General features: G+C 71.4%; 96 protein-coding genes, 3 rRNA genes and 9 pseudogenes (2 of these 108 cut by a window edge). 63 read left to right on the forward strand and 45 right to left on the reverse strand.

Annotated features, from left to right (window positions below):
* Positions 1–556, reverse strand: the 5' portion of a protein-coding gene (locus tag WBK50_RS10270) for a DUF917 domain-containing protein (protein ID WP_341335372.1). Its footprint begins 554 nt before the window's first position; the window shows 556 of its 1,110 coding nt (coding positions 1–556); its start codon is at positions 554–556; its stop codon lies off the left edge, out of view.
* A gap of 119 nt (positions 557–675) precedes the next feature.
* Here WBK50_RS10270 and WBK50_RS10275 point away from each other — a divergent pair, with 119 nt between their 5' ends.
* The 4 genes and pseudogenes from WBK50_RS10275 (at position 676) to WBK50_RS10290 (ending at position 6,626) form a co-directional block, all read left to right on the forward strand.
* The gene (locus WBK50_RS10275; protein WP_341335373.1) at positions 676–2,172 is read left to right on the forward strand and encodes a PucR family transcriptional regulator; all 1,497 of its coding nucleotides are present in this window, start codon (positions 676–678) and stop codon (positions 2,170–2,172) included.
* A gap of 489 nt (positions 2,173–2,661) precedes the next feature.
* A pseudogene (gdhA, locus tag WBK50_RS10280) lies at positions 2,662–3,998 on the forward strand (NADP-specific glutamate dehydrogenase).
* A 253-nt stretch (positions 3,999–4,251) separates the two neighbouring features.
* Positions 4,252–6,441 carry a carbon starvation CstA family protein gene (locus tag WBK50_RS10285; protein WP_445942240.1) on the forward strand — a complete coding sequence of 730 codons (2,190 nt, stop codon included), beginning with the start codon at positions 4,252–4,254 and terminating at the stop codon, positions 6,439–6,441.
* Positions 6,438–6,626 carry a YbdD/YjiX family protein gene (locus WBK50_RS10290; protein ID WP_341335374.1) on the forward strand — a complete coding sequence of 63 codons (189 nt, stop codon included), beginning with the start codon at positions 6,438–6,440 and terminating at the stop codon, positions 6,624–6,626. The genes WBK50_RS10285 and WBK50_RS10290 overlap by 4 nt, the downstream gene beginning before the upstream one ends.
* Before the next feature lie 79 nt (positions 6,627–6,705).
* On the opposite strand, the gene WBK50_RS10295 is transcribed toward WBK50_RS10290, so the two are convergent.
* The 3 genes from WBK50_RS10295 to WBK50_RS10305 all read right to left on the reverse strand — a co-directional run bounded on the left by WBK50_RS10295 (position 6,706) and on the right by WBK50_RS10305 (position 9,268).
* Complete coding sequence (locus WBK50_RS10295; protein ID WP_341335375.1) at positions 6,706–7,350, reverse strand: formate/nitrite transporter family protein; 645 nt, start codon at positions 7,348–7,350, stop codon at positions 6,706–6,708.
* Positions 7,311–7,544: a formate/nitrite transporter family protein gene (locus tag WBK50_RS10300; protein ID WP_341335376.1), complete on the reverse strand. Its 234-nt coding sequence runs from the start codon at positions 7,542–7,544 to the stop codon at positions 7,311–7,313. The genes WBK50_RS10295 and WBK50_RS10300 overlap by 40 nt, the downstream gene beginning before the upstream one ends.
* A 260-nt stretch (positions 7,545–7,804) precedes the next feature.
* Positions 7,805–9,268, reverse strand: a complete 1,464-nt coding sequence (locus WBK50_RS10305) for an aldehyde dehydrogenase family protein (protein WP_341335377.1) — start codon at positions 9,266–9,268, stop codon at positions 7,805–7,807.
* Positions 9,269–9,540: 272 nt separating this feature from the next.
* Between WBK50_RS10305 and mdlC the strand changes: the two genes are divergently transcribed.
* From mdlC to WBK50_RS10380, 15 genes and pseudogenes are all read left to right on the forward strand, one after another.
* Complete coding sequence (mdlC, locus tag WBK50_RS10310; protein WP_341335378.1) at positions 9,541–11,142, forward strand: benzoylformate decarboxylase; 1,602 nt, start codon at positions 9,541–9,543, stop codon at positions 11,140–11,142.
* 189 nt (positions 11,143–11,331) lie between these two features.
* Positions 11,332–12,693, forward strand: coding sequence for an MFS transporter (locus tag WBK50_RS10315; RefSeq protein ID WP_341335379.1), 1,362 nt, complete (start codon positions 11,332–11,334; stop codon positions 12,691–12,693).
* A 201-nt stretch (positions 12,694–12,894) separates the two neighbouring features.
* A pseudogene (locus WBK50_RS10320) lies at positions 12,895–13,824 on the forward strand (GAF domain-containing protein); the annotation flags it as partial.
* A 283-nt stretch (positions 13,825–14,107) separates the two neighbouring features.
* A complete protein-coding gene (locus WBK50_RS10325) occupies positions 14,108–14,404 on the forward strand; it encodes a sensor histidine kinase (RefSeq protein ID WP_341339354.1) in 297 nt (98 codons plus the stop codon).
* Positions 14,405–14,448: 44 nt separating this feature from the next.
* Positions 14,449–15,081: pseudogene (locus WBK50_RS10330) on the forward strand (response regulator transcription factor); the annotation flags it as partial.
* Positions 15,082–15,256: 175 nt separating this feature from the next.
* Positions 15,257–16,252, forward strand: coding sequence for a PDR/VanB family oxidoreductase (locus WBK50_RS10335; RefSeq protein ID WP_341335380.1), 996 nt, complete (start codon positions 15,257–15,259; stop codon positions 16,250–16,252).
* A 31-nt stretch (positions 16,253–16,283) separates the two neighbouring features.
* A pseudogene (locus WBK50_RS10340) lies at positions 16,284–16,676 on the forward strand (PIG-L deacetylase family protein); the annotation flags it as partial.
* A 336-nt stretch (positions 16,677–17,012) separates the two neighbouring features.
* Positions 17,013–17,729, forward strand: coding sequence for a 4-carboxy-4-hydroxy-2-oxoadipate aldolase/oxaloacetate decarboxylase (locus tag WBK50_RS10345; RefSeq protein ID WP_341339355.1), 717 nt, complete (start codon positions 17,013–17,015; stop codon positions 17,727–17,729).
* Positions 17,730–17,758: 29 nt separating this feature from the next.
* Positions 17,759–18,826 carry an aromatic ring-hydroxylating dioxygenase subunit alpha gene (locus WBK50_RS10350; protein ID WP_341335381.1) on the forward strand — a complete coding sequence of 356 codons (1,068 nt, stop codon included), beginning with the start codon at positions 17,759–17,761 and terminating at the stop codon, positions 18,824–18,826.
* Entirely contained in the window at positions 18,823–19,527 is a 705-nt protein-coding gene (locus WBK50_RS10355) for an alpha/beta fold hydrolase (protein WP_341335382.1), read from the forward strand. The genes WBK50_RS10350 and WBK50_RS10355 overlap by 4 nt, the downstream gene beginning before the upstream one ends.
* 27 nt (positions 19,528–19,554) lie before the next feature.
* A complete protein-coding gene (locus WBK50_RS10360; RefSeq protein ID WP_341335383.1) occupies positions 19,555–19,833 on the forward strand; it encodes a muconolactone Delta-isomerase family protein in 279 nt (92 codons plus the stop codon).
* Positions 19,830–20,033 carry a hypothetical protein gene (locus WBK50_RS10365; RefSeq protein ID WP_341335384.1) on the forward strand — a complete coding sequence of 68 codons (204 nt, stop codon included), beginning with the start codon at positions 19,830–19,832 and terminating at the stop codon, positions 20,031–20,033. The genes WBK50_RS10360 and WBK50_RS10365 overlap by 4 nt, the downstream gene beginning before the upstream one ends.
* Complete coding sequence (gene ligA / locus WBK50_RS10370; RefSeq protein ID WP_341335385.1) at positions 20,023–20,382, forward strand: protocatechuate 4,5-dioxygenase subunit alpha; 360 nt, start codon at positions 20,023–20,025, stop codon at positions 20,380–20,382. The genes WBK50_RS10365 and ligA overlap by 11 nt, the downstream gene beginning before the upstream one ends.
* Positions 20,375–21,232 carry a class III extradiol dioxygenase subunit beta gene (locus tag WBK50_RS10375; protein WP_341335386.1) on the forward strand — a complete coding sequence of 286 codons (858 nt, stop codon included), beginning with the start codon at positions 20,375–20,377 and terminating at the stop codon, positions 21,230–21,232. The genes ligA and WBK50_RS10375 overlap by 8 nt, the downstream gene beginning before the upstream one ends.
* A gap of 275 nt (positions 21,233–21,507) precedes the next feature.
* Complete coding sequence (locus WBK50_RS10380) at positions 21,508–22,080, forward strand: NADPH-dependent FMN reductase (RefSeq protein WP_341335387.1); 573 nt, start codon at positions 21,508–21,510, stop codon at positions 22,078–22,080.
* Between the two features lie 64 nt (positions 22,081–22,144).
* Here the strand turns inward: WBK50_RS10380 and WBK50_RS10385 are convergent, their stop codons facing one another.
* Entirely contained in the window at positions 22,145–22,765 is a 621-nt protein-coding gene (locus WBK50_RS10385) for a TetR family transcriptional regulator (protein WP_341335388.1), read from the reverse strand.
* Positions 22,766–22,853: 88 nt separating this feature from the next.
* On the opposite strand from WBK50_RS10385, the gene WBK50_RS10390 reads away from it, so the two are divergent.
* Together WBK50_RS10390 and WBK50_RS10395 are read left to right on the forward strand one after the other, a co-directional pair.
* Positions 22,854–24,902 carry a fatty acid desaturase gene (locus tag WBK50_RS10390; RefSeq protein WP_341335389.1) on the forward strand — a complete coding sequence of 683 codons (2,049 nt, stop codon included), beginning with the start codon at positions 22,854–22,856 and terminating at the stop codon, positions 24,900–24,902.
* 148 nt (positions 24,903–25,050) lie between these two features.
* Positions 25,051–25,251, forward strand: a complete 201-nt coding sequence (locus tag WBK50_RS10395; protein ID WP_341335390.1) for a hypothetical protein — start codon at positions 25,051–25,053, stop codon at positions 25,249–25,251.
* A gap of 46 nt (positions 25,252–25,297) precedes the next feature.
* Here WBK50_RS10395 and WBK50_RS10400 read toward each other — a convergent pair whose 3' ends face one another.
* The gene (locus WBK50_RS10400) at positions 25,298–25,870 is read right to left on the reverse strand and encodes a hypothetical protein (protein ID WP_341335391.1); all 573 of its coding nucleotides are present in this window, start codon (positions 25,868–25,870) and stop codon (positions 25,298–25,300) included.
* A gap of 281 nt (positions 25,871–26,151) precedes the next feature.
* Complete coding sequence (locus tag WBK50_RS10405; protein ID WP_341335392.1) at positions 26,152–27,972, reverse strand: helix-turn-helix domain-containing protein; 1,821 nt, start codon at positions 27,970–27,972, stop codon at positions 26,152–26,154.
* A 111-nt stretch (positions 27,973–28,083) separates the two neighbouring features.
* Here WBK50_RS10405 and WBK50_RS10410 point away from each other — a divergent pair, with 111 nt between their 5' ends.
* Positions 28,084–29,526 (forward strand): aldehyde dehydrogenase family protein, encoded by a 1,443-nt coding sequence (locus tag WBK50_RS10410; protein ID WP_341335393.1) that lies wholly within the window; start codon positions 28,084–28,086, stop codon positions 29,524–29,526.
* Positions 29,526–29,978, forward strand: coding sequence for a GlcG/HbpS family heme-binding protein (locus WBK50_RS10415; protein WP_341335394.1), 453 nt, complete (start codon positions 29,526–29,528; stop codon positions 29,976–29,978). Before WBK50_RS10410 ends, WBK50_RS10415 begins: the two co-directional genes overlap by 1 nt.
* Positions 29,979–30,066: 88 nt before the next feature.
* On the opposite strand, the gene WBK50_RS10420 is transcribed toward WBK50_RS10415, so the two are convergent.
* The 3 genes from WBK50_RS10420 to WBK50_RS10430 are packed head-to-tail and all read right to left on the reverse strand — an operon-like array spanning position 30,067 to position 33,525.
* Positions 30,067–31,461, reverse strand: a complete 1,395-nt coding sequence (locus WBK50_RS10420) for an MFS transporter (RefSeq protein WP_341335395.1) — start codon at positions 31,459–31,461, stop codon at positions 30,067–30,069.
* 26 nt (positions 31,462–31,487) lie between these two features.
* Entirely contained in the window at positions 31,488–31,916 is a 429-nt protein-coding gene (locus WBK50_RS10425; protein WP_341335396.1) for a RidA family protein, read from the reverse strand.
* Positions 31,909–33,525: a gamma-glutamyltransferase family protein gene (locus tag WBK50_RS10430; RefSeq protein ID WP_341335397.1), complete on the reverse strand. Its 1,617-nt coding sequence runs from the start codon at positions 33,523–33,525 to the stop codon at positions 31,909–31,911. The genes WBK50_RS10425 and WBK50_RS10430 overlap by 8 nt, the downstream gene beginning before the upstream one ends.
* Before the next feature lie 209 nt (positions 33,526–33,734).
* Here WBK50_RS10430 and WBK50_RS10435 point away from each other — a divergent pair, with 209 nt between their 5' ends.
* From WBK50_RS10435 to WBK50_RS10455, 5 genes are all read left to right on the forward strand, one after another.
* Entirely contained in the window at positions 33,735–35,402 is a 1,668-nt protein-coding gene (locus tag WBK50_RS10435) for a hypothetical protein (protein ID WP_341335398.1), read from the forward strand.
* A 219-nt stretch (positions 35,403–35,621) separates the two neighbouring features.
* Positions 35,622–36,374 carry a TenA family transcriptional regulator gene (locus WBK50_RS10440; protein ID WP_341335399.1) on the forward strand — a complete coding sequence of 251 codons (753 nt, stop codon included), beginning with the start codon at positions 35,622–35,624 and terminating at the stop codon, positions 36,372–36,374.
* 67 nt (positions 36,375–36,441) lie between these two features.
* Positions 36,442–36,771: a Rieske (2Fe-2S) protein gene (locus WBK50_RS10445; RefSeq protein WP_341335400.1), complete on the forward strand. Its 330-nt coding sequence runs from the start codon at positions 36,442–36,444 to the stop codon at positions 36,769–36,771.
* Positions 36,772–36,818: 47 nt separating this feature from the next.
* Complete coding sequence (locus WBK50_RS10450; protein WP_341335401.1) at positions 36,819–38,048, forward strand: NAD(P)/FAD-dependent oxidoreductase; 1,230 nt, start codon at positions 36,819–36,821, stop codon at positions 38,046–38,048.
* 11 nt (positions 38,049–38,059) lie between these two features.
* Complete coding sequence (locus WBK50_RS10455; RefSeq protein ID WP_341335402.1) at positions 38,060–38,446, forward strand: Rieske (2Fe-2S) protein; 387 nt, start codon at positions 38,060–38,062, stop codon at positions 38,444–38,446.
* Positions 38,447–38,480: 34 nt separating this feature from the next.
* Here the strand turns inward: WBK50_RS10455 and WBK50_RS10460 are convergent, their stop codons facing one another.
* The 5 genes from WBK50_RS10460 to WBK50_RS10480 all read right to left on the reverse strand — a co-directional run bounded on the left by WBK50_RS10460 (position 38,481) and on the right by WBK50_RS10480 (position 43,773).
* Positions 38,481–39,887 carry an MFS transporter gene (locus WBK50_RS10460; RefSeq protein ID WP_341335403.1) on the reverse strand — a complete coding sequence of 469 codons (1,407 nt, stop codon included), beginning with the start codon at positions 39,885–39,887 and terminating at the stop codon, positions 38,481–38,483.
* 79 nt (positions 39,888–39,966) lie between these two features.
* A complete protein-coding gene (locus tag WBK50_RS10465) occupies positions 39,967–40,983 on the reverse strand; it encodes a 2Fe-2S iron-sulfur cluster-binding protein (RefSeq protein WP_341335404.1) in 1,017 nt (338 codons plus the stop codon).
* The gene (locus tag WBK50_RS10470; protein ID WP_341335405.1) at positions 40,980–41,972 is read right to left on the reverse strand and encodes a PdxA family dehydrogenase; all 993 of its coding nucleotides are present in this window, start codon (positions 41,970–41,972) and stop codon (positions 40,980–40,982) included. The genes WBK50_RS10465 and WBK50_RS10470 overlap by 4 nt, the downstream gene beginning before the upstream one ends.
* A 71-nt stretch (positions 41,973–42,043) precedes the next feature.
* The gene (locus WBK50_RS10475; RefSeq protein WP_341335406.1) at positions 42,044–42,517 is read right to left on the reverse strand and encodes an aromatic-ring-hydroxylating dioxygenase subunit beta; all 474 of its coding nucleotides are present in this window, start codon (positions 42,515–42,517) and stop codon (positions 42,044–42,046) included.
* A complete protein-coding gene (locus WBK50_RS10480; protein ID WP_341335407.1) occupies positions 42,514–43,773 on the reverse strand; it encodes an aromatic ring-hydroxylating dioxygenase subunit alpha in 1,260 nt (419 codons plus the stop codon). The genes WBK50_RS10475 and WBK50_RS10480 overlap by 4 nt, the downstream gene beginning before the upstream one ends.
* Before the next feature lie 140 nt (positions 43,774–43,913).
* On the opposite strand from WBK50_RS10480, the gene WBK50_RS10485 reads away from it, so the two are divergent.
* The 4 genes from WBK50_RS10485 (at position 43,914) to rrf (ending at position 50,723) form a co-directional block, all read left to right on the forward strand.
* Positions 43,914–44,648 (forward strand): IclR family transcriptional regulator domain-containing protein, encoded by a 735-nt coding sequence (locus tag WBK50_RS10485; RefSeq protein WP_341335408.1) that lies wholly within the window; start codon positions 43,914–43,916, stop codon positions 44,646–44,648.
* A gap of 758 nt (positions 44,649–45,406) precedes the next feature.
* A 16S ribosomal RNA gene (locus WBK50_RS10490) occupies positions 45,407–46,930 on the forward strand.
* 375 nt (positions 46,931–47,305) lie between these two features.
* Positions 47,306–50,429: ribosomal RNA gene (locus tag WBK50_RS10495) — 23S ribosomal RNA — on the forward strand.
* Positions 50,430–50,605: 176 nt separating this feature from the next.
* Positions 50,606–50,723: ribosomal RNA gene (gene rrf, locus WBK50_RS10500) — 5S ribosomal RNA — on the forward strand.
* Together the 16S, 23S and 5S rRNA genes form the textbook arrangement of a ribosomal RNA operon.
* Before the next feature lie 511 nt (positions 50,724–51,234).
* Here rrf and WBK50_RS10505 read toward each other — a convergent pair.
* From WBK50_RS10505 to WBK50_RS10525, 5 genes are read right to left on the reverse strand one after another with little or no spacing between them, the layout of a single operon-like run.
* Positions 51,235–52,287 (reverse strand): Gfo/Idh/MocA family protein, encoded by a 1,053-nt coding sequence (locus WBK50_RS10505; RefSeq protein ID WP_341335409.1) that lies wholly within the window; start codon positions 52,285–52,287, stop codon positions 51,235–51,237.
* Between the two features lie 27 nt (positions 52,288–52,314).
* Positions 52,315–53,130, reverse strand: a complete 816-nt coding sequence (locus tag WBK50_RS10510) for a sugar phosphate isomerase/epimerase family protein (RefSeq protein ID WP_341335410.1) — start codon at positions 53,128–53,130, stop codon at positions 52,315–52,317.
* Entirely contained in the window at positions 53,127–54,488 is a 1,362-nt protein-coding gene (locus WBK50_RS10515; protein ID WP_341335411.1) for an MFS transporter, read from the reverse strand. Before WBK50_RS10515 ends, WBK50_RS10510 begins: the two co-directional genes overlap by 4 nt.
* Before the next feature lie 38 nt (positions 54,489–54,526).
* The gene (locus WBK50_RS10520) at positions 54,527–55,279 is read right to left on the reverse strand and encodes an SDR family NAD(P)-dependent oxidoreductase (protein ID WP_341335412.1); all 753 of its coding nucleotides are present in this window, start codon (positions 55,277–55,279) and stop codon (positions 54,527–54,529) included.
* Positions 55,272–55,718: a type II 3-dehydroquinate dehydratase gene (locus WBK50_RS10525; protein WP_341335413.1), complete on the reverse strand. Its 447-nt coding sequence runs from the start codon at positions 55,716–55,718 to the stop codon at positions 55,272–55,274. Before WBK50_RS10525 ends, WBK50_RS10520 begins: the two co-directional genes overlap by 8 nt.
* Before the next feature lie 158 nt (positions 55,719–55,876).
* Between WBK50_RS10525 and WBK50_RS10530 the strand changes: the two genes are divergently transcribed.
* Complete coding sequence (locus tag WBK50_RS10530; RefSeq protein ID WP_341335414.1) at positions 55,877–56,875, forward strand: LacI family DNA-binding transcriptional regulator; 999 nt, start codon at positions 55,877–55,879, stop codon at positions 56,873–56,875.
* A 95-nt stretch (positions 56,876–56,970) separates the two neighbouring features.
* Here the strand turns inward: WBK50_RS10530 and WBK50_RS10535 are convergent, their stop codons facing one another.
* The 3 genes from WBK50_RS10535 to WBK50_RS10545 are packed head-to-tail and all read right to left on the reverse strand — an operon-like array spanning position 56,971 to position 59,950.
* Positions 56,971–58,047 (reverse strand): Gfo/Idh/MocA family protein, encoded by a 1,077-nt coding sequence (locus tag WBK50_RS10535; protein ID WP_341335415.1) that lies wholly within the window; start codon positions 58,045–58,047, stop codon positions 56,971–56,973.
* Between the two features lie 50 nt (positions 58,048–58,097).
* A complete protein-coding gene (locus tag WBK50_RS10540; RefSeq protein WP_341335416.1) occupies positions 58,098–58,547 on the reverse strand; it encodes a type II 3-dehydroquinate dehydratase in 450 nt (149 codons plus the stop codon).
* A gap of 44 nt (positions 58,548–58,591) precedes the next feature.
* Positions 58,592–59,950 (reverse strand): MFS transporter, encoded by a 1,359-nt coding sequence (locus WBK50_RS10545; protein ID WP_341335417.1) that lies wholly within the window; start codon positions 59,948–59,950, stop codon positions 58,592–58,594.
* Between the two features lie 227 nt (positions 59,951–60,177).
* Between WBK50_RS10545 and WBK50_RS10550 the strand changes: the two are divergent.
* From WBK50_RS10550 to WBK50_RS10565, 4 genes and pseudogenes are all read left to right on the forward strand, one after another.
* A pseudogene (locus tag WBK50_RS10550) lies at positions 60,178–60,327 on the forward strand (helix-turn-helix domain-containing protein); the annotation flags it as partial.
* Between the two features lie 241 nt (positions 60,328–60,568).
* Positions 60,569–60,958, forward strand: a complete 390-nt coding sequence (locus WBK50_RS10555) for an IclR family transcriptional regulator domain-containing protein (protein ID WP_341335418.1) — start codon at positions 60,569–60,571, stop codon at positions 60,956–60,958.
* A gap of 45 nt (positions 60,959–61,003) precedes the next feature.
* The gene (locus WBK50_RS10560; protein WP_341335419.1) at positions 61,004–61,858 is read left to right on the forward strand and encodes a sugar phosphate isomerase/epimerase family protein; all 855 of its coding nucleotides are present in this window, start codon (positions 61,004–61,006) and stop codon (positions 61,856–61,858) included.
* Positions 61,859–61,963: 105 nt separating this feature from the next.
* Entirely contained in the window at positions 61,964–62,914 is a 951-nt protein-coding gene (locus tag WBK50_RS10565) for a carbon-nitrogen hydrolase family protein (protein ID WP_341335420.1), read from the forward strand.
* Between the two features lie 5 nt (positions 62,915–62,919).
* Here WBK50_RS10565 and ptsP read toward each other — a convergent pair whose 3' ends face one another.
* Genes ptsP through WBK50_RS10580 form a run of 3 tightly spaced genes read right to left on the reverse strand, consistent with a single transcriptional unit; the run spans position 62,920 to position 67,063 of the window.
* A complete protein-coding gene (ptsP, locus tag WBK50_RS10570) occupies positions 62,920–65,391 on the reverse strand; it encodes a phosphoenolpyruvate--protein phosphotransferase (protein WP_341335421.1) in 2,472 nt (823 codons plus the stop codon).
* 3 nt (positions 65,392–65,394) lie between these two features.
* Positions 65,395–66,060 carry a dihydroxyacetone kinase subunit DhaL gene (dhaL, locus tag WBK50_RS10575; protein WP_341335422.1) on the reverse strand — a complete coding sequence of 222 codons (666 nt, stop codon included), beginning with the start codon at positions 66,058–66,060 and terminating at the stop codon, positions 65,395–65,397.
* Position 66,061: 1 nt separating this feature from the next.
* The gene (locus WBK50_RS10580; protein ID WP_341339356.1) at positions 66,062–67,063 is read right to left on the reverse strand and encodes a dihydroxyacetone kinase subunit DhaK; all 1,002 of its coding nucleotides are present in this window, start codon (positions 67,061–67,063) and stop codon (positions 66,062–66,064) included.
* Positions 67,064–67,329: 266 nt separating this feature from the next.
* On the opposite strand from WBK50_RS10580, the gene WBK50_RS10585 reads away from it, so the two are divergent.
* The 5 genes from WBK50_RS10585 (at position 67,330) to WBK50_RS10605 (ending at position 72,872) form a co-directional block, all read left to right on the forward strand.
* Positions 67,330–68,916 (forward strand): sugar ABC transporter ATP-binding protein, encoded by a 1,587-nt coding sequence (locus WBK50_RS10585; protein WP_341335423.1) that lies wholly within the window; start codon positions 67,330–67,332, stop codon positions 68,914–68,916.
* Positions 68,916–70,010, forward strand: a complete 1,095-nt coding sequence (locus tag WBK50_RS10590) for an ABC transporter permease (protein ID WP_341335424.1) — start codon at positions 68,916–68,918, stop codon at positions 70,008–70,010. The genes WBK50_RS10585 and WBK50_RS10590 overlap by 1 nt, the downstream gene beginning before the upstream one ends.
* Positions 70,007–71,062: an ABC transporter permease gene (locus tag WBK50_RS10595; RefSeq protein ID WP_341335425.1), complete on the forward strand. Its 1,056-nt coding sequence runs from the start codon at positions 70,007–70,009 to the stop codon at positions 71,060–71,062. The genes WBK50_RS10590 and WBK50_RS10595 overlap by 4 nt, the downstream gene beginning before the upstream one ends.
* 55 nt (positions 71,063–71,117) lie before the next feature.
* Positions 71,118–72,275, forward strand: a complete 1,158-nt coding sequence (locus WBK50_RS10600; protein WP_341335426.1) for a sugar ABC transporter substrate-binding protein — start codon at positions 71,118–71,120, stop codon at positions 72,273–72,275.
* A 198-nt stretch (positions 72,276–72,473) separates the two neighbouring features.
* Complete coding sequence (locus WBK50_RS10605) at positions 72,474–72,872, forward strand: YybH family protein (protein WP_341335427.1); 399 nt, start codon at positions 72,474–72,476, stop codon at positions 72,870–72,872.
* Here WBK50_RS10605 and WBK50_RS10610 read toward each other — a convergent pair.
* On the reverse strand, positions 72,869–73,405 hold the full coding sequence (locus tag WBK50_RS10610) for a DUF1440 domain-containing protein (protein WP_341335428.1): 537 nt from the start codon (positions 73,403–73,405) through the stop codon (positions 72,869–72,871). The two genes, WBK50_RS10605 and WBK50_RS10610, sit on opposite strands and share 4 nt — an antisense overlap.
* Before the next feature lie 243 nt (positions 73,406–73,648).
* On the opposite strand from WBK50_RS10610, the pseudogene WBK50_RS10615 reads away from it, so the two are divergent.
* Positions 73,649–74,322, forward strand: a pseudogene (locus WBK50_RS10615) (mycothiol-dependent nitroreductase Rv2466c family protein).
* Between the two features lie 39 nt (positions 74,323–74,361).
* On the opposite strand, the gene WBK50_RS10620 reads toward WBK50_RS10615, so the two are convergent.
* The 11 genes from WBK50_RS10620 to WBK50_RS10670 all read right to left on the reverse strand — a co-directional run bounded on the left by WBK50_RS10620 (position 74,362) and on the right by WBK50_RS10670 (position 87,222).
* Positions 74,362–75,147 (reverse strand): enoyl-CoA hydratase/isomerase family protein, encoded by a 786-nt coding sequence (locus WBK50_RS10620; RefSeq protein ID WP_341335430.1) that lies wholly within the window; start codon positions 75,145–75,147, stop codon positions 74,362–74,364.
* On the reverse strand, positions 75,144–76,235 hold the full coding sequence (locus WBK50_RS10625) for an acyl-CoA dehydrogenase family protein (RefSeq protein WP_341335431.1): 1,092 nt from the start codon (positions 76,233–76,235) through the stop codon (positions 75,144–75,146). The genes WBK50_RS10620 and WBK50_RS10625 overlap by 4 nt, the downstream gene beginning before the upstream one ends.
* Positions 76,232–77,371: an acyl-CoA dehydrogenase family protein gene (locus WBK50_RS10630; protein ID WP_341335432.1), complete on the reverse strand. Its 1,140-nt coding sequence runs from the start codon at positions 77,369–77,371 to the stop codon at positions 76,232–76,234. Before WBK50_RS10630 ends, WBK50_RS10625 begins: the two co-directional genes overlap by 4 nt.
* Positions 77,368–78,654: a CaiB/BaiF CoA transferase family protein gene (locus WBK50_RS10635; protein WP_341335433.1), complete on the reverse strand. Its 1,287-nt coding sequence runs from the start codon at positions 78,652–78,654 to the stop codon at positions 77,368–77,370. Before WBK50_RS10635 ends, WBK50_RS10630 begins: the two co-directional genes overlap by 4 nt.
* Positions 78,651–79,745 carry an ABC transporter ATP-binding protein gene (locus WBK50_RS10640; protein WP_341335434.1) on the reverse strand — a complete coding sequence of 365 codons (1,095 nt, stop codon included), beginning with the start codon at positions 79,743–79,745 and terminating at the stop codon, positions 78,651–78,653. Before WBK50_RS10640 ends, WBK50_RS10635 begins: the two co-directional genes overlap by 4 nt.
* On the reverse strand, positions 79,742–80,746 hold the full coding sequence (locus tag WBK50_RS10645; protein ID WP_341335435.1) for an ABC transporter ATP-binding protein: 1,005 nt from the start codon (positions 80,744–80,746) through the stop codon (positions 79,742–79,744). Before WBK50_RS10645 ends, WBK50_RS10640 begins: the two co-directional genes overlap by 4 nt.
* Positions 80,743–81,642 (reverse strand): ABC transporter permease, encoded by a 900-nt coding sequence (locus WBK50_RS10650; RefSeq protein ID WP_341335436.1) that lies wholly within the window; start codon positions 81,640–81,642, stop codon positions 80,743–80,745. Before WBK50_RS10650 ends, WBK50_RS10645 begins: the two co-directional genes overlap by 4 nt.
* Entirely contained in the window at positions 81,639–82,583 is a 945-nt protein-coding gene (locus WBK50_RS10655) for an ABC transporter permease (protein ID WP_341335437.1), read from the reverse strand. Before WBK50_RS10655 ends, WBK50_RS10650 begins: the two co-directional genes overlap by 4 nt.
* 52 nt (positions 82,584–82,635) lie before the next feature.
* Positions 82,636–84,225 (reverse strand): ABC transporter substrate-binding protein, encoded by a 1,590-nt coding sequence (locus tag WBK50_RS10660; protein WP_341335438.1) that lies wholly within the window; start codon positions 84,223–84,225, stop codon positions 82,636–82,638.
* A gap of 83 nt (positions 84,226–84,308) precedes the next feature.
* A complete protein-coding gene (locus tag WBK50_RS10665; protein WP_341335439.1) occupies positions 84,309–85,046 on the reverse strand; it encodes an enoyl-CoA hydratase/isomerase family protein in 738 nt (245 codons plus the stop codon).
* A 55-nt stretch (positions 85,047–85,101) separates the two neighbouring features.
* Positions 85,102–87,222: an acetate--CoA ligase family protein gene (locus tag WBK50_RS10670; RefSeq protein WP_341335440.1), complete on the reverse strand. Its 2,121-nt coding sequence runs from the start codon at positions 87,220–87,222 to the stop codon at positions 85,102–85,104.
* A gap of 216 nt (positions 87,223–87,438) precedes the next feature.
* Here WBK50_RS10670 and WBK50_RS10675 point away from each other — a divergent pair, with 216 nt between their 5' ends.
* Positions 87,439–88,128, forward strand: coding sequence for a TetR/AcrR family transcriptional regulator (locus WBK50_RS10675; protein WP_341335441.1), 690 nt, complete (start codon positions 87,439–87,441; stop codon positions 88,126–88,128).
* A 22-nt stretch (positions 88,129–88,150) separates the two neighbouring features.
* Here WBK50_RS10675 and WBK50_RS10680 read toward each other — a convergent pair whose 3' ends face one another.
* The 3 genes and pseudogenes from WBK50_RS10680 to WBK50_RS10685 all read right to left on the reverse strand — a co-directional run bounded on the left by WBK50_RS10680 (position 88,151) and on the right by WBK50_RS10685 (position 90,464).
* On the reverse strand, positions 88,151–88,585 hold the full coding sequence (locus WBK50_RS10680) for a GntR family transcriptional regulator (protein ID WP_341335442.1): 435 nt from the start codon (positions 88,583–88,585) through the stop codon (positions 88,151–88,153).
* Positions 88,586–88,647: 62 nt separating this feature from the next.
* Positions 88,648–88,929 (reverse strand): annotated as a pseudogene (locus WBK50_RS35050) (GntR family transcriptional regulator); the annotation flags it as partial.
* Positions 88,930–89,012: 83 nt separating this feature from the next.
* Positions 89,013–90,464, reverse strand: a complete 1,452-nt coding sequence (locus WBK50_RS10685; RefSeq protein ID WP_341335443.1) for a hypothetical protein — start codon at positions 90,462–90,464, stop codon at positions 89,013–89,015.
* Positions 90,465–90,938: 474 nt separating this feature from the next.
* On the opposite strand from WBK50_RS10685, the gene WBK50_RS10690 reads away from it, so the two are divergent.
* The 12 genes from WBK50_RS10690 (at position 90,939) to WBK50_RS10745 (ending at position 103,589) form a co-directional block, all read left to right on the forward strand.
* Complete coding sequence (locus tag WBK50_RS10690) at positions 90,939–91,577, forward strand: isochorismatase family protein (RefSeq protein WP_341335444.1); 639 nt, start codon at positions 90,939–90,941, stop codon at positions 91,575–91,577.
* Positions 91,574–93,457: a PEP-utilizing enzyme gene (locus WBK50_RS10695; RefSeq protein ID WP_341335445.1), complete on the forward strand. Its 1,884-nt coding sequence runs from the start codon at positions 91,574–91,576 to the stop codon at positions 93,455–93,457. The genes WBK50_RS10690 and WBK50_RS10695 overlap by 4 nt, the downstream gene beginning before the upstream one ends.
* Entirely contained in the window at positions 93,454–94,554 is a 1,101-nt protein-coding gene (locus WBK50_RS10700; RefSeq protein ID WP_341335446.1) for a PEP/pyruvate-binding domain-containing protein, read from the forward strand. Before WBK50_RS10695 ends, WBK50_RS10700 begins: the two co-directional genes overlap by 4 nt.
* Positions 94,551–95,411, forward strand: coding sequence for an FAD binding domain-containing protein (locus WBK50_RS10705; protein ID WP_341335447.1), 861 nt, complete (start codon positions 94,551–94,553; stop codon positions 95,409–95,411). The genes WBK50_RS10700 and WBK50_RS10705 overlap by 4 nt, the downstream gene beginning before the upstream one ends.
* 43 nt (positions 95,412–95,454) lie before the next feature.
* Positions 95,455–96,102, forward strand: a complete 648-nt coding sequence (locus WBK50_RS10710) for a CoxG family protein (protein WP_341335448.1) — start codon at positions 95,455–95,457, stop codon at positions 96,100–96,102.
* Complete coding sequence (locus tag WBK50_RS10715) at positions 96,078–96,719, forward strand: hypothetical protein (RefSeq protein WP_341335449.1); 642 nt, start codon at positions 96,078–96,080, stop codon at positions 96,717–96,719. Before WBK50_RS10710 ends, WBK50_RS10715 begins: the two co-directional genes overlap by 25 nt.
* A complete protein-coding gene (locus WBK50_RS10720) occupies positions 96,716–97,552 on the forward strand; it encodes an alpha/beta fold hydrolase (RefSeq protein WP_341335450.1) in 837 nt (278 codons plus the stop codon). Before WBK50_RS10715 ends, WBK50_RS10720 begins: the two co-directional genes overlap by 4 nt.
* Positions 97,553–97,554: 2 nt before the next feature.
* Positions 97,555–98,601, forward strand: coding sequence for a leucyl aminopeptidase (locus tag WBK50_RS10725; protein WP_341335451.1), 1,047 nt, complete (start codon positions 97,555–97,557; stop codon positions 98,599–98,601).
* On the forward strand, positions 98,598–99,149 hold the full coding sequence (locus tag WBK50_RS10730; protein ID WP_341335452.1) for a (2Fe-2S)-binding protein: 552 nt from the start codon (positions 98,598–98,600) through the stop codon (positions 99,147–99,149). Before WBK50_RS10725 ends, WBK50_RS10730 begins: the two co-directional genes overlap by 4 nt.
* Position 99,150: 1 nt before the next feature.
* Positions 99,151–101,607 (forward strand): xanthine dehydrogenase family protein molybdopterin-binding subunit, encoded by a 2,457-nt coding sequence (locus tag WBK50_RS10735; protein WP_341335453.1) that lies wholly within the window; start codon positions 99,151–99,153, stop codon positions 101,605–101,607.
* A 177-nt stretch (positions 101,608–101,784) separates the two neighbouring features.
* The gene (locus WBK50_RS10740; protein ID WP_341335454.1) at positions 101,785–102,399 is read left to right on the forward strand and encodes a maleate cis-trans isomerase family protein; all 615 of its coding nucleotides are present in this window, start codon (positions 101,785–101,787) and stop codon (positions 102,397–102,399) included.
* 170 nt (positions 102,400–102,569) lie between these two features.
* Positions 102,570–103,589 carry an ATP-dependent DNA ligase gene (locus tag WBK50_RS10745; RefSeq protein ID WP_341335455.1) on the forward strand — a complete coding sequence of 340 codons (1,020 nt, stop codon included), beginning with the start codon at positions 102,570–102,572 and terminating at the stop codon, positions 103,587–103,589.
* Between the two features lie 45 nt (positions 103,590–103,634).
* Here WBK50_RS10745 and WBK50_RS10750 read toward each other — a convergent pair whose 3' ends face one another.
* Positions 103,635–105,944: an arylsulfatase gene (locus tag WBK50_RS10750; RefSeq protein WP_341335456.1), complete on the reverse strand. Its 2,310-nt coding sequence runs from the start codon at positions 105,942–105,944 to the stop codon at positions 103,635–103,637.
* A gap of 352 nt (positions 105,945–106,296) precedes the next feature.
* On the opposite strand from WBK50_RS10750, the gene WBK50_RS10755 reads away from it, so the two are divergent.
* A complete protein-coding gene (locus tag WBK50_RS10755) occupies positions 106,297–107,175 on the forward strand; it encodes a formylglycine-generating enzyme family protein (RefSeq protein WP_445942347.1) in 879 nt (292 codons plus the stop codon).
* Between the two features lie 291 nt (positions 107,176–107,466).
* On the opposite strand, the gene WBK50_RS10760 is transcribed toward WBK50_RS10755, so the two are convergent.
* On the reverse strand, positions 107,467–107,661 hold the full coding sequence (locus WBK50_RS10760; protein ID WP_341335457.1) for a hypothetical protein: 195 nt from the start codon (positions 107,659–107,661) through the stop codon (positions 107,467–107,469).
* Between the two features lie 325 nt (positions 107,662–107,986).
* On the opposite strand from WBK50_RS10760, the gene WBK50_RS10765 reads away from it, so the two are divergent.
* A complete protein-coding gene (locus WBK50_RS10765; RefSeq protein ID WP_341335458.1) occupies positions 107,987–108,883 on the forward strand; it encodes an NAD(P)-dependent oxidoreductase in 897 nt (298 codons plus the stop codon).
* Positions 108,884–109,543: 660 nt separating this feature from the next.
* Here WBK50_RS10765 and WBK50_RS10770 read toward each other — a convergent pair.
* Positions 109,544–110,161 (reverse strand): annotated as a pseudogene (locus WBK50_RS10770) (manganese catalase family protein); the annotation flags it as partial.
* A gap of 214 nt (positions 110,162–110,375) precedes the next feature.
* On the opposite strand from WBK50_RS10770, the gene WBK50_RS10775 reads away from it, so the two are divergent.
* The 3 genes from WBK50_RS10775 to WBK50_RS10785 all read left to right on the forward strand — a co-directional run bounded on the left by WBK50_RS10775 (position 110,376) and on the right by WBK50_RS10785 (position 112,176).
* Positions 110,376–110,936 carry a hemerythrin domain-containing protein gene (locus tag WBK50_RS10775; RefSeq protein WP_341335459.1) on the forward strand — a complete coding sequence of 187 codons (561 nt, stop codon included), beginning with the start codon at positions 110,376–110,378 and terminating at the stop codon, positions 110,934–110,936.
* 27 nt (positions 110,937–110,963) lie between these two features.
* Entirely contained in the window at positions 110,964–111,116 is a 153-nt protein-coding gene (locus WBK50_RS10780; protein ID WP_341335460.1) for a hypothetical protein, read from the forward strand.
* A gap of 475 nt (positions 111,117–111,591) precedes the next feature.
* Positions 111,592–112,176 carry a hypothetical protein gene (locus WBK50_RS10785; RefSeq protein ID WP_341335461.1) on the forward strand — a complete coding sequence of 195 codons (585 nt, stop codon included), beginning with the start codon at positions 111,592–111,594 and terminating at the stop codon, positions 112,174–112,176.
* Positions 112,177–112,227: 51 nt separating this feature from the next.
* On the opposite strand, the pseudogene WBK50_RS10790 reads toward WBK50_RS10785, so the two are convergent.
* Positions 112,228–112,848: pseudogene (locus WBK50_RS10790) on the reverse strand (transposase family protein); the annotation flags it as partial.
* Positions 112,849–114,027: 1,179 nt separating this feature from the next.
* On the opposite strand from WBK50_RS10790, the gene WBK50_RS10795 reads away from it, so the two are divergent.
* On the forward strand, positions 114,028–114,609 hold the full coding sequence (locus WBK50_RS10795; protein ID WP_341335462.1) for a hypothetical protein: 582 nt from the start codon (positions 114,028–114,030) through the stop codon (positions 114,607–114,609).
* Positions 114,610–114,783: 174 nt separating this feature from the next.
* Positions 114,784–115,343: the start of a Dyp-type peroxidase gene (locus tag WBK50_RS10800; protein WP_341335463.1), read on the forward strand. The gene runs 793 nt beyond the window's last position; the window shows 560 of its 1,353 coding nt (coding positions 1–560); its start codon is at positions 114,784–114,786; its stop codon lies beyond the right edge, outside the window.

Raw genomic sequence — 115,343 nt, forward strand, 5'->3', positions numbered from 1 at the left:
AGGACCGGAGCAGGCGCTCGGTCCACCCGACGCCGCCGGTACGGATCACCAGGGTGTTCAGCCGCTCGTCGGTCATCACGCACGGGCTCGACGGCACCCCGGCGAGGTTCATCGTCATCTGCGGCATGGTCGGAAAGGCCCGGCCCATGCCGTCGGCGTCCACGTACGGGAGCCGCAGCCGCGCCGACCAGGTGAGCGGGATCAACCCGTTCGAGCCGCCGATCTCGAACGGCATGATCGCGACGACGGGCCGGCCGGTCAGGGCCTGCACCTCCTCGACGAGCCGGCCGCCCTCGCCACCGTTCTCGAGCTTCTCGATCGCGATGGTCGGTGCGCCGACGAGCCCGCAGGGCATCACGAGGCCGTCCGCGGGGAGGTCGGCGAGATCGACGAGATCGACCGCACCGTGCCGGCGGATCGCCTCGCCCGCCATCAGCACGCCGACCAGGGGATCGCCGCCCCCACCGCCACCCAGTACCGCGCACCCACGAGCCAGCGCCGGCAGATCGTCCTCGCCGATCTTTGTCCGATCGGCCCGATCGTGGTCCTCGGTCATCCTGGCTCCGCTCCTCGGCCGCAAGTATGTGTCGTCGTACCCGCATCGGTCTTTGGCGTACTGCCACTCAACCCGAAGGTTCTTGTGCAGGCTGCACAAGGCCTTGATACTCCAGCACTGTGAATTCGCTGCAAGCGCTCCTCGATGCGCCGGCGGTCCGTCCGTTGCTGCGGTCGATCGCCGGACCCGACCCCGACGCCCCGGTGCGCCGGATCGCCCTCGTCGAGGACCTCGCCCGGATCGAGGACCTGGACGAGGCGACCGTCGCGGTCCTGACCCACGCGGCGTCGGTGGACGCCGCGAGCTACCGCCTCGACGTCGCGCTCCGGACGGCGGGGTCGCGCCGCGTGAGCGCCGTGGTCCTCACCGACGGCCGCGACGACATCGCTCCCACGGCGGCCGCCCTGGCCGGTCGCGTCTCGGTCGCCGTGCTGCGAACGCCCGGGGACTGCGACCTCTCGACGCTGCTGCTGACCCTGCACCGCGAGCTCGCGGGCGGTCCCGACGTCGCGCTCGGGCGCATCCGGGCCGCACTGCACGCCCTCGAGGGCGCCGGTGCGGCCACCGCCGCGCCGGAGACGCTCCTCCGCGCCGCGTCGGAGGCGCTCGGCGCGCCCGTCGAGCTGCGGGAGCCCGGGCCCGGTGACGCCGCAGCGCCGGTCGTGGTCCGCGAGGAGGTCGAGGGGGCGGTCTGCACGCCGCGGGGCGACGGCCATACCGAGGCGGCCGCCGAGGTCGTCGTGCACCTGGCCGCCGCTGCGGTGTCACGGGCCCGCGGGGCCGCCCGGCAGGCCGAGGACGCTCCGATCCGGTCACGCGGTGAGCTGATCGCGGAGTTCCTGCTCGCCCGGCCGGACCACGGCAACCGGTTGCTGGAGCGGATGCGGGCGGCCGGCCTGACCGTCGACGGCTGGCACACCGCGATCCTGCTGGACGTCGAGAACCTCCCGGCGCTCGCGGCCGAGGACGAGCTGGCCTCGCTCCGGATCGCCGACCGGGTCGCGACGCTCGGTCTGGAGGCGGCACGCGCCGCCGGGGGCGTCTGGCACCGGGCGCGCGTCGGCTCCGGCCTGCTCCTGATCCGCATGGAGCGCCACGACCCCGGGAGCGCCACCGGGCGCGACGCCGGCCGTGCCGCCCGGCAGATCATCCGGCGCATCCTGTCGCGGGTCCCGGAGATCCTGCTCGTCTGCGGCGTGGGGAGCACGTACGTCGGAGCGACCGGGCTGCGGACGACGATGGCCGAGGCGCGGGCCGCCCTCGCCGCCGGGCACGCCGGCCGTCGGCTCAACGCGGCGACCAGCTTCGACGAGGTGGGGCTCAAGCGGACGCTCATCGAGTGGTTCGCCTCCGACACCGCGCGCGAGGCCGTCGACTCACTGCTGCGACCGCTGGACGATCTCGGTCCGCAGAAGAGGGACACCGCCCTGCAGACCCTGCGCAGCTACCTGGACAACCAGGGGTCGACGAGCCGGGCGGCAGGAGAGCTCCACCTGCACCGCAACGCGATCGCCTACCGGGTGCGGCGCATCTTCGATCTGCTGGACGTGGACCCGCAGGACCCGGACACGGTCCTGATGCTGCAGCTGGCCTGCCGCGCGCGGTCCATGGGCTGAGAGCTCGGCCGGGGCCGCCGGTCGGCTGCGGCGCCTCGGCCCGTCCAGCTGGAGAACCGCAGACGGCCGGGGCCAGCCGCGTCGGGCACCGCCGCGCCGAGGAGCGGCAGGAATGCCGGACCACAGCTGCGCCTTCACCTCGACGAGATGCTGGACGCCGTCGACGTGGATGCCGACCGGTTCACCCAGCTCTTCGCCGACCGCATCACCGGCGGGCGCTGAGCGCACGCCGTCGACGCGGGCGCCGGGGCACCTCCGACCGGTCGCGCCGAGGGCGACGGCCCCCGTGGAGGTGCCGACCCACCCCGATGTCCGCCAGGAACCGACGATGCCCTGCGTGAAGGGTTCGGCGGACCAGGATCGTGGTGGGCACGGGGCTCCTCGGGCCTTCATCGCCCTGGTCGGGCTGCCCGACGGGCCTCCGCCGGCCGCTCAGGAGGCAACATGGATGATGAGGCGAAATCAACCGCTGAAGGAGAGACCTTTTCGATGCACGCTGATCTCGAGCCCATCTACGCGCGGGTGTTGTCCCGCAACCCGGGCGAGGTGGAGTTCCACCAGGCGGTACGCGAGGTCTTGCAGAGCATCGGGCCGGCGGTCACCAAGCACCCTGAGTACGCCGAAGCAAAGATCATCGAGCGGATCTGCGAGCCGGAGCGCCAGATCATCTTCAGGGTGCCCTGGGAGGACGACCAGGGAGCCATCCACATCAACCGCGGATTCCGCGTCGAGTTCAACAGCGCGCTGGGGCCGTACAAGGGCGGGCTGCGCTTCCACCCCTCGGTGCTGCTCGGGACGGTGAAGTTCCTCGGCTTCGAGCAGGTGTTCAAGAACGCGATCACCGGGCTGCCGATCGGCGGCGGCAAGGGCGGGTCCGACTTCGACCCGAAGGGCCGTTCGGACCGTGAGGTGATGCGCTTCTGCCAGAGCTTCATGACCGAGCTGTACCGCCACATCGGCGAGTACACCGACGTCCCCGCCGGCGACATCGGCGTCGGCGGCCGCGAGATCGGGTACCTGTTCGGCCAGTACAAGCGCATCACCAACCGCTACGAGTCGGCCGTGCTCACCGGCAAGGGCCTCAGCTACGGCGGAGCGCAGGTGCGGCGCGAGGCCACCGGGTACGGCTGCACGTTCTTCGTCGAGGAGATGCTTCGCGCCCGGGGGACTCGTTCGAGGGCAAGGACGTCGTCGTCTCCGGCTCCGGCAACGTCGCGATCTACACCATCGAGAAGGTGCACCAGCTCGGAGGCCGCGTGGTGGCCTGCTCGGACTCCTCCGGGTTCGTCCACGATCCCAAGGGCATCGACCTCGAACTCCTCAAGGAGGTCAAGGAGGTGCGCCGCGAGCGGATCAGCGCCTACGCCGAGCGCCAGGCGAACGCGGAGTTCGTCGTCGGGCGCTCGGTGTGGGAGGTGCCCTGCCAGGTGGCGATGCCCTCGGCGACGCAGAACGAGCTCGACGAGGCGGACGCGGTCGCGCTCGTGCGCAACGGGTGCACGACCGTCGGCGAGGGCGCCAACATGCCGACGACCCCGGCTGCCGTCCGCGTGTTCCAGGAGGCGGGTGTCGCCTTCGGGCCCGGCAAGGCGGCCAACGCCGGCGGGGTCGCGGCCTCGGCGCTGGAGATGCAGCAGAACGCCTCTCGCGACTCGTGGTCGTTCGAGCACTCCGAGGAGCGGCTGCGCGACATCATGATCGGCATTCACGCCCGCTGCCACGAGACCGCCGAGGAGTACGGCATGCCCGGCGACTACGTGGCCGGCGCCAACATCGCCGGATACGCCCGGGTGGCAGAGGCGATGCTGGCACTCGGCCTGGTCTAGGCCGTTCAGGGCCCGATGAGATCGCCCACGCAGACCGAAGGCCTCTGAACAGCAGGTTCAGGGGCCTTCGGTCTCGGCCAGGGCCCGAGGACGGGTCTGGACGGCCGGATCACTGGCACTGACCCGAAGCACCTGCGAGGATCGGCGCATTCGGCCGAGGCCTGGACAGCCCGGCGTCGGAGGACGCCGCCGGGCTCCGGGAACCGGCCGCGATGAGCCCGTGTCGAGGTTGACCGCGCGTAGGAGGTAGGTCATGGCCGTCTCGGACATGTCGTCCCGGAATCCGGAGCCGCCGACCACCGACCGGCGGCGCATCACGCCCAAACAGATCGCCGTCTGGACCGTTGTCTCGCTCGTCGCGGCGGTCGGATGGGGTGTGTTGGCGCTGTCCCGGGGTGAGCGGATCTCGGCGATCTGGTTGCTGGCAGCCGCCCTCGGTTCCTATGCGATCGGCTACCGGTTCTACGCCCGCTTCATCACCAGGCGGGTGCTGAAGGTGGATGACACCCGGGCGACGCCGGCCGAACGGCTCGACAACGGCGTCGACTTCACCCCCACCGACCGGCGCGTTCTCTACGGCCATCACTTCGCCGCCATCGCCGGCGCGGGACCGCTCGTCGGACCTGTGCTCGCGGCTCAGATGGGCTACCTGCCCGGGACGATCTGGATCGTCGTCGGCGCGATCTTCGCCGGTGCCGTACAGGACATGGTCACGCTCTTCTTCTCGATGCGCCGCAACGGCAAGAGCCTGGGCCAGATGGCCCGCGAGGAGATCGGCGTCGTCGGCGGGGTGGCGGCGCTCGTCGGGGTCTTCAGCATCATGATCATTCTTCTTGCGGTGCTCGCCCTGGTCGTGGTCAACGCCCTCGCCGACTCGCCCTGGGGCACCTTCTCGATCGCGATGACGATCCCCATCGCCCTGTTCATGGGCTTCTATCTGCGGACGCTGCGGCCCGGCAGGGTGATCGAGACGACGGTCATCGGTGTGGCGCTGCTGCTCCTCGCGATCATCGGCGGCGGGTACGTCGCGGAATCCGCGTGGAGTGACGCCTTCACGCTGAGCCCCCAGACACTCGTCTTCTGCCTCGTGATCTACGGGTTCCTCGCCTCCGTGCTCCCCGTGTGGATGCTGCTGGCACCGCGGGACTACCTGTCCACCTTCATGAAGGTCGGCGTGATCGTGTTGCTCGCGGTCGCCGTGCTGGTGACCGCTCCGGTCCTGCAGGCGGCGCCGATCACCGACTTCGCCCTGAACGGACGCGGTCCGGTGTTCGCCGGCTCGCTGTTCCCCTTCCTGTTCATCACGATCGCCTGCGGCGCCTTGTCCGGGTTCCACTCCCTGATCTGCTCCGGCACGACACCGAAGATGATCCAGAAGGAGAGCCAGGTCCGGTTCATCGGCTACGGCGGGATGCTGATGGAGTCCTTCGTCGCCGTCATGGCCCTGATCGCCGCCTGCATCATCGACCCCGGCCTGTACTTCGCGATCAACGCACCCGCCGGGCTGCTCGGCGGCACCGTCCAGTCCGCCTCGCAGGCGGTGGCCAACCTCGGCTTCACCATCACCCCGGAGCAGCTGACGGCGGCCGCGGCGGCGGTGCAGGAGCCCACCCTGGTCGGGCGTACCGGCGGCGCGCCGACGCTCGCGGTCGGCATGTCGCAGATCTTCTCCGAGATCTTCGGCGGTGAGGCGCTGCGCGCGTTCTGGTACCACTTCGCGATCATGTTCGAAGCGCTGTTCATCCTCACCACGATCGACGCCGGCACCCGGGTGGGGCGCTTCATGTTGCAGGACACCCTCGGCAACGTCTACAAGCCGATGCGCGACGTGAGCTGGAAGCCGGGGGTGTGGGCCACCAGCGCCGTGGTCGTCGGGGCGTGGGGCTACTTCCTCTATACCGGGGTCACCAACCCGCTCGGTGGTATCAACCAGCTGTTCCCGCTGTTCGGGATCGCGAACCAGCTGCTCGCGGCCATCGCGCTGGCCGTGTGCACGACGTTGCTGATCAAGGCCGGAAAGGTGAAGTACGCCTGGGTGACCGGTATCCCGCTCCTCTGGGACGCGACGGTCACGTTGACCGCGAGCTGGCAGAAGGTGTTCTCGGGCTCGCCGACCCTGGGCTTCTTCGCCCAGCGGGCCCGGTACCAGGAGGCTCTCGACGCCGGCAAGGTGCTGGCTCCGGCCAAGAGCCTGGAGGACATGCGGGCTGTCGTGACGAACTCGACGGTCGACGGCGTTCTGGCCGCGTTCTTCGCGCTCCTCGTCGTGATCGTCCTCGTCGACGCGGCGCGGGTGTCGGTTCGGGCCCTGCGCTCCCCGGAGCCGCTGCCCACCACGGAGGTGCCCCACACCGAGTCGCTGATCACCGCCCCGAGTGGCCTGCGCGGCGGCGGGGGAGAGGATCGGCGGGAGCCCGTCGAGACCGGGAGGCGATCGCGGTGAACGTGAGACGAGCGGTCGAGGGCATCCGCTGGTATCTCCGGGAGGTGTCCGGCGAGGCCGACTACGACCGGTACGTCGCGCACGCGCGGCGGCACCATCCCGACGCCCCGGTCCTGGCCCGCCGCGACTTCGAACGGCGCAGGATGGACGAGCGGGAGGCGAACCCGAGGGCCCGCTGCTGCTGACACGGGCGGACCCGTCAACGAGGGCGTGGTCGGCGCCGAGGGCTCCGGTCGGCGACGCTCGCCGTGCGCCGACCTCTCCTCATCGCCGCTCCTCCGAAGGCCCGTCCGCGGGATCGCGGCGCAGGAACAGGTACCAGTACGAGGTCGCGACGAACACGACGGCGCCGACGAGGTTGCCCAGGAACGCCAGCGCCCAGTTGCGCAGGGTGTCGTCCCACCCCAGGCCCGGGACCCCGGCGAAGATGGCGGCGGGCAGGAAGAACATGTTGGCCACGACGTGGTCGAAGCCCATGGCCACGAAGGCCATGACGGGGAAGAAGATCCCGAGGATCTTGCCGGACACCGCCTCCGAGGCCAGCGCCAGCCACACCCCGAGGCACACCAGCCAGTTGCAGCCCACTCCGCGCAGGAAGATCTGCCAGGCGCTCTCGTGCAGGCCCTTGGCGTCGGCGATGCCCGCCAGTCGCTCGTAGGTGAGCGCCGCGGGGGTCCCTGCCGGACTGCTGACACTTCCGATCACCCCGGTCTTGATCGCGAGGAAGTACGCGACGAACAGCGCACCCAGCACGTTCCCGACCAGGACGAGGGTGAGGTTGCGCCCGACCTCCCCGAGGGTGAGCCGGCCCTGCATCGCCCCCATGGGCACGAGCATCATGTTCCCGGTGGCCAGCTGGGAGCCCGCGATCACCACCAGCACCAGCCCGAGCGTGAACGCCGCCCCCATGAACAGGGTCGGGAGCGTCCCCAGGTCTTGGGATCCAGCCCCGACGAGACCGTGATGGCGACCATCCCGCCGAACGCGATGTAGGCCCCGGCCAGGAACGACCCGAGGAGGACCTTGTCCCATCGCAGATGTGCCTTCTTGACGCCGCTCTCGACCGCGGCCTCGGCGATCTCGGGCGGCTCCTTGGCGATCATTGGTGAGTACCTCCTCGGTGGGTCCGCACGCCGGTCGGCGGCCCGGGAGGAATCGCCCCTCAGCTCCCTGCCAAACCCGCTTCGGGGACCGCGGGTCGGCCTCCGTAGCGGTGGCGTCGGGGCTGGTCCTCGTGATCGCGGGCCCTGCGCTGTCGCGACAGGAACGGGTCCTGACACTCCTGCCGCTGCCGCGCGACGCGCTCCGGGCGGCTACCGAGGGCGCGTCGAGCCCGCGGTACGACGCGGCGGTGCGGTGAGGGTCAGGCGGGGAAGCCCACCGCGTGGGTGTCCATGAACTCGCGAACGCCCTCGATGCCCATTTCGCGACCCATGCCGCTGTGGTCGAAGCCGCCGAACGGGGCCCGCTCGTCGAGGTGCGCGGCACCGTGGGCGTTGACGAAGGTGTAGCCGGTCCGCAGCCGTGCGGCCAGGACGGCAGCCCGGTCGAGATCCTGCGTCCACACTGAGGAGCACAGCCCCGACCAGGTGTCGTTGGCGCGCGCGACGGCGTCGTCCTCGTCGTCGAAGGGCAGGATCGGCAGGGTCGGCCCGAACTGCTCCTCGACCACGACTCGGGCGTCGTCGGCCGGGTCGAGCACCAGGGACGGCCGGAGGAAGTTGCCGCGAGAGAGGTCGGCGCCCTCGGCGGCCTCCCCGAACTCGCGGACCTCGGCACCGGACTCGCGCGCCTGCGCGGTGAGCTCCTGCACGTACTCCCGCTGCCGCCGGCTGTGCAGCGGGCCCATGGTCACGCCCTCGTCCAGGCCGTGGCCCAGCCGGGCCGCGGCGAGGATCCCGGAGAGGCCCTCGACCACCTCGTCGTAGCGCGTGCGGTGCACGTAGAGGCGCTTGGTCGCCATACAGATCTGACCGGTGGAGTCGAAGGTCCCGGTGAACAGGCGCTGCAGCGCCTCGGGGCCGAGGTCGGCGTCGGCCAGCACGATCGCCGGGTCGTTGCCGCCCAGCTCCAGCGCCACCCGGGTCAGCGACTCGGCGGCCATGGCCATGATCCGCTTGCCCCCGCCGACGCTGCCGGTGAAGCAGACCTTCTTGACCCGGTCGTCCTGGATCAGCGCCGCACCGATCTCCGCGTCGGCACCGGTGACGACGTTGAGCACGCCCGGGGGCAGCGCACGGGCCACGAGTGCCACCGTGCGGACGGTGGCCAGCGGGGCGGTGGGCGGCGGCTTCACCACGACGGTGTTGCCGGCCAGCAGCGCCTGCGGCAGCGAGGCGGCGAGGATCGCCAGCGGCCAGTTGAACGGCACGATGATCGTCACGACGCCGAGGGGCAGGTGGGAGATCTCGGTCCGGTAGGGCGGTGCCGGCAGGTGCGTCACGTGCCCGAGCTCGTCGGCCAGGCCGGCGGCCAGGGCGAAGCGGTGCGCGAACACGAGGGAGTCGACGAAGGATTCCATCCGGATCTTGCCGTTCTCCCGGGTGAGCACCTCCGCCGTCGCCGGGCGGTCGGCCTCCAGGGGGGCGAGCGCCGCGGTCAGCAGTGCGGCCCGCTCCTGCGGGGTGCGGGCGGCCCACGCCGGGAACGCCCGGTGCGCCGCGGCCACGGCGGACTCGGCCTGCTTGGCGGTCGCGGCCGCGGCATAGCCGACCACGGAGACCCCGTCGGCCGGGTCGATCACCTGCAGCGCGTCGTCGGCGCTGCGGACCTCACCGTCGACGAAGAGGTCGGTCCTGATCTCGGGCAGCTGGTCTGAAGACACCATCGTCCGTTCCTCGGGGGTCGTCGCGGGGGCCGCGGAACCTGTTGCACAAGGAGTGCCCGGTGACGGTAGGTCGGATGCCGCCTCGGCTCGCGGGGCATCGGACCCGGTGCACCCGGTGTGATCCGGAGGGCTGGACCGCGACATCTGACGTAGTTCTCCCCGATCGTCCTCCTGCCCCCTCCGGACGGCGTGTCCGGGCGGCTAGCGTCCCCCGTCGCCCGGGCCGGGATCCGCCCCGCCGCCGGGTTCGAGGACGTCCGCAGGAGACCGCCGTGCCCACTGTTCGCGAGACCACCTACGACCTGCTCCGCGCCTGGGGCCTCACCACCGTCTTCGGCAACCCCGGCTCGAACGAGCTGCCGTTCCTCGACGGATTTCCCGCGGACTTCCGGTACGTCCTCGGGCTGCACGAGGGCGCGGTCCTGGCGATGGCCGACGGCTACGCGCAGGCGACCGGCCGCCCTGCGCTGGTCAACCTGCACTCGGCGGCCGGGTTGGGCAACGCGATGGGCAACCTCGCCAACGCCCGCGCCTCGCACACGCCGCTGGTGGTGACCGCCGGGCAGCAGGCCCGCGCGATGATCGGGCTGGGGTCCGTCCTGGCCGAGCCGGCGATGACCCGGCTGCCCGAGCCGCAGGTGAGGTGGGCGTTCGAGCCGGCCCGGGCCCAGGACGTGCCGCGGGCGCTGTCGGAGGCCTTTCACCTGGCGACACTGCCGCCGGCAGGCCCGGTGTTCGTGTCCCTGCCGCTGGACGACTGGGCGAAGGACGTGGACGCCGACGAGGTGGCGCACCTGGCCGGGCGGCGGGTGCGCGCCGCCGGCGCGGCCACCGCGGATCTCGTCGCCGAGCTCGCCGGCCGGTTGCAGGGCGCCTCCTCCCCGGCGCTGGTGGTGGGACCCGAGGCCGATGACGAGTGCGCTTTCGCCCTCGTCGTCGAGCTGGCCGAGCGGCTGCAGGCCCCGGTGTGGACCGCGCCCACCCCACCGCGATGCCCGTTCCCCACCCGGCACCCGCTGTGGCAGGGCGTGCTGCCGCCGAGCATCGCCGGCGTCAGCGAGCACCTGGCCGGTCACGACCTCGTGCTCGTCCTCGGCGCCCCGGTCTTCCGCTACCACGCCTACCGCCCGGGCCCCTGGCTGCCGGCCGGGACCGAGCTGGTCGCCGTCGGCGCCGACCCGCAGGCAGCGGCGCGCGCGGCCTTCGGGGACGCCGTGGTCGCGGACGTCGCGGCCGTCGTCGGCCAGCTGCTCGACGCGCTCCCCGCTGCTTCCTCCCGCGCGGCCGTCCCGTCCCGGGAACGCCCGGCCGTGCCCGCGCCGGGGGCAGCGCCCTTCCCCGCCGACGCGGTGTTCGCGGAGATGGCCCGCGTGCTGCCGCCGGAGGTCCGCCTGGTCAACGAGTCGACGTCGAACACGACGCAGTTCTGGGCGCACCTGGACCTCGACCGGCCGCGCAGCCTGTTCTTCCCGGCCGCCGGTGGGCTGGGCTTCGGGCTGCCCGCGGCGGTCGGCGTGGCGCTGGCCGACCCGCACCGGCCCGTCGTCGCCGTCCTGGGCGACGGCGCGCTGCAGTACGGCGTGGCCGGCCTGTGGACGGCCGTGCAGCTCGGCCTGCCCGTCACGTTCGTCGTACTGCGCAACGGCGGCTACGGCGCGCTGCGCAGCTTCGTCGCACAGTTGGGGGTGGCCGACGCACCCGGGCTGGATCTGCCCGGCCTCGACGCGGTGCAGATCGCGGCCGGCTACGGCCTGCCCGCGGAGCGGATCACCGACGCGGAGCAGCTGACGGCGGCGCTCGCGTGCACGTCGTCGCAGCGGGGGCCCCGGCTGCTCGAGGTGCCGATCACGGCGGAGACCCGTTCGCTGGGCTGAGCGGAGGAGGCTCGCCGCCGGGACGGGACACATGACGTAGTCCGGGCGCGACCGAAGACCGACCCGAGGCGGGTCCGCACGCTCAGGACTTCGCGGCGCCGACCGGCTTGCATTCCTACAGGCGTGCGACCCCCCACCGGTGCGGTCGCACGCAGCTCCGCCCCCCGGCGTCCAGAGGAGTACGCAACCGTGGCCACACCCAGCTCCACCCGCGCCCCGTCCAAGAAGGGCATCTTCGCGGCCAGCTTCATCGGCACGTCGATCGAGTGGTACGACTACTACATCTTCGGCACCGCCGCGGCGCTCGTGTTCGGAAGCCTCTTCTACCCCGAGTTCTCCAGCACGGCCGGCACCCTCGCCGCGTTCGGGACCTTCGCCGTCGGCTTCATCGCCCGCCCGCTCGGGGCCGCGGTCATCGGCCACTACGGGGACCGGGTCGGCCGCAAGTCGATGCTCGTCCTGACCCTGCTGCTGACCGGGGGCTCGACGTTTCTCATCGGCGTCCTGCCCACCTACGCCGCCATCGGCATCGGTGCGCCGCTGCTGCTGGTCGCGCTGCGGCTGATCCAGGGCTTCGGGGTCGGCGGCGAGTGGGGTGGCGCGATCCTGATCGCCACCGAGCACGCTTCCCCGCGGCGCCGCGCGGTCTACGGGAGCTTCGCCCAGTTCGGCGTGCCGGTCGGCGTCCTCACCTCGAACCTGGCCTTCCTCGCCGTCTCGGGCATGTCCAACCAGGACTTCCTGACCTACGGCTGGCGGATCCCCTTCCTGATCAGCCTGGCCCTGGTGATCGTGGGCTTCCTGGTCCGCAGCCGGCTGCAGGACGCGCCGGAGTTCCAGCAGGTGAAGCAGGACGACACGGTCAGCAAGGTTCCGGTCGCCGAGCTGTTCCGCCGCCAGCCGCGCAACCTCGTGCTCGCCAGCCTGGCGTCGATCGCCCCACCCGCGGTCGGCTACACGGTCATCGTCTACATGCTCACCTACGGCACCGCGGTGGTGGGCTTCGACCGGACGACGCTGCTCACGCTCATCCTCGCCTCGACGCTGGTCTGGATCGGCACCATCGTCGTGTCGGCGCTGGCCGCCGACCGCTTCGGCTCGAAGAAGGTCTACGCGCTGGGCGCCCTGACCGCCGTGGTCTGGCCGATCCCGATGTTCGCGCTGGTCAACACCGGGAACACCGGACTGGCGCTGCTCGCGTTCGTCGTGGCCGCGCTCGTCCAGGGCGTCATGGCCGGCGCCCAGGGCGGCCTGTTCACGGAGATCTTCGACGTCCGGTTCCGCTACAGCGGGATCTCCATCTCCTACCAGGTGGGCGGCATGATCGGTGGGGCCGTGACGCCGATCGCCGCGACCGCACTGTTCGGCACCTACGGTTCCTCGACGCCGATCGCGGTCTACGTGATGGTGCTGTCGCTGGTCAGCTTCGTGGCCGTCCTCGGCCTCCGCAGCGGATCCGTGCCGTCCGCCTCCGCGACCGAGCAGACGAACCGGCCCGGTGTGGAGGCGGTGCCGACGTCCACGTCGACCACGGCCGCGCCGGTGGACTGACCCGCGGCTGGAGCGCTCGATGCCTCGGCTCCGGACTGCCCCGGGAGGCAGGGTCCGAGCCCTCAGTACCGTCTCCGCGGAGGCCGAGGCCCGCGAGTACGGGCCGGCCGAGGTGGGGAGAGGAGTTGCAGGGACGTGGGAACCACTGCCCGTGCCTCCGGGCGGCCGGAGGTGATCGAGGCTCCCGTGCTCCAGGCTCTGGTGGACGTGTCCGCCGACGGGCTGGCCGTCCTGGATCCGCAGGGCCGCTTCACAATGGTCAACGCCGCGGCCGCGCAGATCCTCGGCCTTCCGGCCGGTGAGCTCGTCGGGTGTGCGGCCCCCTTCGACACTGCCGACGCGGGCCCCGCCCCGGCCCGTCAGGACCGCCGTCGCTGCACGACGTGGCCGGCCCCCGGCGGGCGTCGGCGGGACCTCGAGTACTGCCTCGCGCCGATGGCCGGCGGCGGGCACGTGGTCTGGTTCAGCGACGTGACCGACGCCCTGCGACAGCAGGAACGGCTGACGGCGATCGCCCGGGCGGCCTCCAGCGTCGCCGACGTGGGCTCGCTGCGCGCCACCCTGGACGCGGTGGCGCACGAGGTCGCGATGACGGCGAACATCGCCGCCGTGCAGATTCTGGCCATCGACGACCCGCGGGAGGAACTGCGGGTGCTGGGCATGGCCGGGTTCGGCGACGCCGCCGAGTTCACTGAGCGGCTGAGTGCCTGCCGGCGGCTCGGCGCGCAGGTCCGCTTCATGGACGCCTTCGAGGGTGAGGAGCCGGTCGTCGTCCTGCACCGGAAGCCCGTGATCATGGCGGACGCGACGTGGGCCCCGCTGCACGCGATCATGGGGTACCCGGACTGGGACGGCTTCGCGTCCATGCCCCTGGTGGTGCGCGGTCGTGTCCTCGGCGTGATCAACGCCTACTACGTCCCCGGCGAGGATCCAGGTCCCAACTCGCTCGCCTTCCTCGAGGCGATGGCCGACCACGCCGCGGTCGCGATCGACACCGCCACGCTGCTCGCCCAGAGCCGGTCGCAGGCCCAGCTCGACGAGCGCCGTCGCCTGGCCCGGGACCTGCACGACTCGGTGGTGCAGCAGCTGTTCTCCATGCGCATGCAGGCGACCGCGCTGCGCGCGCAGCTCGACCGCGCGGACGCAGATCCGGCCCGGGTGCGCAGCGGCGCCGAGGAGCTCGCGGAGCTTCTCCCGGAGCGCGCTGGCCGACCTCCGCGGGCTCGTCTTCGAGCTCCGTCCCCTGGACCTGGCCGAGCGGGGCCTGGTCGACGCCGTCCGCGCCCACGCCGCGAGCCTGGAGGCGCGGACCGGACTGGTCGTCGACGTCCAGGCACCCCCCGGCCTGGAGCCGGCCTCCGGGATCGACGTCCAGGAGGACCTGTACCGCATCGTCCAGGAGGCGCTGCACAACGTGGTCAAGCACGCCCGGGCCACCGCGGTGGACATCCGGTTCACCCCGGCGGAGGACGGCGGCGGTCTCGTCGTCGAGGTGGCCGACGACGGCAGCGGCCCCGGCGCGGCGCCAGGGAGCTCCGCCGGCGGTGGCCCACCCCAGGAGACGCTCGGGCTGGTGTCCATGCGCGAACGCACCCAGCGCTGGGGCGGCCGGCTGGTCGTCGGCCCGCGCCCGTCGGGCGGCTGGACGGTCCGGGTCACGCTGCCGGCCGCCGGAACGCCGGTGCCCCCGGATCGAAAGGCACGCCGATGACCGAGGACCCGACTCCGGACGAGGTCATCCGGGTCATGCTCGTGGACGACCACGCGATCGTCCGCCGTGGCCTGCAGGCCTACGTCGACACCGTCGCCACACTGCGCGTGGTGGGGGAGGCGGCCGACGGTCAGCAGGCCGTCGACCGGCTGCAGCAGTGGCAGACCCTCGGCGAGCCCCTGCCCGACGTGGTCCTGATGGATCTGCAGATGCCCCGCATGGGCGGCGTGGAGGCCACCGAGATCATCGCCCGGGCCCATCCCGAGGTGAAGGTCGTCGTGCTCACCAGCTTCGGCGAGGTGGAACGCGTCCACGCCGCCCTCGCCGCCGGCGCGGCCGGCTACCTGCTCAAGGACGCCGAGCCCGAAGAGGTCGCCGTCGCCGTCCGGGCCGCCGCCGCCGGCGAGGTGCACCTGGACTCGGCCGTTGCCCGCCAGCTCACCCGCCGCATGGCCGCCCCCCGGGTCGGGCTGACCTCCCTGACCGCGCGGGAGCGGGAGATCCTGACCCTGGTCGCCCAGGGGCACTCAAACCGGGACATCGCGGACCGCCTGGTGATCAGCGAGCGCACGGCGCGGACGCACGTCAGCAACGTGCTGACCAAGCTGCAGCTCTCCTCCCGCACCCAGGCCGCCCTGCTGGCCATCCGCGAGGGGCTCATCCTCCCGCCCGGCTGACCTGCTGCGGGAGCGGCGGACGCGACGGATGACGTAGTCAGGACCCGTCGCATCGGTCGGCCGTGAGCTGACATCGGGCCGATTCCCCGGGGCCCGGGTCTTCCTAGGTTTGTCGGCAGAGCGCGGTCGCCCGGCCGCGACGACCCGGCGACGACGCTAGGAGGTCAGGGCCGCTGTGACCACGTCCATCGTCCTCGACACACCCGCCCCCACGACCCGCACCACGTCGGACTTCGAGGCGGACGTCGTCGTCACGGCCCGGCGCGAGGAGGCCGAGGGCGTCGTCGGCGTGACGCTCGCCCTGCCCTCCGGTGAACAGCTGCCCTCGTGGACGCCCGGTGCGCACCTCGACGTCGAGCTGCCCGGCGGTCTGACCCGTCAGTACTCGCTGTGCGGGGACCCGGCCGACGGCGTGGCCTGGCGCATCGGCGTCCTGCGGGAGGCCGACGGACGCGGTGGGTCCCGCTGGATCGCGGACGAGCTCGCCGAGGGCGCGATCCTGCACGTCCGCGGTCCGCGCAACAACTTCCCGCTGCAGCCCGCCGCCCGGTACGTGTTCGTCGCCGGCGGGATCGGCATCACCCCGCTGCTGCCGATGATCCGGGCCGTCGCCGCGGCGGGCGGCGACTGGGTCCTGCACTACGGCGGCCGCACGCGCGCGTCGATGGCCTTCCTCGGCGAGCTCGCCGCGTACGGGGACCGGGTCCGCGTGCACCCCCAGGACGAGGCCGGCCTGCTCGACCTCGACGCAGTGCTGGGCGCCCCCGCCGCGGACACGCTGGTCTACTGCTGCGGCCCCACCAGCCTGATCGAGGCCCTCGAGGCCCGCTGCCGCGAGTGGCCCGCCGGGGCGTTGCACGTCGAGCGGTTCACCGCCGCCCCGACCGTGACCGACGGCGCCGACACCACGTTCGACGTCGTCTGCGAGCGCTCCGGCCTCACCGTCACGGTCCCCCCGGAGCTGACCGTCCTCGAGGCGGTGGGGAACGCCGGGATCGACGTCCTCTCCTCCTGCGAGGAGGGCATCTGCGGCACCTGCGAGACGCCGGTGCTCGCCGGCGAGCCCGACCACCGCGACTCCCTCCTCTCCGAGGAGGAGAAGGCCGCGGGCGACACGATGATGATCTGTGTCTCCCGCTGCCGCGGCGCCCGCCTGGTCCTCGACCTCTGACCCCCTGAACCCCCGGAGAGCTGCGACAACCATGCCCGACAACACGACCCCGTCCGTGCTGGTGATCAGCGCGCACGCCGCCGACTTCGTCTGGCGCGCCGGCGGCGCCATCGCCCTGTCCGCGCAGGGCGGCTCCGCCGTGCACGTGGTGTGCCTCAGCTTCGGGGAACGCGGCGAGTCGCAGGGCCTGTGGAAGCAGGAGGGGATGACCCTGGAGCGGGTCAAGCAGACCCGCCGCGAGCAGGCCTCCGCCGCCGCCGAGGTGCTCGGCGCGAGCATCGAGTTCCTCGACCTCGGCGACTACCCGCTGCGGGTGGACGACGCGGCCCAGGACCGGATCGTCTCGATCATGCGGGAGCGGCGGCCCGACGTGCTGCTCACCCACGTGGCGAACGACCCGTACAACCGCGACCACAACCTGGCGCACGAGACCACACTGCTGACCCGGATGGTCGCCCAGGCGAACGGGCACGACCGCTCCACGACGCCGCTCGGCGCGGCCCAGGTGCTGCAGTTCGAGCCGCACCAGCCCGAGGTCTGCGGCTTCGCGCCGGACCTGCTGCTCGACGTCACCCCCGTCTTCGACGTCAAGGTCAAGGCGATGCAGGCGATGAGCGGCGCGCAGGGCCACCTGGTGCAGTACTACACCGACCTCGGCGTCCGCCGCGGCGTCCAGGCCGTGCGCAACGGTGCCCCGAAGACCGTCAGCCACGCCGAGGCCTACCAGCGGACCTTCCCGACGGTGGGGGAGGAGCTCCCGATGACCCGGCACGTGATCGTGCGGAGCGACCGGCGCCCGGACGCCGAGGCGGTCGAGGTCCTCGGCCGCGTCGGCGTCGCCACCGCCCACGAGGCGATGGGCCGCCGCGGCCTCACCCACCCGGTGCTGCGGCCGATCTACCCGGGCGCGCGGATCGCCGGCCGGGCCGTCACCGTGCTCAGCCAGCCCGGCGACAACCTGATGATCCACGCCTGCATCGAGCAGTGCGGTCCGGGCGACGTCCTGGTCGTCACCACGACCTCGCCGTCGACCGACGGGATGTTCGGCGAGCTCTTCGCCACCCAGCTGGCCGCCCGCGGCGTGCTCGGGCTGGTCATCGACGCCGGCGTGCGCGACGTCGCCGACCTGACCGCGCTGGGCTTCCCGGCCTGGTCCCGCGCGGTCTCCGCGCAGGGCACGGTCAAGGCGACCCCGGGTTCGGTCAACGTGCCGGTCGTCGTCGCCGGCGCCTGCGTGCGCCCGGGCGACGTGGTCGTCGCCGACGACGACGGCGTGCTGATCGTCCCCCGCGAGGAGGCGCCCGCGGTGGCCGCGGCGTCGGTGGCCCGCGAGGCCAACGAGCAGGAGAAGCGGGAGAAGTTCCAGGCCGGCGTGCTCGGCCTGGACGTCTACGGCATGCGCGCGACCCTCGAGCGCCTCGGCGTCACCTACGTCGACGAACCGGCCGACGACGCCGTCCCCGCTCCCTCCGCCTGAACCCCTTCCCTTCCTCCCAGGAGATCTGCGTGGCTACGAACCCCATCGTCAAGAACGGCTGGTACATGGGCGCCTGGTCCGACGAGGTCGGCCGGACCCTGCTGCAACGGTGGATCCTGGGCCGGCCGGTCTGCTTCTATCGGCGCCTCGACGGCAGCGTCACCGCGATCGAGGACCGCTGCCCGCACCGCAAGTACCCGCTCTCGCTGGGCCGCCTCGACGGCGACGTCATCGAGTGCAACTACCACGGGTACCGGATCGACGCCGGTGGTCTCTGCGTCGGCGTGGCGGAGCAGCCGGACACCCCCAAGGCGTCGGTCCACCGCTTCCCGCTGGTCGAGCGCGACGGCGTGGTGTGGATCTGGACCGGCGACGTCGAGCTCGCCGACCCCGCGCTGATCCCCGACACGGGATGGCTGGGCGACCCTGGCTGGACACACGTGAAGGGCCTGGTGCCGCTCAAGTCCCGGCAGGTGCTCCTGGTGGAGAACCTCCTCGACCTGACCCACGAGACGTTCCTGCACCCCAGCAGCATCGGCAACGCCTCCGTCGCGGCCACCCCGATCGACGTGACCAGTGAGGGCGACCGGGTCTCCTTCGTCCGGCACATGGTCGGCATCGAGGCGCCGCCGTTCTACGAGAAGTCGATGGGGCTCACCTCGCCCATCGACCGGTGGCAGGACGGCGACTTCTACGCCCCGGGCGTCTTCATCCTCAACATCCGGCTCGCCCCGACCGGCACCGAGGAGCCCGAGGGCTTCCACATGAAGGTGATGTACGGGATGACCCCGGCGACGGAGACCGAGACCCACGACTTCTTCGCCCTCGCCCGCGACTACCGGATCGACGACGCCGACCTGTCGGCGTTCCAGCTCGAACAGCAGCTGGCGGTGATGCAGGAGGACGTCGACGCCCTGGAGATCCAGGAGGTCATGGTGGCCAGCGAGCCGGCCGGCGTTCGGGAGTCCAGCATCCGGTCCGACGTCGCGGGCATCCGCGGCCGGCGGCTGCTCGAGAAGATGGCCGCCACGGAGGCCGCCGTGGCCGATCAGGCCCCGGCGCCCCGGCGCTCGCGCGCGGCGGTGGCGGGGGCATGAGCACCTTCGTCCTGGTCCACGGGGCCTGGCACGGCGGCTGGTGCTGGGACCGGGTGTCCCCACTGCTGCGCGCGGCGGGGCACGAGGTCCACACACCGACGCTGACCGGGCTGTCGGAGCGCGCCCACCTGCTCTCCCCGCAGGTGGGGCTCGACACCCACGTCGAGGACGTCGTCCGGCTGATCGACGTGCTCGGGCTGACCGACGTCGTCCTGGTCGGGCACAGCTACGCCGGCCAGATCGTGACCGCGGTCGCCGATCGGCGGCCCGCGGCGATCGCCAGGCGCGTCTACCTGGACGCCTTCGTCGGCAGCGACGGGGAGACGGCGGTCGAGCTGCAGCCCGAGACGGTGGCCCACCACTGGGCCGGGTCCGCGGCCGAGGCCGGCTTCGGCTGGCTCGTCCCGGTCCGGAAGCTGTCGGTGCTCGGCGTGACCGAGCAGACCGACGTCGACTGGCTGACCCCGAAGCTGACACCGCACCCGTGGAAGACCTACACCGACCCGCTGCGCCTCACCGGCGCCGTCGACGACGTCCCCGCCGCGTTCATCGAGTGCGTGAGCTGGATGCGGGTGTTCCAGGCCCACGCCGAGCGGGCGCGCGAGCGCGGCTGGCCGGTGCACGACCTGGACACCGGGCACGAGGCGATGGTCACGGCGCCCAAGGCGCTGGCCGACGTCCTGCTCGATCTGGCCCACTGACCCCCTTCCCGACATCAGGAGTGACCCGTGGAGTTCCTCGTCCGGTCCGAGAACCGACTGCCCGCCGACACCCCGGCAGAGCGTCGGGAGGAGCTGAGGGCGGGTGAGCGCGCCCGTGCCATGGAGCTGCGCGGGGCCGGCGTGCTGAAGCGGCTCTGGCGCGTGCCCGGGCGCAACGCCACCGTCGGGCTGTACGAGGCCGCCGACCCTGCCGAGCTGCACGACGCCCTCATGTCACTGCCCATGGCGCCCTGGCTCGACGTCACAGTCGAGGCCCTGGCGACCCATCCGCAGGAGCGGCGGTGACGACGAGCGCCGGAACCGCCGATACCGGACGGGAGCTGCGCATCTCCTTCCGCCAACACGACGGCGAGATGCTCGGCCGCTGCTGGTGCGGGCGGACGTGGACCAGCGGCCACCCACGCGAGATGTGGGACTGGCTGGACGACCACGAGCACGCGCCGGCCCCGAGCGGCGACGGCAGGGGCGACCGCGATGGCGACTGAGCCCAGGTTCGACCTGCCGGGGACACCGGTCTTCGACGGGCGCAGCAGCCGGCGGGGCTTCCGCATGAACAAGCTGTTCATGAGCCTGCGGTTCGCCGAGAACCGCGAACGGTTCCTGGCCGACGAGAAGGCCTACTGCGAGGAGTTCGGTCTGGCGCCGGAGCAGCAGGAGGCGGTCCTGGCCCGCGACTGGCAGGCCATGATCGACCTCGGCGGCAGCATCTTCTACGTCTACAAGCTGGCCATGATGGACGGCCGGTCGATGCAGTACCTCGGTGGGGTCTTCACCGGGATGACCGAGGAGGAGTTCGTGGCAGTCATGCGTGCAGGCGGCCGGACCGATGGCTGAGGTGATCTGGGGTCTGGGGACCTCGCACGTCCCGTCGATCGGGGCCGCGATGGACCGGGAGAAGACCGAGGACCCGCACTGGAAGCCGCTGTTCGACGGCTACCGGCCGGCGCGCGAGTGGATGGCGCAGCACACCCCCGACGTCGCGATCGTGATCTACAACGACCACGCGAACGGCGTCGACCTCGACGTCGTGCCGACGTTCGGCCTCGGTACGGCGGACCGGTACCGGGTGGCGGACGAGGGTTTCGGCCGGCGTCCCGTGCCCGACGTCGTCGGGCATCCGGAGCTGTCGCTGCACCTGCTCGAGTCGCTCATGGACGACGGGTTCGACCTGACCGTCTTCCAGGAGCTCGAGGTCGACCACGGGCTCACCGTGCCGCTGTCGATCTACTGCCCCGAGCCGGGCGACGCCTGGCCGTGCCCGGTCGTCCCGCTGATGGTCAACGTCATCCAGTACCCGCAGCCCACCGCCGCGCGCTGCTACGCGCTGGGGCAGGCCATCGGGCGGTCGATCGCGACCTTCGACCCGGACACGAAGGTCGCAGTCTTCGGTACCGGCGGGATGTCCCACCAGCTCGCCGGTGCGCGCGCCGGCTTCATCAACCCCGACTTCGACGCCATGTTCCTCGAGGCGATCGAGACCGACCCCGAGACGCTGGCCGCGCTGTCCCGCGAGGACTACATCCGTCAGGCCGGCTCGGAGGGCATCGAGATGATCATGTGGCTCATCATGCGGGGCGCGATGAACGAGCAGATCCGACGGGTGCACTCCACCTACTTCGTCCCGGCGTCGAACACCGCCGCGGCGCTCGCGCTGTTCGACAATCGGGTACCGCGGCCGGCGTGAGGTCTGAGTCCTCCGATCGCCGGTGCGAGGTAGCCCGGATCCGACGTGCGGGCTGCTGCCCGCTCACCGGGCCGTCCGGTGCGCCGCTCCACTACTGAGCACGAGACGGCGCCGCCCGGACGGTTGTGCTCGGCGAGACCTGTCGGTCTTCGGCGTAACGTCCAGTCGCGCTGGACAATGAGCATGCTGAGCTGTCGCAGCGCCGTCGGTTGTCCAGCGCGCCGAACCCGCTGACCGACAGGCCCCGCTCGACCAGCTCGTGAGGAACGGCCAGCATGACCAGGATCGCGATCATCGTGGGCGGCACCCGCCCGGGCCGCGGGGAAGCAGTCGCCCGGTGGGTTCAGGGCATCGCCCGGCAGCGCACTGAGGCCGACTACGAGATCGTCGACATCGCCGACTACGGCCTGCCGGATCCTGACGAGCCGGCGCCACCCTCGCAGCGGGAGGACCACCGGCCACGCACCCAGGCGTGGGCGGAGAAGATCGGTTCGTTCGACGGCTACGTGTTCGTCACCCCGGAGTACAACCACCCCGTTTCCGGGGCGCTGAAGAGCGCGATCGAGGTTCCCGGCACCGAGTGGCACAACAAGGCGGCCGGATTCGTCACCTACGGCATCGGGGGCGGGTCCGGCGCCGTCGCGAACCTACGCCTGATCATGACGGAGTTGCAGATCGCCGATGTCCAGGCCCAGGTCGGCCTGTCGCTGTACACCGACTTCACCGACCTGACCGATTTCACCCCCGCCGCGCATCGCGCCGATGCGGTCGAGGGCCTGCTCCACCAGGTCGTCGGGTGGAGCACGGCGCTGGCGTCGCTGCGTTCCGCCGGCCGCGGAACCGAATGACCGAACCGCGTGGCGCGGACCCGAACCGGCGGGTCGGCGCGGCGCCGGTGTACCCGCCGAACAGCTATCCGCGGGCCCCGGCCAGGACGGCGTCGCAGATCCACCGCACCTGGCCGACCGCCTGCTCGACCGACCCGGTGGGCTGGACGAGGTGGCTCAGGGTCAGCCGCACGACGGCCTCGACGAGCGACCCGAGCGCGTCGCCGCCCGGTCCGGCACCGAGGCCGAGCGCCGGGTGCATCGCCCGGACCTGCGCCACGATGGCCGCGACGGCCCGCGCGAGCACCGGCTCGGGCCGGATGGCCACGAGCGGCAGGAGGTCGTCGGTGCTGCCGTGCGCGGTGGACACGACGGCCTTGATCAGTGGGTTGTCGGCGGCGGTCCGCAGGGTGTACTCGACCGCCGCGCCCAGGCCCGCGGAGGCGTCGTCGGGGTGCGCGGCCAGCCGCTCGGACACCCCGTCGAGGAACCGGTCCGTCTCGCGACCGATCATCGCCTCGGCGAGCACGTCCTTGGAGCCGATCTCGTTGTAGACGCTCTGCCTGCTCACGCCCACCCGCTCGGCCACCCGGGACATGGTCACGGCGTCCCAGCCGCGGTCACAGGTGATCTCCGTGGCGGCGTCGAGGAGCTGGTCGCGCAGCAGCGATCGCACCCGCGCATGAAAACCCGGTCGGGTACTCATGCGACCACTGTACAGCTGGCGCACCACCGCCTCGCCTGTTTACAGTACGGCCTCAAATGTCAAAGACGACGACAGCGAGGAGCAGCCTGTGACCACGAGCCCGATCGGCGAGCGCACCCGGCCCCCGGACGGCCCGGTGCTCAGCGAGGCCGAGGTCCGGGCCGTGCGCCGCGGGGTGCCGGACCCCGGCATCGCGCTGCCTCGCGCCGCCGCGCCGACGATCGCGCTGTTCGTCGGGTCGCTCGCCGTCTGGGTCGTCGCGACGTGGCTCGCGCTGGGCGGGCACGCGCCGTTCTGGGTGACGGTCCCGCTGCACGCGGCGGTCACGTTCACGATGTTCACAGTGCTGCACGACGCCATCCACCACGCCACCGGCCGCGCGAACTGGGTCAACGAGGTGTTCGGGCGGCTGTCGGTGCTCTTCGTGGCCTGCTACGCGAGCTTCGGCATGTTCCGGTTCATCCACATCGAGCACCACCGCAACACCAACGAGGACATCGACACCGACCCGGACGCGTGGACCACGCACGGCCCGGACTGGCAGCTGCCGCTGCGCTGGCTGAGCATCGACGGTCGCTATGCCGTGTTCTATCTGCGGCGGCTGCGGACCCGGCCGCGGGCGGAGCGCCTCGAGACCATGGCCACGGTGGGTCTCACGGCGCTGGTGTTCGGCGGCGCGATCGCCACCGGGCACGGGTGGGAGCTGGCGTTGATCTATCTGATCCCGCAGCGGATCGGGGTCGCCGTGCTGGCCTGGTGGTTCGACTGGATGCCCCACCACGGGCTGACCACCACCTCGCGGGAGAACCGGTTCGCGGCCACCCGCGTGCGGGTCGGTATGGAGTGGCTGCTGACGCCGGTCATGCTCTACCAGAACTACCACCTGGTGCATCACCTGCACCCGGCGATCCCGTTCTACCGCTACGTCAAGGCCTGGCAGCGCAACGAGGCCGCCTACCTGGACCGCGACGTCCCGATCACGACCGCGTTCGGACGCGAGCTGACCACGTCGGAGTACCGGGCGTGGCGTCGGCTCACCGACTCGTTCCACGCCGAGGACGCCGCCGGTGGCACTGCCGACTTCCAGCCGCTGACCGTGGCCGAGGTCCGGCCGCTCACCCCGGACAGCGTCTCGATCACCTTCGAGATCCCCGAGACCCTGCGCACCCGGTTCCGCTTCACCCCCGGCCAGCACCTCACGCTCCGGTCCACCGTGGACGGCACGGAGGTCCGCCGCACGTACTCGTTGTGCACCTCGGCCACGTCGGACCTGGTCCGCATCGCCGTCAAGCGCATCGAGGGCGGCGCGCTGTCCACGCACCTCACCCAGCGGCTCGCGCCGGGCGACGTGCTCGAGGTGCTGCCGCCGTCGGGCCGGTTCACCCTCGAGCCCGACGCCCGTACCGCCCGGCACCACGTCGGGATCGCGGCCGGCAGCGGGATCACGCCGATCATCTCGATGCTGTCCACCGCGCTGACGGTCAGCGAGGACAGCCGGTTCACCCTGCTCTACGGCAACCGCACGGCCGAGTCGACGATGTTCCGCGACGAGCTGGAGATGCTCGCCCGGCACTTCGAGGGCCGGCTGCGGATCGTGCACTTCCGGTCGGGCGAGGCGGGCGCCGAGCCGGGGACGGGCTTCGAGCGCGTCGTGCCGGGGCGGATCGACGCCGCCGGTCTCGCCGGGCTGCTCGGGGACGACCTCGCCCCGGCCGACGTCGACGGTTGGTTCGTCTGCGGGCCGCAGGCGCTGGTCGAGGACACCCGCGCGGTGCTCGGCCGGCACGGCGTCGCCCCGGAGGCCGTCCATGTCGAGCTGTTCCACGTCGCCCCGGCGGCGGAGGATCATGCCGCGGGGGTCGAGAGCACCGTGATCGCGACGGTCGGCGGCCGGACGTCGGCCGTGGACAGCGACGGGCGGGAGTCGGTGCTGGAGGCCGTGCTGCGGGCGGGTCTCGACGCCCCGTACGCGTGCATGGGCGGTGCCTGCGGGACCTGCCGCGCCAAGCTGGTGCGTGGCGGCGCGGAGATGGAGGTCGACTACGCGCTGAGCCCGGACGAGGTCGCCGCAGGCTACGTCCTGACCTGCCAGTCCCGCCCTACCACGGAGCGGGTCGAGCTGGACTACGACGCCTGATCATCTGAGCCGGAGCCGGAGCCGGAGCCGGAGCAGATCTGCGAGGCCGCTTCCTGGCTCCGGGCGCGTGGGGACAGCGCCGGTCCGGCGGCGTGGCCGGGCTCGGGCGGGGTACCTCCCGGCCATGGCCAAGGACTGTTGCGATCCGGTGCCCGACTCCGCAATGGCGACGGGGAACGACGACGAGCCCGGAGGAGGCCCCGAACCGCCACCTCTGGACCCCGACGAGCAGGCGCTGCTCGACACCCTGACGCACGACCGCGGCGGGCCGCCCCTCCGCGATGCCGAGGAGGACTCGCCTGCGGTGCAGCGGGCCGTCGAGGAGGATTCGGTCGTCCCGAGTGATTGACGGCAAGCGGCGGCGGGCTTCAGATCCTCGGATCTGAAACCTGTCGTCACCCCTTCAGTCGGGCTATCGCGTCGACCAGTTCCGCAGGCCTCCTCGAGCCGATGAACAGTTTCTCGCCACCTTTGAGTCGGAGTTCCACCCCGCGTGCGGTGACCGGCCCGCTGGGCCGCATGACGTACAGGTATCGGCTGTCCTTGCCGGCACTCAGGCCCCAGAAGTGCCATCCCCAGTATTCAGTACTGGCCAAGGAATTGTGGGTTCGCGCCTGCCAGTGGTCGATGTCGCCGAGCGCTACGTCCTTGTGCGTCATTCGGGACGGCATCATGCTCCACCTGAGCGGATACAGCCTGACGCGGAGACCGCTCGAATCGACGACGACGACGAGATTCATCAGGAAGTGGAGTGCGACCAGCGGAAGGTGGAGTACGAAGAGTAGGGCGACGACCAGGCCTACCGGCGCGGGTGAGGGGCCCGCGAGCCAGAGCGGCACAAGGGCGCCGCCGAGCGCCGCCGCGACGAGCAGCGGGACCGCCTTGATCCACCAAGGGAATCGCTGTTCTTCCCTGTAGTAGGGGCGTTCTGCCCCTTCTCTCCCGCTCGATGCATCGGTGCTCGTCATGTCCGTCTCCGGTGATGAGTGTGGTGACCTCCTCGGGACGACGAGCGTGCGACGACGCCGTCGAATCGGTGCCGCAGGCCGGTGTCCAGAGCCTCGAGACGAAAGGATGGGACCGGCGACGACGGCGAACAATGGGACAAGCACCCGAACGGTCAGGGGTGCCTTCCCCGGAATCGCCGGGGAAAGCCCCACTGCTCGGTGGGGCGCGGCATATCCCTGTGCGCCAATCCAGGCCTTGCGCGAGCTGGTTCGCGCCACCGGCACGGATGCTGCCGTTCCTGTTACGGAGGTGGTGCGAGCTCCTCGTCGAGCTTGTCCTCCACCTGGGCGAGAGTGTCGATGTGATGGGCCAGCCACACCATGAACTGGGTGTCGGCGGACCGGATGTCCATGCCCAGGACGCGGGACACCCGGTCGAGCTTGTACAGGGTCGTATTGCGGTGCAGCCCCAGTCGCCGGGCCGCAGCGTTCAGGTTGCCCGACTCGGCGATGTAGGCGAAGGCGACGCTCTCCAGGCTGCGGGCGGTGCCGTCGGCGCGGCGGAGCGGGGCGAGGACCTCCCGGGCGAAGGAGCGCCCGTTCTCGGAGTCCGCGAGGTCCCGCAATGCGACGAAGATCCGCAGCTCGTCGTACCCGGATACCGGGGGTACGTCGATCCGCCGGCCCAGCGCGAGCGCCGTCCGGGCTTCGCGGTAGCTGCTCGCGGTTCCGCCGGCACCGGTCCCCACGCGGCCGAACGCCACACGCGCGTCCGCTCGGAGCCGTTCGCGGAACACCCGGCGGATACGGCCGGCGAGCTCCCGGACGTCCGCCATGTCGTTGGGATCAGCGACCGGCCGGACGACGACCAGGTTGCCGCCGATCTGGGTGGCCAGCGTCGGTAGCGGTGCATCCACGGTGAAGTGCTCGACGGCCCGGGCCGCGGCGTTGAACCGCCGGACGGCACGGGGGTCGTCGGACACGGGCGGGTCGGGCTCGGCGACGTAGACGACGTAGGAGCCGTCGACCCCGAAGCCGTGGTGCCGGGCGCGGGCCTGGAGCTGCTGACCGTCGGCGAACCGCCCGTGCACCAGCTCGACGATGAAGTCACCGCGGGTACGTTCCTCGGCCTCGTCCATCGACCTGATCCGGAGCATCTCGGAGCCGATCAGCACCGCCCCCTCCTCGGCCACGATGCGCCGCTGGGCCCGGCCGTGGGGATCCGCACCGGCGGGCTCGAGGACGGCGGCGAGACCGCTGACGTCGCCCCCGAATGTCACCGGCGCGATGATCGGCACCACCGCGGCCCCCTCCGCGTCGACGGTGTCCAGCACCGCGACGACCGCGGCGACCTCGCCCGCGACCAGCCGCTCGAGATGACGGACGAGAGAGGCGACGACGGGGGCTCCGGGCGGCTTAGTCCCGGTGGCCGTGCTCTCGTAGGCGAGCTGCCCGCCGTCGACGTCGAGCACCATCACGGGCGCCTCACCCATCCGGGACATGCCGTAGGCGAGCGACGCAACACCCGCGCCCCGGGCGAGGATCTCGCCCAGTGAGCGGTGCACCTGGTCGCTGTACTGCAGGACATGGGTGGCCTGCGCCAGCACCTTGGTCGCGACGAGCTGACTCACCTTCAGGTAGTCGGCCGTCGGCGCCAGCAGCGCGAGCGGAAGGCCCACCCGGTCCGCCGCGTGCCGCGCCGGCGGCAACGCGGCCCGCAGGTCGGGTGGCGAGCCCATGTCGGAAGGGTCGAGACGCACCAGGAGCGCGGCTGCTCCGGCCTCGGCGACGCGCTCGACCGTCGCCGCGCCGGCCGGCCCACGCAGGAGGGCGACCGGGGCGTGCACGGCGACACCGCCGGCGCCGTGTTCCGCGCCGCCCTCGGTCTCGAACTCCGCCAGCGGCAGACACCACCGGACCTGCGTCGACGTACCGGTCGCTCCGGCCACGAGGGTGTTGCGCAACAACGGCTCGGCCAGCAGATCGGCGACGGTGACGGCCTCCGCGTCCACGGCGCGGGGGTGGGCCTCCGGATCCGTCCCTCCCGGATGTGCCGGAGTGCCGTGCCGGAGCCGCTCGGGGTGATCTTCTGCGCGGGCCTCGTCCGGAACGGGCTGTGCCATGTGCCTACATCCGATCCATCAGCGGGTGCACTTCGTCCAGTGTCAGTCATGGTGGCGCGACCGCACAATCGCCGGAAGCCGCCAGAGTCCACAATCAGCCGGAGGTTCTTCGTGCACTCCGCACCATCCGTCGCCGACACGGCGTCGTCTGTCAGGACAGGCCGGTCCGTCGATCCGGCCGCCCCCGGGCGCACGGTCCACACGTATCACGTCTCGTCGACAGCCGAGGTCCGCGCCGCCGTGACCGCCGCGGACGCGGCCGCCGCCGCCTGGGCGGCGACCCCACCGCTGCGCCGGGCAGCGGTGCTCACCGCACTCGCCGATCTGCTGGAACGCCGTGTGGACGAGCTCGCCGTCGCGATCACCCGCGAGGAGGGAAAGGCGATCGCCGCGGCCCGGGGCGAGGTCGGAAAGTCCGCCGAGCAATTCCGGCTCGCCGCGCAGCTCGCGTACCTGGTCGAAGGGACGACCTTCCCGGTCGAGGGCGAGGGGACGTTCACGTACACGGTGCGCGGTCCGCTCGGCGTCGTCACCGCGATCACGCCGTGGAACTTCCCGTTGTCGCTCGTGGCCCGCAAGATCGCCCCGGCGCTGGCGGCCGGCAACGTGGTCGTGCTCAAGCCGTCGCCGGTCACCGCCGGGGTCGCCAGTCTGCTCGTCGACCTGGCCGTCGAGGCGGGCCTGCCCGCGGACGTCCTGCCGCTCGTGCAGGGCCACGACACCGAGGCGATGGCCGCGTTGCTCGGGGACGAGCGCGTGCGGGCGGTCACCTTCACCGGGTCCGACGCCGTCGGCGCACTCGTCCGTGCTCAGGCCCACGGGCAGGCGCGCCTTCAGCTGGAGCTGGGCGGCCGCAACGCCGCCGTCGTCTGTGCCGACGCCGACCTCGGGAAGGCCGCCGCGGACGTCGCGGCCGGAGCCTTCGGGCTGACCGGTCAGGCGTGCACGTCGACCGACCGCGTCCTGGTCACCCGGACGGTCGCGGAGGAGTTCATGACGCTGCTCGCCGACCGGGTCCGGGCGCTGAAGGTGGGCCCGGGCGACCTGACCGGAGTCACCACCGGCCCTGTCGCCACCGCCGCGCAGTTCGACCGCCTGCACGAGCTGAAGGACTCGGCGATCGCGGCCGGTGCACGGGTCGTCGCCGAAGCGTCGACGGTCGACGGGCTCGATCCCCACGGGTACTGGGTGGCCCCGACCCTGTTCGCCGACGTCCCGCCCGAGCACCCCCTCGTCGCCGGCGAGGTCTTCGGCCCGTTCTGCTCGGTCGTCCTGGTCGGGTCCTCCGACCAGGCGCTCGACATCGTCAACTCCTCGACGCACGGGCTCGTCGTCGCCGTGCACACCGCGGACCTCGCCGTTGCCCACCGCTTCGCCGCCCGCGCCCGCTGCGGGATCGTGAAGATCAACGCGCCCACGACGGGCAACGGCGTCGCGCCGCCGTTCGGCGGCTGGAAGGCGTCCAGCGGAGGCGCCTTTCCCGAGGGCGGGCGCCAGGCCCTCGACTTCTTCACCGACACCAAGACCGTCTACCTGAGCCACGGAGAGAACTGATGCAGACCATCTACCGGCTGACCCTCGAGGACGCACTCGTTCTGCTCCGCGCGGCCGAGGCCGAGGCCCAGCGGATCGGCGTCAAGCAGACCATCTGCATCGCCGACGACGGAGCGCACCCGATCGCCCTGCACCGCATGACCGGAGCCCGGCTCACCGGCGTGGACATCGCGATCGCCAAGGCGTTCACGGCAGCCGGGCACCAGCGCGCCACGCACCTGTTCAACGAACAGCCCAACGGGCCCGCCCTGCCCGGCAACGAGGCCTTCGGGATCCAGCACATGCATCCCGGCAAGTTCACGGTCTTCGTCGGAGGGTTCCCGATCGTCTACCGGGACCAGATCATCGGCGCGGTCGGGGTGAGCGGCGGCAACGGCGAGCAGGACAAGGCCGTCGGTGCGGCTGCGCTCGCGGCATTCGATGAGCACATCGCCGCTGCGGTCCCCGCCTAGACGTCTCGCCGCCTGCGTCACCGGTCGAACGGCGCCCTCCAAGCTGGGGGCGCCGTTCCGCTGTGTACCTCCCGCGGACGTCGATCGGTCAGCGGGGGAGACGGCCCAGGAACGTGACGAGCAGTGCCGCCGCCGCGGCCGCGGCGCACACCAGTGCCATCACCATGAACGGTCCGGGGCCGGAGGGCGAGTCCCCGACGACGACAGCCACCACGGCCCCGCCCAGCGCGGCCCCGACGAACCGAAGCATGTTGAACACCCCGAGACCCGAGCCGGAGCGCGCCTCCTGGGCGGACCGGGTGGCGCCGGCGGTCGCCGGGGTCTGGGTGAAGGCGATCGCGGCGCCGATAACCGCGACCGCCGCGACCAGCGCGATCCGGGAGGTCGGCCCGGAGCCGCCGAATCCCAGGACCACGGCGAGCGCCAGCTCGGCCGCGCCCAACCCGGCGAGTCCCCAGCACAGGGCACGCCGTGGGCTCGCTCGCTCGGTGAGCATCCCGGAGAGCGGGGCCAGCAGTGTCATCGCCAACGGAAGAGCGACGACGAGCAGCCCGGCCGTACGTGATGGCGAGCCGGCTTGGGAGGTCAGGTAGAGCGGAACGGTCAACAGGGTCGCGGTGAGGCAGAACATCTGGCACAGCGCGGCGACCGCGGAACGGGCGAACCGCGCTTCGACGAGCAGGGCGGGCGGCACGAACGGCGCCGTTCGTCCGCGCTCGACCAGCACGAAGCCCACGAGCGCGAGCGCACCCAGCCCGGTACCCAGCCACACCACCGGCGAGCCGAGCCCCGCCGGGGCCACCGCGGACGCCCCGACCAACACCAGCGCCACGCCCAGGGAGAGAGACAGCGCCCCGGCGAGATCGAGCCCGACGACCCGTGGCGGGGTTCGCGGCACCCACCGCCACGCTCCGGCGAACGCCAGAACGGCGAAGGGGACGATCACGAGGAACACCGAACGCCAGCCCGTCACGTCCGTCAGCACTCCGCCCACGGTCGGCCCCGCCGCCTGGCCCGCGCCGTTCGCCGCCGCCCACCAGGACACCGCACGACCCCGACGACCGGGGCCGGCGGCGGCGACGAGCAGTGCGAGCACGGTCGGCAGCACGAGTGCACTGGACAGCCCCTGGACCGCGCGGAACGCGACCAGCAGGGGGAGCGTTGGCGCGGTGGCCGCGCCGATCGCGCCGACCGTCACCCCGATCATCGACAGCAGGAACACCCGGCGCCGGCCGATCCGGTCGCCGAGCCACCCCGCGAAGGGCAACACGACCGCGCAGGTCAGGTTGAACGCGACGACGATCAGCGTCCCGCTCGTCAGCGACGTGCCGAGGTCCGCGGCCATCACAGCCAACGGCACGTTGACGAGAGTGTTCGCGATGGTGCTGGCGAACGTGCCGACGACGAGCGCGGCGGCGAGCAGGCCGAGCGGCCCGCCCTGCCCGGAGCCCGCGATCCGTTCGTCCCGTAAAGCTCCGGTCACGTGCCGACCTCTCTCTGGGGCCGTGCTCAGCGGAGCACGGCGATCAACTCCACCTCGACGGGTGCGCCTCCCGGGAGCGCGCGCACCCCGACGGCGGCGCGAACGGGCAGGGCGTCCTCGCCGAGCCGTTCCGCGAGCACCGCGGACGCCCCGTCGGCGACCGCGGAGAGCGCCGTGAACCCGTCGGCACAGGCGACGTAGACGGTCATCCGGACCCCGCGGACGATCCGGTCCAGTCCGCCCGCGGCGTCCGCGCACGCCACCAGGGCGTTGACCGCCGAGATTCCCGCGGCATCCGCGGCTGCGCGGAGGTCCACCTCCGCGCCGACGAGACCGGTCAGCACGAGCCTGCCGTCGCGGCGCGGGGTCATCCCGGCGCTGTACACGAGGCCGTCGACGACGACGGCGGGAACGTAACGTCCCTGGGGGACAGGGGAAGCAGGGAGATCAGACACCGAGAGCCACCCCTTCCTGCCGGGAGTCCGAGCCACCGGACAGGCAGCCCCGCTCGTGGTCGAGCGAGACGATCTGTGCGCTGCCGCCCGCTCCCCAGTCCCCGACCGGGACCACCGTGTGGCCGCGTTCCCGGAGTCCCGCGAGGACCTCCAGGCCGAGCCGGTCCTCGCAGCGCAGCTCCGCGGGGGAGCCCAGGTCCTCGGCGTCGCTCCCCGGGAAGGCGGAGAAGCGGGGAGCGTCGACCGCGGACTGCGCGTCGGCGCCGTGGTCGAGCAGGTGGGAGAGCAGCTGGGTGTTCCACTGCACCTGACCGTCGCCGCCGGGGGTGTTCCCGACGTGCCGGAGCCGGCCGTCGTCGTCGGTGACCAGCCAGGCGTTGAGCGTGTGCAGCGGGCGGCGTCGCGGCCGGACCTCGTTGGGGTGACCGGACACCAGGTAGGCGCCTCGACCGAGCCGGTTGTTCAGCACGATCCCGGTGCCGGGGATAGTGATCCCGGCGCCGAAGGTGAACGCCAGCGAGTGGATGAGGCTGACTGCCCGGCCCTCCCCGTCCACCGCGACCATCGAGGTGGTGTCTCCTGCCGGAGACGCGCCGGCCGGTCCGGGCAGCACACCGGTACGGATCCGGTCGCGCGCCTGCTCGACCGCGTCGGGCTGGCCACCGCGACGCCAGCCGTCGGAGTCGCTCCCCGCCCGGGCGTAGCGGTCGGCGAAGGCGATCCGGGCAGCCCCGGCGAGCCAGTGCACCGCCTCGGCGGAGAGCGGAGCGCCGCCCAGCTGCCTCTCGCAGACGGCGAGCTGGTCCAGGACCATCCATCCGGGGGTGGGCATCGGGGTCTGGTGCACCCAGCGATCGCGGTAGCGGCGTCGCAGGGCGGGCTCGGCCCGGACGTCACCGCTCGTGGCCCACTCCTCCCCGGAGAAGGGCGCGCCGAGCGCGGTGAGCCGCGAGACGGCGCGTTCGGCCAGGTCGCCTCGGTACAGCGCGCCGGGGTCCGCGGCCAGCCGCTCGATCGAGGCGGCCAGCAGCGGCTGCGGCAACCTGGTCCCGACCTCAGGGGCCCGTCCGGAACGCAGCAATACGCCGGCGGTGTCCGGGTCCTCGGCGAGCCGGACCGCGTGCCGGGCGATGTCGGCCGCCGTCTTCGCCGTGCACGGCAGGCCCAAGCGGGCGAGGCGGACCGCCGGGGCCCAGAGATCGGCCAACGAACGGGTCGCGCCGGCGGAGTGCAGGGCCTCGAGCGCCGCGATCGCGCCCGGGGCCGCGACGGAGGCGGCGCCGTGCCGGGGGATCCCGGTCATCCCGGCGTAGTGCTCGGGAGTGCCGCCGTCGGGGCCGAAGCCGCTGCCGCAGAGGGCCCGGACCGTCCCGTCCGGCTCGTGGACCAGGGCGAAGGCGTCGCCGCCGACACCGCACTGCCCCGGAAGGGCGAGCCAGGAGACGGCGGCCATGGCGAGCGCGGCGTCGATCGCGGTGCCCCCGTCGGCGAGCACGTCCGCCCCGGCGCGGCTGATCGCGGGATGGCTGGCGGCGACCATTCCGTCCGCGCCCAGCGCGGCGGGTCGGAGCGCCACAGGGAAGGAGGAGCGGCGCGCCAGGAGTGTCATGCGTGCACCATGACCGCGAACGCGGGGACCGTGTAGGTGGAAAGTGCACAGGATTCCTGAGTGTGACAGTGCACTGTGCCTTAACGACAACGTGCACAATCCGAAACTCACACGCTGTGCACTGTTGTCCTAGCTGTGTTCGTGCCGGTGAGCGAGTGTCGTCCGCCACACCACCACTACGACCGCCGCCTCGGCGGGAAGGAGGCACGGTGGGACTCACTGCCGCGCACTGGGTCTACCTGGCGGGCGTGCTCCTGATCATCGGGGTCACGGTCGCCCGGAGGAACGTCCTCGTCCCTGCCGTCCTGGCCACGGCCGTCACGGCGTGGGTCATGACGGGCAGTCCCGTCACCGGCATCCAGGCGATCTTCAACGCCAGCCTGACCGCTGCGTCCGAACTGTTCAACATCTTCCTGATCATCGCCCTGGTCACCGCGCTGCTGGGTGCGCTACGCGCGATGAATGCGGACCAGCGGATGGTCACGCCCTTTCAGAAGGTGATGAGGGGCGGCTGGTCCGCCTACGCCGTTCTGGCCGTTGTCACCTACGGGGTGAGCCTCTTCTTCTGGCCGACCCCGGCGGTGCCGCTGATCGGGGCGATCCTGGTCCCCGCGGCCGTCCGGGCCGGGCTCCCGGCGATGGGCGCCGCCATGGCCATCGCCATCGCGGGCCAGGGCATGGCCCTGTCCAGCGACTACGTCATGCAGGTCGCCCCGGGTCTGTCCGCCACCGCGGCGGGGATCGAGGGCTCGGCGGTGGCCGACGTCGCGCTCGTCCTCTCCCTGGTCACGGGCGTCACCGCCCTCACCATCATCGGGTTGATGCTCGCTCGGCACATGCGCAAGCCCTCCGACCTGAACCTCGAGGAGTGGGAGGCGGGCGTCGTCGCTGAGCCGCGCCCGTCCCGGCGGCGGCTGCGCCGCATGTCGGTCTCCCCAGCGCGCAGGCCCACGCCGACCGTCGAACCGGAGAAGCTGTCCCTCACCGAGATCGCCGAGGAGAAGGTGCCCGTCGGCGCGGCCGTCGGCGGAGCCGGCAGCGAACCCCCCGCCGGCCCACCCGCACCGCGCGGCTCGGGTGGCGGCGGCCGCGTGCCCGCCGAGGGGGCCGGTTCACGGGACGACGACCCGGCGGCCGCCGAGGAGTCGGTCGACGACGCCCGCACCGTCCGGCTGTCGAAGATCTTCTCCGTCGGTGTGCCGATCGCGTTCCTGCTCATGATCGTCTACATGGCGCTCGGCAAGTTCACCGCTCTCGTGCCCTCGCTCGAGGGTGGTTCGGCCGCCGCGCTGGTCGGCGGGACTGCCGCGGTCCTGGTGATCGTCGCCGTGGTCGCGCTCGACGGCCCGAAGAAGGCGTTGCAGTCCACCGGTGAGCACATCACCGATGGCCTGGTGTTCGCGTTCCGGGCGATGGGCGTCGTGCTGCCGATCGCCGGGTTCTTCTTCCTCGGCAACGCCGACTTCGCCGGGAAGATCCTCGGATTCGAGGACGGCCGGCAGGCACCCGGCCTGCTCGTCGACCTGGGGACGGCGGCAGAGCGCTTCATCCCGGGTAACCCCCTCGTGATGTGTTTCGGCGTGCTGATCATCGGCATGATGTGCGGCCTGGAGGGCTCCGGGTTCTCCGGCCTGCCGCTGACCGGATCCCTCGCGGGTGCGCTCGGACCCAACGTCGGGATGGATCCGGCGACGCTGGCCGCAGTCGGCCAGATGGGCTCGATCTGGGCGGGCGGCGGTGTGCTCGTCGCCTGGTCCTCGCTGCTCGTGGTGGCCGGGGTGACCCGCGTGCCGGTGATCGAGCTGGCGCGCAGGTGTTTCCTGCCCGTCGTCGCCGGACTCGTGCTGTCGACGCTGGTGGCGGCCCTGTTCTTCTAGTTTCTCCTGCTCGACGACGGCCCTGGCGTGACCTCACGCCGGGGCCGTTCTCGTGTCCCGGAGGCGCTGTGCACAAGCCTGCAACGTGTCCCGGATTCTTGTGCGGGATGACCAGGATCAAGCCCCTTCGGCGGATTAGCGTTCTTGTCACCGGCCCAGCCGACATACCAGGTCCGGATCCCGGTTCCATCACTCAGACCTTTTCGAGGAGGGTTCTCCATGACCCTGACCGTCGACACTCCCGCCGGCACTTCCGGCGCGCCGGAGCTGCTCTCCCGCGACGACTTCCGGGCCGCGCTCGAGGACGCGATCAAGGGCCGCGAGGCCAAGAACGCGTCGTTCAGCAAGGCCTGGGCCGAGGGCGAGCTCACCCGCGATCACTTCGCTCGCTGGGCCGAGAACCACTTCCACTACGTCGGCCCGTTCGCCGACTACCTCGGCTACATCTACGGCAACACCCCGGACAAGTTCACCGACGCCAAGGACTTCACCCTCCAGAACATGTACGAGGAGGAGCTCGCCGACATCCGGCACACCGACCTCCTCGTGCGTTTCGGCGAGGCCTGCGGCACGACCAGGGAGCGCATCGAGAACCCGGATAACATGAACGCGGTCACCCGCGGACTGCAGTCCTGGTGCTACTCAGTGGCGATGCGCGAGCATTTCGTGGTTGCGACCGCAGCGCTCGTCGTCGGCCTCGAGTCGCAGGTCCCCGGCATCTACAAGAAGCAGATCGTCCCGCTCCGCGGCGTCTACGGCTTCACCGAGGACGAGATCGAGTTCTTCGACCTGCACATCACCTCCGACGAGGTGCACGGCGAGCGCGGCTACCAGATCGTGCTCGACCACGCGGACACCCCGGAGCTGCAGCAGCGCTGCCTCCAGTACGTCCGCTGGGGTGCGGAGATGCGCTTCTCCTACACCCGGGCCCTCTACGACACCTACGTCGCGCCCCCCGTCGCCACCTCCTGACCGAAACCCGTCCTCGCCGCGGTGGGCGCACCTCGTGCCCACCGCGGCCGACACCCGCGGAGTGCCCGTGAGCGACAACCGAACCGTCGAGTGGGTCGCCACGGTCCCGCTCGCGGACCTCGAGCGCCGCAAGAAGACCCGGGTCGATGTCGGGGGACGGGCGGTCGCTCTGTTCCTCGTCGGCGACCGCGTCTTCGCCCTCGACGACGTCTGCGTCCACAAGGGCCGGTCGCTGTCCCGCGGCGTCCTGTGGCACGGCAAGGTCGTCTGTCCTGCCCACCAGTGGACCTTCGATCCCGAGACGGGCGAGGCCGACGACCGGGACGACTTCCAGCCGGTGCACGACGTGCGCATCGTCGACGACGTCGTCCACGTCAGTGCCGTCCCGCGCCCCTGACCACCGGCGCCCCTGACCCCGCTCGTCCGAACCCTCCAGGAGTCGTCATGTCCGACCTGCCACGCAGCTTCGTCACCGTGGGCGCCGGCCAGGCGGCCGTCGCCGCGGTGCGGCTGCTGCGCCGACGCGGCTTCGACGGCCGCGTGACGGTGCTCTCCGACGAGAACCACGCGCCCTACCAACGGCCACCCCTGTCCAAGGAGTACCTGCGCGGCGACACCGAGCCCGAGGACGTGACCCTCCTCGACGAGGCCTGGTGCACGGAGAACGCGGTCGAGCTGCGCCTCGGGGTGCGGGCGGAGTCCGTGGCCGAGGGTCGCGTCCGCCTCACGGACGGCTGCGAGGTCGAGTCCGACGCGGTCCTGCTGGCCACCGGCGTCAGGGCCCGCAGGCTGCCGGGCGTCGAGGGAGAGCGCGTCGTCCATCTCCGGACCCTGGACGACGCGGCGCGGCTGCGGGACATGCTCCCGGCCGCCGAACGCATCGCGGTGGTGGGCGGCGGCCTGATCGGGTCCGAGGTCGCCGCCTCCGCCCGTGCCCTCGGCATCGCCGTCACCACCCTCGAGGCCGGGGCTCTGCCTCTGATCTCCCAGCTCGGATTCGAGATGGCTGAGTTCTACGCCGGGCTGCACCGCGAGTACGGGGTCGACCTGCGCTGCGGGCAGGAGATCGGGACGGTCACCGAGACGGCCAGCGGCGTGCTGGTACAGACCGCGGACGGCGATGTCGAGGCGGACCTGGTCGTCGTTGCCGTCGGTGCCGTGCCCAACGACGAGATCGCCAGGGCGTCCGGGCTCGAGGTCGACCCCGTCCGCGGAGGCATCGTCGTGGACGACTCCTGCCGAACCGCCCTGCCGGGTGTCTTCGCCGCAGGGGACGTGGCCAGTCGCGCCGTCGGGGACGGCTTCGTGCGGGTCGAGCACGTCGACAACGCCACGACCCAGGGGACCGCTGTGGCGAAGGCGCTGATCGGCAAGCCGGGCGGGCCGGCCGAGGACGTGCCCTGGTACTGGTCGGACCAGTACGAGTTCGGGCTGCAGTTCCTCGGCCGCCCCCGCCCGGATGCCGAGATCGTCGTCCGGGGCAGCATGGCGGGCCGCAACTTCATCGCGTTCTATCTCAGCGGTGGCCGTGTCCACGCGTCGTTCGCTGTCGACCGCGGGGGCGACGTGCCCGCCGCGAAGCAGCTCATCGCGCTCGGTCTCGCGGTGCCCGCCGCCGCGCTGGCCGACGAAGCCACGGATCTGTTCGACCTGCTCGACACCGTCAGCGCCTGAAGGAGAGTGACGTGGAGTTCCACAAGATCGCGAGGTCCGGTCAGATCCCCGAGGGCGTCGTCCGCCGCTTCTTCGTCGACGAGGTCGAGGTCGCGGTGTCCCGGTCCGAGGGCGAGGTGCACGCGACGTCGAACTACTGCAGCCACCTCGACTGCCTGCTGTCCAGCGGTAAGGTCACCGACGAGGGGCTGCTGTGCTCATGTCACGGCAGCGTCTTCGACTACGAGAGCGGCGAACCGCTGTGTCCGCCGGCCACGCGACCCATCACCGTCTTCCCCGTCCGCGAGGAGGCCGGTCATGTCTACCTGGGAGTCGACGCCGAGCTCGCCGAGGCCGCCATGAAGCGCCGGGGCCCTGGAGCCAGGCGCCTGACCCCGAAGAGTCCCGCGTCCTTCTGACCGCCGGGAAGGGACGCCGGTGTCCGGCCCGCGCTCAGGCCTGAGCACCCTCGCCCGGGACGGCCTCCGCTACGGAGTCCTCGGCCCGGGCGCCGGTGCTGACCCGGTTCCGCCGCGTGCCGTACAGGCGTCCCAGGAGAAGGACGGCCACGCCGGCGACCAGCATCGGCACGGCCATCGCGTAGAACACCGCGCCGGCCGACCACTGCGCCGCGAGGGCCGCGCCGATCACGATGGGGCCGAGGATGCCACCCACCCGCCCGATCCCGAGCGCCCAGCCGACCCCGGTGGAACGGATCGGCGCCGGGTAGAACACCGCCGCGAGCGCGATCAGGCTCTTCTGCCCGCCGCTGATGCAGCAGCCCGCCAGGAAGTTGGCGGTGAGCAGCACCCAGAGGGGCGCGCTGAAGGCCAGGCCGGTGAGCGCGACGAACACGAACCCGACCAGGTAGAGCGCTCCTAGCGTCCCGTAGGCGCCGAGCCGGTCCATGCAGGGACCGGTGATGAACGCCGCCGCGATGCCGCCGACCGTGGTCAGTGTGGTCGCGGTGACCACCGTGCTCATCGAGTAGTCGAGGCTCGTCATGATCGTCGGCAGCCAGCTCTGCAACGCGTAGAACTCCGCCAGGTTGATCGCGAACACGAACCACAGCAGCACCGTGCCCAGCACCCGGTCACGGGTGAACAGGCTGCTCAGCGCGGCACGCTTGCCGGCGTCCTCGGCCTCGACGGCGAAGGTCGGCGCCGCGTGCTCGGGCAGCGCGCGGTCCATCCGCCGGAAGACGTGGTAGATGCGCCGGGGATCCTGGCTGCGGCGGATCATGAACACCGGCGACTCCGGCAGGAACCGCAGCAGCAGCGGCACCAGCAGCAGCGGGGCGAGCGCGCCCGCCACGAACATCGAGCGCCATCCGTGCGCGGGGATCAGCCAACCCGCGACCAGCCCGGCGACGACGAAGCCGAGCGAGAAGCCGCAGTAGATGACGAGCACGAACGTGGCCCGCAGCCGCTTGGGGCTGAACTCGCCGGTCATCGCCACGCAGCTCGGCGCGGCCGCGCCGAGCCCGAGCCCGGTGAGGAAGCGCAGCACGATCAGCTCGGGCACGGAGAACGCCCACACCGCGGCCAGCGTGCACAGGGCGAAACCGATGGTGCTGACGACGATGACCCGCTTGTGCCCGAACCGGTCGGACAGCGGGGACAGCGCCAGGTAGCCGACCATGAGGCCGACGAGCGCGGAGGAGAAGATCGGGGCGAGGGTCTGCGGGGACAGGCCCCACTCCTTCGCGATGTGGGGGGCCATGTAGCTGATGGCCTGGGTGTCGAACCCGTCGATGAACATGACGAGCCCGCAGAGGGTGATCACGCCGTACTGGAAACGACTGACGCGCCGTTCGTCGACGAACGAGGGCAACTGCAGGGGACGCGCTTCGAGAGACATCGGTGGCCTCGCTCCGGGGTCGTCGGTGACCCCTGGTGTGGTGGGACGGGAAGGGTGGATCGGCCTGCTGCTGTCGGGATCAGCTCGCCACGACGGGCTCCGCGTCCCCGGACGGGACGAAGGCGTCGCTGAAGAAGCGGTCGGCGGCCAGACCGGCGGTGCCGACGAACTCCTCGCGTGCGGCGGCGGTCATCGCGGGGTTGCCGCAGGCGTAGGCCTCGTGGCCGCGCAGGTCCGGGAGGTCGGCCAGCACCGCGCGGTGCACGTGCCCGGTGCGCCCCGTCCATTCGGCGTCGGGTGCGGAGAGGACCGGGGTGAAGGAGAACCAGTCGTACTTGTCCGCCCACTGCGCGGGCAGGTCCGCGAGGTAGAGGTCCTCGGCGCGGCGCGCGCCCCAGTACAGGTGCAGCGGTCGGTCGCCGCCGCGCTTGATCTGGTCCTCCACGATGGACTTGACCGGGGCGAAGCCGGTTCCGGTGGCCACCAGCACCACGGGCCGGTCGGACTCGTGGTCCAGGCTGAACTCGCCGAAGGGCAGCTCGACCTGCAGGGTGTCGCCCTTGCCCAGCCGGTCGAGCAGCTCGCCGGAGAACCGCCCGCCCGGCACCCGGCGCACGTGCAGCAGCGCGCCGTCGCTCTGGTGGGGCGGGTTCGCCATCGAGTAGTTGCGGCTGTCGCCGCCCGGCAGCGCCACGGTGAGGTACTGCCCGGCCCGGAACTTCGCACGCACCCCGGTCGGGAACCGCAGCGCGACGACGGCGACGCCGGGCGCCGGGGTGGTGATCTTGTGGACCTTCGCCGTGACGGTCCTGCGGGCCGGGGGTTCCCGGCGGGTGATCCGCTGCGGCGCGATCTCCAGGTCGGAGCGGGGCCTGGTCCGGCACAGCAGCACCCCGTCGACCGGACCGTCGAGCGGGCCGCGACCGCGCACGTCCGCCGCACCCGTGACCAACCCGCCCTCACAGGTCGAGCAGACCCCCTTGCGGCAGGAGTAGGGCATCGTGAACCCGGCCCGTTCGGCGGCGTCGAGCACCGACTCGTCCGGCTCGCAGCCGAAGACGATCTCGGTGCCGGCGACGCGGACGTCGTGGGTCATGCGGCCACCTCCGAACGGCGGCCGGCCCCGCCGACCAGACGAACCGCACGCAGCACCGCCTCGGGGTCGGCGACGCCGCGGCCGGCGATGTCGAACGCGGCGCCGTGCCCGACGCTGGAGAACGTGAGGCCGGCTCCGAGGGACAGCGCGGACGCGGTGCGGCCGGCGAGCAGCTTGACCGGGACGTGCCCCTGGTCGTGGTAGATCGCGACGCAGGCGTCGAACTCGTCGCGGCGGTCGGGACCGAGCAGCAGGTCGGCCCCGAGCGGACCGATCGCGTCGATCCCGCTGCGCCGCAGCGCTTCCACTGCCGGCACGGTGACACGCTCGTCGTCGTGGCCGAACAGTCCCCCCTCCCCGGCGTGGGGGTTGACCCCGAACACGCCGATCCGCGGGGCTTCGACGCCGGCGGCCACGAGGAACCCCGCGGCGGCGCGGGCGGCCGCCGCGACCAGCTCGGGGGTGAGCCGGTCCAGCGCGTCGGCGAGCCGCTCGTGCAGGGTGGCGTGGACGACCCGTAGGCCACCGCCGACGAGCATCAGGAACACCCGATCGCGCGGGGCCCCGGACAGCTCGGCCAGCAGCCCCGGGTAACCGTCGAACGGGATGCCCGCGGCGTTGACCGCGGTCTCCGAGTGCGGGCAGGCCACGATCGCCCGCCCGAGGCCGGCGTGCACGGCCTCGACCGCGGCGCGCAGGTAGGCGACGGTCGCGGCGCCCGCCTCGGCGCTGACGGTCCCGGGCAGCAGCTCGCCTTCGGGCAGCGCGGTCACGGGCAGCACGTCCAGCACCCCGGGTTCCGCGGCAGCCGCGCCGTCGGTCTCGCGCAGCCGCATTCCCGACCGCGCGGCCCACGTCTCGACGACGTACGGGTCCGCCACCACCACGGGTACCAGGTCGGGGTCGCCGGCCAGTGCGGCGGCGGCCTTCACGGCCAGCTCGGGGCCGACCCCGTTCGGGTCCCCGACGGTGAGCAGGACCCTGCTCACCGCACGCCCTCGCTGACGCTCGGCCGGCGCTTCGCGCAGGCGCTGCGTCCACGGTTCGCTCGCACGCTCGCTCACAGCGGCAGCGCCAGCAGGGTGTCGATCCGCGAGCTGTCGCAGACCACGACCCGCTCGGCGAGCTTGGCGTCATCGCCGTCGAGGACGTAGCGGTCGAGGTAGCGGCCGGAGGCGAACAGGTCGGTCGACCCGTCGCGCATGATCCGGACGACGAGGAACGACGTCTCGCTGCGCACCTCGCGGCCGTCGTCCTCCTCGATGAACGGCTGGCCGAGGATGTGCCGGTAGCCGTGCCGCTCGTAGATGTTGGCCTCGCGCAGGGCGGACACCCGGTCGGTGAGCATGCCGCGGGTGTCGGCCCAGATCAGGCCCGCCTCCAGGCCCTCGCGGTGGTTGTCGGCGGTGGTGACGGTGTAGAAGCACTTCTCGGTGAAGAAGTCCGGCCACTCCTCGAGCCGGTCCGAGTCGATGCACCGGGCGTAGGCCGCCTGGGCCTGGCCGATCAGCCGGAACACGTCCCTCGTGGTCATGCCTGCACCTCCTGCCGGATGCCCATGCCGGCCACGTACGCCTTCCAGAACCCGCGGATGGACGCCTCGGTCACCCGGCTCTCGCTGGACTCGGCGCTCGCGCCGCCCATCTCGAGCACGGCGGCGTGGTCGGACGCGCCGGCCACGCCGCGCTGCACGAAGCCGCCCACGCAGCCGTCCTCCATGGAGATGTAGCCGGCCGAGCCGACGAGGTTGGCCTGCTTCAACCGGACCTTGCGCTGCTCGGGCGTGTCCTCCTCGAAGCCGAGCAGCGTCCAGTTCAGCTCGGTCCGGTCCACCCCGCGGGGCAGGATCTGCCGGACCGCGACCGAGTTCTGGATCTGCTGCAGCACGAAGGCGGGGAACGTCGACAGGATCTGCAGCGTGGTGTCGTCGCCGACCTCGCTGAAGCCCTCCAGCAGCGACGGGTCGGCAAGCTTGTAGCCGCTGTCGGACCGGATGTTCTGCTCGGAGTAGGAGGCGTCCCGCTCGGCCTCGCGGTCGATCGCCGAGTAGCTGACGTGGTGGCCGCCGTCCTCGCTGACGATGATCGCGCCGCGCTGGGACAGCCGGTTGAGCTCGAAGGTGGTGAAGAACAGATGCAGGATGCTGGCGTGGTAGGAGTCCTTGACGTTCTCCACGTAGAGCTTCCAGTTGTTGGGCAGCATCTGGGTGAAGCGCCCGATCACCACCGGGGTGCGCCCGCCCAGGACCCGCTCGATCCGGTCCATGATCTCGTCGCCGAGGTAGTCCTCAATGTCGTCGACGTCGTCGGAGAAGCTGCCGAACACAAGACCGTGCACGACGGCGAGGCGCAGCTTGCGCGGCCCGTGCTGCTCCAGGCAGAACGACTCCGGCATCCCGCCCTTGCCCTTGACGCCGTCCTTGAACGCCACCCCGGTCAGGTCGCCCTGCAGGCTGTAGGTCCAGGCGTGGTAGACGCAGGTGAAGTCCTTGGCGGTGCCCCGGTCGTCCAGTGCGAGCAGGGCGCCGCGGTGGGCGCAGCGGTTCTCGAACGCGTACAGCTCGCCGTCGTGGTCGCGGGAGACGACCACCGGCGTGTCACCCAGGAAGCTCGCGCGGAACTGCCCGGGTGAGGCGACCTCCGCCTCCAGGCACAGGTAGTTCCAGTGTGGGCCGCGGAAGAGGTTCTCCTGCTCCGCGGCGTAGACGTCCTCGCGTTGGAAGACCCAGTACGGGACCCGGGTCAGTCCCTTGGGCCACGCCGGCAGCTCGGTGGTTGTGGTGGTGGGCACGACAGCTCCTCGTCGGGGTGCGCCGCCTTGACAGGCGCCGCAAGTGTTCGTATAACGAACTCGTGTCTGTTTCTCGAACAGTAGAAGCGGGTGGATCAGACGGTGTCAAGGACGCCGTCCCCGCCCGTGCGCCCGAGGGCATGGCCGGGCTCGCCAAGGGGCTCGCCGTGATCGAGGCGTTCGGGGACGCGTCGTCCCAGCTCACGGTCGCCGAGGCCGCCCGGCGAACCGACGTGACGCGGGCTGCGGCGCGGCGTTGTCTGCTCACGCTGACCGACCTCGGCTACCTGACCCACGACGGCAAGTTCTTCCGCCCGACGCCGCGGATGCTCCGGCTCGGCGGGGCCTACCTGGACACCGCCTCGCTCCCGGTCCTCGCGCAGCCGCACCTCGTCGCGGCGCGGGACGAGCTGGCCGAGTCGGTGTCCCTGGCGGTGTGGGAGGACGGCTGGTCGGTGTTCGTGGCCCGTGCCGAGGCCGAGCGGATCGTCTCCACCGGCGTCCGCGTCGGTGCCCGGCTGCCCGCGCACTGCTCCGCCACCGGCCGCGTGCTCCTCGCGGCCCTCGACCACGAGGCGCTCGCCGCCTACCTCGCCCGCGGCAACCGTGCGCGGCGCACGGTCCGCACCCTCGTCGCGCCCGAGGACATCACCGCCGCCGTCCAGGTCGTCCGGGTCGACGGTCACGCCACCAGCGACGAGGAGCTCGAGCTCGGGATGCGCGCCGTCGCCGTCCCGGTCACGGACGCGCGCGGCCGGACGGTCGCCGCGATGAGCGTGAGCGCGTCGAGCGCGCGGGTCACGGCGGATGAGCTTCACCGGGACTTCGTGCCGGTACTCGCCGGGCACGCGGCGCGACTGGGACGGATGCTCTGACGCCGCCCGTCGCCGCCTGGTCGACGTCCCGCTCCAGGTCGCGGACGACGTTCCGTCGTGGGGGGCGTGACGGGCAGGTCCGGCCGGGCCGTGCGCCCGCGCCGAAAAGGGGAGGGGCTGAGCCTGCCCGGTCCTCCCACGAGCCCCGGAGGGAAGTGCCGTCGTCCCTCGGGGCGAGCGTGCTCCTCCGGGTGGTCGGGTCTCGTCAACGTCCTCCGCTCCGCAGGGTGCGCGGCCTCGCAGGGGGCCTTGCATCCCAAAACCGCTGGTGAGCGTCGGTGCGTGACCTCGTGGGCTGGCGGGTTCGCAACCGCTGGAGGGGTGAAGTGACCGCGGTCATAAGGGACGAAATCTGCTGTTAACCTGGGTTCGGGGGCGTGGTTGGGCCGTTGACCTGGGGTGATGGTGCTCGGGCCGGGGGTTTGGGGGCGATTTGACGGCGTTGGGTACCGGGGCGTAACTTTCTCGTTGTCAGCGAGACGCCGGACAGAACGGGCCCTGGAGGCCCGGTCAACAGGCCCGCTGGCCGCCTCCCTCACCGGGACCCCCTGAGATCCGATGGATCGTGGCGGGTGTACGGTGGTGGAAAGCCCCGGATGTTCGCCTCGCGGCGTGTGATGGTGTGCGGGTGTCTTTTGAGAACTCAACAGTGTGTCGAGCTTGTTTTCTTGTTTGGTGGTTTTTGTGCCAGATGAGTTCGGCCGGCGTGGGACCCCGTCCCTGATGCGTCGGTCGGCATTTTTTTGTAGGGCCAGTTTTTGTTGGAGAGTTTGATCCTGGCTCAGGACGAACGCTGGCGGCGTGCTTAACACATGCAAGTCGAGCGGTAAGGCCCTTCGGGGTACACGAGCGGCGAACGGGTGAGTAACACGTGGGTGACCTGCCCTCAGCTCTGGGATAAGCCTGGGAAACTGGGTCTAATACCGGATATGACCACATGTCGCATGGTGTGTGGTGGAAAGTTTTTTCGGCTGGGGATGGGCCCGCGGCCTATCAGCTTGTTGGTGGGGTGATGGCCTACCAAGGCGACGACGGGTAGCCGGCCTGAGAGGGCGACCGGCCACACTGGGACTGAGACACGGCCCAGACTCCTACGGGAGGCAGCAGTGGGGAATATTGCGCAATGGGCGGAAGCCTGACGCAGCGACGCCGCGTGGGGGATGACGGCCTTCGGGTTGTAAACCTCTTTCGCTATCGACGAAGCCTTTCGGGGTGACGGTAGGTAGAGAAGAAGCACCGGCCAACTACGTGCCAGCAGCCGCGGTAATACGTAGGGTGCGAGCGTTGTCCGGAATTATTGGGCGTAAAGAGCTCGTAGGCGGTGTGTCACGTCGATCGTGAAAACTTGGGGCTTAACTCTGAGCTTGCGGTCGATACGGGCATCACTGGAGTTCGGCAGGGGAGACTGGAATTCCTGGTGTAGCGGTGAAATGCGCAGATATCAGGAGGAACACCGGTGGCGAAGGCGGGTCTCTGGGCCGATACTGACGCTGAGGAGCGAAAGCGTGGGGAGCGAACAGGATTAGATACCCTGGTAGTCCACGCCGTAAACGGTGGGCGCTAGGTGTGGGGGCCATTCCACGGTCTCTGTGCCGCAGCTAACGCATTAAGCGCCCCGCCTGGGGAGTACGGCCGCAAGGCTAAAACTCAAAGGAATTGACGGGGGCCCGCACAAGCGGCGGAGCATGTGGATTAATTCGATGCAACGCGAAGAACCTTACCTGGGTTTGACATGCACCAGACATCCCTAGAGATAGGGCTTCCCTTGTGGTTGGTGTGCAGGTGGTGCATGGCTGTCGTCAGCTCGTGTCGTGAGATGTTGGGTTAAGTCCCGCAACGAGCGCAACCCTCGTTCCATGTTGCCAGCGGGTTATGCCGGGGACTCATGGGAGACTGCCGGGGTCAACTCGGAGGAAGGTGGGGATGACGTCAAGTCATCATGCCCCTTATGTCCAGGGCTTCACACATGCTACAATGGCCGATACAGAGGGCTGCGAGACCGTGAGGTGGAGCGAATCCCTTAAAGTCGGTCTCAGTTCGGATTGGGGTCTGCAACTCGACCCCATGAAGTTGGAGTCGCTAGTAATCGCAGATCAGCAACGCTGCGGTGAATACGTTCCCGGGCCTTGTACACACCGCCCGTCACGTCACGAAAGTTGGTAACACCCGAAGCCGACGGCCCAACCCCTTGTGGGAGGGAGTTGTCGAAGGTGGGACCGGCGATTGGGACGAAGTCGTAACAAGGTAGCCGTACCGGAAGGTGCGGCTGGATCACCTCCTTTCTAAGGAGCTCACCGGTTGGTGAGGTTGAACCGGCGCCGTGGGTATGCCCCGCGGGTGGTCGGTCTCCTTTCACACAATCCGCTTCGCCGGCCTGGGGTCGGTGGGTGGCTGGGTGGAACACAAAATACCAATTCATGCTGAACGAGACAGCAGGCCGTTTCCTTTCGGGGGGCGGCGAGGCTTGGCACACTGTTGGGTCCTGAGGAGACACCGGTGATCGGTGTGGTTCTCGGGCTGCTCCCGGCCTGGACCGTCTAACGCCTCCCGCGCCGCTGGGTTTTTTCCAGTGGTGGGTGGGGGTGGTGGTGGTCAGGGATTGGTTGGGGTGTGGTTGTGTGTTGAGTGTTGCATAGTGGATGCGAGCATCTTGTTGTGGTCAAGTGTTTAAGGGCACATGGTGGATGCCTGGGCATCAGGAGCCGATGAAGGACGTGGGAGACCGCGATAGTCCTCGGGGAGTTGTCAACCAAGCTGTGATCCGAGGGTGTCCGAATGGGGAAACCCGGCGCGTGTCATGACGCGTCACTAGCATCTGAATTCATAGGGTGTTAGGGGGAACGTGGGGAAGTGAAACATCTCAGTACCCACAGGAAGAGAAAACAACCGTGATTCCGTGAGTAGTGGCGAGCGAAAGCGGAAGAGGCTAAACCGGGTCCGTGTGATAGCCGGCAGGCGTTGCGGATGCGGTGTTGTGGGGTTTCGTCGTGTGGGCGCTGCCGTGCCTGCGAAGCCGTGTTGCAGTGTTAGTGGAAGACTTCTGGAAAGGGTCGCCGTAGTGGGTGAGAGCCCCGTACGCGAAAACATTGTGAGCGGTTTGGACGTTGTCCCCGAGTAGCAGCGAGCTCGTGGAATTTGCTGTGAATCTGCCGGGACCACCCGGTAAGCCTAAATACTCCCTGATGACCGATAGCGGACGAGTACCGTGAGGGAAAGGTGAAAAGTACCCCGGGAGGGGAGTGAAATAGTACCTGAAACCGTGTGCCTACAAGCCGTCAGAGCCTACTTGTTGGGTGATGGCGTGCCTTTTGAAGAATGAGCCTGCGAGTTATGCTTCGTGGCGAGGTTAACCCGTGTGGGGTAGCCGTAGCGAAAGCGAGTCTGAATAGGGCGCTTATAGTCGCGGGGTATAGACCCGAAGCGGAGTGATCTAGCCATGGCCAGGGTGAAGCGTCGGTAAGACGACGTGGAGGCCCGAACCCACCAGGGTTGAAAACCTGGGGGATGAGCTGTGGTTAGGGGTGAAAGGCCAATCAAACTCCGTGATAGCTGGTTCTCCCCGAAATGCATTTAGGTGCAGCGTCGCGTGGTGGGTACCGGAGGTAGAGCACTGGATGGTCTAGGGGGCCGACAAGCTTACTGAAATCAACCAAACTCCGAATGCCGGTACTTTTAGCGCGGCAGTGAGACTGCGGGGGATAAGCTTCGTAGTCGAGAGGGAAACAGCCCAGATCACCGGCTAAGGCCCCTAAGCGTGCGCTAAGTGGGAAAGGATGTGGGATCGCCCAGACAACCAGGAGGTTGGCTTAGAAGCAGCCACCCTTGAAAGAGTGCGTAATAGCTCACTGGTCAAGTGGTCCTGCGCCGACAATGTAGCGGGGCTCAAGCGCACCGCCGAAGCCGTGGCATTCCAGCATTGATCCGCCCGAGGATTTCGGTTTTTGGGTGTAGTCGTTGGGATGGGTAGGGGAGCGTCGTGCATCCGGTGAAGCGGCAGCGTGAGCTAGTCGTGGAGGGTGTGCGAGTGAGAATGCAGGCATGAGTAGCGAATGAAGAGTGAGAATCTCTTCCGCCGAATGACCAAGGGTTCCTGGGCCAGGCTGTTCCGCCCAGGGTGAGCCGGGACCTAAGGCGAGGCCGACAGGCGTAGTCGATGGACAACGGGTTGATATTCCCGTGCTCGTGATAGTGCGTCCGTGCCGAGGCCGGTGATGCTAACCATCCGAAGCCCCCCGCCTGTTCCTTCGGGAGCGGTGGGTGTGGTGGAGCGTGGGACCCGATCCGGTAGTAGGCAAGCGATGGGGTGACGCAGGAGGGTAGCCTCGCCAGGCGGTGGTAGTCCTGGTGTAAGCGTGTAGCCCGACTCCTAGGTAAATCCGGGGGTCGTGACGGGTGAGACGTGATGCGTAGCCGATTGAGGCGAAGTAGGGTGATCCCATGCTGTCGAGAAAAGCCTCTAGCGAGTGCTGTTGCGGCCCGTACCCCAAACCGACACAGGTGGTCAGGTAGAGAATACCGAGGCGATCGAGCGAACTGTGGTTAAGGAACTCGGCAAAATACCTCCGTAACTTCGGGAGAAGGAGGGCCGTCTGACTTGAAGCCCCTTGCGGGCTAGGGTTGGGCGGTCGCAGAGACCAGGCCCAAGCGACTGTTTACTAAAAACACAGGTCCGTGCGAAGTCGCAAGACGATGTATACGGACTGACGCCTGCCCGGTGCTGGAACGTTAAGAGGACCTGTTAGTCCCTTCGGGGGCGAAGCGGAGAATTTAAGCGCCAGTAAACGGCGGTGGTAACTATAACCATCCTAAGGTAGCGAAATTCCTTGTCGGGTAAGTTCCGACCTGCACGAATGGCGTAACGACTTGGGCGCTGTCTCGACCACAGACTCGGCGAAATTGCACTACGAGTAAAGATGCTCGTTACGCGCGGCAGGACGGAAAGACCCCGGGACCTTTACTATAGCTTGGTATTGGTGCTCGGTTCGGCTTGTGTAGGATAGGTGGGAGACTGTGAAGCGGCCACGCTAGTGGTTGTGGAGTCGTTGTTGAAATACCACTCTGGTCGAATTGGGTGTCTCAACCTCGGGCCATGATCTGGTTCAGGGACAGTGCCTGGTGGGTAGTTTAACTGGGGCGGTTGCCTCCTAAAGAGTAACGGAGGCGCCCAAAGGTTCCCTCAGCCTGGTTGGCAATCAGGTGTTGAGTGTAAGTGCACAAGGGAGCTTGACTGTGAGACTGACAGGTCGAGCAGGGACGAAAGTCGGGACTAGTGATCCGGCACCACCTTGTGGAAGGGGTGTCGCTCAACGGATAAAAGGTACCCCGGGGATAACAGGCTGATCTTGCCCAAGAGTCCATATCGACGGCATGGTTTGGCACCTCGATGTCGGCTCGTCGCATCCTGGGGCTGGAGTAGGTCCCAAGGGTTGGGCTGTTCGCCCATTAAAGCGGTACGCGAGCTGGGTTTAGAACGTCGTGAGACAGTTCGGTCCCTATCCGCCGCGCGCGTAGGAGACTTGAGGAAGGCTGTCCCTAGTACGAGAGGACCGGGACGGACGAACCTCTGGTGTGCCAGTTGTCCCGCCAGGGGCATGGCTGGTTGGCTATGTTCGGAAGGGATAACCGCTGAAGGCATCTAAGCGGGAAGCTCGTTCCAAGATGAGGTCTCCCACCACCTTGCGTGGTTAAGGCTCCCAGTAGACGACTGGGTTGATAGGCCAGAGATGGAAGCCCTGTGAGGGGTGGAGTTGACTGGTACTAATAGGCCGAGGGCTTGCCACAACAAGTTGTTCGCATCCACTGTGTGACCCTGAGCACACAACCCTCATCACCCGATACCCCGGGAAAACCGGGGGTTCGGGGGTGGCGGGTTGGTGTTCGACCCGGGTCGTTCCTTTTTCGGGTTCGAGGTTTCTCGAATCCGCTGGGGGTCGGGGCGGGGATAGGTGAATAGTGTTGTCGGTGGTTTTGGCGGAGCGGGGAACGCCCGGTCCCATCCCGAACCCGGAAGCTAAGCCCTCCAGCGCCGATGGTACTGCACTCGTCAGGGTGTGGGAGAGTAGGTCGCCGCCGACATTCAACATCAAGTAGGCCCCCGCCGTCAGGTGGGGGCCTACTTTTTGTCTACGGAAATGGTCCCGTAGCTTCGCTACGGGACCATTTCTGCAGTTCTGAGGAAGATTCCGGCGCGGGTGCGGGGCGTGTTCGCACGTACGGCACCTTCGCGCACTAGGTTCGCACGAAGGTGCCGTACGTGCAGAAACACGGGATGCGGCCGGGGTTACCGCGCGTCGATACCCACCGCGTCCGCCACCGAGGCGAAACCGTCGCTGGCAGCAGAGACTGAACGACAGCGCAGACCAGGATCGCCGTGAACACCATCCAGCGCGGCACTCCGGCGTTCCGGTCTCCGGGGTCCGAGGTCATGGCCAGTGTGGCGCCGCGGAGAAGAGTCCGCTCGACGGATAGAAGCTGGACGAGTGCCAGCCGGCGCCGTGTCGCCACACCAATTCGTGGTGTGGCAGTGCGACTCCGGCGGGAGGCAGCGGGTGCCGCGGCGCGCAATCCGGTGGCAGGCCGCGACGAATCACTCGGCCGGAACGAGGTCGTCGACCCGAACCAACTCGCGGGTCTCCGCCGATCTCGCGACGGCAAGGGTGGCGGCCAAGGTACGCATCCCGTCCGCAGCGTCGATCAGCGGCTCCGCCCGCCCCTCGACGACGTCGACGAAGTGCCTGAGCTGGTTCTCGTAGGGGTCGGAGCTGTCGGTGGGGACGCGCTGGTGGACGAGTGGGCTCCGCCAGTCTCCCCCGCCGGGTGCTCCCAGAAGCTCCATCGTCGGCACCGCCAGTGAGGCTTCTGTCCCGCCGATGAGGTAGCAGTCGGCGGGTGTGTACGGGAAAAACGGGGCCTTTCCGGAGTTCAGGTCCCAGCACCACGGTGCCGGTACGGCATCGCTGAGCACGAGCGTGCCGACTGCTCCGCTCGCGAAATTCAGGATGACCGCTGCGGAGTCCTCCACTTCCAGTCCACGAACCTGGTTCGACGACAGGGCACCGACCGTGACGATCTCCCCGAGCAGGAAGCGGAGCGCGTCGATGTCGTGGATGAGGTTGATCAGGATCGGGCCGCCACCGGGCGCCCGCCGCCAGCCGGCGTCGAAGTAGTCGTCGTTCTTCCGCATCAGGCAGGTGCCGCTGACCGCGACCACGCGACCGAGGCGGCCGGACACGATGCAGGACCGCGCGCGGGCGATGTCCGGGCTGTGGCGCCGCTGGTGGCCCACCAGGACCGGGACCGAAGCGTCGCGGGAGGCTTCGACCAGCAGATATGCGGATTCGAGGGTGTCCGCGATCGGCTTCTCGACGAGAACCGCGAGGTCGTGTGCGACGAGGTCGGTCGCCACTGGCACGTGCAAGGCGTTGGGCAGGGCGACGACGGCGCCGGCGATTCCGCCGTTCTCGAGCATGTCTTCGTGGTTCGCGAAGTACGGGACGCCGTAGGACCCGGCCAGCTCCCTTGCGGCCGGTTCGGGGTCGACGATCGCGCCGAGCGTGGCGTCCCGTGACTCGTTGATGAGGCGGGCGTGTTCGCGGCCGATCCTGCCGGCGCCGATGACTGCCAGGGCTGGTGAAGGCATGTCGCTTCCTCCGGGTGTGTGGCGCGGTCAGGAGACCCAACCGGCGTCGGAGAGCAGTCGCGTCGTGGCCACGCGGGCGCTCTCGGCGACCCAGCTGACCGGCTGTTGTTCGAGCGTGTCCGAGATCGGTTCGACCGTGACGGGCGGCCTCACTCCCTGCGCGGAGACGGCGCGGAGGAACCCGTCGAGGTCGAGGGTGCCGTGGCCGGGGTGGGTCCGGAGGTGTCGAGCCTCGTGGGCGAGGTCGATCCGGGGCCCGCGGGGGAGGAGGTCGGAGAGCTGGACGACCGCCACCTGTGCACACAGGTCCGGGGTGAGTTGGTCGAGCTGGCCGCCGGAGCGGAAGAAATGGACGACGTCGAGCACGATCTGTACGTGTTGGCAGCCGGGGGTCTGCAGCAGGGACTGCATGTCGGCGACGTCGCGGATCGCGCTGTAGGGCATGAACTCGAACGCGACCGTGGTGTCGCGCGCGCGGGTGCACACGTCGGCGAGGCCGGCGGCGACCTGCTCGGGTTGGCCGTGGAAGGCCGCGACGTGGATCCGGTCCGGGGTGAGGACCGGGATGAGATCGAGGACGAGCTCGTTGAGGTGGCGGGCCCGCGGGTCGCCGCCGATCCGGACGAGCTCGAGCTCGGCGACCCGGAGCCCGTGGCTGGAAACTCGATCCGCCATCTCCTCGGGCGACATGCCCCGCTCGAGGGCCGCAACGACCTGGCCGACGGACACCCCGATACCGTCGAAGCCGCTGGAGGCGGCCGCCGCGACGGCCTCCTCGAACCGGCGGCCTCGGAAGGTCATCGCTCCCAGCGCGAGCCGCGAAGGCACGTTGGTGCTGCTCATGCGGTCGCCGCCCGACCGCGAGCCGGCGACGCGACCTCGTTGCCCGCGGCGTGGAAGTCCACGTTCCTCGTCTCGGGCGTGAGCCTGATCATGATCAGGCTCAGGATGTAGGCCGCCGCAAGCAGCAGGGAGATGCTCCAGGGGGTGCCGGTGACCTGAAGCAGCAGCGCCGCGACGAAGGGGGTCGGGGCGCCCCCGATGAGGTTGGTCAGGGTGTAGGCCGAGGCGTGACCCGAGTAGCGGACGGGTGTCGGGAACGGCTCGGCGAAGATCGCCGCGAGCGCGCCGAACTCGATGTACTGCGACACGAGGGTCAGGACGTTCGCGGCCAGCATGAGCGGCCAGACCTCGGTGTCGAGCAGGGGGAAGTAGGCGAGGGCACCGACGAGGCTGATCGTGGCGAAGGTGTAGAGGACGGGCTTGCGGCCGTAGCGGTCGGCGAGCCGGCCGCCCAGGGGTACGGCCGCGACACCGAGCAGGTTGGTGGCCAGGATGAGGGTGAACGAGGTCTGGCTCGACATGCCCAGCGTGTGCTGTATGTAGTCGACGGAGTACGTCGTCACCATGTAGGAGCAGGCGACGTTGGCCGCCCAGAGGAAGGTCAGCCGCAGGATGTCGCGCGGGTAGGTCCGCAGGACGGTGAGCAACGGGCGCTTGACCAGCATGTTCTGCTTGCGGGACCTCTCGAACGCGGGAGTCTCGCCGAGGGTGCGGCGCATGAGGAACCCGAGGATGGCCATCGCGAAGCCGAGGATGAACGGGATTCTCCAGGCCCACGCGAGGAAGGCCTCTTCGCCCGCGGCGCCGCGGACCAGCACGAGGACCAGCGCGACGAAGACCTGCCCGAGCGGGGATCCCATGTTGACGATGGAGCCGTAGAAGGCGCGCCGGCCGGCCGGGGCGTACTCCATGGCCATGATCTGTGCGGCGCTGGACTCGCCCCCGAGGCTGAAGCCCTGCACGATGCGGAGGAGGACGAGCAGGACCGGAGCCCAGATCCCCCAGCTGCCGTAGCCGGGAAGCAGGCCGATGCCGAGCGAGGAGAAGCCCATCGCGATGATCGCGGTGAGCATGGTGCGCTGGCGGCCGATCCGGTCGCCCAGGTTCGCGAAGAACGCCGCGCCCAGGGGCCGGGCACCGAGCCCGACACCGAAGGCGGCGAAGGCCGCGAGCACACCGGTGGTCGGATCCAGTGCGGGGAAGAACAGCTTCGGGAACACGATCGCGGAGACCGTGCCGTAGAGCGCGAAGTCGAACCACTCCAGGGAGGTTCCGGAGGCGGCGCCCGCGAGGACCTTGCGCATCTCGCGGGGTGTGGGGGTCGCGACGGCAGAACCGCCGGAGTCCGAGCTCGGCATGGCGACGTCCTTGTCGGGAGAGGGAGGGTAGCGGTCGATCAGGAGGTCGCGCGTCCGCCGCTGAGGTCGAAGCACTGCGCGGTGGAGTAGCTGGCCTCGGCGGAGAGGAGCCAGCAGATCAACGCGGCGGCCTCCCCGGTCGTGGCTGGACGGCCCATCGGGACGCGGCGGAGCCGGTCGGCGTTGTGCTCGGGCCCGAGCCGGTAGAACAGCTCGGTACCGACGGGGCCGGGCGCAACCGCGTTGGCGGTGACACCGGTGGTCGCGAGTTCCTTGCCCACGCTCTTGACCAGGGCGACCAGCCCGGCTTTGGAGGCGGCGTAGGCGTGTTCCTCGACGTTGGCCTCCTTGGCGGCGATGGAGGCGAGCGCGACGATCCGGCCCCATCCTCGGCCTCGCAGCTCCGGGACCATGCTCTTGATGCCCAGGAAACAACCGGTGAGGTTGACGTCGAGCACGCGCTGCCAGTCGGCGAGCTCGAGCTCGGCAGTCGGCACCAGAGGCTGCGAGATGCCGTGGCACAGCGCGAGGCCGTCGGCGGCGCCGATGTCGACGGCCTGCTTCACCGTGGCGGCCCAGCCCTCTGCATCGCCGACGTCGAGGACGGTGCGGGTCACGCGGTCGGTGTCCGGCTCGGAGCTGGGTACGGCGTCGGTGGCCAGGACGGTGGCGCCCTCTGCGGCGAGGCGATCGACGACTGCGCGGCCGATGCCGCCGACGGCACCGGTGACGACGAACCCGCGGCCCGCGAAGCGGCCCGGCCAGAAGGTCTGCCCGGACGGCTCAGACACGGGCGGCATCCTCGATGTGCTCGCACAGGCTGCGCAGGGCGATGGGGTACCCCTTCGCGCGCAGGCCGGCGATGTAGACGGAGGCCAGCGGCGCGAACATGTCAGGGTGCGCCTGCCGCTCGTAGCGGAAGATCGCTGACATGTGCACGACGGCGATGGGCAGGTCCGAGTCGGCGAGCGCGTCGTAAAGGGAGCGGCCGTACGGGGTCAGACCGGCCGGATTGATCACGATGCCGTCGACCTCGTCCTGACAGGTGCGCAGCCAGTCGATCAGCGCGCCTTCGTGGTTGGACTGGTACTGCGTCACCTCGACGCCGAGGTCCGTGGCGGTCTTCTCGATGTCCTCGGTGATGTCCGCGAGGGTGCGGGTGCCGTACTTGTCCGGCCGCCGCTTGCCCAACCGGTCGAGGTTGGGGCCTTGCAGAACTGCGATCTTCACGCTGGTCGTCCTCGTCGTCGGGAGCGGCTGGGGGCTTGGACTACGTAGTCATCGGAGTATGACTGCGTAGTCATTTCGGTGCAAGGGGCGCGGAGCCGGTCTCTTCGAGTCAACGGGGCGCCTACTATCCGTCAGGAGCACGACGCGGACGGAGAGCGATGACGAGCACTGGTTGGGACGTTGCGCGGGAGGCGGGCGTCTCCCAGACGACGGTCTCCCGCACCTTCCGCGGCGATCCGCGGGTCGCCCCGAAGACCCGCGAGCTCGTTCTCGAGGTGGCATCCAGGCTCGGCTACACGCCCGACCCGATCGCGCGCGGTCTCGTGACCCGCCGTTCCGGGGTCGTGGCAGTGGTCGTCGCCGACATCACCAACCCGATCTACCCGGCGCTGATCACGACCCTGCACGAGCAACTCCGCACGCGAGAGCTGCGGATGATGCTGTTCAAGGAGCGTGACGACGGCGCGAGCCCCCACGACGTGCTCGATCTCGCGACGAGCGCGGTCGACGGCATCGTCTTCGCCTCGGCCACCGTCGAGTCCGAGGTCGTCGCGCGGTTCGCCCATCGCGTGCCCGCAGTGCTGATCAGCCGCGACGCGCCGGGAGTCGAGCTGGACAAGGTCCTGCCCGACGACGACGGCGGATGCCGCGCAGTCGCCCGACACCTGGTCGAGTTGGGCCACAGGAGGATCGGCATGATCGCCGGCTCCCGGTACACCTCCAGCGGGCGTGGGCGTGTCGATCTCTTCCGTGCAGCCCTGGACCGGTTGGGTGTCGGTCTGGACGACGAGCTGATCCGACGCGGTGACTCCACCTACGACAGCGGCGCAGGCTGCATGAACGAACTGCTCGACCACTCCGAGCGGCCGACAGCGATCTTCTGTGCGAGCGACACGATGGCGATCACGGCGATGGACGTCGCCCTCCGGCGAGGTGTGCGGATCCCCGACGACGTCTCGCTCGTGGGCTTCGACGACATTCCGGCGTCCGGCTGGGCCATGATCGATCTGACGACCGTGCGGCAGCCCTTCGAGGCGATGGCCCGTGACGCGCTGGACCTGCTGGCCAAGCGGATGGCGGGGGAGGGCGGGCCTCCCCAGCTTCATCGCCATGGCGTCGAGCTCGTCCCTCGAGGGACGACCGGGAAGGTCGAATAGCGCACCCTCGTCGTGGGTCGACGATGTGTGCCGAACGGCCTCGCCACCTCTGCAGTGAGCTCACCGGACGCCGGACCGGCGAGGGTTCGCCCTCGCTACGCCAGGATCCGGTCGGTGTCCGCCGCGTGCGAGACCGCGATGCTCTGGGGCGTGGCTCGGGTCCGGGTGCGTGCAGCGGACTGGGCGGCCTCCACCGCGGCCAGGGAGCGCCCGGCATCGGCGACGGAGACGATCGGTGCCTCCTGATGCCGAGCGACCCCGATGAAGTGCTGGAGCTGGTTCTGCAGCGAGCCCCCTCGCGGGCGGGTGAGGTAGTCGGAGGTGAGGGGGGCACGCCAGTCGGCCTGCCCCGGATAGGTCCAGCGCTGCAGTTTCGGGACGGTGAGCGACCCGTGGGTGCCGGCGATGAAGTAGCTGGGCTGATCGGGCTGTTCGGCGAACTGCGGGTCGTCGCCGGCGTTCTGGTCCCAGCCCCACGGAGCGGTGACGGCGTCGGACCCGGTGAGGGTGCCGATCGCGCCGGACTCGAACTCCAGCAGCAGGCCGGCCGTGTCCTCGACCTCGAACCCGCGAACCGCGTTGCTGGTCACGGCCTGGATGGCCGTGATCTCACCGCAGAGGTGCCGGAGCACGTCGAGGTCGTGGACGAGGTTGATCAGCAGGACCCCGGCTCCGGGGCGGCGTCGCCAGCCGTCGAAGTACTCGTCCTGTTTCCGGGTCAGCCACAGCGCGGTGATCGCCACGACCCGCCCCAGGGAGCCGGAGCCGATCGCGTGGTGGGCCTGCTGGATCAGCGGGTGGTGGCGGCGGTGGTGGCCGACCAGCACGGGCACGCCCGACCGGTCCACGGCGTCGGCGAGCCTGCGCACCTCGGCGATGTCGATCCCGACGGGCTTCTCCAGCAGCGCCGGGACACCGGCGGACAGGACGTCCAGGGTGGTGGGGACGTGCTGGTCGTTCGGGTTGGCGATGATCACCGCGTCGACGCCCCCGTGCTCGAGGAGCGCGGCGTGGCTGTCGTGCAGCCGCGCCCCCGTCTCGGCGGCGAGGGTCGTGTCGACCGGGTCGGCGATCGCGACGAGCTCGGCGCCGGGGTTCGCGGCGATGGCGATCGCGTGGCTGCGGCCCATGCGGCCGGCCCCGATGAGCCCGATGCGCAGAGGTGTGGGCACGGCGTGTCCTTTCCGTGGATGCCGATCTGAGGTACCTGGAGCGTGCGGCCTCAGCCGGCGGGCGTCGCTTCGTCGATCTTGTGGAAGATCGCTTCGAGTGCGTAGGAGTAGCCGCGCCAGCCGGCTCCGGTGATGTAGACGGCGGCGGTGCTGGCGAAGATGTCGTCGCGTTCCTTGCCGTCGATGGCGTGGTACTGCGAGATGTGCACGACGGCGAAGGGGTAACCGGGATCCCGGACGGCGTCGAGCAAGGAGTAGCCGGCAGCGGTGAGGCCGGCGGGGTTGATGACGATCCCGTCGAACTCGTGCTGGTGTTCGTGGATCCAGTCGATGAGCGCGTACTCGGCGTTGGACTGGAAATGCATGGCCTGGACGCCGAGCCGGGCTGCGGCTTCGTCGACGTGCTTGGTGATGTCGGCCAGGGTCGTGGTGCCGTACTTGTCGGGGCGCCGGACACCGAGCCGGTTGAGGTTCGGGCCGTGCAGGACCGCGATGCGCATCTCGGTCACCTTTCGTCGAGGGAGTCGTGGTTCGTCTGCGCCGGTCAGGCGGGAATCCGGGCGCTCTCATCCTTCGGGGTCCGCACGCCGAGAAGGGCCATCGGGGTGCGGAAGGTCTCGCGCATCCCCAGGGTGGCGGCCGCGGAGACGGCGCAGCAGGCCAGGACGAGGAGCGCGACCGGGAGCCAGCCGCCGGTGCCTTCGCCGGCGACGGCGGCGGCGAGGGTGGGCATGAACCCGGAGAGCGCGAACCCGATCTGGGTGCCGATGGCCATGCCGGAGAGCCGGACCCTGGTCGGGAGCTGCTCGCCGTAGAGGGCGGGGAAGACCCCGTTCTGGGCGTGGTAGACCACGCCGGACATCAGGATGCCGAAGACGAAGAACAACGCGACCACGCCGGTGGAGAGCGACCACAGGTAGGCGAACATCAGGCCGGCGCTGCCGAGGACGCCGAAGAGGTACACGGGCTTGCGGCCGACCCGGTCGGCGAGCCTGGCCCACCCGGTGATGGAGAAGAGCGCGACGAACGCGGCGGCGACCGTCAGCCACAGCATGGTCGAGCGGGGGACGCCGACGGTGCCGGTGGCGAAGGACAGCGCATAGACACCGAAGATCGTGGAGACGGTGGAGACCAGCGAGCTGAGCGCGATGCGGAGGACATCGGCCCAGTGCTCGCGGAAGAGTACGGCCAGGGGAAGCTTCTCGACCTCGTCCTTCGCGGCTTCTTCCTCGAAGACCGGGGTCTCGGTCAGCGATCGACGGATGACCAGCCCGGCCGCCACGACGACGGCGCTCAGCCAGAACGGGACGCGCCATCCCCAGGACAGCAGGGCCTCGTCCGGCAGTGCGGCCACCGGGATGAAGACACCGCTGGAGAGGATGAGGCCCAGCTGGGTGCCGCTGAGGGTGAAGCTGGTGAAGAAGGACCGCTGGTGGTCCGGGGCGTGTTCGAGCGTCATGGAGTTCGCGCCGGCCTGCTCGCCCGACGCGGAGAACCCCTGCAGCAGCCGCAGCACGACCAGCAGGATCGGGGCCCACACGCCGATCGAGGCGTAGGTGGGCAGGCAGCCGACCAGGAACGTCGAGACGCCCATGAGGAGCAGCGTGAAGATGAGGATCTTCTTGCGGCCGTAGCGGTCGCCGAAGTGCCCGAGCACGAACGCCCCGACCGGCCGGGCGACGTAGCCGACACCGAAGGTGGCCAGGGCCAACAGGGTCCCTGTGGCCGCGCTGCTGGTGGGGAAGAAGACCTTGTTGAACACGAGCGCCGCAGCGGTGCCGTAGATGTAGAAGTCGTAGTACTCGAGGGCACTGCCCACGAAGGCGGCCACGGCGGCCCGCCTGGGGCGCTTCCGGCCTGCCGTCGGACCGTCCGAAGGGGCGGCGACGAAGGAGTCGGTCATCAGTTCTCCCGGAGCGTCTTCGCTCACGAGGCCGTCGCATCACGGCGTCCTCGGTGCGTATGCGGTGAGTGGGTGTCGACGGACGGCCGGTCCAGCGACGCGACGGACGCTAACACGATTTGGAATGCTGTTCCATAGTGGAAGTCCGTTCAGATCTTCCGTTACGGTGGGTACGACCTCGACGCCGCCGCGCTCGAGCAGGTTCCGCACCCGAGGAGGGGTTGGCCGTGAGCAGTGCGCTGGTACGCGGGATGGCCGTGGTCGAGACGCTGGCCGGACGGGTCGGGGGTCTCGCGTTGTCGGAGATCGCGGACTCCCTGGGCATCCCGCGAAGTGCGACCCACCGGCTGCTCGCCGATCTCGCCGGTGGCGGCTACGTGCGCCAGGACGCCGAGTCGGGCAACTACATGCTCACGCTGAGGTTCGTCGCGCTCGGTCTCAAACACCTGGCCGCCAACGACCTCGCCCAGCTGGCCAAGCCCGTCCTCGAGCAGCTCGCCGAGACGCCCGGAGAGCTGGTCCGGCTGAGCCTGGTCGACGGCACCGACCTGGTCTGGGTCTCGAAGTTCCAGGGGAGCTCGCTCGGGCCTGCGCTACGACCCCGACACCGGATCCACTGTGCGGCTGAGCTGCTCGGCCAGCGGTCACGCGTGGCTCGCCGATCTGCCCGAGGACGAGGCCCTCTCGATGATCTACCGGCAGGGCATCGGCAGCCTCGAGGAGTACGGGCCGGCGGCTCCGCAGGAGCTCGACGACATCCGTGAGCGGCTGCGAACGACCCGCGAGCGTGGTTACGCCACCGTCCACGACACCTTCGAGGCGGGCACCTCCGCCATGGCGGTCGCGGTGCGTGCCGACCAGGGAGCCGTCGTCGGCGTGATCAGCATCGCCGGTCCGTCCGTCCGGCTCACACCTGAGCGCATGTCCGAGTTCGCGCCCGAACTCCAGGCCGCCGCCGAGGACCTGTCCGGTCTGAGCCTGCCGGACCACCGGCCGGTCCCGGCCTGAGCCTCACTCCCACTTCCAAAGACCGACCGTACGACCGGGAGCCTCATGAAGACCGCCATCGATTCCTACTGCTACCACCGCTACTTCGGCGAGATCTATCCCGGTCTGGAGGAGGCCCCGGCCGCGCGGATGAGCGTGGAGGACTTCATCGACCGCGCCGCCGGTCACCAGGTGGAAGGCATCAGCATCGAGCACTTCGCCCTGGACGACGCCTCCCCGGTGCACCTCGACCAGCTCCGCACTCGCATCGACGGGTACGGCATGGAGCTGGTCTGGGCCTGGGGGCACCCCGACGGCCTCGGCTCCGGTACCCGCCCTGACGCGCTGCCCGATCTGGTCGCGAACCTCGACGTTGCCCGGCGGCTCGGCGCCCGCGTGATGCGGATCTGCGCCGGCGGGCGCCGGACCCGCCCCGACAGCTGGCGTGAGCACCGCCGGAACCTGCTTCCCCTGCTGCGCGAAGCCACCGCGGAGGCCGAGCGCCGCGGGGTCGTCCTCGCGATGGAGAACCATGCCGACCTGCTCGCGCACGAGGCCGTCGAACTCGTGGAGGCGGTGGACAGCCCCGCTCTGGGCCTCTGCCTCGACACGGGGAACAACCTGCGGATGCTCGAGGACGTCATGCCCGCCATCGAGCTGCTCGCCCCCTACGCCAGAGCCGTGCACCTCAAGGACATCGCCGCATATCAGGGCGATCCGCACACGTTCGGGTTCTGGCCGAGTGTCGAGACCGGAACCGGCCTGATCGACGTTCCCCGTGCTCTCCGCGCCCTGGACGCCGCCGGCTACACCGGGCTCCTCGCGGTCGAGATCGACTACCTGATGCCCGGCACGGGGAGCGAGGACGAGGTCCTCCGGCGCAGCCTCGACTATCTCACCAAGACCCTCGCCGGCCTCTGAGACCGAGTAGACGCCGCCCGCCGTGACGCACGGCGACCACCCGGCTACCGGACGCCGCGCCCCTCCTGTGAAGATTCGGGCGTTCGGCGAACGAGAGGGACAGCGATGAGCACGACGGATCCGTCGGAGGCGCGGCGGGTCGCCGCCGTCCAGCTGCAGGCCGTGCTGGGCGACGTCGACGCGAACCTCGAGCAGGCGGGGCGGCTGGTGTCCGAGGCCGCCCGCGACGGCGCCGAGTGGATCGCCCTGCCGGAGTTCTTCACCAGCGGGGTGGCGTTCCTGCCGTCGGTCGCCGCGGCGGCGCAGCCGATCGACGGGCCCGCCGTGCAGGCGATGCAGAGCTGGGCCGCGGCGCACGACGTCCTGCTCAGCGGCAGCCTCCTGGTGCGTGACCCCGACGGGGAGGTGCGTAACGCCGTCCTGCTCGTGGACCGCACCGGTATCCGCGGCCGCCACGACAAGGACCTCCCGACGATGTGGGAGAACGCCCTGTACGTCGGTGGTTCGGACGACGGCGTGGTCGTCGTCGACGACACCACGATCGGGCTGGCGGTCTGCTGGGAGCTGACGCGCCGACAGACGGTCACCCGCCTCGCCGGCCGCGTCGACGTGGTGCTCGGCGGAAGCGGCTGGTGGACGGTCCCGCGCTGGCAGCCACGTCGGGTGTTCGACGCGTGGGACGCGGCCAACACTGCGCGGGCGACTGAGGCACCGGCGCGCTTCGCCCGGCACGTCGGGGCTGCGGTGGTGCACGCGTCCCACAGCGGCGAGGTGGCGTGCCCCATGCCCGGGTTGCCGCCGCTGCGCTACCGGGGTCGCTTCGTGCCCGCGACCGGTGTCTGGTCCGCCGACGGGACCGTCCTCGCGATGGCTCCGACGCCGGAACCGCAGGTGGTGGTCGCCGACCTGCCACTGCGCCGCTCGGCCCCGGTGCCGCCGCCCGGCTCGTACTGGCTGACCCCGCCCGGGCCGCTGCCGCTGTTCGCCTGGCACCAGCAGCGCTGGCACGGCCGGCGGTGGTACGCGAAGCACCAGCGCTCCGCGCCCGTCGCCTGAGGCCCTCAGCCCGCCGGGCTGATCAGCTCCCGGACGCGGGCGGGGCCGTCGGCGGCTAGCGCCCGCGCGGCCAGCGCCGCGGCCGCATCGCCGTCCACCGCCCGCACCGCCTGCTTGACCCCGGGCACCGCGGCCGGGCCGACGCTCAGCTCCCGCACGCCGAGCCCGATCAGCACCGCCGCGGCGTGCTCGTCCGCGGCGAGCTCACCGCACACCGCGACGAGCGCGTGGCCGTCGGCGCCGCGGCAGACGAAGTCGATCAGCCGCAGCACGCCCGGGTCGAGTGGGTCGCCGAGCCCGGCCACGGCAGGGTTGCCGCGCTCCGCGGCCAGCGCGTACTGCGTCAGGTCGTTCGTCCCGATGCTGAAGAAGTCGACGTGCGGGGCGAAGGACGCGGCGCGCAGGGCCGCCGCCGGAACCTCCACCATCATCCCGACCTGCAGGTCGGGCGGGGTCCCGCGGCCGACGGCCGTGATCGCCTCGTCGAGCAGGCGCCGGGCGTCGAGCAGCTCCTCGCACGTGCTCACCATGGGGAACATCAGGCTGACCGGCACGTCGTGGGCGACCCGCACGACGGCGAGCAGCTGCTCGGCCAGCAGCTGGGGCCTGGCCAGCGAGAGCCGGAGCCCCCGCACGCCGAGGAACGGGTTCGCCTCGACCGGTCCGGGCAGGTAGGGCAGCGGCTTGTCCCCGCCGACGTCGAGGGTGCGCAGCGTGATCCGCCTGCCGCCGAACGCCTTCGCGATCTCCCGGTAGACGCGCTCCTGCTCGTCGACGTCGGGGGCCTGCGTGCGCCCCAGGAACAGGAACTCGGTCCGCACGAGACCGGCCAGGTCCGCTCCGGCCGCAGCGGCGGACCGGGCTTCGGCGGGCGACCCGACGTTCGCGCCCACAAGGACGTGCACGCCGTCGCCGGTCACGGCCGGCGACGCGGACTCGGCGAGCGCGTGGCGGTTCCGCTCGGCGAGGGCGGCACCTCGCGCCCGGAACCGGTCGGTGACCTCGGGGGAGGGGTCGACGACGAGCTCGCCGGTGCCACCGTCGACCGCCAGCAGCGTGCCGGGGTCGAGGCCCAGGACGGCGGGGCCCGCCCCGCAGATCACCGGGATGCCGCGGGCACGGGCCAGGATCGCGCTGTGCGCGGTCGGGCTGCCGAACGCGAGCACGATCGCGACGACCCGGTCGGTGTCCAGCGCCGCCACCTCGGCCGGGGCCAGGTCACCCGCGACCACCACGCCGCTCAGGTCCGGCCCGGTCCCCTTCTCCCCGTGCAGCGCGCGCAGGACCTGCTGCCCGACGTCGTACACGTCGGCCGCCCGTGCCCGCAGGTACGGGTCGGCCAGGGCCTCCAGCTCGCCCGCCACCCGCAGGACGGCGGCGCACCACGCGGGTTCCGCCGCCCGGCCCGCGCGGATCCGCGCGCGGGCGTCGTCGAGCAGGTCGGGATCGGCGAGGAGGACGAGGTGGGCGTCGAAGATCGCCGCGGCGTCGGTGTCGGGGTGCCCGGCCATGTCGTCACGGACCCGCCGGATCTCGCCCCGCGCGGTGGTCAGGGCGTCGTCGAGCCGGGCGAGGTCCGCCTCCGGGGAGTCCGTGCCGGCGTCGGGCACGTCGAAGGCGTCCACCGGGGTGTCGGACGCGTGCGGAAGGGCGGCGGGGCCGACCCCGATTCCCGGGGCGGCGCCGAGAGGCCCTCCTCGATGACCCGCCGAGGCCGGTGACACAGGTTCCGGGTCTCTGGTGGACTCGCCGAAGGCGTCGGCGGCGAGCGCGACCAGCTCGTCGACACACATGCGGGCCTGGGGCCCCTCGGCACGCACCTCGACCTCGTGACCCTGCAGGACGGCAAGGGTGGCCACCTTGGACAGGCTCGTCGCAGGTACCCACGCCGAACCGGCGGTCGCGTTGCGCAGGTGCACCCGGGCATCCAGCGCGGCCACCCGGCGCACGAGGCGTGCCGCGGGGCGGGCGTGCAGTCCGTGGGCGTTCGTGACGACGAAGGATCCTTCGATTCCGCTGGGCCCCTCGGGACCGGCGTGGGAAGCCGGTTCCGCCGGAGCCGGGGCCGGAGCGGTCCCGACGTGGGACTGCTTGGCCTGCAGCGCAGCCTCGGCCTCGGCGGCGACCTCGGTGGGGGAGCAGCCGCCTGCAGCGGCGACGGCCGCCACGACCAGCCCCTCGACCAACGGCCCCGCGCACAGCAGGGTGCGCTCCCGCACGTCGTCGTCGAGCATGTCCAGCGCCAGCTCGGCCGAGAGAACGGCGCTGCCCAGGTCCATGAGCACGACGACGCCGTCACCCCGGTCGGCGTCGGTCACCGCGTCGAGGATCTGCACGGCGTCGGTGCCGAACGTGGTCTCGTCCAGCCCGGCGGCGACGACCATCCGCACGTCCTGGTCGTGGACCATCTCCCCGGCCAGGGCCACGGCCGCGTCGGCCAGCGCGCGGCTGTGGGACACCACGACGATCCCTGTCATGGCTCAGGCCTGCCCGTCGGCGCCCGTGCCGAGCGCGGCGGCCGCCGCCTCCACGAGCAGTGTCGCCGACGCCGAGCCGGGGTCCTGGTGACCGATGCTGCGTTCACCCAGGTAGCTGGCCCGGCCCTTGCGGGCGATCCGGCCGGCGGTGGCGTCGCGGCCCGCGGCTGCGGCGGCCGCCGCCGCGGCGAGCGCGGTGGCCGGTGCGGCGCCGGCCGCCAGCCGGGCCTCCAGCGCGTCGACCGCAGGGGCCAGGGCGTCGACCATCGTCTTGTCGCCGATCTCGGTGCGCCCGCGAGCGGCCACGCCTTCAAGCCCGGCGCGCAGGGCCTTCGCGAACCCGGCGGCGTCGAGCGGACCGGCGTCACCGGCGGTGGCGGCCATGCGCAGGAACAGGGTGCCGTAGAGCGGGCCCGCGGCGCCGCCGACGGTGCTCACCAGGGTGCGCCCCACGAGCTTGAGCAGCGGTCCCGGTTCCGTGCCTGCGTCGGCGTCGATCGCCGCGACCACCGCGGCCATCCCGCGGTGCATGTTGGACCCGTGGTCCGCGTCGCCGATCTCGGAGTCGAGCGCCGTGAGGTGGTCGCTGTTCTCGGCGACCCGGCGGGCGAACTCGTGCAGCCAGGCCCGCAGCGCGCGGCCGTCGATGGTGGTGCTGGTGTCGGTCATGTCACATCCCCCAACGCAGAGCGGCCGTGTGGACGGGTGCGTCCCACAGCGAGATCAGTTCGTCGTCGAGCTCGAGGACCGTGAGTGCGGCCCCCGACTGCTCCAGCGACGTGATGAAGTTGCCGACGATGCGGCGGACCGGCTCGACGCCCGCGTCGCGCAGACACCGGTCCACCTCGCCGTAGAGCAGGTGCAGCTCCGAGGACGGGGTGCCGCCCATGCCGCTGAGCATCGCCAGCACCGGGGCGCCCGGTGTGGGCGCCAGGTCGGTCAGCACCTCGGAGACGATCAGCGCGGCGAGCTCCCGGGCGCTGCGCATGGGTACCCGCCGGCGGCCGGGCTCGCCGCTGATGCCGATGCCCAGTTCGATCTCCCCGTCGGGCAGCGTGAAGATTGGCCGGCCGGCTACGGGCGGCGTGCACGAGGACAACCCGACTCCGAACGAGCGGGCGCGGTGGACGACGCGGCGCGCCACGCCCGCGACGGCGTCCAGCGGCTGCCCGCGCTCCGCCGCCGCCCCCGCGAGCTTCTCGACGAGCACGGTGGCGCCCAGTCCGCGGCGGCCGGCCGTGCCGGGCGTGTCGAGGACGGCCACGTCGTCGTTGACCACGACGGTCTCGACGACCGCTCCGTCGATGGCCGCCAGTTCGGCGGCCATCTCGAAGTTCATGACCTCGCCGGTGAAGTTCTTGACGACGTGCAGCACGCCGGCGCCGGCGTCGGCCGCGTGGGTGGCGGCGATGATCTGGTCGGGTACGGGGGAGCTGAACACCTGGCCCGGGGCCGCGGCGTCGAGCATCCCGTGGCCGACGAAACCGGTGTGCAGGGGCTCGCATCCCGAGCCGCCACCGGAGACCACGCCCACCTTGCCGGGGACCGGCCCGTCCGCCCGGACGACGATGCCGTTCGCCGTGTCGTAGCGCAGGACCCCGGGGTGGGCGGCCGCGAGGCCGACGAGGGAGTCCCGGACCGCCTCGCCGGGGTCGTTGAGGAACTTGCGCATGGTGGCCGTGGGCAACACGACGCCTCCTGTCGATCCGAAGGATGAGTGCGCGCGCCCTGGCGCGACGATGCGGGAGCAGGTTCTCAGGTGATCAGACCACTTGGCCGGGCCCGGCGTCAACGAGTCGTCGAAACCGCGGCCATGGGGGCGATGGACTGGGCCGTTTGCAGCATTGACGGTCCGCGAGGGGCCTGCTTATGGTCTGCGCCACTCTCATTGGTCAGACCACCTGGTCACCAGGTGGCCTCATAGGCGAGGCGGGCGACATGCCTGATCAGGACACGCAGGAGCCGGAGCCGCAGGAGCTGCTCCGGGTCGAGGGCGTGGTCAAGCACTACCCCGGGGTGGTGGCCCTGGGTGGGGTCTCCCTGGATGTGCGAGCGGGAGAGATCCACGCCCTGCTCGGTGAGAACGGTGCCGGCAAGTCGACGCTGATCAACGTCCTGTCGGGTACCACCCAGCCGACGTCGGGTCAGGTCCTCGTCGCAGGCGAACCGGTCCAGCTGCGGCGTCCCCGCGACGCCCAGGACCTCGGCATCACGACGATCCACCAGGAGCTGTCGCTGGCACCCGAGCTGACGGTGCTGCAGAACATCTTCCTCGGCCGTGAGCTGCGCCGTGGGCCCTTCGGCCGTGGCCTGCTCGACGAGCGCGCCATGAGCGCGCGCGTGCAGGGCGTCATCGCCGACTTCGGCCTGACCGAGCGCGACCTGCGCCGTCCCGTGGGCGAGTTCGGGGCCCTGACCCAGCACGTCGTCGAGATCATCAAGGCGCTCGCGTTCGACGCCCGCCTCGTCATCCTCGACGAGCCCACCTCCGGCCTCGCCGAGGAGGAGCGCGTCGTGCTGTTCGACCACATGCGCCGGCTGCGCGAGCGCGGTATCTCGCTGGTCTGGGTCACCCACCGCCTCGACGAGCTCTACGGGCTGGCCGACCGGATCACGGTGCTGCGCGACGGGCGCACCGTGGCGACGACCGACACCACGGAGTCGACGCCCGCGGACCTGGTCCGGCTGATGGTCGGGCGGAAGACCACGTCGCTCGGGGTGGTCGCCGAGGACCGGACGCCCGTCGAGCGGCCGGCCGGCCCCCGTGCCGAGGTGCTGCGCCTGGAGAACGTCTCCCGCCGCCCGGTGCTCCGGGACGTGAGCCTGACGATCGCGGGCGGCGAGATCCTCGGCGTCGCCGGGGTGGCCGGCGCGGGCCGCACCGAGCTGGCGCGGGTGATCCTCGGAGCCGACCGGATCGACGGCGGCCGCATCCTGGTCGACGGGGAGCCGGTGCGGATCAGGCACCCGCGCGACGCCTACCGGCTCGGCATCGCGATGGTGCCGGAGGAGCGCAAGACGCTGGGCATCCTGGCCGACTTCCCGCTCGACAAGAACACGACCGTCTCCCGGCTCGGCAAGGTGGCCCGGCTGGGGCTGATGCTCGACCGTCGCCGGGAGCGGGCCGTGACCCGCGACTACATCGACGAGCTGGGGGTCCGGACCAGCAGCGCCGGCGAGCGGATCCGCAACCTCAGCGGCGGCAACCAGCAGAAGATCGTCATCGCCCGCTGCCTGTTCACCGGACCGCGGTTGATCATCTTCGACGAACCGACGCAGGGCATCGACGTGGCGGCCAAGGCCGAGGTCTACCGGCTCATCCACCGCTTCGTCTCGGGTGGTGGCGCCGCGCTGGTGATCTCCTCGGAGATCCCGGAGCTGCTGCACGTCAGCGACCGCATCCTGGTGATGCGTGAGGGGGCGATCGCAGGGGAGGTCCGGCCGGACCTGCGCGGCGACGACCTCGAGGCCGACGAGCGGGTCTCCGCCGAGATCGTGTCCCTCGCGGCCCGGAGCGTGGCGTGATGAGCGCGTCCCGTCGCCTGGCTCGCGCCTTCGCCGTCGAGGGCGTCGCGGTCGCCGTGATCTTCGTCGGCATGGTCGTCTTCTTCTCGCTGGCGAGCCCGTTCTTCCTCACCGGTGGGAACATCGCCAACCTGCTGGTCGAGACGGTGATCATCGCCCTGCTCGCGGCCGGCATGGCGTTCGTCCTGGTGGTCGGGGGCATCGACCTCTCGGTGGGCTCGGTGACGGGCCTGAGCGCCGCCACCACGATGTGGGCGCTGATGGCGGGGCTGCCGTTGCCGGTCGGCCTGCTCGTCGGGATCGGGACCGGCCTCGTGGCCGGGGTCGTGAACGGCGCCGTCATCGCTCTGCTCGGGGTGAACGACTTCATCGTCACGCTCGCGATGCTCAGCGTGGGCGCCGGGCTGCTGCAGGTGGTGACCTCGGACGTGCAGCTCACGGGCGTGCAGTCCGACGCCTTCGCGTGGCTGACCCAGGGGAGCGTCCTCGGCGTGCCCGCTCCGGTGCTGATCGCCGTCGTCGTGGTGCTGGTGCTCGAGTTCGTCCTGGTCGCCACCCCGTTCGGGCGCTCCGCCTACGCGGCCGGCATCGGGCCGCGTGCGGCCGAGCTGGCCGGGGTGCCGGTGCGGCGGGTGCGGTTCGGGGTCTACGTGCTCTCCGGTGCGTGCGCCGGCGGGGCGGGCGTGCTGCTCGCCTCGAAACTGAACTCCGTGCAGTCGGGCCTCGGCAGCGGCTACGAGCTCACCGCAATCGCCGCCGCCGTCCTGGGTGGGATCAGCCTGGCCGGCGGGCGCGGCAGCGTGTGGCGGGCGGTGCTGGGCGCGGTGTTCCTCGGCACGCTCAGCCAGGGGTTGCAGCTGCTGGGTGTCGACCCGCTGTGGTTCACGATCGTCACCGGTCTGTCCATCGTCGCGGCCGTCGCGCTCGATCGGGTCGTCGGCCGCGTCGCGCTCTCGCGGCTGCTCGGCGCGGACCGGCCGGCCGACGGGCCCCCCGGCCCGAGCGCGCCCGTCCGCGGCCCGGCCCCCGAGAACGAGGATCCCCGACCTGTCCAGCCGCTCGCCGGCTCCGCCCGAGAGGCACGAACGTCATGACCTCGCTGACCACATCCCCGGCGACCTCGCCCGGAACCGCCCCGCCATCTCCCGTGGCCCGCCGCGGGCCCACCGGCCTGCTCCGCGAGGTCGTCCGGCGGCCGAGCGCCGGCGTGGTCGGGCTGCTCGTGCTCATCTGCGTGGTGATGACGTTCCTCGCGCCGGCCTTCCTGACCTACGGCAACTGGTACAACCTCGCCCAGCAGATGGTGTTCGTCGCGCTGCTGGCGATCGGGATGACGATCGTGCTCATCACCGGCGGGATCGACCTGTCGGTCGGCTCGGTGCTGGGCCTCAGTGCCGGGGTGATGGCCTACCTGGTCAACCAGGGCATGATGTTCGGCCTCTGTCTGCTGCTCGCCGTCGGCGCCGGGGCGGGCCTGGGCCTGGTCAACGGGTTGGTGGTCACCAAGCTCGGCATCCCCGACTTCGTCGCGACGCTCGCCATGCTCGGCGTCGCCGGCGGCCTGCTGTACCTGTGGACCGGGGGTGTGCCGTTCACCGGTTTCATGATCCCCGTCTACGACACGCTGGGGGGCGTGACGCCGCTGGTCGGGGACCTGACCGCCCCGATCCTGGCGATGGCGGTGATCGCGGTGGTCGTCGCGTTCATCATGCGCCGCACGAGCTTCGGACGGCACGCGTACGGCGTCGGCAGCAACCGCGAGGCCGCGCGGCTGTCCGGCGTGGACGTGGTCCGGGTGCGGATCACCGCCTACGTCCTCAGCGGCACGCTCGCCGCCTGCGCGGGCGTGCTGCTGGCCGGGCGCACCACGGCCGTCGCGCCGACCATCGGCGTCGGCTACGAGATCCAGGCCATCGCCGCGGCCGTCATCGGCGGCGCCGCGCTGGCCGGGGGCCGGGGCCGGGTCCTGGGCGCCGTGCTCGGCGCGCTGACGCTCACCGTCGCGAGCAACGTCATCAACCTCGCCTCCGTCAGCCCGACCTGGCAGCCGGTGGCGGTCGGCACGATTCTGCTGGTCGCCGTCGGGCTCGACCGCGCGAGCGCCTCTCTCTCCCGCCGTCTCGGCCGCGCCGCCCCGTCGCCGTGACGGCCCCTGCCCGCACCCGCCGCACTCCTCTCCGATCTCCGTCCTGGAGGACGCCGTGAACGACCCTTCCCTCCCGCCCGCCGCCGGCTCGCGGCGGTCCTTCCTGCGCCGGGCCGCCCTGGTGGGTGGCGCCGTCGGCTCCGGCGCCCTGCTCTCGGCCTGCAGCTCCAAGCAGGTCTCGGCCGCGTCCGCCGAGGGGGGCGGCGGTGGCACCGGCCTGGGGGGCGGGGGCGCCTACCAGGAGGCCGTTCGCAAGATCGTGGACGGACGCACCGTGCAGATCGGGTGGACCCCACCGGTCCTGTCGGAGTGGTACAGCCAGATGGAGGCGGCCGCCTTTCGCCGGATGGGCGAGTACGAGGACGCCTACGGCGTCCGCTGGAAGTGGGAACGGGCCTCTCCGACGGGCAACTTCAACGCCGTCGAGCAGCAGGTGCAGACGGTGCAGAGCTGGGTGCAGCGCAAGTTCGACGTGGTACTGATCTGCACCGGCGCCAACTTCGCCACGATGCAGGGCGTCTACAGCAAGGCCCTGGCGGCGGGCACGAAGATCTACCAGTTCAACCAGCCCGTCGAGATCTATCCGGTCGAGCAGCTGCAGGCGATCTCGAGCATCGGCTACGACAACCGCTGGCAGTCGGGTTACCTGTGCGGCAAGTACATCGCCGAGAAGCTCGGCGGTCAGGGCAAGATCCTCGAGATCACCGGGCCCCCCGGCTCGGACTGGTCCGCCGCGCGCCAGATCGGCTTCGAGAAGGCACTCGGCGAGCACCCCGGCCTCACCGTGGCCGGCACCGCGAACGGCGGCTACCTGAGGCAGCAGGGTCTCAGCGCCACCCAGGACCTGCTCACCCGGGACCCGGACATCCAGGCGATCTGGGGCGAGAACGAGGACATGGCCCTCGGTGCCTCGCAGGCCCTCGACGCCCGCGGCATCAAGCAGTGGGACGGCAAGGCCGGCGTCGTGGTGGTCGGCGCCGACGGGCTGGTGTCCGGCATGCAGGCCATCCGCAACGGCAAGCTGACCGCGAGCCTCGACGTCGGCAGCGTCGACCAGGCCATCACGTTCATCGACACGGTGTTCCACAACGCCGTCCTCGGCGAGACCGTCGCCAAGATCATCAACGTGCCGACGAGGGTGGTCGACAAGGGCAACGTGGACTACGCCGAGGCGTACCTGCAGTGGGCGCTCGGGAACACCCGGAAGTACTGACCGCTGCCCGGCCGTCGACGGCGGTGCCGCCTTCGCGTGGCGCCGCCGTCGAAGCGCCTGTAGCGCAGACGTACCGAATGCGACCCGGCAGCGGCCGTCTCGCGGTACCGCCCCCTCGTCGAAGCTCCTACCGTGCCCCTCGCCGTCAGCGCGCACCCGATGGGGGTGCGTCTCGGTCACAGGTAGGGGGAGATTCGAATGGTCCAGGCCGAGAGCGGGATCCGTACCGAGATCGATCAGGTCAACAGGCGGTTCGAGGAGGCGCTCGAGCAAGGGGATGCGGCCGCGGTCGGGTCGGTCTACACCGATGACGCTGTGCTGTTGCCGCCGAACGGGCCGATGACCAACGGCCGCGACGCCATCACGAAGTTCTGGCAGGGCGTCATGGACATGGGCCTGCGGGGAATCGAGCTGAGGACCCTCTCCTTCGTCCAGGACGGTGACGACGCGGCGCACGAGATCGGTACCGCGTCACTCGCGATCAAGCCCGAGGGTGGTGAGCCGATGACGGACTCCGTCAAGTACGTCGTGCTGTGGCGCCGGGAGGCCGCGGGGGAGTGGAAGTTGGCCGTCGACATCTGGAACGGCGCCGGCTAGCGGTGGGAGATCGGCTCGACGACGGCGCGCCGCAGCAGCTCCAGGGCGACACCGAACACCACATGTGAGGAGAACCCCCAGGCCACGGCCGAGGCCGGGAGCCGCCATGGCGGCTCCTGCAGGCCCTGGATCGGGAGCGCCGTGCCGTGGGTGAGGACGTACAGGGCGGCGCCCGCGAGGCTGCCCGCACCGCGGGCGATCTCCGGGCGGTGCTGCGTGAGGAGGGCGTAGGCGGCGCCCAGCCCTGCCCCGAACACGTAGTGGATGACGAGCGTGCCCTTCACCCGTTCGTCCCGGGTCGCGGGGCGATGCGCCACGGCCCGCGTCACGGAGTCGACGATGAGCGCGGGGGGCGCGTTGTCGGGGTGACCGGCCGGATCGGCCCCCACCATCTCCTTCTGCTCGGGCTTCGGTGGCCAGAGCCGCTCGGTGACCTGCTGCAGCCGAGGCTCACTGAGCGCCTTGATCCAGGCCGCGACGACGCCCGTCGCCGCGCCGGCGGCGGCCACCGCTGTACTCCGTGGTCGTTTCATGGGTGGCGGCCACCTTTCGGGTCGGGTGCGTCCGTGCCCGGTGTGGTAACCATCGGAGCTGCCGGCAAACGGAACCGGGCGAGGGCTCGGGTATCGGCCTGGCGCGGACCGGACCAGGCGGGATCGCGGGGCGTCGTGGGAGTATCGATCGGGCGCCCCACCGGGACCGCGCGCCCGGAACGTGAGGTGGATGTCGTGGCGGACCTCAACTTCTACTTCGATCCGGTCTGCCCGTTCGCCTGGATGACCAGCAAGTGGGTCCGGCAGGTGGTGGCGGCCCGGGACTACACGGTGGAGTGGCGGTTCATCTCCCTCCGCCTGCTCAACTCCCACATCGACTACGACGCTCACTTCCCACCGGAGTACGAGGCCGGCCACACGGCCGGCCTGCGCATGCTGCGGGTCGCGGCGAAGGCCCGCGCCGAGCTCGGCCCGACGCGGTCGACCGCTTGCAGGCCTCGTTCGGTGAGCACTTCTTCGAAGTCCCTCCGCCGCCGGACGCACAGGAGCGGGCCCGCCCGGACGGCTCCCCGGAACACGTCGTCCGGGTGCTGGAGGACGCGGGGTTGCCGGTCTCCTTGGCCGAGGCGCTCGACGACCCGTCGTGGGACGCGGTGATCCAGGCCGAGACCGACGAGGCGCTCGCACTCACCGGCCGTGACGTCGGCACGCCGATCCTGCACGTCGACCCTCCGCACGGCGTCGCGTTCTTCGGGCCGGTCATCAGCCGCCGGCCCTCCGACGAGGAGGCCGTGGAGCTGTGGGACCACGTGCTCGGGCTCGCCCGTTTCGGTGGCTTCGCCGAGCTCAAGCGCAGCCTGCGGGAGCGGCTGCAGCTGCCGGCGTTCGGCGTCTCGTCCGACGCGGCGGGGAGGGAGGAGGACTGGCACCAGGGCAGCCGCCGGCTCAAGCACTGAGCCGAACAGCCGCGCGGCGGCCCGGGTGGTGGGATCGGGTCAGCGCGCCTTCCAGACCGGCGCCCGTTTCTCGACGAACGCCGCCACGCCCTCCACCCGGTCCTCGCTGGTGTACGGGTCCGGCCCGACGCCGAGGCGCAGCGCCGAGGACAGCGGCAGCTCCCCGCCCCTCCCGATCGCGGCCTTGTACCGGCGCACGGTCAGCGGGGCGTTGCCGGCGATCCGGCGGGCCAGTGCGTCGGCCTCGGCCGCCAGTTCGGCGCCCGGCACCACGCGGTTGACCAGGCCCCAGCGCTCCGCGTCGGCGGCACCGATGTCGTCTCCCGTGTAGAGCAGCTCGTAGGCGATCCCGCGGGGCACGATCCGGGAGAGCAGGTGCACCCCGAAGTTCGCCCCCATGCCGCGCTTGGCCTCGGGCAGGCCGATCCGGGCGTGGTCGGCGGCTATCCGGATGTCGCAGGCCAGCGCGAGCTCACAGCCGCCGCCCATCGCCCAGCCGTTGATCGCGGCGATCGTGGGCTTGCCGCACTCGAGCACCGTCTCGAACACGTTGCGGGAGAAGCCGGCCATCGGGCGCAGGCCCGGACCGGGTCCGGTGTCGTTCTCCCGCACCTCCTTCAGGTCGACGCCCGCGGAGAACGCCTTCCGCCCGGCGCCGGTGAGGACGACCGCCCAGACGTCGTCGTCGGCGTCGAACCGGTCGAAGGCGCGCACGAGGTCGGCCTGCAGCCCGGTCGAGAGGGCGTTGAGCCGCTCGGGGCGGTCGAGGGTCACCGTGGCGACGCGGTCGGCGAGCGCCACGACGAGGCCGTGTTCGGTCCTCACGCGACGGCCCCCCGCGCGATCGCCGGCCAGAGTGCGTCGGCGCCGGCGTCGGCCAGGACCGCGCCGAGCCGGGTGCTCCAGAGCCGTTCGCCGCCGTACTCCTCGCGCCAGGACCAGAGCCGGCGGGTGAGCTGGCCGAGCTCGTACTCCCGGGTCATGCCCATCGCGCCCGTCGCCTGGTGCGCCGAGGCGGCGACGAGCCCGGCCGCCTCGGAGGCGACGGTCTTCGCGGCCGCGACGTCGAGGAACGCCGGCCCGCTCGCGGTGCCCGCGTTCGCCGCGGCCACCCGGGCCGCCATCCGGACGGCCTCGGTCTGCTCGGCCAGCTTGACCAGGTGCGCCGCGACGGCCTGGAACCGCGCCACCGGACGGCCGAACTGCCGCCGCTCGTTGGTGTAGGCCACGGTGAGGTCCAGGACACGGCCGGCGGCGCCGGCGATCAGTGCCGCGCGGGACAGCGCGCCGCGGAGCAGGAGCGCGTCGTGGTCCACGCCCGCGGGTGCCGGGCCGACGGCGTCGACCGCCACGCCGTCCAGGTGGACGGTGTCGCGGGGCTCCCCGGCCAGGTTGACCCCGGACTCGATGCGGGCCGTCGCCGGGTCGAGGGAGATCACCTGCAGACCGTCGGGGGAGTCGGCGAGCAGGACGACCCGGCTCGCCTCGCGGGCCCACGGCACGCGCGCGGCGCGGCCGGACACGGCCCAGCCGGAGCTGGTCCGCTGCACGGTGACCGTCGCGGGCGCGTCGACGGACCGGGCGGTCGGCGCCGTCGTCGCCGGCCCCGCCGGGACGTCCAGGCCGGCCGACGCCGACAGCCAACCCGCCAGCAGCCCGGTCTCGGCCACCGGCAGCGGCGCGGCGTACCGCCCGACCTGTTCCAGTACCGCGCAGGCCTCGGCGACGGTCCCGCCGACCCCGCCGCGCTCCTCGGGCACGGAGATCCACGGGAACCCGCCCTCGGCGAGCCCCGCCCAGAGGTCCGGTGCCCAGCCCGTCCGCTCGGCGGCCGCGACGGTCTCCTGGGTGCAGCGGTCGCGCAGCAGCTCGCCGACCGCCTCCGCCACGAGCTCGGCGTCGCCGCGGCTCATCGCCGGGCCCCCGTGAGCCCCTTGGCCGCGATGCTCCGCAGCACCTCGGTCGTCCCGCCGCGAAGCGTGAACGCCGGTGCCGTCTGCACCGCCTCGGCCAGCAGACGTTCGAACATCCCCGCCCCGCCCGGGTCGATCTCCTGACCGGCGACGTGCCGCAGCACCTCCACCACCTCCTGCTCGTAGAGCGTCCCGATGTCCTTGACCAGCGCCGCCTCCACCGCGGGCGCCGCACCGCGCTCCAGCGACCGGGCGACGGCCAGGGAGAGCTGCCGGATCGTCCAGAGCTTCGCCGACGCCCGGCCGACCGCGGCGCGCCGCACGTCGTCGAAGGAGTCCCCGAACTCTGCGACGAACGCCTTGAGCAGCCCGAAGACCGACAGGTAGCGGTCGGGTCCGGAGCGCTCGTAGGCCAGCTCCGAGGTGACCTGGTGCCAGCCTGCGCCGACCTCGCCCAGCACCCGGTCGTCGGGGACGAAGACGTCGTCGAAGACCACCTCGTTGAAGTGGTGGCCGCCGTCGAGGTAGTGGATCGGGGAGACCTTCAGCCCCGGTGCGTGCAGGTCGACGATCAGCTGCGACAGCCCCTGGTGCCGGTCCTCCGCGGGGGAGGTGCGGCACAGCACCACGAAGAAGTGGTTGAGGTGCGCGGCGCTGGTCCAGATCTTGGTGCCGTTGACCAGCCAGCCGCCGTCGACCTTCGTGGCGGCGGTGCGCACCGACGCGAGGTCCGAACCGGCGTCGGGCTCGCTCATCCCCAGGGAGAACCAGCACTCCCCGGCGGCGATGCGCGGCAGGAACCACTCGCGCTGCTCCTGCGTGCCGAACGCCAGCAGCGTCGGCGCGGTCTGCCGCTCGGCCACCCAGTGCGCCAGGATCGGCGCCCCCGCGGCCAGCAGCTCCTCGACCACGACGAACCGTTCGACGGGCGTCGCGCCGCCACCGCCGTAGCGGGTCGGGATCGCCATCCCGACCCAGCCGCGGGCGGCGAGCCTGCGGGAGAACTCCGGGTCGTGCCGGCCGCCGAGACCCAGGCCCGGGCGGAAGTCCGGCGGGAGCTCGGCGGCGAGGAACTCCCGGACCTCGTGGCGGAGCCGTTCCTCGGCGGGGGTGAGCTCGGTGGGGGCGAAGATCATGCGCTGCTCCTCGTGCGGTCGGTGACAGCGGTCGGGCCCGGGACGGCGGGCACGGCGGCGCCGGAGCGCACCAGCCCGTCGACCTCGGCGGCGGTGAGGCCGAGCTCGCGGAGCACGGCGGTGGTGTGGGCGGCGAACGCCGGGGACGGGCGGGCCGGTCCGGACGGGGTGTCGCCGAAGCGGATCGGGGTGCCGAGGGCGCGGTAGCGGCCGAGCGCCGGATGGTCGACGTCGGCGACGAGCCCCTCGGCCTCGACGTGCGGGTCGGCGAGCACCTCGTCGAGGGTCCGGACCTCTGCACACGGCACTGCGACGGCGCGTAGGTCGGCGATCCACTCCGCGCTGGTCCGGGTCACGAGCAGCTTCGCCAGCCGCCGGCGCACGGCGTCGGGATCGCCACGCAGCTGCTCCACCGGCAGCCCCACCACCGCGGCCAGCCGCTCCTGCGTCGGCGGGCTCCCGGCGCCGACCGCGATCGCGCCGTCGGCGGTGCCGAAGACGCGGTAGTGCGCGGTGAGGGTCAGCTTGTCGGTCTGGTGTGCGGCCCGGGCGGCGTTGATCGTGCCTCCGCCGGCGCCCTGTCGGCGCAGTCGAGGGAGCTCCTCGGCGACGAACCCGGCCCGCCACCCGTCGACGGCGTCGACGTGGGAGAGCTGGTTGTTCTGCACGGTCATCGCGGCTCCGAGCAGCGAGACGTCGACCTGCTGCCCACGACCCGTACGGTCCCGCGCGAGCAGCGCCATCGACACCCCGGCGAGGAGGAGCAGCGACGCGGCGTAGTCCGCGACCTGCACCTCGCTGTGCCGGGGCACGCCGTCGTCCTCGGCGCCGAGGGCGGCGAGGAGCCCGGAGTGGGCCTGCAGCACGACGTCCATCCCGGGCAGCCCGGCGTCCGGGCCGACCGTCCCGTAGCCCGAGACCAGCCCGAGCACCAGCCGCGGATGCCGGCGCGAGAGCGTCGCCCAGTCGAGGCCGCGCCGGGCCACCGCGGCCGGGCTCATGTTCACCAGCACCACGTCGGCGATCCCGACGAGCCGGTCGACGACCTCGGCCGCGTCCGGGTGTCCGAGGTCGAGAGCCACCGACTCCTTGCCCCGGTTCTTGATCGCGAACTGCCGGCTCTCCAGCGGCGCGAGCTGCAGCGTGCGCCGGTAGGAGTCCCCGCCCGGTGGCTCGACCTTGATCACCCGGGCGCCGGCCTCGGCCATCAGCTGACCGCAGAACGGCACGGAGACGAACTGCCCGAACTCGACGACGGTGATCCCGGCGAGGGCGCCCGTCACGGTGCGTCCCGCACGACGGCGGGCACCACGTCCGGCGTCCCGTCCCGCTCGGCCCGCACGCCGGCCGCGTCGAGGGTCCTCCCCGCCAGCGTCGGCCCGCTGGTCTGCAGATGGCAGGCGACCCCGCCGCCGCCGTCGACCGGGGTCGTCGCCGGCGGGACCTCGCGGCAGACGTCCATCGCGTAGGGACAGCGGGTCGCGAACGCGCAGCCGGGCGGCGGGTCGGCCGGGTCGGGCAGGTCGCCGGAGAGCAGCATCCGCGTCCCGGTCCCGGCGCGCCGCGGGTGCGACGCCGGGATCGCCGAGAGCAGCGCCTGCGTGTACGGATGCGCGGGGGAGTCGTAGACGCGGTCGGTGGGCCCGGTCTCGACGACGTGCCCCAGGTACATGACCGCGACCTCGTGCGCGATGTGCCGCACGACGGCCAGGTCGTGCGCGATGAACAGGTACGACAGCTCGAACCGGGCGCGCAGGTCCTCCAGCAGATTGATCACCTGGTTCTGGGTGGACACGTCCAGCGCGGACACCGCCTCGTCGCAGACGACCAGGCTCGGGTTGAGCGCCACCGCCCGCGCGATCGCCACCCGCTGGCGCTGCCCGCCGGAGAACTCGCTGGGGTAGCGGTCGGCGTGCCCGGCCGGCAGCCCGACGACGTCGAGCAGTTCCTTGACCCGGCGCTCGGCGTCGCGCCGGGACAGGCCCTCGTGTTCGCGCAGCGGCTCGGCGATGCTGTCGCCGATCACCGCGCTCGGGTCGAGCGAGGAGTACGGGTCCTGGAACACCATCTGCATGTCCCGGCGGGCGTGGCGCAGGGCCCGGCCGCGCAAGGCGGTGAGGTCCCGGCCGTCGAGGCTGACCCGGCCGCTGCGCACCGGGACCAGCCGCAGTACCGCGCGGCCGAGCGTCGACTTGCCCGAGCCGGACTCGCCGACCAGCCCGACCGTGCGCCCACGGCCGACCTGCAGGCTGACGCCGTCGACCGCCCTGACGACGCGCCCACGGCCGCGTGGGCCGGGGGAGCCGAACGTGACGCGGAGGTCCTCGATCTCGAGCAGCGGGCCCGCCCCGGGGGTCGTTCCGGCGGTGTTCACCGTGCACCTCGCAGGGTCAGCTCGTCGTGGCGGTGGCAGCGGGACAGGTGTCCGGGGCGGGCGGGGACCAACGGCGGTGGCTCCCCGCACGCGTCGACCGCGTAGCCGCAGCGCGGCGCGAACCGGCACCCCTGCGGCATCCCCCAGGGCTCCGGCGTGCGCCCGGGGATCGACGAGAGCCGCTGCCCGCGCGAGCCCAGCTGCGGCATCGCGGCCAGCAGGCCCTCGGTGTACGGGTGGCGGGGATGGTCGAAGAGCTCGCCGACGTCGGTCTGCTCGACGACCTGCCCGGCGTACATGACGACGACCCGCTCGCACACCTCGGCGACGACGCCCAGGTCGTGCGTCACCAGCAGCACGGACATCCCGAGGTCCTGCTGCATCCGGGCCAGGAGCTCCAGCACCTGCGCCTGGATCGTCACGTCGAGCGCGGTCGTCGGCTCGTCCGCGATCAGCAGCCGCGGTTCGCAGCTCACCGCCATCGCGATCATGGCGCGCTGCCGCATGCCGCCGGAGAACTCGTGGGGGTACTCGTCCGCGCGGCGCCGGGCGTGCGGGATACCGACGAGGTCGAGCACCTCCACGGCACGGTCCCGGGCGGCCCGGCGTGAGACCCCGCGGTGCAGCCGGACGGCCTCGGCGATCTGGTCGCCGACCCGGAACGCCGGGTTGAGGCTGGTCATCGGCTCCTGGAAGACCATCGCCACCTCGTTGCCCCGCACCGACCGCAGCTCCCGCTCGGACAGCCCGAGCAGGTCCCGGCCGCCGAGGGTGACCGATCCGGACGCGACCCGGCCGACGCCGCGGGGCAGCAGACCGAGCACGGACAGCCCGGTGACGGTCTTCCCGGAGCCGGACTCACCGACCAGCCCGACGATCTCCCGCTCGCCGACCGAGAACGACGTGCCGGCCACGACCGTGGACCAACCGTGGTCGGTGGCGAACTCGACGCGCAGGTCGTCGACACCGAGCAGGGTCGTCGTGGCGGTGGGGATGCTCATGACTCCGCCTTCCGGGTCCGGCGGCCGAGCGCGTCGCGCAGCCCGTCGCCGATGAGGTTGAACGCGAGCGTCGCCAGCGCGATCGCGACGCCGGGCCAGAACACGAGCAGCGGCGTCGAGCGGATCTCCTTGAACCCGCTGCCCAGCATCACCCCCCAGCTCGCGGTGGGCGGGATGACGCCGAGGCCGAGCAGGCTCAGCGCCGCCTCCGCCAGCAGCGCGGCGGCGAGCATCACCGAGACCTGCACCAGCACCGGTGACGCCACGTTGGGCAGCACGCGGCGCGGGATGATCTTCCAGGCGGGGGTGCCGATGCTGATCGACGCCTCGACGTAGGTCTCCGCGCGGACCTGGAGCGTCGCGGCGCGGGCCACGCGGAAGAGCCGCGGCGCGTAGACGATCCCGAGCGCGATCATGGCGTTCTGCAGGCCCGGCCCCATCGCGGCGATGATCGCGATGGCCAGGATGATCGCCGGGAACGTCATGAGGACGTCGCCGATCCGGCCGAGGATCCAGTCGGGCTTCCCGCCGACGTACCCGGCGAGCAGGCCGAGCGGTACCCCGATCACCGTGGCGATCGCGACGGCGGTCGCGGCCGCCAGCAGCGAGACCCGGCCGGCGTACAGCAGCCGGCTGAGCGTGTCCCGCCCCAGCGAGTCGGTGCCGAGCCAGTGGTCCGGAGTGGACAGCGACAGCCGGCGCGGGACGTCGATGGCCTCGGGGGAGTAGGGCGCGATCAGGGGGGCCGCGAGGGACGCGGCCACGAGCAGCGCGAGGACGACCAGCGCGACGAACGCGGGCCGGTTGTCCCGGAAGCGGCGCCAGAACCCGGGCCGGGTCGGCGCGAACGGCGCGGGGGCGGCGGGGACTGCAGTGGTGTCGGCCGTGGTGGTCATGACTGCCGGATCCTCGGGTTGAAGTAGCCGTAGGACAGGTCGACGAGCAGGTTGATCAGCAGCACCAGGGCCGCGACGACGAGCAGCACGCCCTGGACCATCGGGAAGTCCCGGGCGAACACCGAGGTGTAGGCGAGGCTGCCGAGCCCGGGCAGCGCGAACAGCTGCTCGATGACGACGGTGCCGCCGATCAGCCGGCTGGCCTCGAGCCCGAACGCGGTCACCACGGGGACGGCGGCGTTCTTCAGGGCGTGCTTGCCGACCACCCTGGCCGGTGGCAGCCCCTTCGCCGTCGCCGTGCGCACGTAGTCCTCGCGCAGCACCCCGGTCATCCCCGCCCGGGTCTGCCGGGCGATCACCGCGGCCGGGGCCAGCCCGAGCGCGGTGGCCGGGAGGAACAGGTGGAGGAACCAGTGCAGCGGGTTCTCGTGCAGCGGGGTGTACCCGACGGCCGGGAAGAGCGTCAGGTCGATCGCGAACAGCAGCACCAGGATCATGCCGACCCAGAAGTACGGGACGGCCACGCCGAGGCTCGCGGCGAACGTCGCGACCCGGTCGACCCAGGTGCCCGGCCGCATCGCCGCCAGCACGCCGACGGCCACCCCGAGGACGAGCGCGACGGCCAGGCTGAGCAGCGCGAGCGACAGGGTCGCGGGCAGCCGGGCGAACACCGCCCCCGCGACGGACTGGCTGGAGAACAGCGACTGGCCGAGGTCGCCGTGCAGCACCCCGGTGAACCAGTGCCAGAACTGCACGAGGAACGGGTCGTTCAGGCCGAGGCGTTCGCGGACCGCCGCGATCTGCTCCGGGTCCGGGTTCTCCCCGGCGAGGGAGACCGCCGGGTCCCCGGGAACGAGCACGATCAGGCTGAAGACGCAGAAGCTGACGGCGACCAGCATCGGGATCGTGAAGGCCAGCCGCCGGACCAGTAGGCCGAGCATGGGACTACCTCCTCGTCGAGGTGTCGAGCCGGGATGGGTGGGCGTGCCGGGGTCACGGGTTGATCGCCACGCCACGAAGCTGGCGGGACGCGTCGGCGTAGATCTCGACCCCGCCGACCTTCGGGTTCAGCACGAACGGCGTGGTCAGGTTGCACAGCGGGATGTGCGGGGCCTGGACCTCGGCCACGCGGTCGAAGAGCTTCGTGAACTCCGGCGCGCGGTCCGCCGGTGTCGCCCCCCGCGCGGCGGCCTCGTCGGCGCGGATGATCTCCGGGTCGGTGAACCCGCCGGGGTTGTTGAAGCCGTCGGGCCGGTAGTACTCGGCGGTGAGCACGCTCGGGTCCGACTCGGCCTTCTGCTCGAACAGGATCGCATCGACGTTCTTGGCGACGGAGAAGTCCTCGGCCAGCTTGTTGATGTCCACCGGGGTGATCGACATGGTGATGCCGACCTCGGCGAAGTTGGCCTGCATGACCTGTGCGATCTGCTGGTAGACGTCGAGGTTGATGACCTCCATGTCGAAGGAGAAGCCGTCGGGGAGGCCCGCCTCGGCGAGCAGCCGTCTCGCCCGTTCCGGATCGTGCTCCGGCGGCGTCACGTTCTTGGACGAGGCGTAGTAGAAGTCCGGGAACATCTGGCCGGCCGGCTGGCACAGGCCGCTGACCAGCAGGCTGATCGACCTCCGGTCGATCGCGACGTTCATCGCCTGCCGGACCTTCTCGTTGCCGAACTCGGAGCGCGCGGTGTTCAGGTTGAGCGTGTAGCTCGACAGCGACGGCTGCTGGCAGATCGTCAGCCCGGACTCCTGTGCCGGGCGGAGCATGCTGGCCCGCAGGAACGTCAGGTCCGCGGCGCCGGTGGTCACGGCGTTGAGCCGCGCGTTGTCGTCGCCCGAGATCAGGTAGGTCATCTTCGCGACGCGCGCACCCGCGGGGTCCCAGTAGCCGGGGACGCGGGTGTACTCGACGCGGTCGCCGGGCACGTAGCGGCTCATCGCGTACGGGCCGGAGCCGCCGGTGGGCGCGATGTCCTCGCCGGGTCGGTCGAACGCGGCCGGGCTCATCATCATCCCGGCCGAGCCGCCGAGGATCGTGATCAGCGGCCCCGCCGAGGAGTCGGTGACCAGCCGGACCGTCCGCGCGTCGAGGACCTGGACGTCGGTCAGCGAGGCGAGGCGGTTGGCGTTGAAGGAGCCCTCGAGGTCCCGGTGGCGCAGCAGGTTCGCGCGGACGGACCCCGCGTCGAAGGGGACGCCGTCGTGGTAGTGCCAGCCGCCGATCAGCCGCATGTCGACGGCGCGACCGTCGGGGGAGAGCCTCCAGGACTCGGCGAGCATCGGCTCGGCCTCACCCGCGGCGTTGACGTGCACCAGGCTGTCGTAGACCGGGTACAGGTACATCTGGCTGTTGTTGGTGGTGATCTTGTCCGGGTCGAAGCTGGTGTTGTCGACCGTGTAGATCCAGGTCAGCTCGGCGTTCGGGTCGGCGCCCCGGGAGACCGGCGGGCAGTCGACGGGGCCGGTGTCGGCCTGCGGGATCGCGCCCGTCCCCGCCCCGCAGGCGGTGGCGACGACCAGTAGCAACGGCAGCAGCAGCACCGCGACGCGGCGCGGGGCCGGTGAGCGGGTGGGGGACGTGCGCACGGGGACCTCCCTGTCCTGCGTGGCACCCTCGACGGGCGCGCGACGTCGGGAGAACGGCGTCGTGCACCCCCCGCGGGTCCGGGTCAGCGCGAGTTGCGGCGGCGCTGGGACCACATCTGCGTGGCCCGCTCGAACTCGACGGCCGCGTCCCACCCGATCCCGGGCGGGCCCAGCTCGGTGCGGAAGGACCGGACGGCCTCGCGGGCCAGCGCCGGGTCCTTGGCCGGCTCGGCCGCCAGCCGGTGCGCGGTGTCCTCGACCTCGGCGTCGGGGACCGCCGCCCAGGCCAGGCCGATCTCGGCGGCGCGGCGGCCGTCGACCTCCTGGCTGAACAGGCCCATCGCCGCGGTGGCCTCGCGGCCGGCGGTGCGGCCGGCGATGGTGAAGAACCCGCCACCGGGGTGCAGCCCGATCCGCAGGAAGCCGGCGAGGATCCGGGCGTTCTCCGCCACCACCCGCAGGTCCGTGGCGAACATCAGGTTGATCCCGGCGCCGACGGCGGCCCCGCGGACCGCGGCGATCGTCGGCACGGCCAGCTGCCCGACCCGCACGAACGCCTTGTAGACCGCGCCGGTGTCGCGGAACGCGGTGTCCTCGGCCTGGTCCGCACCCGGGTTCCAGGTTCGCCGGTCGGCGCCCGAGCAGAACGTGCCGCCCGCGCCGCGGACGACGGCGGCGCCGATCGCGGGGTCCGCGTCGATCTCCTCGCAGGCGGCGACGAGCTCACGGCCCATCTGCGGGGTCAGCCCGTTCTTCACCTCCGGCGAGTCGACGGTCAGGGTCGCGACCCCGTCGGCTTTCTCCAGGACGATCGAGCCCATCTGGTGCTCCTCCTCGGTGCGGGTGGTGCGGGTGGTGCCGGTGGTGGCCGTTCCCCTACGAGCGGGTCGTGACCAGGACGTCGACCGCGACCGCGCCGGCTCCGGCCGGGCCCACGATCAGCGGGTTGATCTCCAGCTCGGCCAGCTCGGGCCAGTGCGCGACGGCCCGGCCGACCTTTACGAGCGCGTCGACGGCGGCGTCGACGTCGAGTGCGGGGGCGCCGCGGTGCCCGGCGAGCAACGGCCAGGACCGCAGCGCGCGCAGCATCGCCAGCGCGGCGTCGCGGCTCACGGGGGCGAGCGCCGTCGCGAGGTCGCGGTGCACCTCGGTGCCGGTGCCGCCGAGCCCGACGGTGAGGACCGGGGGCCAGCCGTCGCTGCCGCCGCTCGCGCCGACCAGCAGCTCCAGCCCGGCCGGGACGGCCCGCTGGACCAGCACGCCCTCCAGTTCCGGGACGGTGGCGGCGAGCTCGGCGAACACCGACGCCGCCCGCTCGGCAGGCACGCCGAGCCGGACCCCGCCGACGTCCGTCTTGTGCTCGAGCCCGGGCGCGACGACCTTCATGACCACGGTGCCGCCCAGCGCCCGCGCGGCCTCCTCGGCCTCGAAGGCGGTGCGCACCAGGCGCCCCTCCGGGACGGCCACGCCGATCGCGTCGAGCAGCGCCCAGCCGGACCGGCCGGCCGGCAGTCCGCCACCGGGGAGGTCGGCGGGGAGGTCGACGGGCGGGGGCGGGCCGGGATCCGGCTGTGGCTCCGGGGCGAGGGCGCCCGCCACGCGGGCGGCGACCGCGATCGAGGAGAACACCGGGATCCCCGCGGCGCCGAGCACCGCACGGGCCCCGGTGGTCTGGTCCTGGCCGGCCAGCCACACCACCGCGCAGGGCACGGCGCTGCCGGCCATCGCGGCGGCGAGGTCCTCGGCGAGGTCGACGGCGGCGTCGCCGGTGACCATCGTGAGCAGCACCAGCAGCGCGTCGACCGACGGGTCCGCGCAGACGATCGAGCAGACCTCGCCGAACGCCCGCTCGTCCCGGTTGAACAGCTGGGCGGTGACGTCCACCGGGTTGGCCAGCGCGCCGAAGGCCGGCACGAGACGGGAGAGCTCGTCCTGGGTCTCGGGTGCGAGCTCGGGCAGGGTGAGCCCGTGACCCTCGCAGCGGTCGGCCGCGAGGATGCCCGCGCCGCCCGAGGTGCTCACCGCGGCGATCCGCCGCCCCGCCGGCCGGGGCTGCGCCCGGAGCACGGTGGCGACGGCGAGCAGCTCCTCGACGTCGTCGACGAGGACCACGCCGTAGCGCCGGGAGACGAGGGTGAACGCGGTGTCGTCACCGAGCATCGCGCCGGTGTGCGAGACGGCCGCCCGCCGGCCTGCGGCCGACCGGCCGGAACGCAGCACCACCAGCGCGGTCCCGGACTCCGCCGCCTCGGCGGCGAGCCGGGCGTAGGCCGCCCCGTCGCGGATGGACTCGGCGTAGACGGTGAGGACGGAGATCTCCGGGTCCCGGACGAGATGGGCACCGATCTCGGCGAGGTCGACGTCGGCCTGGTTGCCGGTGCTCACCCAGGCGGTGAGGTCGAGGCCGCGCTCGGCGGCGATGTCGAGCACCGAGCCGCCGACGGCCCCGCTCTGCCCCACGTAGGCGATGCCGCAGCTGCCCTCGAGCGGACGCTCGGCGGCGGCGGTGAACGTGGCGAACAACCGGGCGGGGCTGTAGACGATGCCCTGGCAGTTGGGCCCGAGCACCCGGACGCCGGTCTCGCGTCCGGCCGCGACGAGACGTTCCTGCAGGGCGGCGCCGTCCGGCCCGACCTCGGCGAAACCGGACGCGAACACGACGATCGCCGCCGCGCCGACGGCCCCGGCCTGGTGCACCGCGTCGACGGCGTGCGCGGCCGGGACCAGGGCGAGCACGAGGTCGACCGGGCCGGGCACCTCGGTGAGCGCGGGGTAGCAGCGCAGCCCGGCGAGCTCGTCGTACTTCGGGTTGACGGGGTAGACCTCGCCGGCGAACCCGCGGTCGGCGAGCCAGCGCAGGGGCCGGGCCATGGGGCTCTCCGGGCGGCCGGTGGCGCCGAGCACGGCGACGGCACGGGGCCGGAAGACACGGCCCCAGTCGGTGGGGCCTGCGGGGCCCGTCCGCGCCGGCCTGATCGCGCTGAGCGTGTCCGTCACTGCCTGGACCTCCTCGTCCGCGGGCACAGCGAGGCACCCGGCAGCGGGGGTGTCCCCACGGCCGGGCGGCGCTGTCGTGGCTGCTCGGAAGCACTGTGGGCGGTTTCGACGACCACTGTGTCCGGACGTCACCGTAAGTCGACATCGATATCGACTACAAGTCTTTCGGGTGACGATTTCGTATGCGATCCTCACCGCGAACCGGAGGAGGACCAGGTGGTCGAGCAGACGTCCCGCCCTGCGCACAGCGGCGTGGGCAGCCGGCGTCGGGCGAGCATCGGCGCTACCCCGAGCACGGCCCGGGGGAGGCGCACGCGGGCGCAGCTGCTCGACGCCGCGCGCGTCGTCTTCGAGCGCGACGGGTTCCTCGACGCCCGCGTGGCCGACATCGCCGCCGTCGCCGGTATCGCGCACGGCAGCTTCTACACCTACTTCGACTCCAAGGCCGCGGTGTTCCGCACGCTGGTCAACGAGGTGATGGAGACCGGGCTCTACGCGCCCGGCCGGCCCGCGTCCCCGCGCACCGACGGCAGGGTCCCGACCGTGGCCGAGGCGTGGCGGCGGATCGAGGAGGGCAACCGCCGCTACCTCGAGCTGTTCCAGCGCGACCGGAAGCTGCTGGCCCTGTTCGAGCAGGTGGCGTCGTTCGACGAGGAGCTTCGCCGTTACCGCCTGGAGCTGCGGCAGCGCTCGGTCACCCGGGCCGCGGACGGTATCCGCCGGCTGCAGGGGTGGGGGCTCGCCGACGCGGAGCTCGACGCGGAGCTCGCCTCGCACGCGCTGAACTCGATGGTCACCCAGTACGTCTACTTCTGGCTGGTCATGGGCCAGGACCTGGACGAGGGGGCGTCGGTCGCGACGCTGACCCGGCTGTGGGCGCGGTCGATCGGGCTCCCGCCGCCGTAGCCCGCAGGCGGGGGCGTCGGTCTCAGGGGACGACGGCGTGCTCGGACTCGCTGAAGTGCTTGAGCGCGAACCTGCTCGACGACTCCACGTGCTCGCGCATGAGCCGCTCGGCCAACGGCGCGTCCTGCTCGCGGAGGGCGTCGAGGATCCCGCGGTGCTGCTCGACGGCGATCGCCGATCGCTCGGCGGGGTAGGCGTAGTTCGAGCGATAGCTGACGGTGAAGGCCAGCACCTGGCCCATGATCGTCTGCAGGAGCCGGCTGCCGGTCGCGTCGCTGATCAGCTTGTGGAAGGCCAGGTCGGCGAGGGCCTGCTCGACCGCCGTGCCCGAGCCCCCGACCCGCTCGAGCTTGGCCTGGGCGTCCACCAGCGCGTCGAGGTCCTCGCGGGTGCGCGTCCGGGCCGCCTCCCGCGCCGCGTACGACTCGAGGACACCCCGCAACGAGTAGATCTGCACGATGTCGTGCGAGGTGATGGTCCGGACGGTGGCGCCCCGGTTCGGGGTGGCTCGACCAGGCCCTCGCTCTGCAACGTGAAGAGCGCCTCCCGGACGGGGGTGCGGCTCACGCCCAGGTTCTCGGCGAGCAGACGTTCGGGCAGCGGCTCCCCGGGCCTGAGGTTCCCCGAGAAGATCTCCGTCCGCAGCACACGGGCCACGCCCTCGCTCGTGCGCTGGGACAGGGGAACGGCGTTGCGTCCCAGAGGCTGCATGACCGGGCTCCATCCTGCGCGCTGCGCGGGGTGCTCGCTGGCTCCTTCCCACACCTGCGGATCACCGCAGCGGAGACTTGGCTGGTGCATGATACGGAGTCCGTGTGGCGCCGCGCTTGTCGCCCGGTTCCCGTGGCACCGGCGCTCGTCGCGTCAGGTGCCACGGGAACCCTCTAGGGCGACGTGGTGCTTCGGACGGCTGCCTCCCCGATCCCGGTCGGACCGGCGGAGCCGGGCACCGTCGGGCCGAGGTCCGCCACAGCGGCGACGGCCGGACCGGACACCTCCAGGTCGTCGGAGGAGTTCCGGACGCCCCAGCGCGCCACGTCGAGCCCGGCGATCTCGTCGGCCGGGTCCGCGCGGAGCCCGCCGAACCTCTCGAAGATCAGGCACATCAGGAGGGCCGGGACGCCCGCGACCAGCATCGTCGCGACGACCCCGGCGAGCTGCCACCACGGGGTGATCTGCCCGACGCCCACCGCATACGGGCCGTCGAGACCGATGTAGCCGCCCGTCGGGGTCCCCCACTTCAGGAAGCCGGTCAGGATCGCGCCGACCACACCCGGGCCGAGGGCGAGCGGGACGACCTTCGGGTCGTCGATGCCGAGCCGGCGCAGGAGCATCGCGGTGCCCAGGCCCACGAGCGGGCCGAGCGCGCCGACCAGCAGGCACTGCCAGGCGGTGCCGATGTCCAGCAACGTGCCGGTGACGACCACGCCGGAGATCGGCCCGAGGAACGCCCAGGTGGGCTCCCGGCGTCGATGGGCGAGGAGGAGGCCGACGACGGCTCCGCCGAGGATCGCCGCGAAGAGGTTGATGATGACGACGCCGATCCCGCTCTCGGTGAAGGAGATCCCGAAGAACCCGACGTCCGGCACGATGAACCCGCTGCCGATGGTGACGAAGGGCAGCGCCAGGAGGATCAGCAGCATCCCGATGCCGACGAAGGACAGGTTCTGCGACGCGGGCCGCGCGCCGCTCGGGTGCTCGCGGAACGCGCCGAGCCGGGGCCCGACCCGCCAGGCGAGGACGAGCACGAAGGTCCCGGCGGTGATGTAGAGCGGGAAGACACCGTCGAAGTCGTGCGTGCCGCGCAGGGTCAGCGGCGACAGCGAACCCCAGCAGAGGTAGCCGACCAGGGGCGAGAGCACGGCGCCGATCACGAAGGACATGACGTAGAGCGGGACCGGCTTGATGCGCTCCACGACACCGGTGTGGATCAGGGCGACCGTCGCCATCGTGAACGTCACGAAGAAGACGAGGAAGATCTGCAGCACGTCCGCCTCGGGCAGAGCCGCGGGATCGATGTGCCGTGACGCCGTCGAGGTGAAGGCGCCGCCCAGCCACCAGTCCTGGACCGCCTGCCAGAAGGGCCGGGGCAGACCGAAGGCCTGGTTGAACTGCCACTGCCAGATCGGGTAGCCGATGACGAGGGTGCCGAGGCCGCCGACCATGGCGGCCCCGATCTTCTGCAGGGTCGTGTCCAGGACGTTGCGGCGCCGGACCAGTCCGACGTCGATGAACACGAGTCCGACGACGACGAGGAGGACGGCGATCGCCCCCACGGTGTAGACGAAGGCGGCCAGAATCCAGTTGGTGGATGCCTGCTCGGGGAAGTGCGGCATGGAGCGTCTCCAGTGGAGGAGTGCCGGGTGCTGCGGACCCGCAGCGGGGAGAGAACCGAGATCCACCCGTCGACCGGGTGGCGAGGGGTGGAGGCGACCCGTGTGAGTGAACCGGGCCGATTGACGCGAGAACGTATACCGGTATGCAATTTCTGACAAGGCCCTTGCTGCTGCCTCTTGACCTGCGGTGATGCCTCGCGTAACGGAGCTGTTTCGGCGTGTGTCCGGATCGTTTACTTCGCCGTGGGGGCTTCCGTTCCGGCCCGGCCGTAGTGCAAGCTGCCCTTCGTTCGCCGCGCACTTCCGGGTCGCCCCTAGTTGGTATACATGTATGCCGTTGCCTGCCGGGTCGTCGCCGCGAGCGGCACGACATGATCGCGAGAGGAGCACACTGTGGACCACGAGCCCTCGACAGCCCGTGTGTACGACCGCGCCGGGTTCGGTCGCCCGGTGCCGCGGGGCTCTCGCCCAGCCGTGGTGGTGGTCGACTTCAGCCACGGCTTCACCGACCCGTCCTACCCGACGGGCGCGGACATGACCGCAGCCGTCCTCGCGACCGCGCGGATGCTCGAGGCCGCCCGTGCGGCGGGCGCGCCGGTCGTGTTCACCACGATCGCGTACGACCCCGCGCAGACCGCCGGGCTCACATGGCTGCGCAAGGCCACCGGTATGGCGGCGCTGACCTCCGGGAGCCGGCTGGTCGAGATCGACGACCGCCTGGACCGCAGGCCTGAGGAACACCTCGTGGTCAAGACCGGGGCGTCGGCGTTCTTCGGCACCGCGCTGGCCACCTACCTCACCTCGCTGCGCGTCGACACCGTCGTCGTGGCCGGCGCGACGACGAGCGGATGCGTTCGCGCGACGGTGGTCGACGCGGTCCAGTACGGCTTCCCTACCCTCGTGCCGCGAGACTGTGTCGCGGACCGGGCGCCCGGGCCCCACGCCGCCAACCTGTTCGACATCGACGAGAAGTACGGCGACGTCGTCGACCTCGCCGACGTCCTCGGCTACCTCGCCGAGACCGGAGCCGCGCCCGCCGAGGCCACCGCTCTCCCCGGCACCGATCCCGGACGGCCGACCACCACCCACCCGAAGTCAGAGGTCCCCGCATGACGCTCACGAGCCCCGACTCCTCGTCCGCGCCGATCGAGCCCGCCCAGGCGGTGCCCGGGAAGCGGTTCGCCAGCCCGTTCGCGGTGACGACGCCGCCCGGCGCCGAGGGCTGGGAGAGCATGTACCCGTACTACGCGCTGCTGAGCAAGGAGCGCGCGGAGTTCGAGGACGGCAAGTTCTGGTTCTTCGACGGCATGCACAACCCGGAACCGCTGTACCCGTTCGACACGATCATGACCGAGAACTGGTGGGTCGCCGTCAGCCAGATGTCGACCCGGGTCTGGCCGATCCCGCTGGCCGGCGGCATCGACCACCGGATCATCAACGGGTACCTCTACATCAGCCCGAACGCGGTGACCGATCCCGACGCGATCGCCGCGCGCGCCGAGGACTTCGCGGTGCGGGCCGGCCACTACTACGAGAACTGGGACGAGATCTACGAGCAGTGGGTGGCCAAGGCGACCGACTGCATCGAGCGGCTGAAGGAGATCCGCTTCGCGCCGCTCCCGGACAAGGAGCCGGAGTCCGCGGTCTTCTCCCATCGGGGCCTGTACTCGAGCTACGACCTGCTCACGAAGTACAGCGAGCTGATCCACAACATGTTCGAGATGGGCTCGTACCACTTCGAGATGCTCAACCTCGGCTACGGCGCCTACCTGACCTTCCGCGAGTTCTGCCAGGCGGCCTTCCCGGGGATCACCGACCAGACCATCGCCAGCATGGTGTCGGGCATCGACATCATGCTGTTCCGGCCCGACGACGAGGTCCGCGCCCTCGCCAGGCTGGCCGTCGAGCTCGGGCTGACCGAGCAGGTGCTCGGCAACGAGGACCCCGCGGCCGCGATCGCGGCGATCGCCGCCCAGCCGGCGGGAGGCGCCTGGGTCGAGGCCTTCGAGAAGGCCAAGGACCCGTGGTTCTGGTTCTCCACCGGCGCCGGGTACCAGCACAGCGACCGCGCGTGGATCGACGACCTGCGGCTGCCCTTCACCGCCCTGCGCGGCTACGTCAAGAACCTGCTCGACGGCCAGGACATCGCCCGGCCGCTCGAGGCCATCCTCGCCGAGCGGGTCCGGGTCACCGACGAGTACCGGACCTACCTGCCGACCGACGCGGACCGGGAGTCCTTCGACGGACTCGTCGCCCTCGCGCGCCAGGTCTTCCCGTTCGTCGAGAACCACAACTTCTACGTCGAGCACTGGCACCACTCGATGTTCTGGTCGAAGGTGCGCGAGCTCGGGGACGTGTTCGTCGCGCACGGTTTCCTCGACGACCGCGAGGACATCTTCTACCTGCACCGCAACGAGATCTACTCGGCGCTCTACGACCTCAACATCGGGTGGGCGACCGGCACGGAGGCGCGCGGCGTCACGTACTGGCGGCCGGAGGTCGAGCGGCGGCGCCGCATCCGGGACGTGCTCAAGGCGAACCCGCCGCAGCCGGCGCTCGGCGTGCCGCCGGAGTACATCACCGAGCCGCTGACGGTGATGCTGTGGGGCATCAACCAGGAGTCGGTCCAGGAATGGCTCGGCTCGGAGGGCAAGGACCCGAACCAGCTCAACGGCGTGGCCGCCTCCGCCGGCAAGGCCACCGGTCGGGCCCGCGTGATCCTGGACCCCGAGCAGCTCCACGAGGTGGAGGACGGCGACATCCTGGTCTGCCGCATCACCGCGCCGAGCTGGGCGCCGGTCTTCTCCCGGCTCGGGGCCGCCGTGTCCGACGTCGGCGGGATCATGGCGCACACCGCGATCGTGTGCCGCGAGTACGGGCTGCCGGCCGTCGTCGGCACGGGCTTCGCGACGACGACCATCAAGACCGGACAGCTCATCGAGGTCGACGGCAGCAACGGCGTCGTCCGCGTGCTCGAGGACGTGAACTCATGACCACCACCGAAACCCCCTTCGTCCTGCGGATCGACGATCCCGCCGCCGTCGGCAGCCCGCTGCTCGGCGGCAAGTTCGGCAGCCTGGCCGAGATGACCGCGGCCGGCTTCGCCGTGCCTCCCGGATTCGGCATCACCACGACGGCCTACCGGCACTTCCTGGAGGAGTCGGGGCTCGCCGACGCCGCCCGCACCGTGCGGGCCGAGGCCCGCGGCGCGGACCTCGCCCGGATCCAGGAGCTGAGTTCCGCCTTCACCGCGGAGATCGAGGCCGCGGCGATGCCGCCGGCCCTCGAGGAGGCGATCCGCGGCTCCTACGCGGAGCTCGCGGAGCGGAGCGGAAGCGGGAGCGCGGGCCTGGCCGTCGCCGTGCGGTCGAGCGGCGAGTCCGAGGACCTCGCCGGGGCCAGCTTCGCCGGGCAGTACGACACGTTCCTGTGGATCCGCGGGGCCGACGACGTGCTCACCCACGTCCGCCGGTGCTGGGCGGGCATGTTCGGCCCGGCGGTGCTGACCTACCGGCCGGAGGCCACCGCGGACGCCGTGCTCGCCGACCACGGAATCTGTGTCGGCGTGCAGCAGATGGTGGAGGCGCGTTCCGCCGGCGTGATGTTCACCCTCGACCCGGTCACCGGGGACCGTTCCAAGGTCGTCATCGAGGGCTGCTGGGGGCTCGGCGAGGGAGTGGTCGGCGGCGGCGTGACGCCGAGCCGCTTCGTCGCGGACAAGGTGACCTTCGAGATCGTGCGCCGCGAGCTGACCCCGCAGGAGTCCGCCTACGGGGTCGACCCCGCCACCGGGGCGGTCGGGCTCGTGCCCGTGGTCGAGGAGCGGCGCACGGCACCCTGCCTGACCGACCAGGAGATCGACACGCTGGTCAAGCTGGCGAAGCGGATCGAGCAGCACCGCGGCGCCCCGCAGGACATCGAGTGGGCGGTGTCCGAGGCGGGCGACGTGCACGTCCTGCAGGTGCGGCCGGAGACGGTCTGGGCGCACCGGCGGGCCGAGCAGCTCGTGGCGCAGCCGAAGTCGGCGGTCGGGCACGTGCTGGCGCGGTTCTCCGGCATGGGTGTCACCTCGGGGAACCGGAAGTCGTGAAGCCCGCCCGCTTCGCCTACCACCGGCCGACCACCGTCGCCGACGCGGTCGCGCACCTGCGCGACCACGCCGGCGGGGCCCGGGTGCTCGCCGGCGGACAGAGCCTGGTGCCCATGCTGAACATGCGGCTGTGGCGTCCGGATGCACTGATCGACATCAACGAGATCGACGAGCTCGACGACATCCGCGTCGACGGGGAGCGCACCGAGATCGGTGCCCTGGTCCGCTACTCCACTGTGGAGCGCTCGGCCGTCGTGGCCGAGCGGCTGCCGCTGCTCAGCCGGATCGTGACCCACATCGGGGACCGCCAGGTCCGCAACCGGGGCACGGTCGGCGGGTCCCTGGTGCAGGGCGACCCGACGGGCGAGATGCCCCTGGCCTGCCTCGTGCTCGGGGCGACCGTGGTCGCGGTGGGGCCGGGGGGCGTGCGGCGGATCCCCGTGGGCGAGCTCTACGAGGGCTCCTACGCGACGGTGCTCCAGCCGGACGAGCTGGTCGTCGCGGTCGAGTTCCCGGGCCGTCCGCAGCACTTCGCCTTCCGGCAGTACTGCCGCAAGCACAACGACTTCGCCGTCGTCAGCGTGGTCGCCACGGGCGACCGGGACGACGACGGCACCTGGCGGAACGTCCGCATCGCCCTCGGCGGGGTGGCGGACAGCCCGGTGCTCGCCACCGCGGCGGCGGCCGCGCTCGAGGGCACGCCGCTGGACGACGCAGACCTGGACGCGGCCGCCGCGGCCGCGTCGGACGTCATCGACCCGCCGTCCGACGTGCGCGCCTCCGCGGCCTACCGGCGCCACCTGACGCCGGTCTACCTCCGCCGCGTGCTGACCGACCTGCGGGCGTCCCGCCCGTGACACGACGTGCCCGCGGGAGAAGTCCGCGGGTGGAAGAGAGATCATGAAACTCCGTGAGGAATTCGAGGTGGCCCAGCCGCTCGCCTCGGTGTGGGCGTTCTTCGAGCACCCCGAGAAGGTCGCCGGCTGCGTGCCCGGCGTCGAGGACCTGACCCTGGCCGGGCCCGACGACATCGACGTCCGGCTCACGCAGAGCGTCGGTCCCATGTCCGCCACCTTCGCGGCGACGGTGAAGATCGTCGAGCGCGTGCCCGAGAAGCTCATCGCCTTCACGGCGACCGGCAAGACCGTGCGCGGGGCCATGGGGAACGTCCGGGCGACCGTCACCGTCCAGGTGGAGGCCGCGGGCCCGGACCGCACCACCGTGTCCGTCGACGGCGACGTGGCGCTCGCCGGTGCCCTGGGCAGCGTCGGGCAGAAGGTCGTCGCGAAGCAGGCCGGGAAGGTGACCGCCGCCTTCTCCCGCAACCTGGAGAGCGCCCTCGGCGGCGCCGTCACCCCGGCGACCCGGGCCGTGACCGGCACCGCCCGTTCCGCCGCCGAGGTCACTCCCCGCGGGCCGGTGCTCCCTGCCGGCCCGCGGGCCGATGGTCCTCCGGCCGATCGCTGGACGAGGGTCGCCGTGGCGCTGAGCGCGGTCTCGGTGGTCCTCCACGCGATCACCGTGTGGCAGAACCGGCGCGCGCGGTGACCGCCCCGATGCCGTGGACGGCACCCCGGGTCGGGACGGAGTCCGAGGTCGAGGCCCTCGCCGCGGAGTGGATCGCGCCGTACCACCAGGCGGAGCACCTCGTCCGGGCCCGTGACTGGCTCGTCCACCTCACCCCGTCGGCGACGGCCGAGATGCGGATCGCCGCGATCACGCACGACATCGAGCGGATGTTCCCGGGCGGCCCGGTCCTCGGGCACGCCGACGTGCGCTGGGACGACCCGGCCTACCTGTTCCCGCACAGCCTCCGGTCGGCCGAGGTCGTCTCCGTCTGGCTCGGGAACCTGGGTCCGGTGGCCGCCACCGTCGACGGGGCCGAGATCCGGCGTCTGATCGGCCTGCACGAGGTCGGCGGGCTGAACGGTGCCGACGACGTCCAGGCCGCCGACTCCCTGTCGTTCCTCGAGACCCTCGCGGGCGTCACACGCGACTGGGTCCTGTCCGGGACCTGCTCGCGGGTCCAGGCCCAGCGCAAGCTGCAGTACATGGTGGACCGCGTGCGCCTGCCGGCCGCCACCCGGCTCGCGGGCCCCCTCCTGGAGTGGGCGCTCGACCAGCTCCCGGCGGACACGGCGACGGCGGAGGTGGGCGGCCGATGACGGCGTCGATCGACATCGCGGGCGAGAGCGTCCTGGTGCGCGCGAACGGGCTGCGGCATCGTGTGCTGCGGTACGGACGCGAGGGCGACCGCGATCTCCTCGTGCTGCCGGGCATCACGAGCCCGGCGGTCTGCGCGGACTTCCTGGCGGTCCACCTCGCGGGCCAGGGCTACCGGGTGACCGTGCCCGACGTGCGGGGACGCGGGGAGAGCGACCGCGCCCCGTCAGGGGCGTACCGCCTCACCGACTACGCCGCGGACATCGCAGGGCTCGTCGACGCGCTCGACCTACGGGCGCCCGTCGTCCTGGGCCACTCGATGGGCGCGCGGATCGCCGCGGCCTACGCCGTGCTGCACGCACCGGACGACCACGGGCCCCTCCTGCTGGTCGACCCGCCGACCTCGGGGCCGGGCCGCGGCCCGTACCCGACCTCCCGGCAGGCCTTCCTCGACCAGCTCCGGCAGGCGCAGGAGGGCACCGACGCCGACGGCGTCCGCGCGTTCTACCCGGCCTGGCCCGAACGCGAGCTGGAGATGCGGGCCCGGTTCCTCGCCACCTGTGACGAGACGGCGGTCGTCGAGACGCACGAGGGGTTCGAGACGGAGGACTTCTTCGACTACTGGCCTCGTCTGCGCGGGCCGGTGGTGCTCGTCCGCGGAGGCGACAGCCCCGTCGTCCCCGACGGCACGGCCGAGGAGCTCCGCCGGACCCGCCCGGACATCCCGGTCCTCACCGTCCCCGACGCCGGGCACATGGTCCCGTGGGACAACCTCCCCGGCTTCCTCGACGTCGTCCGCCCGCACCTGCTCTCGTACCTCGAGCCCAAGGAGTAGCCATGGACCAGAACCTGTTCAACGACATCTGCCTGCAGCAGCTGACCCTTTCCGGGGTGCACGAGGGCGAGACGGTGGCGGTGCTGACCCGCGGCGCGGAGCGCGGGGAGTATGCCGATGCGTTCCTGTGGGCGGTCCAGAAGCTGGGGGCGCAGGGTTTCCACCTGCGGTTGCCGGCGCCGGCGTCGGCGTCGGGGGCGTGGGCGGTGGGTGACTCGGGGTTGGCGGGGAACCGGCTGGCGGTGGAGGCGCTCAAGAGTGTGGACATGGTGGTGGACTGCACGTTCCTGTTGTTCTCCCCGGAGCAGTTCGAGATCCAGGCCGCCGGGACCCGGATCCTGACCGCGGTGGAGCCGGCGCCGTTGTTGGCCCGGTTGATGCCGACCCGGGCGTTGCGGGAGCGGGTGGAGATCGGCGCGGAGCTGCTGGCGAAGGCGCAGACGATGCGGATCACCAGCCCGCACGGCACCGATGTCACCTACCGGTTGGGGGTGTATCCGACGCTGTCGGAGTACGGCTACACCGACCAGCCGGGGCGGTGGGATCACTGGCCGGCGGCGTTCGTGTTCACCGGTGGCGCGGACGACGGGGTGGACGGGAAGATCGTCCTCGCGCCGGGGGATGTGTTGTTGCCGTTCAACACCTATGTGCAGACCCCGGTGGAGATCACCATCGAGCAGGGGTTCATCCGGGATATCCGCGGGGGCGCGGGTTCCAGCGGGTTGGATGCGGATCTGCTGCGTTCCTACATCGAGTCCTTCGACGATCCGCGTGGGTACGGGATGTCGCATGTCGGGTGGGGTCTGGACGAGCGGGCGCACTGGCACGGGTTGACCCAGTTCGGTGGCGGGATGGGGATGGAGTTGCGCAGTTTCTACGGCAACGTGATGTTCTCGATCGGGCCGAACAACGAGCTGGGTGGGCCGAACGACACCGCGTGTCATTTCGACATCCCGATGCGGGGCAACAGCCTCTACCTCGACGACGAGCTGATCGTCGACGCCGGCGAGCTCACCGTCCCCGAGATGAAGCCGGTGGCCAGGCGATGACCAGCGTCGAGAACCCGTCCGAGGTGCTCGTCGAGACGGTCACCACCGTGAACGGACGGGTCGTCACGGCGAGCGTCCCCGCCCGGCTCCATGTCGCGGACTTCCTGCGCCAGCACCTCGGCCTCACCGGCACGCACCTCGGCTGCGAGCAGGGGGCCTGCGGGATGTGCACGGTGATCGTCGACGGCGAGGCGGTCAAGTCCTGCCTGATGCTGGCGTGCCAGCTCGACGGCCGGAACGTCCAGACCGTCGAGTCCCTGGCCGAGGGCGACGAGCTCAACGCCCTGCAGCAGGCGTTCAAGGAGGAGCACGCGCTCCAGTGCGGGTTCTGCTCGCCGGGCTTCCTGATGACCGCGACCGCGCTCGCCCATCAGGGCCGCCGGCCCGGACGGGACGAGATCCGCGAGGAGATCGCCGGGGTCCTCTGCAGGTGCACCGGCTACGACAACGTGGTGACCGCCATCGAGCGCTGGTTCGCGGAGAACCCCCAGGGCGCCTCGGAGGACCCGCTCCCGGCTGTCACCGACCCCACCGCGACGCAAGGCTGACATGACCACTCTGGAAGACCCGGCAACCGAGGCCGACGGACGCACCGCAGGTGACCGGCGGAACCGCGTCATCGGAACGTCGCAGCTGCGTAAGGAGGACGACCGCCTGCTCCGCGGCGACGGCCGCTTCACCGACGACGTCGACCCGGCGCGCGTGCTCTACATGGCGGTGGCCCGCTGCCCCTATCCCCACGCCCGCATCGTGCGGGTCGACGCGAGCGCCGCGGCCGCCCTCGACGGCGTCGAGCACGTCCTGACGCCGGCCGACATCCGCCGGGACACGGAGCCGCTGACCGTCCTGCGCCCGGTGCCCGGCGCCCCGCAGCTGCCGTACTACGCCCTCGCCCAGGACGTGGCGACGCACGAGGGACAGCCGGTCGTCAGCGTCGTCGCGAGCAGCCGGCACGTGGCCGAGGACGCGCTCGAGCTGCTCGACATCACCTACGAGCCGCTGCCGCACGTCGTGGACGTCCTGGCCGCGCTGGAGCCGGACGCCCCGGTGCTGCACCCCTCGGTCCTGGACTCGAACCTGCTGGCCGCGAACTCCGACGGCAGCGGTGACCCGGACGCCCGGTTCGCCGAGGCGGACGTCGTCGTGGAGGGCCGGTTCCGGATCAACCGGGTGACCGCGCTCCCGATGGAGACCAGGGGAGTGGTCGCGGAGTGGCGTCCCGGCGCCCGCGAGCTCACCGTGCACTGCTCGTCGCAGGTCCCGCACCTGATCCGCAAGCAGCTCGCCGAGACGCTGCGGCTGCACGAGAGCGACGTCAGGGCCGTGGCGTCGGACGTGGGCGGCGGGTTCGGGCTGAAGCTGGGCGTCTTCCCGGAGGACGTCCTGGCCTGCCTGCACGCCATCGCGCTCCGCCGCCCGGTGAAGTGGTCGGAGGACCGCGCCGAGCACTTCCGGAGCAGCACCCACGCCCGCGAGTCCGTGCACGACTACCGGATCGCCGCGGACTCGACCGGCCGCATCCTGGCGATGACGAACGTCTACGCCACCGACATCGGCGGCTGGAACTCGCCGTTCGGCTCCGCCCAGCTGTCCAGCGTCGTCTTCAACGGGCCCTACAAGATCAGCGACGGCTACACCGAGCGGCGGGTCACCCTGACCAACAAGACGCCGGTCGGCGCCTACCGCGGTTACGGCCAGCCGGAGGTCAACTTCGCCTACGAACGGCTGATGGATCAGCTCGCCCGCCGCCTGGACCTCGACCCCGTCGAGCTGCGGGCCCGGAACATGGTCACCCCCCGGGACATGCCGTGGAAGAACCCCGTGGGGGCGGTCTACGACAGCGGGGACTACGAGCGCTGCCTGCGGATGGCGGCCGACGCGGTGGACTGGGCCGGTCACCGCGCGGCCGGCCGGACGCCGAGGGCGGACGGCCGGCTCGTCGGGATCGGTTTCGCCTCCTTCGTGGAACGCACGGGCTACGCGAGCTCCCGGTTCCTCGCCAAGCGCGGTTCGGTGTTCGGCGCGCACGAGAGCGTCACGCTGCGCGCGAACCGATCGGGCGGGATCGACGTCTACACCGGTGTGTCCACGATGGGCCAGAGCAGCGAGACCGCGTTCGCCCAGGTCGTCGCGGACGTCTTCGGCACCGACTACGACGCCGTCAGGGTGCACGCCGGGGACACCGGCGCGTCGCCCCTCAACACCGGTGCCTTCGCCTCCCGCACCATGATCGCCGCCGCGGGAGCACTGAGGTCGGCGGCCGAGCAGCTCGCCGCCAAGACGCGGCGGATCGCGGCGTGGCAGCTCGAGGCCCCGGTGGACGAGGTGGAGGTCGCCGGTTCCGTCGTCCGGGTCCGGACCGACCACTCCCGGGCGCTCCCGCTGGCCGCGGTGTACACGACCGCGATCACCGGCCAGGGGATGCCGCCGGAGGAGGAACCCGGCCTCGAGGCGACTGCGCACTTCGAGCCCTCGGACGCCGCCTACTCCTTCGGGACGGCCGCGGCGCAGGTCGCGGTCGACCCGCTGACGGGCGAGTTCGACATCGAGCGGTTCGTACTGGTGCACGACGGGGGGACGGTCGTGAATCCCACGATCGTCGAGGGGCAGGTGCGCGGCGGCCTCGCCCAGGGGTTCGGCGCGGCCCTGACCGAGGAGCTGCGCTACGACCCCGAGACCGGCCAGCTCGTGAACGGGTCGATGGTGGACTACTTCGTCCCCACCGCGGCGGACCTCCCGCGCGTGGAGCTCCTGCACACCGCGGTCCCCTCGCCGGTCACGCCGTTCGGCGTGCGCGGGGTCGGCGAGGCGGGGACCATCCCACCGGGGGCCGCCGTCGCCAACGCCGTCTGCGACGCACTCGCCGACCACGGCGTGGAGCTCAGCGCGTTGCCGATCACGCCGGAGGCGATCTGGAGCGCGCTGGCGGGACGGTCGTCCGGAGGCGGCGACCCCGAGCTCACACCCACGGCCAAGGATCTGCCAGACGGAGGAGTCGAGTACTGATGACCCAGAACGCCACCGACCCGTCCTGCGCCTCCCCGGCACCCGCCGGGCTCTCGCGCATCGGGCTGATCGTGCCCAGCTCCAACACCACGATGGAGACCGAGCTTCCCGGAGCTGTTCCGGCGGCAGAGCGAGGCGACCGGCCACCGGTACACCTTCCACTCCGCCCGTGCCGCGATGAAGCAGGTCACCCGCGAGGAGCTCCTCGCGATGGTGGACCGTGCCGCCGACTGCGCGACGGCGGTGTCGGACGCCGCCGTCGACGTGATCGCCTACGCCTGCCTGGTCGCGGTGATGGCCCAGGGCCCGGGCGCGCACAAGGAGTCCGAGCAGGTCATCGCGGACGCGGCGCGGGAGAACGGGCACCCCGCCGAGGTCGTGAGCAGCGCCGGCGCGCTGGTCCGCACCCTGCGGGCCCACGGCTACTCCAGGGTCGCGATCGTCACCCCGTACATGGCGCCGCTGACCCGCATGGTTCGCGAGTACATCGAGGGCGAGGGGATCGAGGTCCTCGACGCCATCGCCCTGGAGGTGCCGGACAACCTCGAGGTCGGCCGCCTGGACCCGTCCGGCCTCCCGGGGATCGCGCGGGGGTTGAAGCGGGAGGGCGCGGAGGCGATCGTCCTGTCCGCCTGCGTGCAGATGCCTTCGTTGGCCGCGGTCCAGGCCGTCGAGGACGAGCTGGGCCTGCCGGTGGTCACGGCCGCGACCGCCACCGCCTACGAGGTCCTCACCAGCCTCGGTCACGCGCCCGCGATCAGCGGAGCGGGGCGCCTGCTCGCGCCCGCGTAGGAGCGACCCGTCGACGGCGTTCGTGAAGGCCGGGGGCCGCGCGCCCCCGGTCGTCGAGGAGATCTGCTCGAGGTCGGACGAGGGTGAGCGCAGCGCGACCGGTACCTCACCGGTGGCATCACCGCTGGTCCACTGCCCGGGACCGACGGTGATCTGCTTACCGTTCCCCGGTGAGCCGGACGCAGACCATGGCGGGGATCGAGTACCCGACCCGGCCGATGATCGCCGTCACTGCGGAGCGACTCCCCGCCGGCGGGCAGGCCGGGTTCGCCTACGAGCCGAAGTTCGACGGCTTCCGCTGCCTCGCCTACCGCGGCCGGGACCGGGTCGTGCTGCAGTCGCGGCAGCAGCGGCCGTTGGGCCGCTACTTTCCCGAGATCGTCGACGCCGTCGCCCGGCTCGACACCAGCGTGGTCCTCGACGGCGAGCTCGTCCTGTGGCGCGAGGGCCGGTTCGACTTCACGGCGCTGCAGCAACGCCTGCATCCCGCCGGCTCCCGCGCCGGTGTCCTCGCCGCCACGCTGCCGGCGTCCTACGTCGTGTTCGACGTCCTCGCCCTGGACCACCGGGATCTGCGCGCCCAGCCCTACGCGGCGCGCCGGGCCGTGCTCGACGACCTCCTCGGACGTCAGCTCCCGGACGGGCTGGTGCCCATGCCCGTCGCGACGGACCCGGCCGTCGCGCGTGTCTGGCTCACCGAGCACTCCGCGGCGGGCATCGAGGGCGTCGTCGCCAAACGCCTCGACCAGCCCTACCGGCCGGGTGGCCGCACGTGGTGCAAGGTCCGCACCCGGCTCACCGCCGAAGCCGTCGTCGGCGGCGTCCTCGGCTCGGTCACCCGACCCGAGGCGCTCATCCTCGGGCGCCACGATGCTCGCGGCCGGCTCCGCGTCGCCGGCCGTACCGGCCCGCTGCCCGCCGCGGCCCGGGCCGAGCTCGGCGCCCTGCTCCTCCCTGCCGCCGCGGGCGAGCACCCCTGGCCGGTAGCCATCCCGTCGAGCAGGTTCGGGCAGCGCCCGGGCGAGCTCGTCGACTACCTCCAGGTCGTCCCGGCCACGGTCGTCGAGGTCGACGCCGACACCTCCTTCGAGCGGGACCGCTGGCGCCACGCCACCCGGTTCCTCCGGGTCAGAGCCGATCTGCAGCCGAACGACGTCGACCCACGCACCCGGACCGCTTCGGCGGGCTAGCCAGTGCCGCAGCGGCCGTTCGGTGTCCACGCCATGTTCCAGGTTCTACTCGCGGGCGAGCATGGCGGCGGCTTCGCGTTCCAGGTCGATGTAGGGCGTCCCGCTGACGTCGACGGCGATGCGGTGCAGGGTGCCGCCGGTGAATGTCCATGGTGCGGTGCCGGGGTAGTCGTCGGTGACGGGCTCGCCGGCGTCGCGGCCGGTGTTGAGGCCCTCGCCGGCGATGGAGAACTTGCCGGGCTGGGTCTGGATCTTCCCTTCGCCGACGAGACGGTCGCCGTAGTGCAAAGAGAGGGTTCCCTGGGCGACGCCTCTGGGCAGCTCGCCGGTCTTGTCGAAGCTGGCGGACAGCAGCAGGTTCTCGCCGGTGGGTAGATCCTCGGTGGCCACGATCTTCTGCTCGGTCTGTCCGACGAAGTTGTAGACGTAGCAGAGCCGGTTGTCCTTGACGTACAGGGCGTGGCCGCCGAACCGGCTGCCGTGGGAGAACAGCACGCCCTGCGCGCCGGGCTCCGGGATGTCCACCTGCGCGCCGATGGAATAGGACCGGTTGCGGACGTTGACCGCGACCGACTCGGGAATCTCGACGCCGCCGGGCCGGTAGATGTAGCGGTCGCGGGCGGCAACCAACTGCGGGCGGGGCGTGAGGAGGATCTCCAGCGCGGACCGGTCGTCGAGCGGGAAGGCGTGGTTGACGCCGGCCTCGTAGAACCACAGCCCGATCAGTTCGGTGAGCTTTTCCGGGTGCTCGGCGGCGAGGTCGCGCAGCTCGGCACGGTCGGCCTCGGTGTCGTAGAGCTCCCAGGTGTCCTGCTCGTAGTGGTCCCAGCCGCTGAGCGCGGGGTGGGTGGTGACGGCCTTCCACCCGTCGTGCCACAGCGCACGCGTGCCCAGCATCGAGTAGAACTGCGTCGTCTTGGCCGAGGGGATGGTGGCCGCGTCGAAGCTGTAGCGCATGCTCACGCCCTGGACCGGGACCTGGGTGACGCCCTTGACCGAGTCGGGCTGGGTGAGCCCGAGGCAGTCCAGCACCGTCGGCACGAGGTCGATGGCGTGGTGGTACTGGTCCCGGAGCTCACCGCGGGCGCTCATGCCGGCGGGCCAGGAGATGATGCACGGGTCGCAGGTACCCCCGTTGAAGGAGTAGCGCTTCCACATCTTGAACGGCGTGTTGAACGCCATCGCCCACCCGTTCGGGTAATGGTTGTAGGTCTTCGGGCCACCCAGCTCGTCGAGCATGGCCATGTTGGAGGCCATGTCGTCGGGGATGCCGTTCATGAACTTCATCTCGTTGACCGACCCGTTCGGGCCGCCTTCCCCGCTGGCCCCGTTGTCCGAGACCACCATGAGGATCGTGTTGTCGAGCTGGCCGATTTCGGCCAGGAAGTCGAGCAGCCGCCCGATCTGGGCGTCGGCGTGGGACAGGAACCCGGCGTACACCTCGGCCATCCGGGCGAACAGCCGCTGCTCGTCGGCGGACAGGCTGTCCCAGGGCCTGGTGTAGTCCAGCGGCGGGAACGGCAGGTCGTCCGGGCCGCTGCGGGTGTCCGGCGTGCCGATCGGATTGATCGGCGGCAGTTCGGTGGCCGCCGGGACGATGCCCAGCTCGGTCTGGCGCTCCAGGATGGTCTCCCGGATCCGCTCGTAGCCGGCGTCGAATCGGCCGCGGTAGCGCTCGGCCCACTCCCGGGGAACGTGGTGCGGGGCGTGCGCGCAGCCGGGCGCGTAGTACAGGAACAGCGGGCGGTCCGGGGCGATCGCCTTGACGTCGTCGATGAACTCGATCGCCTTGTCGGTGAGATCGACGCTGAGGTGGTAGCCCTGCTCCGGCGTGGCGGGTGGGTCCGTCGGGTGGTTGTCGTGGACCAGGTCGGGATACCACTGGTTGGTCTCGGCGCCGAGGAAGCCGTAGAACCTGTCGAAGCCCCGCCCGACCGGCCAGTTCCGCTTGGTCGAGGCCATGTTCATCTCGTCCTCGGCGGTGAGGTGCCACTTTCCGAGGGCCGCCGTGCTGAACCCGCGTTCGACCAGCATCTCGGCGAGGGTGGCGCACTGCGGCGGAATGTGGCCGTTGCCGTTGGGAAAGCCGACCGCAGCCTCGGTGATGCAGGCCATCCCATTGGTGGTGTGGTTGCGGCCGGTCAACAGGCACGAGCGGGTCGGTGAGCACAGCGCCGTGGTGTGCCACTGGGTGTAGCGCAGCCCGTCCGCCGCGATCCGGTCGATGTTCGGGGTGTCGATCATTCCGCCGTAGCAGCTCAGCGCGCCGAACCCGACGTCGTCGAGCACGATGTACACCACGTTCGGCGTGCCCGGCGGGGCCTTGGGCTGCTCGTAGGGCGCCCAGTCCGGCACCGAGTTGCGAATGTCTAGGTCTACTACGCCCCGAAACGGCTGAGTCATGACACGACCTCCTTGCCGTCCACGGTCCCCAGGCGGATCGCTCGGTCGCATCACCCGGGACGGGTGATCAGCCGGTCGTGAGGCCGGGTGCTGGCCAGCCACCGGCTCGCGGCCGAGGGCGTCCCACCCGGTGGGCAGTGACAGGTGGCCGGGGCCTGCGCTCCACCACCCCTGCGGGGTGAGGCACGCCCCCCCGAGTCGGCCACCATCCGGCCCTGGCCGGAGTTGGTCGGTCAGTGCCGTGAGATGAACGGAAACGGGGTGCAGGCGTGACGAGACGAAACCGGGCGGGTCCCCCGTGACAATGCAGGCCGCTCACCCGATGGTCCTGCTCCCCGGCCGGGAGTTCCTCATGGGAACCGATCGGCCGGCGGGCGGCCCCGCTGACGGGGAAGGCCCGGTGCATCGGGTTCGGCTCAGCTCCTTCCGGATCGATCCCTACACGGTCACCAACGCCCGGTTCGCGAGCTTCGTCGCGGCCACCGGTCATGTCACCGATGCCGAGCGTTACGGCTGGTCGTTCGTGTTCGGCGGGTTTCTTCCCGCGGCCTTCCCGCCGACCCGGGCCGCCGCGCACGCCCCCTGGTGGCGGCAGGTCCACGGCGCGGACTGGAACCACCCGCAGGGCCCGCACTCGGACCTGGACGGACGCGAGGACCACCCCGTCGTGCACGTCTCCTGGAACGACGCGATGGCCTTCTGCACGTGGGATGGCACGCGCCTGCCCACCGAAGCCGAGTGGGAGTACGCCGCCCGTGGTGGCCTCGTCGGGCAGCCCTTCCCGTGGGGCAGCGTGCTCGAACCCGGCGGCCGGCACCGGATGAACGTGTTCCAGGGCCGGTTCCCCGCCGAGAACACCTGCGCCGACGGCTATGCCGGGACCGCACCGGTCGACGCCTACCCACCCAACGGCTTCGGCCTGCACAACGTCACCGGCAACGTCTGGGAGTGGTGCGCCGACTGGTTCGACCCCCGCTACTACGCCCACAGCCCGCTCCATGACCCGGCCGGACCGGCCCGCGGCACCCACCGGGTGATGCGCGGAGGCTCCTACCTGTGTCACGCCTCCTACTGCAGCCGCTACCGGGTCGACGCCCGCAGCGCCAGCGAACCCGACAGCTCCACCGGCAACACCGGCTTCCGAGTCGCACAGGACCCTCCCGCGTCGAACCGCCGCCGCTAGTGAGAGCTGGTTCTCGAAGTTCGTCGTCTGTGACGACTGCCGCTGTGACTGCGTGACGGTGGACAGTGGGGTATGTCCGGGCGACCGAAGCATGAGTTGGTGCTGACCGATGATGAGCGGCGCGTGCTGCATGGCTCACGCCTCGGTGGCGCCCGCCGCGGTCGGTCGCTCGGCATGATGGTGTCCTCGCTGCCGGAGACGAACAGCAGGGGCGCGCGGTCGTCGTCGTGGTGGCGTAGTTCCACTGCTCGAAGTCGCAGGTGACGGCCTTGTGCCGGTTGGCCGGGTTCTTCAGCACCGGGAAGGTCGGGCCGCCCGCTCGTCGGGTCGTCGGGGCTGGACCGTCGGCGGCGGCGGGCAGCACGCGGGAACGCAGAGCGCGGTGCACGGCCGGTCGGCGTGGGGCGGGGCGTGCCGGGGGCCGAGGTCGATCAGCGTCGCGAGGTCGGGGAGACCGCCCGCGGGCACGGGCATGGTGGTGGTCATGGCGGCGTCCTCTCGAACGGTGTCGTCAGGGTGGCGCGGTGTCCTCGCATGCCGCTGTCATGCGGGTGTGGTGGCTGGAGCGTGCGCGACAGCTGCCTGATACCGCGGCGGCGAATCCTGCTCTCGTCGACCCGGCGAGGGACGCACGGCGACGCGGGGGAGCGGGAACGACGCACACCGGTTGCCACCCCGCTCGGCGGGCGTTCGCGCGACTCGCCGAGCCGGCGCAGCAGCCGGGCGAGGTTGCGCAGGCTGATCCGCGGGTGCCTCCGGCCGCCCGTCGGCGCGAAGTGCCCGTCGGCGCCTGCGGGGCGATGCTGTGCACGTGATCGGATTTCTGGGCGTCGGCCGCATGGGCCTGCCGATGTGCGCCAACCTGGTCCGTGCCGGACACGAGGTCGTGGCCCACGACCTACGGCCCGAGCGGCGGGCGCCGGCCCTGGCTCGCGGGTGTCGGTGGGCGGCGGCCGCCTCCGAGGCCGCCGCGGCGGCCGACGTTCTGGTCACGATGCTGCCGGGCCCGCACGAGGTCGTCGAGGCGATGACGGGTCCCGGCGGCGCTCTGCCGGCGCTGCGGGCGGGGACGACCTGGATCGACATGACGAGCAATTCCGCCGCCGCCGCCGAGCCGGTGCGGGTGCAGGCCCTCGCCGGTGGAGTGGACGTCCTCGAGGCGCCGGTGGGGGGTGGTGTCACCGCCGCCGAGGACGGCACGTTGAAGCTGTACGTGGGAGGCGACCGCGAGGTCCTCGAACGGAACCGTCCGTTGCTCGAGGTTCTCGGGGATCCGCGCCGCATCGTCCACGTCGGCGGCCATGGCACCGGATACACGACGAAGCTGCTGGTCAACCTGTTGTGGTTCGGCCAGGCGGTCGCCACCGCGGAGGCGCTTCTGCTCGGTAGGCGCGCCGGGATCGACCTCGGCGTGCTGCGTGGCGCCCTGTCGGACAGCGCTGCGGCGAGCGAGTTCATCCGGCGTGATCTCGACGCTCTCCTCGCCGGCGACTACATGACGTCCTTCGGTGTGGACCGATGCCACGAGGAACTCGCGAACGTGGTCGCACAGGCACGAGCGCTCGGCGTGCCCTTCGAGGTGTCGAGCTCGGTCGAGCGGATCTACCGACGGGCCCTCGCCCGCTACGGAGCCGCCGACGGCGAGCTGTTGGCCGTGGCGCTTCTCGAGGAGGAGGCGGGGGTCGAGCTGCGATGGCCCTTCCGGTAACGCCTCCCGAAGAGGCCTCCACGGCAAGGGGACAGGACCCCGTGCCCTCTGCGGCGCGGCACGGTCCGGGACGGCGTGTCGCGCTCACCCGCCATGGCCGCCGTCAATCTCCCGAGGATTCAGGAACGCGATCGGCCGTCCTACTCGGTGCATTCTGATCCGGCTATGTTCGTTCGGCGGCGAAGAAACTCCGATGGGTCCCGTGCTGTTCCCGTGGACCTTTATCGGTGCGGTGGAGGAACCTTCATCGCCTGGTTCGGCTTTTCTGGGAACGCCACGTCGAAATACCGGGGACGCATGAGAAGACCGGCCCGGGCCCCGTGGAGCGGTCGGTCAGCGCGCACGCCGCCAGAGCGCCCGCACCGCGGCAACCGCGCCGAGCACCGCGAGCAGGGGATGGGCAGGCAGCAGCCGCAACCGCCCATCGAGACCTCGGACCCGCGTCGCGTCCGGGTCGAGACGAAGGGCACCGGCCCCCAGAAACCGAATCTCGTACGGCGCGGGGCACCGCCGGACCGAGGCAGACCAGGACCGTAGGGCCGCCGGCTCCGTCGGCCGAACAACACGCGGTCGAGAAGCCGGCGGCGCACCTCGGCACGGAAGCGGCTCGCACCCGTCCTCCCACACGCTCGGCCGGGCGGTTCAGCGATGGCGGCCGGGTCATTCCTTCTTGAGCTTGTCCTGGGCCAGTCCGGCGGCCTTCTCGATGGTGTTGGGGAGTTCCGTGGTGCCGTAGAAGCGGCTGTCAGGATGGGTGGGCGGCGGCATGGGGGCACTTGTGGTGGGCCCGTCGTGGTAGCTGAACTCGCCGTTGCCGTCGGGGCTGGGTCCCTTGGCCCAGCGGCCCTCTCCGGCGCGGGCACCGTCGGAGAAGTCGAGGTACTGGTAGGAAACCTCCGTGTGTTCCTTGGACTGCGGGAAGTTGCTGGGAACCGGGAGCTTCTCGGCGCCCTCCTCCTGCAGTTCCGCGGCGGCGGCCAGCCACTGGTTCTGGTGCATGGTGTCGCGGGCGAGGAGGAAGGAGAGCAGGTCGCGGACGCCGGAGTCGTCGGTCATGTGGTAGAGCCGGGCGACCTGGAGGCGGCCCTGCATCTCTGCGTTGGCGTTGGCCTGGAAGTCGGCGAGGAGGTTGCCGCTGGCCGTGACGTAGGCGCCCTGCCAGGGGTTGCCCATGCTGTCGACGGGCCGGGCGCCCGCGCCGGCGACGATGGCGTGCTGGATGTCGGTGCCGCCGATGACGGCGGCGACGGTGGGGTCGTCCTGGATGGCGTCGGAGGTATCAGGCGAGAAGTGTCGATGAGTCCTACGAACGCTACGAGAGAACGATGATGTCGTCGGAGACATACCGATCGATCGCGCACCAGACCGTTGCGGAGCTCGGGGGCCGGACCAGCATCCTCGCGCGCCAACGCGCCGATCACGAGCGGCTCGACCGGCTGATGGCCCGGGCCAGGGCCACGGAGGCTGTCGGGGGAGGCCGCACGCACAGGCCTTGCGCGCGGTGGCGCGCCTGGTCTTCACCCACGCGTTCGCCGAGGAGGCCGTCCTGTTCCCCGCGGCGCGGCGGGCGCTCCCCGAGGGTGACCTGCTGACGCTGCGCATCGAGACGGACCACCAGGAGGTCGACGAGCTGGTCACCCGGCTCGATCGCTCCTCGGCGGAGGATCCCGGCCGGTCGGCGCTGCTGGAGCGGACGTTCGCGGTACTGGACGAGGACGTGCGCACGGAGGAGGACGAGCTCCGCCCCGCCTGCAGCAGGAGCTCGGTCCGCGCCGGCTCCGGATGCTGGGGTGGCAGTGGGAGCTGGTGCGGCGGATCTCGCCGACCCGGGCCCCCCGTGGTCTCCCGCCGCCCGCCCGGACAGACCCTGTCGGCGCTGCCCCTGACGGTTCTCGACCGCAGCCGTGACCGGCTCCAGCAGCTCGATGAGCGCACCGGAGGCATCGCGGAGAAAACACTGTCCAGTGTGGACCGAGTGCTGGCCGCGACGGCCGGCGCCGTCGAGCGGCTGCCGCCGATGCGGCGAGGAGAACGCCCCGAGACCAGCCGGTGACCCCCCGGGTACGGCCGGATCCGCCAGTTGGCCGAACGTGCGTCCGGCTTCGTGACGGGTACCGGGGACGCGATGGTGGTGGACCTCGGCGGTGTCTTCGTCGGGGCCTGCGGGGTGGGTCTGGTCGTCAGCGCCGTCGAGCGCGCGGCACGTGCCCGGGTCACAGCGGGACGACGGTGACCGAACTCGTCTACCGGAAGCAGATCCGCCCGGTGGTGGAGGACCGGGCGACGGCGATGGACCTGATCTTCCCTGCCCAGTCTGTCTGACAAGCGCCCCCTGAGCTGGTCCGCACGTCCGGAAGCAGCTCAGTGGAAGTGTCAGTTCGGTCGACTGCCGCGGCCGTTCGCCGAGCGGTGACCAACCAGTCCGGTTCGGCCGGCGCCTGGTTCAGCAGCTTGGCCCCAGGTGTCATCGATGCTCCGGCGCGGCACCGTCACGACCAGGACCCCCGCGGACGCGCTCGACCTGCCTGCACCGGCGGGAGGCGGCACGAGCTCGGTACCCGGCCGGGTTCGGGCTGTCAACCGCTCACCGGCTCACCCGCTACGGGTGAGGCTCGGTCGTCACGGCGTTGCAAGTCTGTGCAGGCGGGTGCAGCAGCCACCGGCCAGGCTCCATCTCGCAGAGCGTCCGTGATCAAGGAGAAGCTTCGATGAGTTCGACGAAGACCGGCCAGTCGACCCAGCCAGAGCGGCCAGGCCTGACGGACGGGGTGGCCGGGGAGTTCACCGTCTTCACCACCATTAATCCGGGCTACGCGGACCAGCTGCGCCAAGTGCTCACCGAGATCATGCGCGGTCTCTCCGGAGGGGAGCGGCCAGCACTGCACGAGATCGGCACGCTGCACGACGCGCGATACGTCATCTTCGATGACGACACGCGGTTCATGTTCGCCAGCGTCTTCGACGGCTCCTGGGACACCTACATCGACGACTTCGCCACGACGGCCGTCGGGGCCCAGTTCGACAGGGTCTTCGCGCACTCGGAGGGGTTCCCCGGCATCAAGGATCCCGGCGTCAAGGACTGGTTCGTCGCCCACCAGGCGCCGGCGCTCGCCTTCGTCAGCTCCTACCCGGACCTCACCGTCAAGCAGATCTGGAAGGACCAACGCGTCAACGAGGCGTTCCAGGCCGTGCTCGACACCCCCGAGTTCCGGGCCGCGCTCGAGGACCCGGCCAACGCAGCCCTGTTGGCCACGCCGGCCTTCCAGAAACTGCTCGACGAAGCCTCGGGTTGAGGACGCGGACTCTCACGGTGCCGGGCTCGACAGCGGGTGGTGCCGGTGGGCGGGTCGACGTGCACGAGGCCCCGGCCGCGAGAGGTCGTGAGGCGGCACGGCCACCGTCGGGCCGGCTCCCTGGTAAGCGGTGTCGGCGACCGCGGGGATCTCGGCGTCGGCGATGGCGTCGATGATCCCGTGCTCACGGGCGGCGCCCATGTCGTGGGGGGCGCCGGGCAGGGGCGGTGAGATCCACACCAGCCGGCCGATCGGGTCGGCGATGACCTGCACGTTGAGCCCGTGGGCCTTGTGTTTGCCCGAGTAGTACGCCCGGTCCCGGCCCGAGGCCATTCCGACTCGGTCGATGCGTAGCAGGGTGCCGTCGAGGATCACGAACGCCTTGCCGCGCGCGACCTCGATCGCCTGCTGGAGGGTTGGTGCCATCGCGGCGAGCAGCGTGATTGCCTCGCGGACGTAGCGGTAGACGGTCGAAGTGCCGATCTTGAATCCGCAGGCCAGGTCGGCGTAGGTCTCGCCCTTGCGCAGGTAGGCGACCACCAGCAGGGCCTGGCGGCCGGCCGACAGCTTGCGCCAGCGGGTTGCTCGCTGGTTGCGGTGCGCGCGCAGGGCATCGGTGAGCAGGCCGAGCGCGCGGCTGGACACGGTCATCCCGGACGGGTAGGACAGCACGTGAAGCTCCTGGTTGGACGGTTTGATCTCGGCAATCGCCCGTCTACCAGGAGCTTCACCCGTTCGTTGTCACGCCACGCCGCACACCCGCTGACCTGCCCGTCCGCCAGGTTGACAAAGGCTCACTGGCCGTCCGCGGGAAAATCCTGCTTGCCGCTGAAACTCGAGCCGGCCGCGCCGTCCGCATAGCGCAAACGGTGTCTGCTGTTGCGTCGTACGTCGTCGTCAGTCTCGACACCCTATTACGCAATTTTGGACCGCTCACTGTGATTAGCAGAACCTCCGATGAGCGCCTGGGGTGTAAGCGTAGAGTGATCACTGATGACGACATTTTCAAGCTTTCGATAACCCAGAGGTCGCAGGTTCGAATCCTGCCTCGTCCAGGGACCCTCGGCAGGAGAAGGCCGGCGTCACGTTTGTCCGTGCACACACCTCCGGTGCCCCGCTGTTCCAGCGCTAAAAGCCGATCCACGGACCGGCGCGTGCGACCACATCCCGAAGACGTGATCCTTTTAAGGGGTACCAAGAGGGCCAAGCTAGGTGCTCTGTGAGCTGCAACGATCCGATTGATCGGCGACCTGCCCGCAAGACTTCAGCACGTATTCGGGCCAGGCAAGGGCGTACCAGCGGGGGCCAGCGGCCCGACCGGCACGAAGATACTGAACTGGCCGGACCTGAGCCCCGGTACCGACCCGGGGCGGTACCGCGACCTACATGGCGGCTACCTCGGCGGAGGCGCCATAAACGGCCAGACCTCGCCGACCCGGGCACCCCGTCGGCTGATGCGCTCGACCTGCTCCGCAGCTGGGCGGCGACAACAAAGACGTCCGCCGCCGTCGAGCGCTCAGGACGATGAAGCGCCCGGTCCAGCAGCTTGGCCCCAGGTGCCATCGATGCTCCAGCGCGGCACCGTCACGACCAGGACCCCGCGGACGCGCTTTACCTGCCTGGTTGGGAGACGCGGCACGAGCCCATTGCCCAGTCGGGTCCCGGTTGTCAACCGCTCACCGCTCACCCGCGACGGGTGATGCGTGGTCGCCACGGCACCGCAAGTCTGTGCGGTCGAGTGTCAGACAGGTGTGCAGCATCCACCGGCCAGGCTCCCTCTCGCACCGGCCACGCTCCATCTCGCAGAGCGTCGCTCCATCGCAGAGCGTCCGTGATCAAGGAGAAGTTTGGATGAGTTCGACGAAGACCGGCCAGTCGACCCAGCCAGAGCGGCCAGGCCTGACCGACGGGGTGGCCGGGGAGTTCACCGTCTACACCACGATCAAGCCGGGCCACGCGGACCAGCTGCGCCAGGATCTCGCCGACATCATGAGCGCGTTCGCCAAGGATCGGTCAGCGCTGCAGCAGATCGGGACCCTGCACGACGCGCGGCACGTGATCTTCGACGACGACACGCGGTTCATGTTCGCCAGCGTCTTCGACGGCCCCTGGGACACCTACATCGACGACTTCGCCACGACGGTCGTCGGGGACAATTTCGACAAGATCTTCGCGCACTCGGAGGGGTTCCCCGGCGTCAAGGATCCCGGCGTCAAGGACTGGTTCGTCGCCCACCAGGCGCCGGCGCTCGCCTTCGTCAGCTCCTACCCGGACCTCACCGTCAAGCAGATCTGGAAGGACCAGCGCGTCAACGAGGCGTTCCAGGCCGTGCTCGACACCCCCGAGTTCCGGGCCGCGCTCGAGGACCCGGCCAACGCAGCCCTGGTGGCCACGCCGGCCTTCCAGAAGCTGCTCGACGAAGCCTCGGGCTGAGGCGCGAACCCACCACGGTGACCGGGTCCGGCGCCGGGTGGTGCCGGTTGGCGGGTCGACGTGCACGAGGTCTCGGCCGTGAGCGGGCGCTGGGCGCAAGCAGGTCGGGCTGGCAAGGCGCCCGGCTGCCCCCGCCAGGTCATCGACGGACGCGAGGAAGGAGACACGGTAGTCATGAACGCGGTTGCAAGCACCAGCGCGCCGAGCGTGGGTCTCGAGGTCGATGACATCCAGAGCGGAGCGCTCCGCCCCCGGCCGGTGCCGTACGCGGGCAGGTTCTTCCTCCTGCGGGTCGAGGACCCCGGCGCGGGGCGGGCCCTCCTGCGGCGGCTGCTCCCGGCGATCGACGGGGGGCTGCCGAGCGCCCATCCGGATCAGGACGCCTGGGTGGCCCTGGCCTTCACCCACCAGGGTCTCCGGGCACTCGGGGTGCCCCAGGAGTCGCTCGACAGCTTCCCGCCGGCCTTCCGGCAGGGGATGGCGGCCCGGGCGCAGCAGATCGGCGACGTCGGGGAGAGCGACCCGGCCCACTGGGAGCCGCCCTTCGGAACGCCCGATGTCCACCTCGCGGTGAGCGCGCTCGCGCCGGACGAAGCGCGCCTGGAGAAGGCGCTGGACCGAGCTCGTGCCGCCCTCCGACAGACGCCCGGGGTCGAGGTGATCTGGAGGCAGGAGGTCCGCCAGCTCCCCACCGGACGCACGACCTTCGGCTTCCGTGACGGCATCAGCCATCC

The organism is Pseudonocardia sp. T1-2H (assembly GCF_038039215.1).
Taxonomy (GTDB): Bacteria; Actinomycetota; Actinomycetes; order Mycobacteriales; family Pseudonocardiaceae; genus Pseudonocardia.

Bases quoted from the DNA above. Each gene is read 5' to 3' on its own strand.
- WBK50_RS10580 (WP_341339356.1), bottom strand. From the start codon at position 67,063: ATGCGCAAGTTCCTCAACGACCCCGGCGAGGCGGTCCGGGACTCCCTC.
- WBK50_RS10795 (WP_341335462.1), top strand. From the start codon at position 114,028: ATGAGTTCGACGAAGACCGGCCAGTCGACCCAGCCAGAGCGGCCAGGC.
- WBK50_RS10665 (WP_341335439.1), bottom strand. From the start codon at position 85,046: ATGGGCTCGATCGTCCTGGAGAAAGCCGACGGGGTCGCGACCCTGACC.
- WBK50_RS10760 (WP_341335457.1), bottom strand. From the start codon at position 107,661: ATGACCACCACCATGCCCGTGCCCGCGGGCGGTCTCCCCGACCTCGCG.
- WBK50_RS10355 (WP_341335382.1), top strand. From the start codon at position 18,823: ATGAGCACCTTCGTCCTGGTCCACGGGGCCTGGCACGGCGGCTGGTGC.
- WBK50_RS10380 (WP_341335387.1), top strand. From the start codon at position 21,508: ATGACCAGGATCGCGATCATCGTGGGCGGCACCCGCCCGGGCCGCGGG.
- WBK50_RS10295 (WP_341335375.1), bottom strand. From the start codon at position 7,350: ATGGGGGCGGCGTTCACGCTCGGGCTGGTGCTGGTGGTGATCGCGGGC.
- dhaL (WP_341335422.1), bottom strand. From the start codon at position 66,060: ATGACCGACACCAGCACCACCATCGACGGCCGCGCGCTGCGGGCCTGG.
- WBK50_RS10505 (WP_341335409.1), bottom strand. From the start codon at position 52,287: ATGCCTTCACCAGCCCTGGCAGTCATCGGCGCCGGCAGGATCGGCCGC.
- WBK50_RS10460 (WP_341335403.1), bottom strand. From the start codon at position 39,887: ATGTCTCTCGAAGCGCGTCCCCTGCAGTTGCCCTCGTTCGTCGACGAA.
- WBK50_RS10405 (WP_341335392.1), bottom strand. From the start codon at position 27,972: ATGGCACAGCCCGTTCCGGACGAGGCCCGCGCAGAAGATCACCCCGAG.
- WBK50_RS10625 (WP_341335431.1), bottom strand. From the start codon at position 76,235: ATGAGCCGCGGCGACGCCGAGCTCGTGGCGGAGGCGGTCGGCGAGCTG.
- WBK50_RS10430 (WP_341335397.1), bottom strand. From the start codon at position 33,525: ATGACACTCCTGGCGCGCCGCTCCTCCTTCCCTGTGGCGCTCCGACCC.
- WBK50_RS10785 (WP_341335461.1), top strand. From the start codon at position 111,592: ATGAGTTCGACGAAGACCGGCCAGTCGACCCAGCCAGAGCGGCCAGGC.
- WBK50_RS10730 (WP_341335452.1), top strand. From the start codon at position 98,598: ATGACCAGCGTCGAGAACCCGTCCGAGGTGCTCGTCGAGACGGTCACC.
- WBK50_RS10710 (WP_341335448.1), top strand. From the start codon at position 95,455: ATGAAACTCCGTGAGGAATTCGAGGTGGCCCAGCCGCTCGCCTCGGTG.
- WBK50_RS10585 (WP_341335423.1), top strand. From the start codon at position 67,330: ATGCCTGATCAGGACACGCAGGAGCCGGAGCCGCAGGAGCTGCTCCGG.
- WBK50_RS10560 (WP_341335419.1), top strand. From the start codon at position 61,004: ATGAAGACCGCCATCGATTCCTACTGCTACCACCGCTACTTCGGCGAG.
- WBK50_RS10375 (WP_341335386.1), top strand. From the start codon at position 20,375: ATGGCTGAGGTGATCTGGGGTCTGGGGACCTCGCACGTCCCGTCGATC.
- WBK50_RS10285 (WP_445942240.1), top strand. From the start codon at position 4,252: ATGGCCGTCTCGGACATGTCGTCCCGGAATCCGGAGCCGCCGACCACC.
- WBK50_RS10510 (WP_341335410.1), bottom strand. From the start codon at position 53,130: ATGAGCAGCACCAACGTGCCTTCGCGGCTCGCGCTGGGAGCGATGACC.
- WBK50_RS10440 (WP_341335399.1), top strand. From the start codon at position 35,622: ATGACCCTGACCGTCGACACTCCCGCCGGCACTTCCGGCGCGCCGGAG.
- WBK50_RS10450 (WP_341335401.1), top strand. From the start codon at position 36,819: ATGTCCGACCTGCCACGCAGCTTCGTCACCGTGGGCGCCGGCCAGGCG.
- WBK50_RS10515 (WP_341335411.1), bottom strand. From the start codon at position 54,488: ATGCCGAGCTCGGACTCCGGCGGTTCTGCCGTCGCGACCCCCACACCC.
- WBK50_RS10565 (WP_341335420.1), top strand. From the start codon at position 61,964: ATGAGCACGACGGATCCGTCGGAGGCGCGGCGGGTCGCCGCCGTCCAG.
- WBK50_RS10725 (WP_341335451.1), top strand. From the start codon at position 97,555: ATGGACCAGAACCTGTTCAACGACATCTGCCTGCAGCAGCTGACCCTT.
- WBK50_RS10545 (WP_341335417.1), bottom strand. From the start codon at position 59,950: ATGACCGACTCCTTCGTCGCCGCCCCTTCGGACGGTCCGACGGCAGGC.
- WBK50_RS10735 (WP_341335453.1), top strand. From the start codon at position 99,151: ATGACCACTCTGGAAGACCCGGCAACCGAGGCCGACGGACGCACCGCA.
- ligA (WP_341335385.1), top strand. From the start codon at position 20,023: ATGGCGACTGAGCCCAGGTTCGACCTGCCGGGGACACCGGTCTTCGAC.
- WBK50_RS10475 (WP_341335406.1), bottom strand. From the start codon at position 42,517: ATGACCACGAGGGACGTGTTCCGGCTGATCGGCCAGGCCCAGGCGGCC.
- WBK50_RS10605 (WP_341335427.1), top strand. From the start codon at position 72,474: ATGGTCCAGGCCGAGAGCGGGATCCGTACCGAGATCGATCAGGTCAAC.
- WBK50_RS10685 (WP_341335443.1), bottom strand. From the start codon at position 90,464: ATGCCGCACTTCCCCGAGCAGGCATCCACCAACTGGATTCTGGCCGCC.
- WBK50_RS10590 (WP_341335424.1), top strand. From the start codon at position 68,916: ATGAGCGCGTCCCGTCGCCTGGCTCGCGCCTTCGCCGTCGAGGGCGTC.
- WBK50_RS10485 (WP_341335408.1), top strand. From the start codon at position 43,914: ATGGCCGGGCTCGCCAAGGGGCTCGCCGTGATCGAGGCGTTCGGGGAC.
- WBK50_RS10740 (WP_341335454.1), top strand. From the start codon at position 101,785: ATGAAGCAGGTCACCCGCGAGGAGCTCCTCGCGATGGTGGACCGTGCC.
- WBK50_RS10645 (WP_341335435.1), bottom strand. From the start codon at position 80,746: ATGAGCATCCCCACCGCCACGACGACCCTGCTCGGTGTCGACGACCTG.
- WBK50_RS10385 (WP_341335388.1), bottom strand. From the start codon at position 22,765: ATGAGTACCCGACCGGGTTTTCATGCGCGGGTGCGATCGCTGCTGCGC.
- WBK50_RS10655 (WP_341335437.1), bottom strand. From the start codon at position 82,583: ATGCTCGGCCTACTGGTCCGGCGGCTGGCCTTCACGATCCCGATGCTG.
- WBK50_RS10610 (WP_341335428.1), bottom strand. From the start codon at position 73,405: ATGAAACGACCACGGAGTACAGCGGTGGCCGCCGCCGGCGCGGCGACG.
- WBK50_RS10400 (WP_341335391.1), bottom strand. From the start codon at position 25,870: ATGACGAGCACCGATGCATCGAGCGGGAGAGAAGGGGCAGAACGCCCC.
- WBK50_RS10720 (WP_341335450.1), top strand. From the start codon at position 96,716: ATGACGGCGTCGATCGACATCGCGGGCGAGAGCGTCCTGGTGCGCGCG.
- WBK50_RS10465 (WP_341335404.1), bottom strand. From the start codon at position 40,983: ATGACCCACGACGTCCGCGTCGCCGGCACCGAGATCGTCTTCGGCTGC.
- WBK50_RS10695 (WP_341335445.1), top strand. From the start codon at position 91,574: ATGACGCTCACGAGCCCCGACTCCTCGTCCGCGCCGATCGAGCCCGCC.
- ptsP (WP_341335421.1), bottom strand. From the start codon at position 65,391: ATGACAGGGATCGTCGTGGTGTCCCACAGCCGCGCGCTGGCCGACGCG.
- WBK50_RS10345 (WP_341339355.1), top strand. From the start codon at position 17,013: ATGACCCGGCACGTGATCGTGCGGAGCGACCGGCGCCCGGACGCCGAG.
- WBK50_RS10650 (WP_341335436.1), bottom strand. From the start codon at position 81,642: ATGACCACCACGGCCGACACCACTGCAGTCCCCGCCGCCCCCGCGCCG.
- WBK50_RS10305 (WP_341335377.1), bottom strand. From the start codon at position 9,268: ATGGTGTCTTCAGACCAGCTGCCCGAGATCAGGACCGACCTCTTCGTC.
- WBK50_RS10700 (WP_341335446.1), top strand. From the start codon at position 93,454: ATGACCACCACCGAAACCCCCTTCGTCCTGCGGATCGACGATCCCGCC.
- WBK50_RS10300 (WP_341335376.1), bottom strand. From the start codon at position 7,544: ATGATCGCCAAGGAGCCGCCCGAGATCGCCGAGGCCGCGGTCGAGAGC.
- WBK50_RS10595 (WP_341335425.1), top strand. From the start codon at position 70,007: ATGACCTCGCTGACCACATCCCCGGCGACCTCGCCCGGAACCGCCCCG.
- WBK50_RS10755 (WP_445942347.1), top strand. From the start codon at position 106,297: ATGCAGGCCGCTCACCCGATGGTCCTGCTCCCCGGCCGGGAGTTCCTC.
- WBK50_RS10415 (WP_341335394.1), top strand. From the start codon at position 29,526: ATGCAGACCATCTACCGGCTGACCCTCGAGGACGCACTCGTTCTGCTC.
- WBK50_RS10630 (WP_341335432.1), bottom strand. From the start codon at position 77,371: ATGATCTTCGCCCCCACCGAGCTCACCCCCGCCGAGGAACGGCTCCGC.
- WBK50_RS10530 (WP_341335414.1), top strand. From the start codon at position 55,877: ATGACGAGCACTGGTTGGGACGTTGCGCGGGAGGCGGGCGTCTCCCAG.
- WBK50_RS10540 (WP_341335416.1), bottom strand. From the start codon at position 58,547: ATGCGCATCGCGGTCCTGCACGGCCCGAACCTCAACCGGCTCGGTGTC.